The organism is Nitratireductor rhodophyticola, from assembly GCF_019891355.1.
Lineage (GTDB): Bacteria > Pseudomonadota > Alphaproteobacteria > Rhizobiales > Rhizobiaceae > Nitratireductor > Nitratireductor rhodophyticola.
In genome coordinates this window covers 1-113,045 of the sequence record NZ_JAHSSF010000003.1, presented here as the reverse complement: position 1 = coordinate 113,045, position 113,045 = coordinate 1, and the positions used below count along the sequence as shown (strand labels likewise).

The 113,045-nt window shown below is 61.4% G+C and carries 107 protein-coding genes, 2 tRNA genes, 1 pseudogene and 1 riboswitch (1 of these 111 running past the window's edge); of the genes and pseudogenes, 73 read left to right on the top strand and 37 right to left on the bottom strand.

Annotated elements, in window-relative coordinates:
* Together KUG85_RS11590 and KUG85_RS11585 are read right to left on the bottom strand one after the other, a co-directional pair.
* On the bottom strand, positions 1–683 hold the 5' portion of the coding sequence (locus tag KUG85_RS11590; protein ID WP_223005348.1) for a TRAP transporter permease. It extends 1,396 nt beyond the left edge of the window; the window shows 683 of its 2,079 coding nt (coding positions 1–683); the start codon lies at positions 681–683; its stop codon lies beyond the left edge, outside the window.
* Positions 684–790: 107 nt separating this feature from the next.
* Positions 791–1,801, bottom strand: a complete 1,011-nt coding sequence (locus tag KUG85_RS11585; RefSeq protein WP_065818272.1) for a TAXI family TRAP transporter solute-binding subunit — start codon at positions 1,799–1,801, stop codon at positions 791–793.
* 160 nt (positions 1,802–1,961) lie between these two features.
* On the opposite strand from KUG85_RS11585, the gene KUG85_RS11580 reads away from it, so the two are divergent.
* A complete protein-coding gene (locus KUG85_RS11580; protein ID WP_223005347.1) occupies positions 1,962–2,357 on the top strand; it encodes a VOC family protein in 396 nt (131 codons plus the stop codon).
* Positions 2,358–2,473: 116 nt separating this feature from the next.
* On the opposite strand, the gene KUG85_RS11575 is transcribed toward KUG85_RS11580, so the two are convergent.
* Positions 2,474–2,548 (bottom strand) — tRNA-Gly (locus KUG85_RS11575).
* Between the two features lie 215 nt (positions 2,549–2,763).
* Between KUG85_RS11575 and KUG85_RS11570 the strand changes: the two genes are divergently transcribed.
* The 4 genes from KUG85_RS11570 (at position 2,764) to KUG85_RS11555 (ending at position 5,369) form a co-directional block, all read left to right on the top strand.
* Complete coding sequence (locus KUG85_RS11570) at positions 2,764–3,261, top strand: prolyl-tRNA synthetase associated domain-containing protein (protein WP_223005346.1); 498 nt, start codon at positions 2,764–2,766, stop codon at positions 3,259–3,261.
* Positions 3,262–3,351: 90 nt separating this feature from the next.
* Complete coding sequence (gene trxA / locus KUG85_RS11565; protein ID WP_223005345.1) at positions 3,352–4,395, top strand: thioredoxin; 1,044 nt, start codon at positions 3,352–3,354, stop codon at positions 4,393–4,395.
* A 66-nt stretch (positions 4,396–4,461) separates the two neighbouring features.
* Positions 4,462–5,133, top strand: coding sequence for an LON peptidase substrate-binding domain-containing protein (locus KUG85_RS11560; RefSeq protein WP_065818180.1), 672 nt, complete (start codon positions 4,462–4,464; stop codon positions 5,131–5,133).
* A 35-nt stretch (positions 5,134–5,168) separates the two neighbouring features.
* Positions 5,169–5,369, top strand: a complete 201-nt coding sequence (locus KUG85_RS11555) for a Trm112 family protein (RefSeq protein ID WP_065818181.1) — start codon at positions 5,169–5,171, stop codon at positions 5,367–5,369.
* A gap of 81 nt (positions 5,370–5,450) precedes the next feature.
* On the opposite strand, the gene KUG85_RS11550 is transcribed toward KUG85_RS11555, so the two are convergent.
* From KUG85_RS11550 to KUG85_RS11540, 3 genes are all read right to left on the bottom strand, one after another.
* On the bottom strand, positions 5,451–6,380 hold the full coding sequence (locus tag KUG85_RS11550) for an ABC transporter permease (RefSeq protein ID WP_223005828.1): 930 nt from the start codon (positions 6,378–6,380) through the stop codon (positions 5,451–5,453).
* Between the two features lie 8 nt (positions 6,381–6,388).
* Positions 6,389–7,168 carry an ABC transporter ATP-binding protein gene (locus tag KUG85_RS11545; RefSeq protein ID WP_223005344.1) on the bottom strand — a complete coding sequence of 260 codons (780 nt, stop codon included), beginning with the start codon at positions 7,166–7,168 and terminating at the stop codon, positions 6,389–6,391.
* 61 nt (positions 7,169–7,229) lie between these two features.
* The gene (locus KUG85_RS11540; RefSeq protein ID WP_223005343.1) at positions 7,230–8,216 is read right to left on the bottom strand and encodes an ABC transporter substrate-binding protein; all 987 of its coding nucleotides are present in this window, start codon (positions 8,214–8,216) and stop codon (positions 7,230–7,232) included.
* Between the two features lie 266 nt (positions 8,217–8,482).
* Here KUG85_RS11540 and KUG85_RS11535 point away from each other — a divergent pair, with 266 nt between their 5' ends.
* The 7 genes from KUG85_RS11535 to KUG85_RS11505 all read left to right on the top strand — a co-directional run bounded on the left by KUG85_RS11535 (position 8,483) and on the right by KUG85_RS11505 (position 15,673).
* Positions 8,483–9,244: a GntR family transcriptional regulator gene (locus KUG85_RS11535; RefSeq protein ID WP_223005342.1), complete on the top strand. Its 762-nt coding sequence runs from the start codon at positions 8,483–8,485 to the stop codon at positions 9,242–9,244.
* On the top strand, positions 9,241–10,653 hold the full coding sequence (locus KUG85_RS11530) for a hypothetical protein (RefSeq protein WP_223005341.1): 1,413 nt from the start codon (positions 9,241–9,243) through the stop codon (positions 10,651–10,653). Before KUG85_RS11535 ends, KUG85_RS11530 begins: the two co-directional genes overlap by 4 nt.
* A 294-nt stretch (positions 10,654–10,947) precedes the next feature.
* On the top strand, positions 10,948–12,252 hold the full coding sequence (locus KUG85_RS11525; RefSeq protein ID WP_223005340.1) for an ABC transporter substrate-binding protein: 1,305 nt from the start codon (positions 10,948–10,950) through the stop codon (positions 12,250–12,252).
* Between the two features lie 140 nt (positions 12,253–12,392).
* Entirely contained in the window at positions 12,393–13,274 is an 882-nt protein-coding gene (locus KUG85_RS11520) for a branched-chain amino acid ABC transporter permease (RefSeq protein ID WP_065818187.1), read from the top strand.
* Positions 13,271–14,236 (top strand): branched-chain amino acid ABC transporter permease, encoded by a 966-nt coding sequence (locus KUG85_RS11515; RefSeq protein WP_223005339.1) that lies wholly within the window; start codon positions 13,271–13,273, stop codon positions 14,234–14,236. The genes KUG85_RS11520 and KUG85_RS11515 overlap by 4 nt, the downstream gene beginning before the upstream one ends.
* Positions 14,224–14,964 carry an ABC transporter ATP-binding protein gene (locus KUG85_RS11510; protein WP_223005338.1) on the top strand — a complete coding sequence of 247 codons (741 nt, stop codon included), beginning with the start codon at positions 14,224–14,226 and terminating at the stop codon, positions 14,962–14,964. Before KUG85_RS11515 ends, KUG85_RS11510 begins: the two co-directional genes overlap by 13 nt.
* Position 14,965: 1 nt before the next feature.
* Positions 14,966–15,673, top strand: a complete 708-nt coding sequence (locus KUG85_RS11505; RefSeq protein ID WP_065818189.1) for an ABC transporter ATP-binding protein — start codon at positions 14,966–14,968, stop codon at positions 15,671–15,673.
* Between the two features lie 167 nt (positions 15,674–15,840).
* Here KUG85_RS11505 and pncA read toward each other — a convergent pair whose 3' ends face one another.
* Positions 15,841–16,440 carry a bifunctional nicotinamidase/pyrazinamidase gene (gene pncA / locus KUG85_RS11500; RefSeq protein WP_223005337.1) on the bottom strand — a complete coding sequence of 200 codons (600 nt, stop codon included), beginning with the start codon at positions 16,438–16,440 and terminating at the stop codon, positions 15,841–15,843.
* A 167-nt stretch (positions 16,441–16,607) separates the two neighbouring features.
* Here pncA and KUG85_RS11495 point away from each other — a divergent pair, with 167 nt between their 5' ends.
* The 6 genes from KUG85_RS11495 to KUG85_RS11470 are packed head-to-tail and all read left to right on the top strand — an operon-like array spanning position 16,608 to position 23,666.
* Positions 16,608–17,462 carry an FAD binding domain-containing protein gene (locus tag KUG85_RS11495; protein ID WP_223005336.1) on the top strand — a complete coding sequence of 285 codons (855 nt, stop codon included), beginning with the start codon at positions 16,608–16,610 and terminating at the stop codon, positions 17,460–17,462.
* Complete coding sequence (locus KUG85_RS11490; RefSeq protein WP_223005335.1) at positions 17,459–20,203, top strand: molybdopterin-dependent oxidoreductase; 2,745 nt, start codon at positions 17,459–17,461, stop codon at positions 20,201–20,203. Before KUG85_RS11495 ends, KUG85_RS11490 begins: the two co-directional genes overlap by 4 nt.
* Positions 20,203–21,729, top strand: coding sequence for a 6-hydroxynicotinate reductase (locus tag KUG85_RS11485; RefSeq protein ID WP_223005334.1), 1,527 nt, complete (start codon positions 20,203–20,205; stop codon positions 21,727–21,729). The genes KUG85_RS11490 and KUG85_RS11485 overlap by 1 nt, the downstream gene beginning before the upstream one ends.
* Positions 21,726–22,628 (top strand): UPF0280 family protein, encoded by a 903-nt coding sequence (locus tag KUG85_RS11480; protein WP_223005333.1) that lies wholly within the window; start codon positions 21,726–21,728, stop codon positions 22,626–22,628. Before KUG85_RS11485 ends, KUG85_RS11480 begins: the two co-directional genes overlap by 4 nt.
* A complete protein-coding gene (locus tag KUG85_RS11475; RefSeq protein ID WP_223005332.1) occupies positions 22,621–23,205 on the top strand; it encodes an amino acid synthesis family protein in 585 nt (194 codons plus the stop codon). Before KUG85_RS11480 ends, KUG85_RS11475 begins: the two co-directional genes overlap by 8 nt.
* Positions 23,202–23,666: a MarR family winged helix-turn-helix transcriptional regulator gene (locus KUG85_RS11470; RefSeq protein ID WP_223005331.1), complete on the top strand. Its 465-nt coding sequence runs from the start codon at positions 23,202–23,204 to the stop codon at positions 23,664–23,666. Before KUG85_RS11475 ends, KUG85_RS11470 begins: the two co-directional genes overlap by 4 nt.
* A 3-nt stretch (positions 23,667–23,669) precedes the next feature.
* Here KUG85_RS11470 and KUG85_RS11465 read toward each other — a convergent pair whose 3' ends face one another.
* Positions 23,670–24,302, bottom strand: coding sequence for a queuosine precursor transporter (locus KUG85_RS11465; protein ID WP_223005330.1), 633 nt, complete (start codon positions 24,300–24,302; stop codon positions 23,670–23,672).
* 139 nt (positions 24,303–24,441) lie between these two features.
* Positions 24,442–24,738 (bottom strand): 50S ribosomal protein L28, encoded by a 297-nt coding sequence (gene rpmB / locus KUG85_RS11460; RefSeq protein WP_007010112.1) that lies wholly within the window; start codon positions 24,736–24,738, stop codon positions 24,442–24,444.
* A 302-nt stretch (positions 24,739–25,040) separates the two neighbouring features.
* On the opposite strand from rpmB, the gene KUG85_RS11455 reads away from it, so the two are divergent.
* Positions 25,041–25,757: a DUF3108 domain-containing protein gene (locus tag KUG85_RS11455; protein ID WP_223005329.1), complete on the top strand. Its 717-nt coding sequence runs from the start codon at positions 25,041–25,043 to the stop codon at positions 25,755–25,757.
* A 24-nt stretch (positions 25,758–25,781) separates the two neighbouring features.
* Positions 25,782–26,672 (top strand): aromatic amino acid exporter YddG, encoded by an 891-nt coding sequence (gene yddG, locus KUG85_RS11450; protein WP_223005328.1) that lies wholly within the window; start codon positions 25,782–25,784, stop codon positions 26,670–26,672.
* Between the two features lie 2 nt (positions 26,673–26,674).
* Here the strand turns inward: yddG and gloB are convergent, their stop codons facing one another.
* Positions 26,675–27,442, bottom strand: coding sequence for a hydroxyacylglutathione hydrolase (gene gloB, locus KUG85_RS11445; RefSeq protein ID WP_007010109.1), 768 nt, complete (start codon positions 27,440–27,442; stop codon positions 26,675–26,677).
* A 307-nt stretch (positions 27,443–27,749) separates the two neighbouring features.
* On the opposite strand from gloB, the gene KUG85_RS11440 reads away from it, so the two are divergent.
* The 3 genes from KUG85_RS11440 (at position 27,750) to KUG85_RS11430 (ending at position 29,994) form a co-directional block, all read left to right on the top strand.
* Positions 27,750–28,514, top strand: a complete 765-nt coding sequence (locus KUG85_RS11440; RefSeq protein WP_007010108.1) for a class I SAM-dependent methyltransferase — start codon at positions 27,750–27,752, stop codon at positions 28,512–28,514.
* A gap of 3 nt (positions 28,515–28,517) precedes the next feature.
* A complete protein-coding gene (locus KUG85_RS11435; protein WP_223005327.1) occupies positions 28,518–29,585 on the top strand; it encodes an NAD(P)H-dependent flavin oxidoreductase in 1,068 nt (355 codons plus the stop codon).
* A gap of 82 nt (positions 29,586–29,667) precedes the next feature.
* Complete coding sequence (locus KUG85_RS11430; RefSeq protein WP_223005326.1) at positions 29,668–29,994, top strand: DUF1330 domain-containing protein; 327 nt, start codon at positions 29,668–29,670, stop codon at positions 29,992–29,994.
* A gap of 31 nt (positions 29,995–30,025) precedes the next feature.
* On the opposite strand, the gene KUG85_RS11425 is transcribed toward KUG85_RS11430, so the two are convergent.
* Together KUG85_RS11425 and metA are read right to left on the bottom strand one after the other, a co-directional pair.
* Positions 30,026–30,991 carry an omptin family outer membrane protease gene (locus KUG85_RS11425; RefSeq protein ID WP_223005325.1) on the bottom strand — a complete coding sequence of 322 codons (966 nt, stop codon included), beginning with the start codon at positions 30,989–30,991 and terminating at the stop codon, positions 30,026–30,028.
* A 189-nt stretch (positions 30,992–31,180) separates the two neighbouring features.
* Positions 31,181–32,101: a homoserine O-acetyltransferase MetA gene (gene metA, locus KUG85_RS11420; protein ID WP_065818202.1), complete on the bottom strand. Its 921-nt coding sequence runs from the start codon at positions 32,099–32,101 to the stop codon at positions 31,181–31,183.
* A gap of 53 nt (positions 32,102–32,154) precedes the next feature.
* Positions 32,155–32,232, bottom strand: a riboswitch (SAM riboswitch).
* Positions 32,233–32,350: 118 nt separating this feature from the next.
* On the opposite strand from metA, the gene hisC reads away from it, so the two are divergent.
* Together hisC and KUG85_RS11410 are read left to right on the top strand one after the other, a co-directional pair.
* On the top strand, positions 32,351–33,451 hold the full coding sequence (gene hisC, locus KUG85_RS11415) for a histidinol-phosphate transaminase (RefSeq protein ID WP_223005324.1): 1,101 nt from the start codon (positions 32,351–32,353) through the stop codon (positions 33,449–33,451).
* 3 nt (positions 33,452–33,454) lie between these two features.
* The gene (locus KUG85_RS11410; RefSeq protein WP_065818204.1) at positions 33,455–34,390 is read left to right on the top strand and encodes a prephenate/arogenate dehydrogenase family protein; all 936 of its coding nucleotides are present in this window, start codon (positions 33,455–33,457) and stop codon (positions 34,388–34,390) included.
* A gap of 3 nt (positions 34,391–34,393) precedes the next feature.
* Here the strand turns inward: KUG85_RS11410 and KUG85_RS11405 are convergent, their stop codons facing one another.
* Positions 34,394–35,389, bottom strand: a complete 996-nt coding sequence (locus KUG85_RS11405) for a DUF2125 domain-containing protein (protein ID WP_223005323.1) — start codon at positions 35,387–35,389, stop codon at positions 34,394–34,396.
* A 75-nt stretch (positions 35,390–35,464) separates the two neighbouring features.
* Here KUG85_RS11405 and KUG85_RS11400 point away from each other — a divergent pair, with 75 nt between their 5' ends.
* Positions 35,465–35,998, top strand: a complete 534-nt coding sequence (locus KUG85_RS11400) for a gamma-glutamylcyclotransferase (protein WP_065818206.1) — start codon at positions 35,465–35,467, stop codon at positions 35,996–35,998.
* An 18-nt stretch (positions 35,999–36,016) separates the two neighbouring features.
* Here KUG85_RS11400 and KUG85_RS11395 read toward each other — a convergent pair whose 3' ends face one another.
* The 4 genes from KUG85_RS11395 to ftsE all read right to left on the bottom strand — a co-directional run bounded on the left by KUG85_RS11395 (position 36,017) and on the right by ftsE (position 39,315).
* The gene (locus KUG85_RS11395; RefSeq protein WP_223005322.1) at positions 36,017–36,805 is read right to left on the bottom strand and encodes a lysophospholipid acyltransferase family protein; all 789 of its coding nucleotides are present in this window, start codon (positions 36,803–36,805) and stop codon (positions 36,017–36,019) included.
* A gap of 70 nt (positions 36,806–36,875) precedes the next feature.
* Entirely contained in the window at positions 36,876–37,592 is a 717-nt protein-coding gene (locus tag KUG85_RS11390; RefSeq protein ID WP_407673662.1) for a YdcF family protein, read from the bottom strand.
* 81 nt (positions 37,593–37,673) lie between these two features.
* Positions 37,674–38,663, bottom strand: coding sequence for a cell division protein FtsX (locus KUG85_RS11385; RefSeq protein WP_007010098.1), 990 nt, complete (start codon positions 38,661–38,663; stop codon positions 37,674–37,676).
* Entirely contained in the window at positions 38,656–39,315 is a 660-nt protein-coding gene (gene ftsE / locus KUG85_RS11380; RefSeq protein ID WP_223005321.1) for a cell division ATP-binding protein FtsE, read from the bottom strand. Before ftsE ends, KUG85_RS11385 begins: the two co-directional genes overlap by 8 nt.
* A gap of 152 nt (positions 39,316–39,467) precedes the next feature.
* On the opposite strand from ftsE, the gene KUG85_RS11375 reads away from it, so the two are divergent.
* The 3 genes from KUG85_RS11375 (at position 39,468) to KUG85_RS11365 (ending at position 41,147) form a co-directional block, all read left to right on the top strand.
* Entirely contained in the window at positions 39,468–40,100 is a 633-nt protein-coding gene (locus KUG85_RS11375; RefSeq protein WP_223005320.1) for a hypothetical protein, read from the top strand.
* 67 nt (positions 40,101–40,167) lie between these two features.
* On the top strand, positions 40,168–40,710 hold the full coding sequence (hpt, locus tag KUG85_RS11370) for a hypoxanthine phosphoribosyltransferase (RefSeq protein ID WP_007010095.1): 543 nt from the start codon (positions 40,168–40,170) through the stop codon (positions 40,708–40,710).
* 71 nt (positions 40,711–40,781) lie between these two features.
* Positions 40,782–41,147 carry a response regulator gene (locus KUG85_RS11365; protein WP_223005319.1) on the top strand — a complete coding sequence of 122 codons (366 nt, stop codon included), beginning with the start codon at positions 40,782–40,784 and terminating at the stop codon, positions 41,145–41,147.
* A 46-nt stretch (positions 41,148–41,193) separates the two neighbouring features.
* On the opposite strand, the gene KUG85_RS11360 is transcribed toward KUG85_RS11365, so the two are convergent.
* From KUG85_RS11360 to argH, 4 genes are all read right to left on the bottom strand, one after another.
* A complete protein-coding gene (locus KUG85_RS11360; protein WP_223005318.1) occupies positions 41,194–43,755 on the bottom strand; it encodes a TIGR02302 family protein in 2,562 nt (853 codons plus the stop codon).
* Positions 43,756–43,877: 122 nt separating this feature from the next.
* Positions 43,878–45,149 (bottom strand): diaminopimelate decarboxylase, encoded by a 1,272-nt coding sequence (gene lysA / locus KUG85_RS11355; protein WP_223005317.1) that lies wholly within the window; start codon positions 45,147–45,149, stop codon positions 43,878–43,880.
* Between the two features lie 74 nt (positions 45,150–45,223).
* Positions 45,224–45,427: an LPS translocon maturation chaperone LptM gene (gene lptM / locus KUG85_RS11350; RefSeq protein ID WP_007010092.1), complete on the bottom strand. Its 204-nt coding sequence runs from the start codon at positions 45,425–45,427 to the stop codon at positions 45,224–45,226.
* 36 nt (positions 45,428–45,463) lie between these two features.
* Complete coding sequence (gene argH, locus KUG85_RS11345) at positions 45,464–46,885, bottom strand: argininosuccinate lyase (RefSeq protein WP_223005316.1); 1,422 nt, start codon at positions 46,883–46,885, stop codon at positions 45,464–45,466.
* A gap of 32 nt (positions 46,886–46,917) precedes the next feature.
* Here argH and tlpA point away from each other — a divergent pair, with 32 nt between their 5' ends.
* Positions 46,918–47,598: a thiol:disulfide interchange protein TlpA gene (tlpA, locus tag KUG85_RS11340; RefSeq protein WP_223005315.1), complete on the top strand. Its 681-nt coding sequence runs from the start codon at positions 46,918–46,920 to the stop codon at positions 47,596–47,598.
* A gap of 61 nt (positions 47,599–47,659) precedes the next feature.
* On the opposite strand, the gene KUG85_RS11335 is transcribed toward tlpA, so the two are convergent.
* On the bottom strand, positions 47,660–48,016 hold the full coding sequence (locus tag KUG85_RS11335) for a 6-pyruvoyl trahydropterin synthase family protein (RefSeq protein ID WP_065818214.1): 357 nt from the start codon (positions 48,014–48,016) through the stop codon (positions 47,660–47,662).
* A 273-nt stretch (positions 48,017–48,289) separates the two neighbouring features.
* Between KUG85_RS11335 and KUG85_RS11330 the strand changes: the two genes are divergently transcribed.
* Positions 48,290–48,817, top strand: a complete 528-nt coding sequence (locus KUG85_RS11330; RefSeq protein ID WP_223005314.1) for an oxidoreductase — start codon at positions 48,290–48,292, stop codon at positions 48,815–48,817.
* Between the two features lie 44 nt (positions 48,818–48,861).
* The gene (locus tag KUG85_RS11325) at positions 48,862–51,258 is read left to right on the top strand and encodes a putative bifunctional diguanylate cyclase/phosphodiesterase (RefSeq protein WP_255606383.1); all 2,397 of its coding nucleotides are present in this window, start codon (positions 48,862–48,864) and stop codon (positions 51,256–51,258) included.
* Between the two features lie 37 nt (positions 51,259–51,295).
* Here the strand turns inward: KUG85_RS11325 and KUG85_RS11320 are convergent, their stop codons facing one another.
* Together KUG85_RS11320 and KUG85_RS11315 are read right to left on the bottom strand one after the other, a co-directional pair.
* Positions 51,296–52,921: an AMP-binding protein gene (locus KUG85_RS11320; protein WP_223005312.1), complete on the bottom strand. Its 1,626-nt coding sequence runs from the start codon at positions 52,919–52,921 to the stop codon at positions 51,296–51,298.
* Positions 52,922–52,970: 49 nt separating this feature from the next.
* Positions 52,971–53,055: transfer RNA gene (locus KUG85_RS11315), tRNA-Leu, on the bottom strand.
* Positions 53,056–53,212: 157 nt separating this feature from the next.
* Here KUG85_RS11315 and KUG85_RS11310 point away from each other — a divergent pair.
* Both KUG85_RS11310 and KUG85_RS11305 read left to right on the top strand, forming a co-directional pair.
* Positions 53,213–53,794 (top strand): YqaA family protein, encoded by a 582-nt coding sequence (locus tag KUG85_RS11310; RefSeq protein WP_065818218.1) that lies wholly within the window; start codon positions 53,213–53,215, stop codon positions 53,792–53,794.
* Positions 53,795–53,803: 9 nt separating this feature from the next.
* Positions 53,804–54,310 carry a disulfide bond formation protein B gene (locus tag KUG85_RS11305; RefSeq protein WP_223005311.1) on the top strand — a complete coding sequence of 169 codons (507 nt, stop codon included), beginning with the start codon at positions 53,804–53,806 and terminating at the stop codon, positions 54,308–54,310.
* Positions 54,311–54,468: 158 nt separating this feature from the next.
* Here KUG85_RS11305 and KUG85_RS11300 read toward each other — a convergent pair whose 3' ends face one another.
* Positions 54,469–55,026: an HNH endonuclease gene (locus KUG85_RS11300; protein WP_065818220.1), complete on the bottom strand. Its 558-nt coding sequence runs from the start codon at positions 55,024–55,026 to the stop codon at positions 54,469–54,471.
* Between the two features lie 132 nt (positions 55,027–55,158).
* Positions 55,159–55,803 carry a DNA-3-methyladenine glycosylase family protein gene (locus tag KUG85_RS11295; protein ID WP_223005310.1) on the bottom strand — a complete coding sequence of 215 codons (645 nt, stop codon included), beginning with the start codon at positions 55,801–55,803 and terminating at the stop codon, positions 55,159–55,161.
* Between the two features lie 88 nt (positions 55,804–55,891).
* On the opposite strand from KUG85_RS11295, the gene gluQRS reads away from it, so the two are divergent.
* Positions 55,892–56,770: a tRNA glutamyl-Q(34) synthetase GluQRS gene (gene gluQRS, locus KUG85_RS11290; RefSeq protein ID WP_223005309.1), complete on the top strand. Its 879-nt coding sequence runs from the start codon at positions 55,892–55,894 to the stop codon at positions 56,768–56,770.
* Here gluQRS and KUG85_RS11285 read toward each other — a convergent pair.
* Complete coding sequence (locus KUG85_RS11285) at positions 56,767–57,057, bottom strand: hypothetical protein (protein WP_065818222.1); 291 nt, start codon at positions 57,055–57,057, stop codon at positions 56,767–56,769. The two genes, gluQRS and KUG85_RS11285, sit on opposite strands and share 4 nt — an antisense overlap.
* A 134-nt stretch (positions 57,058–57,191) precedes the next feature.
* Between KUG85_RS11285 and KUG85_RS11280 the strand changes: the two genes are divergently transcribed.
* Entirely contained in the window at positions 57,192–58,097 is a 906-nt protein-coding gene (locus tag KUG85_RS11280; protein ID WP_223005308.1) for a DMT family transporter, read from the top strand.
* Here the strand turns inward: KUG85_RS11280 and KUG85_RS11275 are convergent.
* The gene (locus KUG85_RS11275) at positions 58,061–58,915 is read right to left on the bottom strand and encodes a YihY/virulence factor BrkB family protein (protein WP_083213118.1); all 855 of its coding nucleotides are present in this window, start codon (positions 58,913–58,915) and stop codon (positions 58,061–58,063) included. The genes KUG85_RS11280 and KUG85_RS11275 overlap by 37 nt on opposite strands.
* A gap of 99 nt (positions 58,916–59,014) precedes the next feature.
* On the opposite strand from KUG85_RS11275, the gene KUG85_RS11270 reads away from it, so the two are divergent.
* The 7 genes from KUG85_RS11270 (at position 59,015) to KUG85_RS11240 (ending at position 64,437) form a co-directional block, all read left to right on the top strand.
* Positions 59,015–59,848, top strand: coding sequence for an SDR family oxidoreductase (locus tag KUG85_RS11270; protein ID WP_223005307.1), 834 nt, complete (start codon positions 59,015–59,017; stop codon positions 59,846–59,848).
* A 19-nt stretch (positions 59,849–59,867) separates the two neighbouring features.
* A complete protein-coding gene (locus tag KUG85_RS11265; protein ID WP_007008808.1) occupies positions 59,868–60,068 on the top strand; it encodes a twin transmembrane helix small protein in 201 nt (66 codons plus the stop codon).
* An 8-nt stretch (positions 60,069–60,076) separates the two neighbouring features.
* A complete protein-coding gene (locus KUG85_RS11260) occupies positions 60,077–60,658 on the top strand; it encodes a cob(I)yrinic acid a,c-diamide adenosyltransferase (protein WP_223005306.1) in 582 nt (193 codons plus the stop codon).
* Positions 60,659–60,698: 40 nt separating this feature from the next.
* Positions 60,699–61,466 (top strand): rhomboid family intramembrane serine protease, encoded by a 768-nt coding sequence (locus KUG85_RS11255; protein WP_223005305.1) that lies wholly within the window; start codon positions 60,699–60,701, stop codon positions 61,464–61,466.
* 187 nt (positions 61,467–61,653) lie between these two features.
* Positions 61,654–62,403, top strand: coding sequence for an electron transfer flavoprotein subunit beta/FixA family protein (locus tag KUG85_RS11250; protein ID WP_065818227.1), 750 nt, complete (start codon positions 61,654–61,656; stop codon positions 62,401–62,403).
* Positions 62,404–62,422: 19 nt separating this feature from the next.
* A complete protein-coding gene (locus tag KUG85_RS11245) occupies positions 62,423–63,352 on the top strand; it encodes an electron transfer flavoprotein subunit alpha/FixB family protein (protein WP_065818228.1) in 930 nt (309 codons plus the stop codon).
* A gap of 203 nt (positions 63,353–63,555) precedes the next feature.
* A complete protein-coding gene (locus KUG85_RS11240) occupies positions 63,556–64,437 on the top strand; it encodes a 3-hydroxybutyryl-CoA dehydrogenase (protein WP_007008813.1) in 882 nt (293 codons plus the stop codon).
* A 15-nt stretch (positions 64,438–64,452) separates the two neighbouring features.
* On the opposite strand, the gene KUG85_RS11235 is transcribed toward KUG85_RS11240, so the two are convergent.
* From KUG85_RS11235 to secA, 4 genes are all read right to left on the bottom strand, one after another.
* On the bottom strand, positions 64,453–66,738 hold the full coding sequence (locus tag KUG85_RS11235; RefSeq protein ID WP_223005304.1) for an acyl-CoA dehydrogenase: 2,286 nt from the start codon (positions 66,736–66,738) through the stop codon (positions 64,453–64,455).
* A gap of 86 nt (positions 66,739–66,824) precedes the next feature.
* Complete coding sequence (locus KUG85_RS11230) at positions 66,825–68,012, bottom strand: GNAT family N-acetyltransferase (RefSeq protein ID WP_407673676.1); 1,188 nt, start codon at positions 68,010–68,012, stop codon at positions 66,825–66,827.
* 74 nt (positions 68,013–68,086) lie between these two features.
* Complete coding sequence (locus KUG85_RS11225; protein WP_223005302.1) at positions 68,087–69,499, bottom strand: lipopolysaccharide biosynthesis protein; 1,413 nt, start codon at positions 69,497–69,499, stop codon at positions 68,087–68,089.
* A 253-nt stretch (positions 69,500–69,752) separates the two neighbouring features.
* The gene (gene secA / locus KUG85_RS11220; RefSeq protein WP_223005301.1) at positions 69,753–72,482 is read right to left on the bottom strand and encodes a preprotein translocase subunit SecA; all 2,730 of its coding nucleotides are present in this window, start codon (positions 72,480–72,482) and stop codon (positions 69,753–69,755) included.
* 244 nt (positions 72,483–72,726) lie between these two features.
* On the opposite strand from secA, the gene KUG85_RS11215 reads away from it, so the two are divergent.
* From KUG85_RS11215 to KUG85_RS11190, 6 genes are all read left to right on the top strand, one after another.
* Entirely contained in the window at positions 72,727–73,638 is a 912-nt protein-coding gene (locus tag KUG85_RS11215) for a peptidylprolyl isomerase (RefSeq protein WP_223005300.1), read from the top strand.
* 178 nt (positions 73,639–73,816) lie between these two features.
* Positions 73,817–75,058, top strand: coding sequence for a bifunctional glutamate N-acetyltransferase/amino-acid acetyltransferase ArgJ (argJ, locus tag KUG85_RS11210; RefSeq protein WP_223005299.1), 1,242 nt, complete (start codon positions 73,817–73,819; stop codon positions 75,056–75,058).
* Between the two features lie 15 nt (positions 75,059–75,073).
* Positions 75,074–75,865 carry a GNAT family N-acetyltransferase gene (locus KUG85_RS11205; RefSeq protein WP_255606382.1) on the top strand — a complete coding sequence of 264 codons (792 nt, stop codon included), beginning with the start codon at positions 75,074–75,076 and terminating at the stop codon, positions 75,863–75,865.
* Positions 75,862–76,275, top strand: a complete 414-nt coding sequence (locus KUG85_RS11200; RefSeq protein ID WP_065818234.1) for a (deoxy)nucleoside triphosphate pyrophosphohydrolase — start codon at positions 75,862–75,864, stop codon at positions 76,273–76,275. The genes KUG85_RS11205 and KUG85_RS11200 overlap by 4 nt, the downstream gene beginning before the upstream one ends.
* 102 nt (positions 76,276–76,377) lie before the next feature.
* A complete protein-coding gene (locus KUG85_RS11195; protein WP_065818235.1) occupies positions 76,378–76,698 on the top strand; it encodes a hypothetical protein in 321 nt (106 codons plus the stop codon).
* Between the two features lie 76 nt (positions 76,699–76,774).
* Positions 76,775–76,942: a Flp family type IVb pilin gene (locus KUG85_RS11190; RefSeq protein WP_223005297.1), complete on the top strand. Its 168-nt coding sequence runs from the start codon at positions 76,775–76,777 to the stop codon at positions 76,940–76,942.
* Positions 76,943–76,962: 20 nt separating this feature from the next.
* Here KUG85_RS11190 and KUG85_RS11185 read toward each other — a convergent pair whose 3' ends face one another.
* Positions 76,963–77,832, bottom strand: a complete 870-nt coding sequence (locus KUG85_RS11185; protein ID WP_223005296.1) for a methyltransferase domain-containing protein — start codon at positions 77,830–77,832, stop codon at positions 76,963–76,965.
* 125 nt (positions 77,833–77,957) lie between these two features.
* On the opposite strand from KUG85_RS11185, the gene KUG85_RS11180 reads away from it, so the two are divergent.
* From KUG85_RS11180 to KUG85_RS11165, 4 genes are read left to right on the top strand one after another with little or no spacing between them, the layout of a single operon-like run.
* A complete protein-coding gene (locus KUG85_RS11180; protein ID WP_255606381.1) occupies positions 77,958–78,701 on the top strand; it encodes a ComF family protein in 744 nt (247 codons plus the stop codon).
* 27 nt (positions 78,702–78,728) lie between these two features.
* Positions 78,729–78,995 (top strand): glutaredoxin 3, encoded by a 267-nt coding sequence (gene grxC, locus KUG85_RS11175; protein WP_065818238.1) that lies wholly within the window; start codon positions 78,729–78,731, stop codon positions 78,993–78,995.
* Positions 78,992–79,855 carry a carbon-nitrogen hydrolase family protein gene (locus tag KUG85_RS11170; RefSeq protein ID WP_065818239.1) on the top strand — a complete coding sequence of 288 codons (864 nt, stop codon included), beginning with the start codon at positions 78,992–78,994 and terminating at the stop codon, positions 79,853–79,855. Before grxC ends, KUG85_RS11170 begins: the two co-directional genes overlap by 4 nt.
* The gene (locus KUG85_RS11165; protein ID WP_223005294.1) at positions 79,852–80,277 is read left to right on the top strand and encodes a DUF1178 family protein; all 426 of its coding nucleotides are present in this window, start codon (positions 79,852–79,854) and stop codon (positions 80,275–80,277) included. Before KUG85_RS11170 ends, KUG85_RS11165 begins: the two co-directional genes overlap by 4 nt.
* A 115-nt stretch (positions 80,278–80,392) precedes the next feature.
* Here KUG85_RS11165 and KUG85_RS11160 read toward each other — a convergent pair whose 3' ends face one another.
* Positions 80,393–82,120 carry a M28 family peptidase gene (locus KUG85_RS11160; RefSeq protein WP_223005293.1) on the bottom strand — a complete coding sequence of 576 codons (1,728 nt, stop codon included), beginning with the start codon at positions 82,118–82,120 and terminating at the stop codon, positions 80,393–80,395.
* A gap of 189 nt (positions 82,121–82,309) precedes the next feature.
* Entirely contained in the window at positions 82,310–83,125 is an 816-nt protein-coding gene (locus tag KUG85_RS11155) for an IclR family transcriptional regulator (protein WP_223005292.1), read from the bottom strand.
* A 109-nt stretch (positions 83,126–83,234) separates the two neighbouring features.
* Between KUG85_RS11155 and KUG85_RS11150 the strand changes: the two genes are divergently transcribed.
* The 11 genes and pseudogenes from KUG85_RS11150 to KUG85_RS11100 all read left to right on the top strand — a co-directional run.
* Positions 83,235–84,005: an aspartate/glutamate racemase family protein gene (locus KUG85_RS11150; RefSeq protein ID WP_223005291.1), complete on the top strand. Its 771-nt coding sequence runs from the start codon at positions 83,235–83,237 to the stop codon at positions 84,003–84,005.
* A gap of 58 nt (positions 84,006–84,063) precedes the next feature.
* A complete protein-coding gene (locus KUG85_RS11145) occupies positions 84,064–85,707 on the top strand; it encodes an ABC transporter substrate-binding protein (protein ID WP_223005290.1) in 1,644 nt (547 codons plus the stop codon).
* Positions 85,708–85,820: 113 nt separating this feature from the next.
* Entirely contained in the window at positions 85,821–86,798 is a 978-nt protein-coding gene (locus tag KUG85_RS11140; protein WP_065818244.1) for an ABC transporter permease, read from the top strand.
* On the top strand, positions 86,791–87,687 hold the full coding sequence (locus KUG85_RS11135) for an ABC transporter permease (protein ID WP_083213120.1): 897 nt from the start codon (positions 86,791–86,793) through the stop codon (positions 87,685–87,687). Before KUG85_RS11140 ends, KUG85_RS11135 begins: the two co-directional genes overlap by 8 nt.
* The gene (locus KUG85_RS11130; protein WP_223005289.1) at positions 87,684–88,703 is read left to right on the top strand and encodes an ABC transporter ATP-binding protein; all 1,020 of its coding nucleotides are present in this window, start codon (positions 87,684–87,686) and stop codon (positions 88,701–88,703) included. Before KUG85_RS11135 ends, KUG85_RS11130 begins: the two co-directional genes overlap by 4 nt.
* An 8-nt stretch (positions 88,704–88,711) precedes the next feature.
* Positions 88,712–89,692 (top strand): ABC transporter ATP-binding protein, encoded by a 981-nt coding sequence (locus KUG85_RS11125; protein WP_255606380.1) that lies wholly within the window; start codon positions 88,712–88,714, stop codon positions 89,690–89,692.
* A 28-nt stretch (positions 89,693–89,720) separates the two neighbouring features.
* Positions 89,721–90,716 (top strand): NADPH:quinone reductase, encoded by a 996-nt coding sequence (locus KUG85_RS11120; protein WP_223005287.1) that lies wholly within the window; start codon positions 89,721–89,723, stop codon positions 90,714–90,716.
* A 38-nt stretch (positions 90,717–90,754) separates the two neighbouring features.
* Positions 90,755–92,581 (top strand): hydantoinase B/oxoprolinase family protein, encoded by a 1,827-nt coding sequence (locus KUG85_RS11115; protein WP_223005286.1) that lies wholly within the window; start codon positions 90,755–90,757, stop codon positions 92,579–92,581.
* Positions 92,568–94,610 (top strand): hydantoinase/oxoprolinase family protein, encoded by a 2,043-nt coding sequence (locus tag KUG85_RS11110; RefSeq protein ID WP_223005285.1) that lies wholly within the window; start codon positions 92,568–92,570, stop codon positions 94,608–94,610. The genes KUG85_RS11115 and KUG85_RS11110 overlap by 14 nt, the downstream gene beginning before the upstream one ends.
* The gene (locus KUG85_RS11105) at positions 94,607–95,998 is read left to right on the top strand and encodes a M20/M25/M40 family metallo-hydrolase (RefSeq protein ID WP_223005284.1); all 1,392 of its coding nucleotides are present in this window, start codon (positions 94,607–94,609) and stop codon (positions 95,996–95,998) included. Before KUG85_RS11110 ends, KUG85_RS11105 begins: the two co-directional genes overlap by 4 nt.
* 336 nt (positions 95,999–96,334) lie before the next feature.
* Positions 96,335–96,454: pseudogene (locus KUG85_RS11100) on the top strand (DUF1178 family protein); the annotation flags it as partial.
* 6 nt (positions 96,455–96,460) lie between these two features.
* On the opposite strand, the gene ubiG reads toward KUG85_RS11100, so the two are convergent.
* Positions 96,461–97,210 (bottom strand): bifunctional 2-polyprenyl-6-hydroxyphenol methylase/3-demethylubiquinol 3-O-methyltransferase UbiG, encoded by a 750-nt coding sequence (gene ubiG / locus KUG85_RS11095; protein WP_065818284.1) that lies wholly within the window; start codon positions 97,208–97,210, stop codon positions 96,461–96,463.
* A gap of 395 nt (positions 97,211–97,605) precedes the next feature.
* On the opposite strand from ubiG, the gene KUG85_RS11090 reads away from it, so the two are divergent.
* The 9 genes from KUG85_RS11090 (at position 97,606) to KUG85_RS11050 (ending at position 110,716) form a co-directional block, all read left to right on the top strand.
* Positions 97,606–98,880, top strand: coding sequence for an aspartate kinase (locus KUG85_RS11090; RefSeq protein WP_065818252.1), 1,275 nt, complete (start codon positions 97,606–97,608; stop codon positions 98,878–98,880).
* Positions 98,881–98,954: 74 nt separating this feature from the next.
* The gene (gene ptsP / locus KUG85_RS11085) at positions 98,955–101,225 is read left to right on the top strand and encodes a phosphoenolpyruvate--protein phosphotransferase (RefSeq protein ID WP_065818253.1); all 2,271 of its coding nucleotides are present in this window, start codon (positions 98,955–98,957) and stop codon (positions 101,223–101,225) included.
* A 21-nt stretch (positions 101,226–101,246) separates the two neighbouring features.
* A complete protein-coding gene (prfA, locus tag KUG85_RS11080; protein ID WP_223005283.1) occupies positions 101,247–102,326 on the top strand; it encodes a peptide chain release factor 1 in 1,080 nt (359 codons plus the stop codon).
* Positions 102,319–103,203, top strand: coding sequence for a peptide chain release factor N(5)-glutamine methyltransferase (gene prmC / locus KUG85_RS11075; RefSeq protein WP_223005282.1), 885 nt, complete (start codon positions 102,319–102,321; stop codon positions 103,201–103,203). Before prfA ends, prmC begins: the two co-directional genes overlap by 8 nt.
* Before the next feature lie 318 nt (positions 103,204–103,521).
* Positions 103,522–104,220, top strand: coding sequence for a DUF4167 domain-containing protein (locus KUG85_RS11070; RefSeq protein WP_255606379.1), 699 nt, complete (start codon positions 103,522–103,524; stop codon positions 104,218–104,220).
* Positions 104,221–104,434: 214 nt separating this feature from the next.
* Complete coding sequence (gene clpB / locus KUG85_RS11065; RefSeq protein ID WP_065818257.1) at positions 104,435–107,056, top strand: ATP-dependent chaperone ClpB; 2,622 nt, start codon at positions 104,435–104,437, stop codon at positions 107,054–107,056.
* A 23-nt stretch (positions 107,057–107,079) separates the two neighbouring features.
* Positions 107,080–107,445 carry an MmcQ/YjbR family DNA-binding protein gene (locus tag KUG85_RS11060; protein ID WP_065818258.1) on the top strand — a complete coding sequence of 122 codons (366 nt, stop codon included), beginning with the start codon at positions 107,080–107,082 and terminating at the stop codon, positions 107,443–107,445.
* 129 nt (positions 107,446–107,574) lie between these two features.
* The gene (locus KUG85_RS11055) at positions 107,575–109,077 is read left to right on the top strand and encodes a L,D-transpeptidase (RefSeq protein WP_223005281.1); all 1,503 of its coding nucleotides are present in this window, start codon (positions 107,575–107,577) and stop codon (positions 109,075–109,077) included.
* Between the two features lie 79 nt (positions 109,078–109,156).
* Positions 109,157–110,716: an MFS transporter gene (locus tag KUG85_RS11050; protein ID WP_223005280.1), complete on the top strand. Its 1,560-nt coding sequence runs from the start codon at positions 109,157–109,159 to the stop codon at positions 110,714–110,716.
* A gap of 8 nt (positions 110,717–110,724) precedes the next feature.
* On the opposite strand, the gene KUG85_RS11045 is transcribed toward KUG85_RS11050, so the two are convergent.
* The gene (locus tag KUG85_RS11045) at positions 110,725–112,662 is read right to left on the bottom strand and encodes a M23 family metallopeptidase (protein WP_223005279.1); all 1,938 of its coding nucleotides are present in this window, start codon (positions 112,660–112,662) and stop codon (positions 110,725–110,727) included.
* Positions 112,663–113,045: the final 383 nt, after the last annotated feature.

Sequence of the window (113,045 nt, the reverse complement as noted above, 5' to 3'; positions counted from 1 at the left end):
ATGCGTGTGGCGAGGACGCCGAACAGCACGAAATGGAACACGTAGGTCGAGATGACGCCGAGAGCGGTACCATAGATGCCCTGGCTGGTCAGATAGAGATGGTTGACGATGTTGTCCCAGCTTGCGCCCGGGTGGGCGAGAATGCCGGGCATCGACTGACCGAAATAGGCATAGGCGATGAACAGAAGGGCGATGACAGGCAGGGGCCAGCCCATGGCGCGGCGCGTTGCTTCCAGCAGAACGACGATCAGCACCGTGCCCATGACGACGTCGATGGGAAGCGGATCGCCGACGCGGAAGGCCAGTTCGTTGAATATCCAGGGGATGTAGAGTGCTGACACCGCACCCGCGATGGCAAACACCCAGTCGAGAAGGGGCATGCCAAGCGGGGCAAGCAGCCCGCGGCGCGGCTCGCGCGGCTGGTGCCACACGGCGAAGAAGACGAATATCAGGGCAAGGGTGAAGGCCAGATGCAGGCCGCGATGCGTTGTCGCCTGCGGAATGCCGTAACCCGCCGTGTAGTAGTGATAGCAGGAGAGGACGAACAGCGCGCCACCGGCGATCCAGCCAAGCAGCGGCGGCAGGGGCCGGAAGCGAATTTCTGAATCAAAACGCTCCTCGAGCGCCTTCATTTCCTCTTCGGTCAGCGCTTCCGCGCGCTCGGTTTCAGATGGGTGTGCCATCCTGCCTTGCCTCTCTGGAGATCACCTTGTTTCTTGCGCCGAAAGCGACGGACCCGGCCTGCGGGCACAGGTCGGGTCCGGATTTCAGCGTTCATGTGGGTCGGGCGTTACTCGCCCAGGACGCCCGCTTCACGATAGAACTTCTCGGCGCCCGGATGCAGCGGAATGCCAACGCCATCGAGTGCCGTATCGAGCGTGATCTGGCGGCCCTTGAGATGGCCGGCATCCAGAAGCTTGCGGGTGTTGTCGTTCCACAGCGCCTTGGTGATCTCGTAAATCAGTTCTTCGGGCTGGTCAGCGCTGGTGATCCACTGGGCACCGACCGAAAGCGTGGTGACGTCCTGGTCGACACCTTCGTAGGTGCCGGCGGGAACGGTGTTGGCGGCGAAGAAGCCATGCTCGCCAGTCACCTTGTCCGCTTCGTCGCCGGCAATGGAGACGAGCGTGATGTCGTGCTGGCTGGCCAGTTCGGCAATGGCGCCGGCAGGGAAGCCGCCAACGAAGAAGAAGGCGTCCATGGCGCCGTCGCGCATGCGCTCGGCGGCTTGATCGGGCTTCAGGTAATGCGCTTCCACATCTTCCTCGGAAAGGCCGTATGCATTGAGGATGATGCGGGCGTCGACGAGCGTTCCGGAGCCAGGCTCATCGAGCGAGACGCGCTTGCCGGCGAGATCGTCCACGCTGTCGATGCCGCTTTCGGCGCTGGCGACGAGGTGGATCGTCTCGGGATAGAGATTGGCGATTGCGCGCAGCTTCTCAACCGGGTCACGGTCTTCCCAGATGCCGGTGCCGCTATGCGCCCAGGTGGCAACGTCCGACTGTGAGAAACCGGATTCGAGCGAACCGCCGGCGATGGCGTTCACATTGGCGACCGATCCATTGGCCGACAGCGCCGTGGCGATAAGGCCGGGCACGCCGCAGGATCCGCCTTCGTCACAGGCACGCGAGCCGGGAGGATTGGAAATGGCATTGGCGATGAGGCCGCCAATCGGGTAATAAGTGCCGGCGGTGCCGCCGGTGCCTATGCGGAAAAACTGCGGCTGCTGGGCAAGCGCCACACCGCTGGCGGCCAGACCGCATAAAACCGCACCAATGATCGCAAAACGCCGTCTGTTCACGTGATCCTCCCGGAAAATAAAATATGTAACCTTGCGTGAGCTAGCATTCATAAAGCCGGCCATCAATCTTTGATAGCCCACAAATGGACGGGTGCATCACAATTATACCGCGACTCGGCTATCGGGACGCGTTCAGGAAACGATCTGTCAGGAGACAATTTTGGCCAAGTGCATTCACACCATGATCCGCGTCGTCAATGAGGAGAAATCGGTCGCTTTCTACAAGACGGCTTTCGGCCTCGATGTCGCAGATCGTTTCGACTTTGAGGGCTTCACGCTCGTTTACCTGCGCAATGCCGAGGCCGATTTCGAGGTCGAGCTGACTGTCAATAAAGGACGGACGGAACCTTACGATCCGGGCGACGGCTATGGTCATCTGGCGGTTGCGGTGGATGATCTCGATGCCGAGCATGCGCGGTTTAAGGCTGCCGGACTGGCGCCGCGCGATATTGTCGCCTTTGAGCGCGAGGGCACGTTGCTGGCTCGTTTTTTCTTCGTGCAGGACCCCGATGGATACAAGATTGAAGTGTTGCAGAAGCACGGGCGCTATCGCTGAGTAAGCAACCGATATATGGGCTGGAGGAGACATGCTGCCTGGCGTGGTTTCCAGCCCAAGACAGCAAAAAGGCCCGGGAGACCCGAGCCTGAAAGCTGATCTGTCGTAAGGAAAACTGGAGCGGGCGATGAGATTCGAACTCACGACCCCAACCTTGGCAAGGTTGTGCTCTACCCCTGAGCTACGCCCGCTCGGCTTGTCGCTTCCGACGGCGCGCTTATAGTCTGATCTCGCCGGCAAATGCAACAGGAAATCGACAGCCATAATGCGCTTTTTTCAAAACCGTATCCAACAATGGGCACGGCGTGCCTGCACTGCCGCTTTCCGCTCCTGCGGGGCTTGCGTCTACGGGGCCGGTACGGTTACGACCGTGGCGGAAAGAACTTCGACTTCATGAGGGTCGGTCGTGCCGAAATCACCCGAAGCGCTGCTGGAATTCCTGGGAAAACTTGGCATTGAGGCTGAGACCCATCGGCATCCGGCGCTTTTCACAGTTTCCGATTCGCAGTCCCTTCGGGGCGAGATTCCCGGCGGCCATACGAAGAACCTCTTTCTCAAGGACAAAAAAGACAATTTCTTTCTTGTCACTGTCGATGAGGACGCGCAGGTCGACCTCAAGACGATCCACCATAAGATCGGAGCGGCGAGCCGTGTTTCGTTTGGCAAGCCGGACAAGCTCATGGAATATCTTGGAGTGGAGCCGGGGTCTGTCACTGTGTTCGGCATCGTCAATGACGATCAACACAGGGTGACAGTGGTGCTCGACGCGGATTTGATGGACAATGACATCATCAACGCGCATCCGCTGACCAACGAGGCGACAACTTCGATCGGTCGCGATGATCTCATGCGTTTTCTTGAAGCGGTCGAGCATCAGCCGCTTGTCTTGAAAGTGACAGAGTGATCGCCAACATTTGTGGCGACGGAACGTATTCTATCGGCTGACCGGCACACCCTGCAGGCCGCGCCGGACGGAAGCAGAGAAGGGGCCTTTATGACCAACGGCGACAATCCATACGGCAAGCCTGACAATTATGGTGCAGGGGCTGCACAGTATACCACCAAGGTCGATTTTGGTGGGGAGACGCCTGTTTCGGCTCCTGTTTCGGCCCCTGGGGCTCCGGCTGGTCAGGGCTTTTCACTTTCCGACTCACCGCAGACGCCGGCCGCTGACCTGATCAAGGACACGACGACCGCCGGTTTTACGGCCGATGTCATTCAGGAATCGCGCAATCAGCCCGTGCTGGTCGATTTCTGGGCGCCCTGGTGCGGGCCATGCAAGCAGTTGACGCCGATTATCGAAAATGCGGTGCGCGCGGCTGGTGGCAAGGTGAAGCTCGTGAAGATGAACATTGACGAGCATCCCGCCATTGCCGGCCAGCTTGGTGTGCAGTCGATCCCTGCGGTCTTCGCCTTCAAGGACGGACAGCCGGTGGATGGCTTCATGGGCGCGTTGCCCGAAAGCCAGGTCAAGGCGTTTATCGACAAACTGGTGGCCGGAGCCGGCGGCGACGAGATCGCGGGAGCGCTCGAAGCGGCGAAAGAAGCCGTTGCCAGTGGCGACCAGCAGATGGCTGCGCAAATCTATTCGGCTGTTCTTCAGCGCGAGCCTGAAAATGTCGATGCCATCGGAGGCCTGGCCGATCTGCTCTTCGAGGCGGGGCAGAAGGAACAGGCCGCGCAGGTGCTGGCGAAGGTGCCGGAGAAGCACAGGGAGGCGGCTCCCATTGCAGCCGTGCAGGCCAAGATGGCGCTTGCCGAGCAGGTGGCCGATCTGGGCGACAGCGCGGCGCTGGAGCAACGCCTGGCCACAGATCCGAACGACCATCAGGCGCGTTTCGACCTGGCGCTTCTTCAGAATGCCAAGGGTGACCGTGCGGCGGCTGCCGAAAGTCTGCTGACCATTGTGCGCAAGGATCGCGAATGGAACGAAGACGGCGCGCGGGCGCAGCTTCTCAAATTCTTTGAGGCGTGGGGCGCTTCGGACCCGGCGACGCTGTCTGCACGGCGCAAACTGTCGTCGCTGCTGTTCTCATAAGTCTTTCGATTATTTGCCTATTGAGAAGACTGCTCCAGATATCGGTTAAAGATCGGGAGACGTCATGTGAAGGCAGGCAATACCTCGTATCGCAGCGGTCGCGATATCGACAGTGTGATTCCCGTGTTTCCGTTGTCGGCGGCTCTGCTTTTGCCAGGTGGGCGATTACCGCTGAACATCTTTGAACCGCGCTATCTCGCGATGACGGACCATGCGCTGTCTGGAACGCGCTTGATCGGCATGGTGCAGCCGCGTCTCGACGGGGCGAAGAGGGCTGACGGAGAGCCTGAGCTCTGCGACGTGGGATGTGTCGGGCGACTGGGCTCTGTTTCCGAAACGGGCGACGGGCGCTATCTCATAACCCTGATCGGCATCTGCCGCTTCAGGGTGCTGGAAGAACTCAAGGTCAGGACCCCGTTCCGCCAGTGCCGTATTCTGCCATTCGAGGCGGATCTGCATGACAGTGCCGATGAGCAGCAGGTGGATCGTGGCGCCCTGTTGAAGGCGTTGCGCGCCTATCTCGACGCCAACAATCTGGAAGCGGACTGGGACAGTGTGCACCAGGCCGAGGATGCAAGCCTCGTCAATGCGCTTTCCATGATGGTGCCGTATGGTCCGGCCGAAAAGCAGGCATTGCTTGAAGCGCCCGATCTCAAAACGCGCGCGGACACGCTGATCGCCATAACCGAGATCGTTTTGGCGCAGGGCGATGGCGAGACAGAGCACCGGCTCCAGTAGAGAGCGGGCCTGACGTGGAAACTGGAGCGTTTGTGATGCAGGATGAAGGTGAAGAAAGAAACGGGACTGCGCTGGACCCCAAGCTTCTGGAACTTCTTGTCTGTCCGTTGACCAAGGGCGCGTTGCGCTGGGACTCGGAGAACAGCGAGTTGATCTCGAAGAGCGCGAAACTTGCGTATCCCGTCCGCGACGGAATTCCCATCATGCTGCCCTCGGAGGCGCGGCCCCTCGAATAGAGCGGCTCACCGTTTCATGGAAACGATCAACCGCTCTATCTGATTTCCCCATCAATGCTTCGAGGCCGTGCCCGGAGTTTTCTACTCGCGGAAGCTCTCACGCGGTGTTGCCGCCTGCCGGCCGCGCGTGGCGCGCAGCGTGGGCAGGGCGAGCATTAGAAGCACGAATGCGCCGGTGGCGAGCTTCAGGTCCGGTGGGGGCATGCCTGCCGCCAGGCACAGCGAGACAAGCTGGTAGTAGACCATCGCGCCGGCGAAGGGTGCGAGGAGCTGCCGCCACACGGTCGCCTTGCCGACTATGGCTTCGCCGATCATCAGGGCCGCAAGGCCGTTGATGAGGATGCCGAGGCCCATGTTCACATCGGCGAAGCCCTGCGACTGCACCATCAGTGCGCCGCTGAAGGCGGAGAACGCGCCGGCAAGGCCGATGCCGCCAATGGTTGCTGCCCAGACATTGATGCCCTGTGCTTCGGCCATGACCGGGTTGGCGCCAACGGCACGAACCGCCGTGCCCTTCTCCGTCGTGAAGAAGAAGTTGAGCGCCAGAAATATGGCGAGCGTGATGACGCCCACCGCAATGATCTTGGCGAGCGGGAAGCCCGGTTGCACGAACGGCACCCAGTCGAAGATGGTTTCCGTGCCGAACACGGAGAGGTTGGAACGGCCCATGATGCGCAGGTTCACGCTGTAAAGCATGGTCATCACGAGAATGCCGGCCAGAAGCGTGTGGATGCGGAAGCGCAGATGGATAAAGGCGGTGCAGCAGCCGGCGACGAAGCCGGTGAGTAGTGCCAGTCCGATGGCCGAGAGCGGATCGAAGCCGGAGGCGAGCGCCACGCCGCAGACGCAGCCGCCGAGCGGGAACGCGCCTTCGCTGGTGAGATCGGGAAAGCTCAGCATGCGGAAGGGAATCATGATGCCGGCGACGACGAAGCCGAGGATCAGGCTTTGCGCGAGCGTGACCGGGATGAGTGCGACGAAGCTCGTCAGAGTGGTTTGCAGAAAATCGATCATCGGGGTCAGCTCGCGAGCAACATGCTGTCGGTCTTGGTGGCGAAATGGCCGATCAGGTCGGGCACGGTCACATCGGCCTTTTCTTCCCCGCCGATTTCCAGATGCACACGGCCGGCATTGAGCATGATGACGCGGTGGCCGAAATCGACGGCATGCTGCATGTTGTGGGTGACCATGAGTGTGGTCAGCTTGAGTGCCTCCACAGCGCGAACGGTCGCGTCCATCACGATGTCTGCGGTGCGCGGATCGAGCGCTGCCGTGTGCTCGTCAAGGAGCAGCAGATCAGGCGAGCCGCCCACGGCCATGATGAGCGAGAGGGACTGGCGCTGCCCACCGGACAGAAGATCGACACGGGTGTTGAGACGGTCCTCAAGGCCGAGGCCCAAAATGGCCAGGCGCTCGCGGTAGTCGGTCAATCGCTTTGCGTTGAGACCGTGGCGAAGGGTGCGCCTGGAGTTGCGTAATTCGGCAAGCAGCATGTTTTCGGCCACCGTCATGCTGGCGGCGGTGCCAAGCATGGGGTCCTGAAACACGCGTGCAATGCGCTTGGCGCGCTTGTGCACCGGCAAAGCGGTTATGTCGTCGCCATTGATGAGAATCTGGCCCGAATCGAGCGAGAGCGATCCGGAAATGGCGTTGAGCATGCTGCTCTTGCCCGCCCCGTTTGAGCCGATCACGACGCCGAATTCGCCAGTTTTGAGGGTGAGGTCGAGCCCGTTCAGGGCGATCTTTTCGTCGGGTTGTCCCCGGTAGAACACTTTGCGTGCGGCACGAATTTCCAGCACCGGCGCCTCCTTGAAGTTGACGCGGCGTCCATGGGACGCCGCGTCCTGATTTTTTGCCGTGTCAGTCGACGATGCAGTCGCAGTCGGCGAACTCTTCAGGAATATCGAGGCCGAAGGCAGCCATGGCCTTTTTCGAGATGCGCGGCGCGTGGTCCTCATAGGCCGGATTGACCGGCGGGATCGACTTGGGGTCCGTGCCGTCGAGAATCTGCAGTGCGATCTTGCCGGCATTGAGGCCGACCTGCTGGTAGTTCACGGCAAAGCTTGCCGGAACCACGCCGTCGGACACGGCGCCATCATCGGAGTTGATGATCGGGATGCCGGCCTGCCGCGCGGCAGCGGAAACGGCGGCAATGGCCGGCTGGAGCAGGTTGGAGGCGGGCGTATAGATTACATCGGCCTTGCCGGCGAGCGACGCGATGCGCTGCTGAATGTCGTTCACATTGTCGACGCCCACGGGCACGACCTCGAAGCCGGCAGTCGGAGCGGCTTCCTGAACTTTCTCAAGCAGCGCCACGTCGTTGGCCTCGCCCGGATTGTAGGGTTGGCCGATGCGCTTTGCATCCGGAACGAGCTTCTTGGCAAACTCCATGACGGCGGCAACGTCCTGCAGGTCGGTGGCGCCGGTCATGCCTTCATCGCCGGCTTCCCAGGAAGGAACAAGCTTGGCGGCCACCGGATCGGTGACGGCGGAAAAGACGATCGGAATGCCGGAACCGGCAAGCGCCTTCTTGGCGATCTGGGATACAGGCGTCGTCACGGTGTACATGAGGGCCGGACCCTCGGCCTGAAGCTTGGCGATCATCTGCGGGACGAGCGAGGCATCGAAATTGGTGTGGCTCTCGGAATAGACGACATCCTTGCCTTCTTCGTAACCGCCGGCGGCAAGGGCGTCCTTGAAGCCCTGGATCGCCGTGTTGAGCTGCGGGTGCTCACCGAAATTTGCAATGCCGATGCGAATCGGCTCGGCGCTGGCGGCGCCGAGGCCGAGAACCACCGCGCCAGCAGCCACAATGCCGCGCAGCGATAAGCGTGATTTTACCGTCATGTCATTCCTCCCAGGGGCCTCAAGGGCCTGCAAATCGGGAGCAGCCTGGCGGCTGCGTCCTCGCCCTACATAAAATCAGAGATTGCCCGGTTTCCCGCAGCACTCCTTGCCGGACGGCGCTCCGCATGTCACATGCGGGTCCTCCCCATCCGTTTGAAAGGCCATCATATCGCCGGGGCAATGTCTGTCAAACACTATATATAATCGTTGAATGGATCGGGAATTATATATACTTTTGTTCCCGAGGAGGAGCAGAATTGCAGCATATGGTGGTGGATGACGCGGAGCCGCTGACGAAGACCGAAGCGGCGTATCATCAGCTTCGGCGCGACATTCTGGCGACACGGCTGATGCCGGGCGCGCCATTGCGGATCGCTGCGCTGCGCAAGACCTATGGGTTTGGCTGGACGCCATTGCGTGAAGCGCTTTCGCGGCTTGAGGCCGAGCGGCTCGTTACTGCCGAAAGCAATCGCGGGTTTGCGGTTGCGCCCGTCTCGCGGGCAGAGCTGGAAGATCTCTCCAAGGCCCGCCTGGCCGTTGAAACCACGCTTCTGGAAGAATCCATACGCAAAGGCGGTACCGACTGGGAGGCTGCAGTCGTTACGGCACATTACCGCCTGTCGCGCTGTCAGATACCGGCAAAGGGGCTTTCCGATGACGCCCTGCACGACTGGGTGGAGAAGCACCAGGCTTTTCACGAGGCACTGCTTTCCGCAGCCGACGCGACCTGGCTGAAGCATTTTTACGCCCAGATATGGGGCCAGCTTTGCCGGCATCACATCTTCCTGACCGTGACGCCGACGCTTCGCGCCGCCGCAGGCGCGGAGGAAGGGTATGAAGCGGCCATTGAGGCGCTCGACGCGGCCATGTCCCTTGACCAGCACACGCAACTCATGGAGCTTGCTCTAGACCGCAATCTGGAGGGGGCGCTGGCACTGATGAAAGAGCATGTGGGGCTGACCGTTGACGTTTTCACACTTGCCGATCTGGATGGCATGACAGCCGGAGCTGCCGGAACGCAGGCATGAACGCAATCGGCAGGCGTGCCGTATCTGCGGGCGCGGCGCTTTGCTTTTCTGGCGGTGCGGCGTGGGCCCACGCATCCGAGCGCGGCTATGTGCTGCTTCTGCCGACCGACTATTATCTCTTCGGTGGCATGCTTGCGGTTGCCCTGAGCTTTCTCATTCTCGTCTTTCTGCCGGTTCAGGGCGTTGAACGGCTGCTGTCGCGCCGCATTTCGCTTCTTCCCATGCCTCTGGATGGCCGAGCCGTAACCAGCACCCTGTCCTTCCTCGCTCTGGCGGCCATTGTCTATGCGGGGTTTCAGGGTAGTCGTGATCCACTCTCCAACCCATTGCCGCTGGTGATCTGGACCCTGCTCTGGGTGGGAGTCACCATCACGCAGGGACTGCTCGGCAATCTCTGGGCGTGGATCAACCCATGGTATGGGCCGTGGCGGATGCTCGTGCGTGCCGGTTTGCCTGAAGGCGGGATCCGGCCTTTACCAGCAGTGCTGGGGCGCTGGCCGGCCTGCCTCACCCTGTTCGGCTTCGCATGGTTCGAACTGGTGTATCTGGCGCCCGCCGATCCCGAGCGACTGGCGGTGGCGGTCTCGCTCTACTGGGGCTTCACTTTCGCGGGCATGGTCCTGTTCGGCCATGAAAGCTGGTGCACACGTGCGGAGTTCCTGTCGCTCTTTTTCGGTATGCTCTCGCGCCTTTCCCTGTTCGCCCTGAGCGGGGAGGGCAGGCGAAAGAGGCTGGTGCTCGGCCTGCCGGGCCACAAGCTTGGAGGCGCGGCGGCGCTGTCGCTTTCCGGTGTCGCCTTTCTGCTTCTGGCCTTGAGTTCGGTTTCCTTCGACGGGCTCAAACACACTTTTTTCTGGTTCGATCTTATCGGGATCAACCCGCTGGAATTCCCCGGTCGCTCGGCGGTGACCGGCGAGAGCTCGCTTGGGCTTGTCGTGATGTTCGGGCTTCTTTTCTCCGGTTTCATGGGCGCGGTCTGGCTTGGCTGCCGGCTGGCCGGAAAGCGGGGCGTGCGGAAGCTGGCGGGGCTTCTCGCGTGGTCGATCATTCCCATCGCGCTTGCCTATCACTTCTCGCACTATCTGGTTGGGTTTACCATCAACAGCCAGTATGCGCTCGCGGCGCTCTCGGACCCGTTGATGCGTGGCTGGAACCTGTTCGGCACGGCAGGCATGCACGTTCAGGCGGGCGCAACGCTCGGAGCGCAATCGGCCTGGATCATCTGGAATGCGCAGGCCGTGGCAATCATCGGTGGACATGTGCTGGCGGTGATTCTGGCGCATCTGATCGCCTATCGGCATTTTGGGTCGGCACGGCTCGCAACTGTCAGTCAGATCCCGCTTGCGATCCTGATGGTCGGCTACACGGTTTTTGGCCTCTGGCTGCTTTCCGCCCCCACCGCTGGCTGAAAACGCCGGATTGCTGGAATAAATTTTCTTGATGCGCGCTTTGGCGCACCCGTGATTTCGGTTTGAAGGGGTTCGTGGTAACTCTTTGTTTCTTCGTGCCTTTATCCCCCATTTCCAATTTCGCTGCAGCGCAAAATGGCTTAAAACATCGCTGTGTTTCCCTTGGGGCATGTCCTGTTGCCAAGGGAATGGATTGGTGATTTAGTTTGTACACAAGTGATTTTTCCGACGCTGGAAAATGCTTCCAACCGTTGGAAATGCTCGGTCAAACGATCACAACAATGGGGAACCGGCATGAGTGAAAATCGCAAGTCTCTGATTAATTTAAACGGCGGTCTGACGCGCAGGTCCGCGCTCAAGGGATTGGGAGCCGCGGCGGGTCTGGTGGCCGCACCCGGCTTCGTGCGCTATGGCCAGGCGCAGTCTTCCGAGCCCATCAAGGTCGGTTTCCAGTGCCATCGCACCGGCATCGGTGCGGCCTATGGCCGTTGGTATGAGCGCGTGACGACCGCAGTTGCCAAGCGCATCAACGATGCCGGCGGCATCAATGGACGTCCGCTCGAGATCATTATCGAGGACGATGGCACCGACCCGAAGCGTGGTGCAGAAGTGGTGGAGAAATTCGCCAATCAGCACAAGGTCGATCTGGTCTACGGCACGCTGTTTTCCCACGTGGTGGTTGGCTCTGCCCCTGCAGCGGGCGAGCTGAAAATTCCCTATTACGTGGTGAGCGAAGGCTATCACGTGGCCTCGGGCAAGATGAACCGCTACTGCGTGCAGCCGGGCATCACCGATGTGAAGGCGCAGGCGCGCTCCGTGGCGCCGTGGATCGCCGGCAATCTCGGCAAGAAGGTCACGCTGGTCTATCCTGACTACGCGTTCGGCCACGATCACCGCGATTTCTTCACTCCGGCGATCGAGGCGCAGGGCGGGCAGGTGGTCGCCAAGGTGCCGATCCCGCCGACCGAAACGTCGTTCACACGCTATTTCCCGCAGATCCCGCGCGACACGGATGTGATCTACCATGTGATGGTGGGGCCGGCCGTGCTGACCTTTGTGAAGGAGATGGGCGAGTTCTTCGGCTCCGGTGGGCCGCAGCTCTTCGGCTTCATCGATTCGCTCGAAGCCGTCGATATCTCAAGCCCGGGTCTGGAATTCCTCGAGGGCAGCCATTTCTGGGAAGGCATGCCGCGCTATGCGCAGCCCGACCAGCCGGACTATGTGACCGCCTATCGTGAGGCCGTGGGCATCGACGAGAATGGCGCCAGCGCGAATGATGCCAAGGATGTTTCAACCGCAGCCCATATGTTCGGCTGCTGGGAGACGCTCAACATCATCAAGGCATCGATGGAAGCCTGCGACTACAAGGGGCCGGATGACCGCGCCGCGATGATCGAGGCAACCGAGGCGATGACCGAAATGGAGGCCGGGCCGGACCATCCGCAGGGCAAGAAGCTGTTCAACGGCAAGATCCACCAGGTCTTTGGCGAACAGAACATCAGCCAGGTGAAAGACGGCAAGCTCGAAGTGGTGCACCGCACCTCCATCGAGGATGGAGCCTACGAGCCCGAGGCCGACTACACGGCGATGTCGTTCTAAAACATCGAGGCGGGCGGTGTTTGCCCCTCACTCTTACCCTCTCCCCGCAGGCGGGGAGAGGGGGATGTCAGCGTTGCGGCTTTCCCATGGGATGGCTCGGCCGCTCTCCTTCCGCTCCTTTCATGAAAGTGCATTTGTGAATGGCCTTCGGTCCGTATTTTCTCCTCGCTACGCTTGAAGGGCTGGTGACGGCGGCTGTCCTGTCGCTGATTGCGCTCGGCCTTTCGCTGGTCTTCGGTGTCATGCGCGTGGTGAATGTCGCCCATGGCGAATTCTACATGCTGGGCGCGGTGCTCGCCTGGTGGGTTGCCTCGCTGTTCGGCGGGCACCCGGCAATCGGTTTCATGGTGGCGCTGGTGCTGAGCCCGCTCGTCGTCGCCGCCATCGCCTTTGTTGCCGAGCGGCTGGTTTTGAGCCGGCTGAAGTATGAGCCGGAGGCAACCATCGTCGCCACGATTGGCCTGCTCTACATCATCCAGCAATTGGCACTGACATTCTACGGGCCCGAAGCGCGACCGGTGGAGGCGCCGTTCCACTATCGCATGCAACTGCCATGGTTCGGCTATTCGGCCTACAAGCTGGCCGTGATCGGCTTTTCGATCGTCATGATGCTGGCGACATGGTTTGTGCTGACGCGCACGAAGATCGGCCTTGTCATGCGCGCCACACAGTTCGACCGGGAGACGGCGCAGGCTTTTGGCATTCCGGTCGGGCGCGTCTATGCCGGCGTGTTCGCGCTGGGGGCGGGGCTTGCCGCCGTTGCCGCCGTGCTGATCGTGCCGATCCAGCAGGCGCATTATTTGATGGGACACGATCCGCTGCTTCTATCCTTCATTGTCGTGATCATCGGCGGTCTGGGATCGCTGCGCGGCACGGTTTTGGCGGCGGTGCTGATCGGCCTGTCGGATGGCATCATCTCGATGTTCTTCTCGCCGACACTTGCCAAAATGCTGGCGACGCTGGCTGTCGCCATGATCCTCGTGTTCCGCCCGCAGGGCCTGTTCGGAGCGGCGGCACGATGACCAGACTGACCCCTTCGACAAAATCCATTGCGCTGCATGTGGGCGTGGTTCTCGCGCTGCTGGCACTCAACTTCCTCCTGCCGGAATATCATCGTGGCGTGTTTGCGCGGGTGCTGGTGCTGGCCGTCTTCGCCATGGGCTACAATCTCGCCTTTGGCTATACGGGCCTGCTCAGCCTTGGTCATGCGATGTTCTTTGCGGCCGGGCTCTATGGAGCCGGGCTGACCATCTATCATCTGGAATGGAGCGTGTGGCCGGCCTTTGGCGCCGGGCTTGCCGCCGGCGTGGTGGTGGCGCTTGTGGTCGGCTTTCTGGCGCTGCGCACGACCGGCGTGGCGTTCATGATCGTGACGCTGATGTTCGCGCAGGTCTTCTACCTGATGACCCTTTATTTCACGACCTATACGCGCGGCGAGGAGGGGCTCGTTCTGCCGCAGGAAACACGGGTTCTGGGCTTTCCCGGCGGGGTGCTCGATCTCTCGGACCCGTCGACGCGCTATCTCGTGGCGCTTTCGCTGTTCGCGATCGTTCTGGCTGCGATCCTGTTTGTGGTGCGCGCGCCCTATGGACGTTCGCTGATCGCCATCCGCGAAAACGAGGAGCGCATGCGCATGCTGGGCTATGACGTTTTCGCCAACAAGCTGATGGCGGTGGTGCTCTCGGGGCTTTTCTGCGCGGCATCGGGTGCGGCCTATGCGGTGCTCTTCGGCTATGTCGGGTCAGGCTTTGCGGCAATCCAGTATTCCATCCTGCCGCTGCTGTGGGTGCTGGTCGGCGGGGCGGCGACGACGCTCGGGCCTCTGATCGGCACGCTGTTCATGTTCTATGTCATCGATACGGCGTCGAGCTACACCACCGCGCATCTCATGGTGGTCGGACTGGTGCTGATCGGCGTGATCCTGTTTTTCCCCAAAGGCATCATCGGTACGGTGCGTGAAAGGTGGTTGCCATGGCTGCCGTGAAGCCGCTTCTTGAGACCCATGGGCTTGGCCGCTCCTTCGGCGGGCTGCGTGCGGTGGATGGCGTGGATTTTTCGCTGCCGGAAGGCGAGACGCACGCGATCATCGGGCCGAACGGGGCCGGCAAGACGACCTTTGTGAGCCTGATCTGCGGGCGTGTTGCGCCGACCGATGGGCGCGTCGTCTTCGACGGGAAGGACATTTCGCTCATGCCCGCTCACAAGCGGGTGCGGGCGGGCATCGCCTACACGTTTCAGATCACCAGCGTGTTTGCCAATCTGACGGCCTTCGACAATGTGGCGCTGGCGGTGCAGCGGCAATTGATCGATGATCATGAGAGGGGGCTTTCCTCTCGCGCCTTGACCGAGCATGGCATGGACGCGCTGCAGAAGGTCGGGCTTGGGGACTATGCCGACAAGGTGGCCGGCAATCTCTCCTATGGCCACCAGAGGCTTCTTGAGGTGGCGATGGGGCTGGCGCTTCGGCCGCGTCTTCTCATCCTCGATGAACCGACGCAGGGCCTTTCCGACAGCGAGATCGAGAATTTCATCGCGCTGGTGCGACAGATCGGCGAGGAGGCAACGGTGCTTCTTATCGAACACAATATGGACGTGGTCATGGCGCTTGCCGAGCGTATCACGGTGATGGAGCAGGGGCGCATTCTCGCGCAGGGCGCACCTGCCGAAATCCGCGCGAACCAGGCCGTCCAGCAGGCCTATCTCGGAGGTTGAGATGACGGCTGCCCTGACAATGGAACATGTCGACAGCGCCTATGGCCATGTGCAGGTGCTGCGCGGCTTCGATCTGGAATTGCGGCAGGGCGAGGTGCTTTGCCTGCTTGGCCGCAATGGCGCGGGCAAGACGACCGCGCTGAAGACGATCATGGGACTGGTGCCTGCCACCGCCGGGCGCATTCTGCTTGGCGATGTGGAGTTGAACAGTCTTGCGCCGCACGAGGTGCCGAAGGCGGGGGTCGCCTATGTGCCGCAGGGACGTCGGCTCTTTTCCGAGCTGACGGTGGGCGAAAACATCGAGATCGGTCTGATGACGCGCGGCAAGGGCGCTGCCACGCGCGACAGTGTGCTCGATCTCTTCCCTGTGTTGCGCGAGCGTCTGAAGCAGCGCTCCGGCACGCTTTCCGGCGGCGAGCAGCAAATGCTGGCCATGGCGCGGGCGCTGTGTCTGGAGCCGCAGGTGCTGCTTCTGGATGAGCCGACGGAAGGGCTGATGCCCTCCATGATCGCGCGCATCCGCGAGACGGTGGCAGGGCTGCGCGAGCGCGGGGTCTCCACCATTCTCGTGGAGCAGCGGGTGGATGCGGTGCTGCCGGTGGCGGACCGGGTCGCGTTCATCGAGAACGGGCGCAACCGCGAGACGGTGGATGTCGAGCGGCTGCGCGACGATCCCGAGATGGTGCACCGTTATGTGGGGGTGGGGTGACCGGGACGTTGGTGCCGGGCGCCCTCGCCCTTCGACAAGCTCAGGATGAGGGCTACTTTGGCGCTGCCGCATGTGAGATGATGACAGGGCGCTACGCCTCAACAGCCCTCATCCTGAGCTTGTCGAAGGGCGAGGGCGCTTGGCTCCTAACTCAGCAAGCCCACCACTCACGCCAGCGTCACACCGGCCTCATTCATTTTCGCGGTCATCGCAGCCAATGAGCCGCCGAGGTCGATGGCGCGGCAGCCTTCCATCATGACGGTGGCCTCAAAACCCTGACGGCGCGCATCGATGGCCGAATAGGCTACGCAGAAATCCGTGGCGAGGCCGGCAAGCGTCACCCTGGTGATGCCGCGTTCGCGCAGATAGCCTGAGAGGCCGGTCGGTGTCCTGTGATCGTTCTCGAAAAAGGCCGAATAGCTGTCGATCGCGCTGCGAAAGCCCTTGCGGATGACAAGCTCCGCCTTGTCCCATGCCAGCCCTTCGTGAAACGCGGCGCCCTTCGTGCCCTGCACGCAGTGATCGGGCCAAAGCGTCTGCGCGCCATAGGGCATTTCGATCGTCTCGAACGGGGCCTTGCCCTGATGCGAGGAGGCGAAGCTGGAATGGCCTTCCGGGTGCCAGTCCTGGGTCAGCACCACATGATCAAAGCGCCCGATCAGCCCGTTGATGACCGGAACCACCGCGTCGCCGTCTTCAACGGCAAGCGCTCCTCCAGGGCAGAAATCATTCTGCACATCGATGACGATCAGTGCCTCGTCGGCCATGCCCTGTCTCCCTCACGCACGAAATCGCCGCGAAGGTGGACCGAATGTTCCCCTTTGACAAGCGTGCTGAGGAGCGTATCATTCGTGTACAAACAAATTTGAGCCCCGCCGACAGAGCATGAAAAGGGGCCTGGGAACGACATCGCAATTGGGAAGGCAGGCTGCGCATGGACTATGCCAGACCGACCGAACTGGAGGAAGCGCTCGGGCTCTTATGCACGAAGCGCTGGACCATACTTGCCGGTGGCACGGACTTTTATCCCGCCCTCGGCGCGGGCCCGCTGAAAAGCGATGTGCTCGACATAAACGGATTATCTGCGTTGAGCGGTCTTGAAGAGACCGAGATGCATTTCGTGATCGGGGCGCGGACGAGCTGGAGTGCGGTGATCGCTGCGGGGCTGCCGCCTGCCTTCGATATGCTCAAACAGGCGGCCCGGGAGGTTGGCTCGGTGCAGATCCAGAACACGGGGACGGTTGCCGGAAACCTGTGCAACGCCTCGCCGGCGGCTGACGGCGTTCCGCCGCTTCTGGCTCTGGATGCGGAGGTGGAATTGCGCTCGGTAAGGGGGGCGCGACACCTGCCGCTCGCGAACTTCATTCTGGGCAATCGCAAGACCGCGCGGGCGGATGATGAACTTCTCACCGCTATCCGGGTGCCCAAGGCAGCAACGCGCGGTGCCTCCGGCTTCGTCAAGCTGGGCGCGCGGCGCTATCTGGTCATTTCCATCGCCATGGCCGCTGCCCGGGTTGTGTCTGACGGAGGGCGGGTCGCGAAAGCCGCCATCAGCGTCGGTTCATGCTCCGCCGTGGCGCAGCGCCTTTCGGGGCTGGAATCGCGGCTTGAGGGTATCGAGAGATCGGAGATGCGACGGACCGTGATGGACTACGCGTTCCCGGAGCTTTCCCCCATCGATGATGTGCGAGGCACCGCCGCCTATCGGCGCGAGGCGGCGCGGGAGATCGTGATCCGTGCGCTCGAGCAGGCTTGGCAGGGTGCAGGGCACAGCGAGGTGGCGGCATGAGCGGGAAAAGCCTGTCCGTATCACTGGAAGTCAATGGCAAGTCGATCGTGACCGAGGTCTCTCCGTTACAGCGGCTTTCGTCCGTATTGCGCGATGAGTTGGGGCTGACCGGCACCAAAGTCGGCTGTGACGCCGGCGATTGCGGGGCCTGTTCGGTGATGGTGGATGGCGCGGTGGTCTGCGCCTGCCTCGTGCCGGCCGCCGGCCTTTCGGGCAGAAAAGTGCGCACGGTGGAGGGGCTTTCAAATGGCAGCCTTTCAGCGCTTCAGGAATCTTTCCTGCGCCACGGGGCGGCCCAGTGCGGGATTTGCACGCCGGGCGTTCTGGTGAGCGCGGCGGCACTTCTGGAGCAAAACCCGACACCGTCTGAGACCGAGGTGCAGGATGCGCTGGGCGGGGTTCTTTGCCGCTGCACCGGTTACCGCAAGATCATCGAGGCGGTGATGAACGCAAACCGCTCCGTGGGTGTCGATGCCAGCATGGTGGAGCAGGGTCATGCGGTTGGCGCCTCGCCGATCAGGCTCGATGGCGAGCGCAAGGTCAATGGAACGGAGATTTTCGGCGCGGATGAGCGACCTGCCGATGCGCTGTCGGTCGCGGTTGTGCGGTCGCCGCATTGGCATGCCGATTTCGAAATCGGTGACACGGAGGCGTTCATTGCGGCGCATCCGGGCGTCGTCGCGGTGTTCACGGCAGCCGATATTCCAGGCGAAAACCGGTTCGGCGTCATCCCGCCTTTCGCCGATCAACCGGCGCTGGCCGAGGGCTGCGTGCGGTTTCGCGGCGAGGCGGTGGCGCTGATTGCGGGCGAGCGCGATGCAATCGAGGCACTCGACATGGATGCCTTCCCGATCCGCTGGCAGGAACTGCCCCATGCGCTGACGCCGGATGAGGCGCGGCAGAACGGCTTTGCAGATCTGCATGAGGGGCGGGCGGGCAATGAGCTGACGCGAGGGTTCGTGGAATGCGGCGACCCGGAAAGCGCGCTTTCCGAAGCCTTTGTCACAGTCTCTGGCAAGGTCGAGACGTCCTATGTGGAGCATGCCTATATCGAGCCGGAAGCGGGCTATGCGATGATGGATGGCGATATGCTGGTCATCAAGGCCTGCACGCAGGCGCCCTATATGGATCGCGACGACACAGCGAAGGTGCTTGGTCTGCCGCCGGAGAAGGTGCGCATCGTGCCGCTGGCGACGGGCGGCGGTTTTGGTTCCAAGCTTGATGTCTCCTTGCAGCCGCTGGTGGGGCTGGTGGCGCTCAAGACCGGGAGACCGGCGGCGATTGTCTATACGCGCGGTGATTCCATGCGCTCCACCACCAAGCGGCACCCGGCAACGATGCGCGCTTCCATTGCCGCCGACGAGGCGGGGCGCGTCACCGGCATGGTGTTTGAAGGGGATTTCAACACCGGGGCCTATGCAAGCTGGGGGCCGACGGTGGCGAACCGCGTTCCGGTTCACGCCTCGGGGCCCTATCGCACGCCGAATTATCGCGCCACAGGGCGGGCCATTCACACCAATGGTCCGATTTCGGGCGCGTTTCGCGGGTTCGGTGTGCCGCAGGCGACGATCATGCAGGAAACGCTCTATGACCGGCTGGCGGAAAAGCTGGGACGCGACCGGCTGGCGTTCCGCATCGAGAATGCGCTTGCCGATGGGGATCGCACCACCTGCGGGCAGGTGCTTTCCGGCGTCGGCATCCGTGAGTGTCTCGAGGCGCTGAAGCCGCACTGGGCGCGGGCGCAGGCCGAGGCAGATGAGGCCAATGCACGAGAGGGCAGGGTGCGGCGGGGCATCGGTGTCGCGTCGTGCTGGTATGGCTGCGGCAACACCGCGCTGCCGAACCCTTCGACGATCCGTGTGGGGATCACGGCTTCCGGTACGGTCATGCTGCATCAGGGCGCGGTGGATATCGGGCAGGGCTCCAACACGGTGGTGACGCAGATCTGCGCCGATGCAAGCGGCCTGCCGCTCTCGGCGTTTCAGCTTGTGGGCGGTGATACGGGTGTCACGCCGGATGCCGGGAAGACATCGGCCTCACGCCAGACCTATGTGACGGGCAAGGCTGCCGAAAAGGCGGGGCGTGCCCTGCGTGAGAAGATCCTGCGCTTTGCCAATGTTTCGGATGGGGCGAGAATTGCGCTGGAGGATGGCGCGCTGGTGATCAGCGAGGGGACGGAGCGCCGGCGCGTGGCGCTTTCCGATGTCACGGCCGACGCGCATGGCTATGTGTTTTCGGCGGAAGAGACCTACGATCCGCCTACGACGGCGCTGGACGAGAAGGGGCAGGGTGTTCCCTATGCGGTCTATGGTTATGGCGCGCAGCTAGTCGAGCTCGAGGTCGATACCGCGCTCGGCACAGTGCGGCTTCTGAAAATCACGGCGGCGCATGATGTGGGCCGTGCCATCAACCCGCTTCTCGTGGAAGGCCAGATCGAGGGTGGCATTGCCCAGGGCATTGGCCTTGCGCTGATGGAGGAATATGTGCCGGGGCGCACGGAAAACCTGCACGATTATCTGATCCCGACCATTGGCGATGTGCCGCCGATTGAAACCATTCTGGTGGAAGTGCCGGACCCGGAAGGACCTTTTGGCGCCAAGGGGCTGGGCGAGCATGTGCTGATCCCCACCGCGCCGGCGATCCTTAATGCGATCCGCCATGCGGTGGGAGTGGAAGTTACGAAAGTGCCGGCAACGCCGAGCCGCATTCTGGCGGCGATCCGGGCACGGGAGAACGGGTGATGAATGAGCTCACCGAGCGTTTTGAGGTCACGCCGCCGAAGAAGCCTTCGGACGAAAAGCTGCGCTGCGATGCCTGCCCGGTGATGTGCTATATCGCCGAGGGGCGCACGGGTGCCTGCGACCGCTATGGCAATTTCGGCGGGCGCATTACCCGATGTGATCCGGTGACGATCCTTGAACATGCCGCCGAGGAGGGGGATGCGGTTGTTCCCTTTGAAGGCGAAGCGCCGTGGGATGGCGAATTGGTCAACACGAAGCGCCGCTTCGTGAGCGCGGTGGGCGCGGGCACCACCTATCCGGATTACAAGCCTGCCCCCTTCATCGTTTCGCAGGAGGTGGAGGGTGTCGATCTCGTCACGGTGGTGACGGAGGGCATCTTCTCCTATTGCGGCGTGAAGGTGAAGATCGATACGGACCGGCATCTGGGGCCCGAAGCGGCGACGGTGCGGGCGAATGGAGAGGCGGTCGGCCATGTCACCACCGCCGAATATGGCAGCCAGATGCTCTCGCTCGGCGGGGTGCATCACCTGACCGGCGGATCGAAGGCGGAGGGTCGTGTGACCTGCCAGGCGATGCTCGACCTGTGCAACAAGAAGCCGGTGGAACTGACCATTGACGGGGGCGCGAGCGTTGTCGTGCAGGCCGGTCAGCCGCCGGTGATCGACGGAACGCGTGAAGAGCGCATGCGGGTGGGCTGCGGCTCGGCCACCATCGGCATGTTCGCCACCCAGTGGAAGGGCCTCGTGGACGAGGTCGTTGTGGTCGATGACCACATTACCGGTGTCGTCTCCGAGCATCAGGCGGGCAAGGTGATTGGCTGGGAGGATACCGGCATCAAGATCATCGGCCGCCGTTCCACGCCGGGGCGTTATTTCAAGGTGTCGGAACCGGGGCTCGGATGGGGCGGGACGACCATTGACGATCCACTCGATATTCTTGGTCCCTTCAATGAGAAGAAGGGCGCGCGACCGGGGCTCTCCCTGCTCATGGTTTCTACCACGGGCGAGCAGTTCGCCTATTACGAGCTTGATGAGGCGCTGCAGCCGGTCAAGAAGCCGTTTCCTGAGCGGCTGCGCAAATCGGTCGACCTGATCGAGCAGAATTGCGAGCCGGCGCTGTGCACCGTGCTTTTCATGGGTGGGGCGGGTGGCAGCCTGCGCGCCGGCGTGACGGAGAATCCGGTCAATCTGACGCGCTCGGTTCAGGGGCTCAAGACCTATGTCACGGTTGGTGGAGCGCCGGTCTATGTGTGGCCGGGTGGCGGCATCACCATCATGGTGGATGTGATGCGCACGCCCGAGAATGCCTTTGGCTATGTGCCGACACCGGCGCTGGTCGCGCCCATCGAATTCACGCTCAGGCGTGAAGATTACATTCGCCTTGGTGGCTATGCGGATGAAATCCGCAGCGTCGAGGACGTGCTGGAAAAGGGTGGCGAATATTTCAACCCGCGTGAGGCGCGGGGGGCTGTGGTTTCCAATCCCTGGCCACCGCTTCAGCAATTGCGCCGGGAACCGAAGCGATGAGTGGTGCAACCGCCAGCTGGCTTGCCGATGGCCGGCGCCTGCATCTGAACCATGGGCCCATCGATCTGATCGTCGAGGCTTTTGGCGAGGAGCGGGAGCGGCTTTTGGCCTATCGGCAGGCCGTGGCACGGTTTGAGACGATCCTTGAAGAGCTGGTGGCGGAACTGCCCGCACTGCGTAGCCCTGCCGGTGCGAGGGCCCGGCGCTTTTCCGGCTCCACTGCGCGGCGGATGGAAGAGGCGGTGCATGCGCATGTGCCCGCTTTCGTTACGCCCATGGCGGCAGTGGCCGGCAGTGTGGGCGATGAAGTTCTTGCGGCACTTGTGAAAGACCGCGCGATAACGCGTGCCTATGTGAACAATGGCGGCGACATTGCCGTCCATTTGGCGGATGGCGAGAGCCTGGACATTGCCATCGCCGGCACGGGCCATGGCCTGGCGGACAGGATTTCGTTGAGCACGGCCGATCCGGTTCGCGGCATTGCGACCAGTGGCTGGCGCGGTCGCAGTCATTCGCTCGGCATCGCTGATGCGGTGACGGTTCTTGCCTGCTCGGCGGCGGCGGCAGACGTGGCGGCGACGCTGATCGCCAATGACATAGATCTGCCGGGGCATCCGGCCGTGAAGCGTGTCCCTGCAAACGAGATTGATCCGGACAGCGATCTGCGCGGTCGTCTAGTGACGCAGGCGGTGGGGCTGCTTTCCCCTGCCGATGTTGCGCTTGCCCTCGACAGGGGACTTGCCACCGCGTCGGCCATGCGTGAGCGTGGCCTTATTGAGGCGGCTGCCCTGTTTTTAGAGAGAGAAACCCGCGAATGCGGCTCAATCGCGCTGGAAATTCCGGCGCATTCGACCGCTCCTGCTCATTCTGTTGCACAAAAAGGTTCCATCCATGCCTGAATTCACCTTGCGCAAGATTGCGCTTGTCACCGAAGAAATCTTCCATGAGGGCGGTCCTGCTCCGGCTGGGCCTCGCCGCCGGGCGGCGGCTCTCGCGCTGGTCAAAAACCCTTTTGCGGGCGGATATGTAGAAGAGCTTGAAAGCGCAATGGAGGATTTGAAACCTCTCGGTCTTGATATGACGGATCGGCTGATTGCGGCACTTGGGGGAGATATTTCCGTGATCGACGGTTTCGGCAAGGGCGCGATCGTCGGCACTGACGGAGAGCTGGAGCACGGTGCGCTTTGGCACGTGCCGGGCGGGTATGCGATGCGTGAGCGGCTTGGCGATTCAAAGGCGATAGTCCCCTCTTCGAAGAAAGTGGGGGCCTTCGGCGCGCGCATCGACATTCCGCTCGGGCACATCAACGCAGCCTATGTGCGCAGCCATTTCGATGCGATGGAAGTGGGGATGCCGGATGGCCCGCGCCCGGACGAGATTCTGTTTGTGCTTGCCATGGCCTGCGGACCGCGTATCCATGCGCGCATGGGCGGCTTGAAAGCCGAAGACGTGAAAGGCGAGGACGGTCTCAGATGAGTGCGGAACAGGGCAGACTCAGGGTTCTGGCCGGCGGCAAGTCCGCCGATGCCTATGATCTGAGCGAGCAGGTTGGCTTTATACTGCGCAAGGCCAACCAGCGCCATCTGGCGATTTTTGCTTCCCGTATCAGCGATCTTACGCCGCCGCAGTTTGCGGCTCTTGCCAAGCTGCATGAGGTGGGCGCCACCTCGCAGAACCAGCTTGGCCAGCTCGTGGCCATGGATGCGGCAACGATCAAAGGGGTGATCGACCGGTTGAAGGCGCGTGACCTGGTGGTGCTCGAGCCCCATGGGCGTGACCGGCGGCGGCTTGTCGTGAGCCTGAGTGACGAGGGCCGGAACCTGATTGAAACGCTGCTTCCGGAGGCGCTGGAGGTGAGTGAAGAAACGCTCGCTCCCCTCACACCACGTGAGACGGCAACCTTCCTGCGCCTCCTGACAAAGCTGGCCGAGGGCTAAGCGCTATCGCTGGTTAAGGGCGGGCCCTGGCCGCAGCAGGGCCAGAAGCGCGCCATAGGGCGCGAGCATCGCAAGGCCGATCAGTATCTTCACCACAAAATCGCCGAGCGCCAGCGAAAGCCAGAGCGGTGCATCGATGTCTGTGCCGAACAGCGATACGGGGAAGGCAAGCGAGCCATCCTCCAGGCCGAAGGCCGTGTCGAGAAAGGCGAAGCGGGCAGCAAAGGCCAGCGAGAAGAAGAGCGCTGTGTCGAGCACGGAGCCGATCAGCGTCGAGATCAGCGGTGCGCGCCACCAGGCGCTGCCGCGAAGCCGGTCGAACACGGCCACGTCAAGCAATTGCGCAAAGAGAAACGCGGCGCCGGAGGCGATGGCAATGCGCGGGCTTGCGAGCCAGATCGAAAGAACCACCGCAAGCAGAAAACCGGACAAAACCACGCGCCGGGCGGCAGCGGGGCCGAAGCGGCGGTTCGTCAGATCGTTGACGAGAAACGCTACGGGATAGGTAAACGCACCCCAGGTGAGCAGATCGCCGAGGCCGAAATGCTGAAACGGATACTGGACGAGAAAATTGGAGGCGGTGACGATCAACGCCATGGCGGCCATGAAGGGCCAGATCGCATAAAGACGATTCATTTTTTTATCCTGGGTGATGGAACCAGAAAGCCCGCCATCAGCGCATTGTCAGTCAGGCAGAAGCCCATTCCCGAACTGCGCGGCCATGGCGGGCCGATGAATTTTATTGCCGGGCCGCAGCCGTGCCGCGGCAGAGGCCTCAGGCCGCGGCCTGCTCAGCGATCTTCTTCTCGACCTGCTTCTTGAGCAGACGAGCGCGCTGGGAAAGCTCGTTGGCCTTCGCCTTGACGAGAAACGCGTCGAGACCGCCGCGGTGCTCCACCGTGCGCAGAGCATTGGCGGAAACGCGCAGGCGCACGTTCTGGCCGAGAGCCTCGGACTGAAGCGTCACGTGGCACAGGTTGGGCAGAAAGCGACGACGCGTCTTGTTGTTCGCGTGGCTCACATTGTTGCCGGTCATTACGGCTTTGCCGGTCAGTTCGCAGGCGCGGGACATTTTTCAAACCTTCATCGTCTTGGCCCGTCCATACCCAACTGCCGCACCTGAAACTGGCGGCGCGCGGTCGGTTGTTAGCGGCCTTATGGAAAAAGTTGCCGTTCCATAGAGATATTTGGCGTGTGGGTCAAGCACCCTGCGACGCGGTTCGGACAATCTCCATGGCCCTTTTCCAAAGATTTGCCTTATTATTCTTCTTTAGGCAAGGGGAGGGACGCGCCGGTTTATCGGCGTGCTGGAGGGCACGGCTCGTGATGCGGTGTGCAGTTGCTCGATTTTTCCTCGCAATCGCCCTGCTGGCTTTGGCGGGAAGTGCCCGCGCGGAGAGCGAGACTCATCGCTTTCGCTACAGTGCGTCGCTGTTTGGCATTCCCATTGGAAAGGCGGATTTCACGAGCCGGCTCGAAGAGAGCCGTTTCGAGGTGTCGGGTCGTTTTGCCAGCGCGGGTGTGGCCCGTCTCTTTGACAGGACAGATGGGACGGTGAGTTCCAAAGGCAGGCTTTCCGGGCGGTCCGTCGTGCCGTCTTCCTACGAGCTGGCCTATGTCAGCGGCAAGAAGCGGGAGACGACGTCAATCCGCTACAGCAGGGGGCAGGTTGCCGAAACGGTCATAACACCGAAGCCGAAGAAACGCGGCAAGGACTGGATCGTCGTGTCGAAAGAAGACCTTGCGGGTGCTCTCGACCCCCTGTCCGCGCTTCTTTCGCCGGCGCGAAACGCGGCGGATGTCTGCAATCGCCGGTTCAGGGTTTTCGACGGTGAGATGCGGGCTGACATCGTGTTTTCGCCGGCTGCGAAGGGCGAACACATTGGCAGGGACCTTGTGACCTGCAAGGCGCGTTTCATTCCGGTGTCGGGTTATCGAAAGGGGCGTTCCACAATCGCTTTCCTGCGGGACAGGGCTCGTATATTGGTTGCTTTCAAACCGCTTGGCACGCGCGGTCATCACACGCCCGTCCAGGCGCGGATCGGAACCAAGATTGGCACGGTCCATATTGAGGGCCGGCCGGTCGATTAAGGCGTTTCGCACGGGGAGGGGATATTGGCACGTGCCACGCTGATCGGGTTTACGGCTGTCATCATGTGGGCGCTTCTGGCGCTTTTCACCGCGGGTTCAGGGGCGGTCCCGCCATTTCTTCTTTCCGCCCTTTCCTTTTCGGTGGCAACCCTGATCGGTCTTGGCATGCGGATTGCAGCGCCGCCAGCCGGGCCAGCGGAGCCTGTGCCGCCCGTGGTCTGGCTCATCGGTATCGCCGGGCTCTTCGGGTACCACTTCTTCTACTTCACGGCGCTGCGCAACGCGCCGGCGGTGGAAGCAAGCCTGATTGCCTATCTCTGGCCTCTGCTGATCGTGCTGGGCTCCGCGCTAATGCCGGGAGAAAGGCTCGGCTGGCACCACATTGCGGGCGCGCTTCTGGGGCTCGCCGGAACGGCGCTGATCATCACCAAGGGTGGCGGGTTCAGTTTTGAAAGCCGCTATGCACTGGGCTACGCGGCGGCGGGAGCCTGTGCCCTGTTCTGGTCCGGCTATTCGCTTCTGTCGCGGCGGTTTCAGGCTGTGCCAACCAGCATTGTCACCTGGTTCTGCGCGGCAACGGCGATCCTTTCAGCGCTTTGCCATGTGGGACTGGAGGAGACCGTGTGGCCGGTCTCCACGGCTGAATGGCTCAACGTTCTCGGCCTCGGTCTCATGCCGGTTGGTGCGGCGTTTTATGCATGGGATTACGGGGTCAAGCGCGGTAACATTCAGGTTCTGGGTGCAGCAAGCTACGCCGCACCGCTCCTTTCGACGCTGATCCTGATTGCCGCCGGTGCTGCCGAGCCGACCACAAACATCATCGCTGCCTGTCTCCTGATTACCTTCGGTGCGGCACTTGCGGCTAAGAACATGATCCTGAAGCCGCGCAGGCATGAGGCAGATGCGGCATCGTAGAATCAGGAAATATCCTTGCGCTTCCTGATTTCGGCGAAGACGGCCTCGTCGCTCGCATCTTCCATACCGAGATTGCGGCGGATTACCGGGTCGTGCCAGCGCAGGAACGGATTGGTGGCCATCTCCCTGCCGACGGTGGTCGGCAGTGTGGGCCTGCCTTCGCTGCGAAGACGGGAAATTTCCTTTGCGCGCTCCCTGAGTGCCGAGTTGGTCGGGTCAACGGTCAGGGCGAAGCGGGCATTGGTTTCCGTATATTCATGGCCGCAATAGACGATCGTTTCCAGGGGGAGTGCGGCGAGCTTCTTCAGTGAAGCGAGCATGACGGGCGGTTTGCACTCGAAAAGGCGGCCACAGCCGAGCGCAAACAGCGTGTCGGCAGTAAACACGATGCCAGCTTCGGCGAAGTGATAACTCACATGTCCAGCCGTATGTCCCGGTGTCTCGATCACCGTCGCGCCCTGTTTCCCGACCGAAACCGTGTCGCCTTCGCTCACCGTGCGATCTATGCCGGGAATGCGATCGGCTTCCGCCGCCGGACCCGTGATGGTGAGGCCAAAGCGCTCCTTGAGGGCGAGGTTCGCCTCCACATGGTCCGGGTGATGATGGGTGGTGAGGATCATTGTCGGGCGCCAGCCAGTCCGCTCGACGGCGGACAGGATGGCGCGTTCTTCCGGCGCGTCGATGAGGGCTGTCTCGCCCGTCTCCGTGTCATGGACCAGAATGCCGAAATTGTCGCTCCGGCACATAAACTGCTCGATCTTCAAGGCCATGAATCTCTCCGTTGTCGGCTGGACGATAGGGCGAGGGCGGCGGCTTGTCACGCCGGGTGCGACAATTCTCCATGGCAATCGGGGGAACCCGATTGCCCTTCGTCTTTCTTTCCCTCAAGCGCCGGGCGGGCGCATCCGCGCCCTTGGCTTGCGGCGCATATGCGCCGGCGGTCGGTCGACCTTGCCATTTTGCTGCGCAAACATGGAAATCTGCGTTCGTTTCTGATCGTGCGATGAAGCTCTCCCTCCATCTGATTGCCACGGACAATTCTTGCCGGTGTCGTGGAAGGGGGGTACCGTCGCAGCCATGATTTCGGACATTGTTGCGCTTCGCGCTTTCTATTCTTCCCTGCTTGGTCGCCTGGCCGAGCGCTCCCTTGCGATGGCGCTGTCGTCCATCTGGTCGAAGAGCACCAGTGAACGTCTGGTAGGCCTTGGCTACACATTGCCCTGGCTCGACCGTTTCGGCGCAGATGCGGAGCGCGCATTTGCCTTCATGCCGGCCATGCAGGGGGCGGTGCCGTGGCCGGCGGGGCAAGCCTCAACCACAGCACTGGTGTTCGAGGAGGAACTGCCACTCCCCGATTCCTCCGTTGACCGGGTGCTCATGGTTCATGCGCTGGAGCACACGGAAAATCCGCAGCAGGCTCTGCTGGAGATATGGCGTGTTCTTGCGCCCGGTGGCCGCCTTGTGATCGCGGTGCCGAACCGGCGGGGCATGTGGGCGCGTTTCGAAAACACCCCCTTTGGCACCGGCCGGCCCTATTCCCGCACGCAGCTGGCCGAGGCGCTGCGGGAAGCGAACTTTACCGCGACGGCCTGGGGCGACGCCCTGCATTTTCCACCCTCCGAGCGGCGCTTTGTCCTGCGGCTTCATCAATTGCTGGAACAGGCCGGACGGCGCTTCTGGCCGATTTTCGCCGGCGTTCTGGTGGTGGAGGCTGAAAAGCGTCTCTACCAGGGGCTGCCGGTGACAGCCCGCGCATCGCGTCGTGTCTTCGTGCCGGTGCTTTCACCGCAGGGCGCAACACGCGTCGGCGCCCTCAGGCGCAATCAGGAAAGGGAGTGCTGACCAATGGCGATGGATACCCGGATTACCGAACTTTTTGGCATTGAGCTTCCGATCCTGCTTGCGCCGATGGCGGGGTCTGCCGGATCGGAACTGGCGATTGCAGTCTGTGAGGCGGGCGGGCTCGGCGCGCTGCCCTGCGCCCTGCTCACGCCGGAAAAGATCCGGACGGAAATGGGCATTATACGTCAGCGCACCGACAGGCCGGTCAATCTGAATTTCTTCTGCCATGTGCCACCCACGCCCGATGCGGAGCGGGAAGCGGCGTGGCGTGAGCGCCTGCGGCCCTATTATTCCGAGTTTGGAATCGATCCGGATGCCGCACCTCCCGGGGCTGGGCGCAATCCTTTCAACGAAGAAAGCTGTGCCATCGTGGAAGAATTTCGGCCGGAGGTGGTGAGCTTCCATTTTGGCCTGCCGGACGGTGCGCTGATGCAGCGCGTTCGTGCGACAGGCGCGAAGATCATAGCTTCCGCAACGACCGTCGCCGAGGCGCGCTTTCTCGAAGAGAATGGCTGCCACGCGATCATCGCCCAGGGGGCGGAAGCCGGCGGGCATCGAGGCGTATTTCTCGAGCCGGACATTGCCACACAGCCCGGCACACTGGCGCTGGTGCCGCAGGTGGTCGATGCGGTCTCCGTGCCGGTCGTTGCTGCGGGCGGAATCTCGGATGGCCGCGCGGTTGCCGCGTGTTTCATGCTTGGGGCATCCGCCGTTCAGGTCGGGACGGCCTATCTGCAATCGCCGGAAGCGCTCACCAGCCCCGGCCACCGCGATGCGCTGGCGCTTGCGCGCGACGACCGCACGGTTCTGACCAATGTCTTCACGGGCCGGCCTGCCCGCGGTCTCCTGAACCGCTTCGTCAGTGAGGTGGGGCCGATGAGCGACAGGGCTCCAGCGTTTCCGCTGGCCACGGCGGCGGTGGGGCCATTGCGTGCTGCCGCCGAGAAGGCGGGGGTGAGCGATTTTTCGCCGCTCTGGGCGGGGCAGGCAGCACCTCTCGCCGCTCCGATGCCGGCGGGCGAACTGACTGTCAAACTCGCCCGTGATGCCGAAACGCTTCTTCGAGGTTAGCGTTTACCTCAGGGGTAATTGGTTTCATTCAGAAGGCGCTGCAATGTGCTCTCAAACAATGTTCGAGAGAAGGACTTCGCGCATGCCAGCCTACGCCATCGGTCATCTTCGCAATGTCGTCATGGGCCCGGCCATCGTCGAATATCTGGAGCGCATCGATGAAACGCTCGAGCCGTTCGGCGGGCATTTTATCATCCACGGCGCACTGCCGGAGGTGAAGGAAGGAAACTGGGAGGGCGACCTGATCGTGATCGCCTTTCCAGATCGCGGGAAGGCCGATGCCTGGTATGCCTCGCCGGCTTATCAGGCCATCAAGACCCTGCGCAGCGACAACTCAGACGGCGAGATCCTGTTGATCGACGGTGTCGACGCCGACCATAGGGCAAGCGATATTCTGTCTGCAGCATGAGGATGACGGGGCCTGCCTTGCCCCGAACACCTCAGAACTTCATTTTGAAGCCGCCGGAGATTGTGACGGTGCGGAACTCGAGGCCGCCACCATCCTGAAATGCCTCAACCGGTGCGCCGGAAGCGATTTCGGAAATCCGCACATCGCCGATTTTATGGAAATGTTGCTCGAAATTTGCGGCGACAAACAGATTGGCGTTTTTGGTGAGGTTATATTCTGCCCGCCCGGAGAGAGAAACGAACGGCAGGGTGCCAAAATCACTGTTGAAACGCAGGTCGCGCGACCAGTGGTGGTCTTCATCCTCGACTTTGAAGTTGAGGCCCCCGCGCGCCTGGAGGGAGAAGGTCCAGCCTTTGTGCCTTGCGGTGGCTTCTGCCCCCAGGAAGACGCCCGGAAATTTCTGCTGATAGGAGATGCCACGCTCACTGTCGCGGAAGTTTCCTATATCGTCACGGAAGCCATTTTCGCTGTAGACAAATGAACCGCCGAAAGTAGTCCATTTGACGTCTGTATATTTGAAACCACCATGCAGATTGAGGGTCAGCGAATCCCTGATCTCAAAATCACGCCCGAGTGCGATATCGCCCGTGAAATAATGGTTTAGCTCCGTATCGGGGTGAATCGAGTGATCGCTCCAGTCGTTGAAGGCATAGCTGGGCGATGCATCGAGCCAGTCATAGTCCTCCATTCGGCTTTTCCCGGATATGCCCACTGTCGCGCTTGCCGCCAGCGTCCACGGGCCGGCAAAACGCGCATGCAAACTCCCAGTCAGAACGGGCGCTTCGCTCTCCCAGAAAAGCGCGCTGACGCGATTTCCAGCAGAGTCGTACACGATCTCTTCAGCCCGGAGAAATGTGTAGCCCACGCCTCCGATGAAGGTGACTTCACCGTCGCGCGATGCCAACTCTAATCTGTTTGGGACCGAGAGGTCGGCTGCAGGCGCCAATGTCGGTGAAATTGAAAACAATAATATAGCTGGAATGAAAAACTTGCGCATCGTTTGGAATCCACTGTCAAAATTAAGAGCTTCTAAAAAAACGTAAACAAAATCACTTCTATATAATTTTTAGTGTATTTTTATTTTATGCAATAATAAGCTGTGTTTCGAACTGACACTCTTTTTCGACCCGCTATTCTTCTCGGGCGTTTGGCAACATGCCTGGCGAAAGGAGCGGATGTGCGTCTACTAGCGCTGACCGATTTGTTCAAGCTCATAAGGCGTCGACTGATAGACCTGATTTATCCAGTTGCCGAAGAGCAGGTGCGCGTGTGAGCGCCAGCGGTTGAGAGGCGGGCGGCTGGGATCGTTGTCCGGGTAGTAGCCGTGCGGTACGGCAACCTCGGTCCCCGTGGCAACATCGCGGTCATATTCCTCCTTGAGCGAGGTGGAATCGTATTCGATGTGGTTGAACATATAGAGCCGGTTGCCTGTCTCTTCCGTCAAAAGGCAGGGGCCGGTAACGTCCGATTCCATGAGCACCTGGAGGCCTTTGTCGGCGGGAATGTCGGCAGAGCGGACCTCGGTCCAGCGCGAGACGGGGATGGCGAAATCGTCTGAGAAGCCGGCGAGGAAGGGAGAGGCGGGCGCATTGTTGCGGTGCCTGAAGACGCCAAAAGCCTTCTTCTCGAGCGTGTATTTGGGAATGCGGTGGAAATGCCAGGCAGCCGCCATGGCACCCCAGCAGATATAAAAGGATGAGTGGACGTTGGTCAGCGTCCAGTCCAGAATCTGCTCCAGTTCCCTCCAGTAGGTGACGTCCTCGAACGGGAGAAGCTCAATCGGCGCACCGGTGATGATGAAGCCGTCGAACTTGCGGTCACGCACTTCCTCCCAGGTCTGGTAGAAGGATATCAGGTGTTCTTCCGGCGTGTTCTTGGCACGGTGGTTGCCGATACGCACGAGGGTCAGTTCCACCTGAAGGGGCGAAGCGCCGATCAGCCGGGCAAACTGGGTTTCGGTGCGGATTTTGTTGGGCATGAGGTTGAGGAGCCCGATCTGTAGTGGGCGGACGTCCTGCCGCAGCGCTGTCTGCTCGTCCATCACGGACACACCTTCACGCACGAGAACATCGCGGGCGGGAAGCTGGTCGGGGATCTTGATCGGCATTGTTTTGCTCCAACAAAAAAGACCGGTGGCGAAATCGCGACCGGTCTCAGCAAATTCTGCTTCGCACGGCCTTTTAGCGAATTGTTTTACGTGGCTGCAAGCCGACCGGCCAAATCACCACGAGTGAAGGTCTTTATTTAGGATGGTGTTTTCTTTGCGTCAATCGCTGTCATGGGCTAAAGCAACGGACGGATTTTCTCCGCAGGGTCGAGGATCCGACTAACCGTTTCCCAAAAACAGGACCATTCAATGAGTACGTCCGTCCGTCCCGAACCGAAGCCCGGTGTCATGGATATCGCCGCCTATGTGCCCGGCCGCGAGAGCGCGCCAGGTGCGACGAAGGTGTGGAAGCTCTCCTCGAACGAATCTCCGCTCGGGCCCTCGCCCGCGGCTGTCGAGGCGATTTCCAAAGCGATGGGGCATCTGGAGCTTTATCCGGACGGATCGGCAACCAAACTGCGCAATGCCATTGCGGAGACGCATGGGCTGAACCCGGCCAATATTCTTTGCTCCAACGGGTCCGATGAGCTTCTTGGCCTGCTCGCGCAGACCTATATCAAGCCCGGCGACGAGGCGATTTTCACCGAGCACGGGTTTCTTGTCTACCGCATCCAGACGCTGGCGGCCGGTGGCACGCCGGTGGTGGTGAAGGAAGACAAGGAGCGTGCGGATGTCGACGCAATCCTTGCGGCGGTGACGGAAAAAACGCGCATCGTGTTCCTTGCCAACCCGAACAATCCGACTGGCACTTACATTCCGGTGGACGAAGTGCGCCGCCTGCAGGCAGGCCTGCCGAAGACGGCGCTTCTGGTGCTGGATGCTGCCTACGCCGAATATGTGCGCCGCAACGATTACGAATCCGGTATCGAACTCGTCTCTTCGAGCGAAAACGTCGTGATGACGCGGACCTTCTCCAAAATCCACGGCATGGCGGCGCTGCGCATCGGCTGGATGTATGCACCGGCGCATGTGGTGGATGCGGTGAACCGCGTGCGCGGTCCCTTCAATGTCAATGCGCTGGCCATCGAGGCGGGTGCGGCGGCGATCCGCGACAAGGCGCATGTGGAACGGGCCGTTGCGCACAACGAGACCTGGAGTGCCTGGTTGGTCGAGGAGCTTGGCAAGCTCGGCCTGAGGGTCACGCCCAGCGTCGGCAATTTCCTGCTGATCCATTTTCCCGAGAATGGCGGCAAGTCGGCAGCGGATGCGGACGCCTTCCTTGGGACGCGCGGTTATGTGCTGCGCCGGGTTGTGCCCTATGGCTTCCCCAACGCGCTGCGTCTGACTGTCGGCCCCGAAGAGGCCAATCGCGGCGTCGTTGCCGCGCTCAAGGAATTCATGGAAAGCTGAGTTGTGCCTGAACCACTTTTTGACAAGGTCGCGCTGGTCGGCATCGGCCTGATCGGTTCGTCGCTTGCGCGGGCCGTCAGGCATGGCGGTCTTGCGACCACCATTGCCATTTCAAGTCGCAGTGAGAAGACGCTGGCCAGAGCCCGCGAACTTGGGCTGGGCGATGTCTACGAGCAGGATGCGGCCGAAGCTGTGCGGGACGCCGATCTGGTTATCGTCTCGGTTCCCGTCGGTGCCTCGGGCGCGGTCGCAAAGGTCATAGCCGCGGGATTGAAACCGGGGGCGATTGTCACGGATGTCGGCTCGACCAAGGCGTCGGTGATTGCGCAGATGCAACCGCATCTGCCTGACAGCGTACATTTCATCCCGGGGCACCCGATCGCGGGTACCGAAGATTCCGGTCCGGATGCCGGTTTTGCGGATCTGTTCGAGGGGCGCTGGTGCATTCTGACGCCGCTGCCGGATACGGATGTGGACGCGCTGGCGCGTCTGTCAGCCTTCTGGGAAGGCTGTGGCGCGATGGTGGACCGGATGGATCCTGAACATCATGACATGGTGCTGGCCATCGTTTCGCATCTGCCGCATATCATCGCCTACAACATCGTGGGTACGGCGGACGATCTGGAGGCGGTCACGAAGTCGGAAGTCATCAAATACTCGGCCTCCGGTTTCCGCGATTTCACACGTCTGGCAGCCTCCGACCCGACGATGTGGCGCGATGTGTGCCTGCACAACAGCGATGCGATCCTGGAGATGCTGGCCCGTTTTTCCGAAGACCTCTCGGCTCTCCAGCGTGCAATCCGGTGGGGCGACGGGGAGAAGCTCTTCGAAATGTTCACCCGGACACGGGCGATCCGGCGGTCCATCATCGAGGCAGGTCAGGACATCGACGTGCCGGACTTTGGCCGACACGCGCTTGCGCACCCCGAAAAGCCGTAAGCCTCATCTTACGGGCGGAATGCTCCCGAGTGGCAGGAAGCCGACGAAGACGCGACCCTGGCGGATGTTCACCGGCAGGGTCGGTGCCGCACCGAGATTGGCGAGCCCGGCCGTGATTCCGGCGATCTCATCGCGCTTGTCAGGCACGATCTGGCCGACAAGCTGCGCGATTCTCTGAGGCTCGTTGACCGTCACGCGCAGTTCGGCATCGATCAGGCCGTTTTCGTCTATCCTGATCGGCCCCTTGACGGTGAGGCCCGCATTTCCGCCTGCGATCTTGAGGTTAAGGTTTTCAACGGTGCCCGAACGGCCGCGCAGTTCCGGCACGCTGGTGCTGGCCAGTGCCACACCATCATCCAGAGTGACGAGCAATTCACCGTCGATGGCCGGTATCGCGGTGCCGTTTGTGAGCCCCGGATCGATGGTTAGGGCCTGCGCAATCAGGGCGAGGTCCAGATCAGTCCCGTTTTGACGCGTGTGGGCCTGAATGTTGCCAGCGCGGGCTATGGGCTGACGGTTGTCATCATCAAGCGTCAGAACAACGTTCTTTGCTTCACTGGACAGACGTTCCGGCAGGCTGGCCGTGAGGCGTGCGCTGATGCGCATGTTCTCCCAGTCGGCTTCAATGGCGGGAAGATAGGGCGTTGCGATGCGGGCAGGCGCGTCCAGCTCGCCCACCGTGCGCATTGGCTGATAGACCTGTGCGGCAGAACGGAACGCGCCGGCGCTTACGGACACGCCGTTTTCTGCATCCTCATAAAAGACGCTGCGGCAGAACAGGCCTATGCGGAAAGGATAGCCGCGGGCTGTCGGCTCCTCGCAATTGGCGCGCTGGTGTCCGGCGTTCAGGTCTTCGATCGCAGTGATCGTGCGCTGTTCCAGCGTGTCGGCGGCGTAGAACCAGGCGCCCGTATAGGCAAGGATCACCAAAACGATGAAAAGCGCGAAGAGAAAGAAACGGCGGCTGAAACTGCGTCTGGCGCGTTTTCTTGACGGCATGATGTCCTCCGGTTAACCCGTTCGCCTCCAGTGATGGCGAGACGGCAACACCCTTTCAAGCATTGGGCAGGCGATATGGACGATTTTTGGGTCTTTGGCTATGGATCGCTGATGTGGCGGCCGGGTTTTGCGCATGTGGAGACCCGCAAAGCCAGACTATATGGCTATCGCCGCGCTCTGTGTATCCACTCGCATGTGCATCGTGGGACGCCGGATCGGCCGGGTCTGGTGCTGGGGCTTGATCGGGGCGGGTCGTGCCTTGGCCTCGCTTTTCGTGTGCCGGGCGAACTTGAAACGGAAGTGGTCGACTATCTGCGCGAACGGGAACTCGTCACGAATGTCTATCTGGAACGCCGCGTCGGAATCCGTCTGGAAGACGGTGCTTCGGTAACGGCGCTGACCTATGTGGTCGACCGTAGTCACGGCCAGTATGCGGGCAGCCTCGATGTCGATCATGCCGCGCGGCAGGTCAGCGCATCGGTCGGGCAATCGGGCCCGAATGTGGACTATGTGCGCAACACCGTGGAACACCTGAAAGCACTCGGCATCCGCGATCACTGGCTGGAAACCGTGGCCGCGCGCATTGGCCAGACGGACAATGCCCTTTAAGTGACCCGGGTTTCTGCCTTAGCCTTGCAGGACGCCCAGCTCTCTCAGGCGCCTGCGGGCGGTCTCGGGAAGGGGAGGCGGGTTGGATGAGGTTGCGGCTTCCACCAGCATCTCGTCGCAGGCGGCCTCGGTTTCGCTGACCAGTCGCTTCTGAAATTCTTCGCGGGAGAGGCCCGGTTCGATGGGCGGCAGGAAGCGGGCGCGAATGACGCCTGGATGACGCAGGAACTTGCGCCGGGGCCAGAAGAGTCCTGCGGCGTGTGCAACCGGAACCACAGGAACACCAAGCTGGGCATAGAGTTCGACGATGCCGTATTTGTAGGCCGGCTCGGCACCCGGCGGGCGGCGCGTGCCTTCCGGATAGATGATGAGCTGCCGGTTGTTCTTCATCAGTTCATGCGCCGATTTCACGGCCTGTTTCAGCGCTTTGGTGCGGCTGCCGCGATCGATCGGAATCATGCGCATCTTGGCCACATACCAGCCGAAAAACGGAATCCAGACCAGTTCGCGTTTCAGAATGTAGAGCGCGTCGGGAATGTTCGGCAGAAAGGCGATCGTATCCCAGAACGACTGATGCTTCGGGGCAATGATACAGGGTCCGTCTGGCAGATTTTCCAGGCCCGTTATCTCCGAGCGGGCACCCGTGATCACCCTTTGCAGCCACAGGCTGGACGCGGCCCAGAATTTTGGCACGAACCAGGCCTTCTTGCGCGGCAGAAGAAAGAAAACCGGTGTCCAGAACAGCATCTGAAGGATGAGGTTCAGATAGAAGACGGCATTGAAAACGGCGGAGCGAATATAGAGCATGAACCTGGCCCGTTGGGTGTCTTGCGAGGCTCTTACATGAACCGGACGCCGAGGCAAAGCTGCGGAGGGATCAGTCGCTGTGTGCGCTTGCTTTCGTAAGCTCCGCAGGACCGTTGATGCCAGTGTTGCGGGGAAGCGGGATAACCTCGCGAACGAGCGCGCCGACATATTTCGCATACTCGGTTGCGAGTACCCGGAGCGCGTCGGGTTTTGCAAGCCATGCGCCATTGTCGAGCGGTGTGTTGACCACGGGATAAGGGTAGACTTTTGAGTTCGGCAGAAGGCGCTGCATCTCGAGAAGGCTGCGCGGCATGTGATAGTTGTTGGTCACGAGGATGATGCTGTCATAGGCGTTTGCCTGCACCCATTTGGCGCTTTCCTCGGCATTTCCGATCGTGTCGAGTGCGGCATGATCGATATCGACGCAACAGTCGAAAAGGGCCGCCTCGCTGCCGGTCGCGATGCGGAGGTCGTCGGCCCGCGCGACGGGATTCACGCCGCTTATCAATAGCCGTTTTCCTTTACCAGCCTTGAGCAGGTTCACGGCGGCGTCGATGCGCGATTGACCTCCTGTCAGCACGATGATGCCGTCGGCATCGTCGACATCACGCGGGGCTGAAAGGTGGCCGATATGATCGGCAAATAACCCGAAGCCGGCAATGAAGATGAAGGCTCCGACAACACACACCAGCAATGAAAGCCTGGCCAGACGGCGCATGCCAAAGCGCCTGCCGCGTCGCGGAGGCTTTCCCGGGCCGTCGAGGCCATGCTGGCGCTCTTGCTTCATGGTGCGATGGTTAGCCGTAAATTACGGCAATGGATAGTCGGCGGGCCGTTGGTGAACAAGACAATAGCCGTTTCTGTATCGTTACATGCTGTCGGGGTGGGTGCTGTCGACGCTCTTCAGATAGGATAGAACGGTGACATGCGTGGTCGCTGCCGTCAGTACGGCAATGACGATGACGATGGCACCAACCCCGATATACCCCGAGGGACCTATGGCGAAGTTGCCGAACAGGGCGGTGGCCTGATCGGCTTCAGGCGTTGCCATATTGCGGGAAGACCACCAGTAGAAACCGATGAAAACGAGGATCGCTCCGATCCCGCCGGCGGCGGCGCCCTTCATGCCCGCCAGCAGGAAGTGGCGTCGGAACTGAGAGGCGATGAAGGGCGCTTCCGCTCCGACGAAATGCAGAACTTCGATAATGTGGCCGTTTCCGGCCATGGCGCCGCGGGTGGCAAAGATAACGGTCAGGGCGGTGGCGGAAAGCATGAGCACCAGCGCAGACATGCCGATGGTGACTGTTGTGCGCGCCATGGCGACCAGCCGGTCAACCCAGGTTCGATGATCGTCCAGCGTCGCATTGGCGACGGTCTCCTGCAGTTCGGCGCGCATGCCGGCAAAGTCGGGGCGGGACAGAGGATCTATGGTGACTATGACGAGCCGCGGCACGGGCAGGCTGTCGATGTCGAGGCCCGTGCCGAGCCATGGTTCCAGAAGGCGGGCGGTGGCCTGCGCATCGACGATGCTGGCATCGAGCACGCCGGAATAACTGGCCGCGATGTCGCGAGCCTGGGCGAGGGCGGCGGTCATATCGAGCCCTTCCTCGGGCTTGATCTGGATGGTCGCTTCGCGGGCGATCTGCGTCTGCCAGGTTGCAGCCGTGTCGCGCACGAGGGTTACTGCGCCCAGAGTCAGGCAGGACAGGAAGGTCATGATGGCGATGACCAGAACCATGGCGCGGCCAGCCACATTGTCCGGCGGGACGATGGGCATCTGTTTGCGTGAGACAGCATCGCGCGCGCCTGAGCTGAGACGTGCGCCGAGATTTTTCAGGAGGCGCCTGGTTTCAGTCATAGATTTCCAGCCTCCCGCCGGACAACACCATGCGGCGCGCATCCACCTGGTCCATCAGGCCGAGATCGTGGGTGGCGATGACAACGGCGGTGCCAAGCCGGTTCAGTTCGATGAGCAGGCGCAACAGGCGACGGGCAAGCTGCGGATCGACATTGCCTGTCGGCTCATCTGCGAGAAGAATGCGCGGCTGCTCTATGAGCGCGCGGGCGATGGCTGCGCGCTGCTTCTCGCCGCCCGAGAGAATGGGGGGCAGAACATGCATGCGCTCTCCGAGCCCGACCCATTTCAATAATTCGATCACGTCGCTGCGATAGGTGGCTTCGTCACGGCCGCGCACGCGCAGCGGGAGTGCGACATTCTCGTAGGTCGTGAGATGGTCGAGCAGGCGGAAATCCTGAAACACGACACCGATGTTCCGGCGCAGGAGCGGCAGCTCCGTACGTGTGATCGCAGAGCGGTCCTTGCCGAAAATCGTGATCAGGCCGCGTGTCGGCTTGAGTGACATGAAGAGCAGGCGCAGCAGTGTTGTCTTGCCCGCACCCGAGGGGCCGCTCAGAAACTGAAACGAACGCTCGGGCAAATGGAAAGAGACATCGCGGAGGATCTCCGGACCCATCCCATATCTGTGGCCGACATTTTCAAATCGAATCACGAGGAACCTGCGTTCTGTGAGTGGCGGACGCTGCCTGGACGCATGCTGCCAGACCATCAACCCGCATGGTTAATAGCAAGTTAACTCTTGCTTGATATGCGTGATGTCCATGTACCCCGGAACGGTGGATCACGAAAGGACAGTCTGCCTGCATGAGGCACTCTGACAGCGCACGCCCCGTTTCGGGCGAAATCATGATGCCTGACCGGGTGCGCACGGCGCAATCCCGGACCATCGAGGCGTGCAATGCAGTGGATGCAGACTTCGAGACGGTCGTGTCTGCTGGAGGAGTCGCCCCGGCTGCGGGATCGGCACCGGCGGTGGAAAAGGCGCTTACAGGCCTCGACATGCTGAAACCGGGACGTCGCATCCAGCCCGTGAAATCTCCTCGTGCAGGACCGCTGTTCTGGGCGTTCGGAGCGGTGATCACGGCAGGGGCTTTCTGGATATCCGGCGGCCACAGCCTTGTTCGGGGCATGGATGTTTCCGGGGCCGAAAACCCGAAACAGGTCCTCCGGCTTGTCGATGTCACATCGCGGGTGGAGCGGCAGGGGGGCAATGCCCTGCTCATCGTCGACGGTGCTGCGCTCAACGGTGGCGATGGGCTTGTTGCGCTGCCGCCGATCTCGATCAACGTTCTGACGGAAAACGGCTCGACAACACGCTATTTTTTGGGGACAAACGACCAGCATCTCGGTCCTGGCGCGCGCTTTCCCTTCTCCAGCCGGCTTGTCGCGCCTAGGGAAGGGGTCAAGTCCGTCTCTGTGACGTTTCACACGTCGTAGGTCATCTGGTTTACGCGTTCCGGACAGCAAGTGCTCCCGGAAGTGCCCTGACAGGAGTTCGCCACCCATGCCTGTTGTTCGCGGCAAGGAAATCGAGGTTTTGTTTTCTGCCTCGACCATCGCCAGGCGCAATCTGGAACTCGCCAAGGACATCGCTTCGCGCGAGTATGACGATCTTCTGGTCATTTCCGTACTCAAAGGGTCGTTTATCTTTGCGGCAGACCTGATCCGCGCCATGCACGATGTCGGCATTTCGCCGGAAGTGGAGTTCATCATGATCTCCAGTTATGGCGCCGGCACCGAAAGCGGCGAGATCAAGGTGCTGCGTGACATCGACAACGATGTCAGCGGCCGCGACGTGCTGCTCATCGACGATATTCTGGAATCGGGCAAAACCCTGAAGCACACCCGGGAACTGATGCTCTCGCGGGGCGCAAAGTCTGTTTCCATCGCGGTGCTGCTCGACAAGCATTCGCGGCGGCAGACGGAGGTCGATGCCGAATTCGTTGGCTTCGAATGTCCCGACTATTTCGTGGTCGGTTATGGAATGGACGTGGCCCATGCCTTCCGCGAGCTGCCTTTTGTCGGTGTCGTCAAGGGCGATGCCTGAGCGGCGATATTTTAGACAAGTGAAGGCTGGCTCGTTTACCGAAGCGTAATCGGATGGGGCGAAAACAGGCCATGGCTAAGCTTTTGATCGTCGAGGACGATGAGTCCGTCCGTAATTTTACCGCCCGCGCATTGAGTGCCGCCGGTCATACCGTGGAAACGGCGGGTGACGGCCTTGAGGGGCTTGAGAAGATCAATGCCACGGCAGGAAATTACGATCTTGTCTTGTCGGATATCCGTATGCCGGCGATGGACGGTATCGAGATGGCGCGTGCCGTGGCCGACGCGTTTCCCGGTCTCCGGCTGCTTCTGATGACCGGTTATGCGGATCAGCGTGAGCGCGCAGTGGAACTGGAAGGCACGGTCTCGGGTGTCGTGAACAAGCCATTCACGCTGAGTGAGTTGCGCCAGCGCGTTGGCGAGGCACTGGCTGCCTGACAGTTCAGAGTAAATAGGGCGTCTTACGATCTGCCCCAACGGCGGATCACTGCATATCGAGCAGCCGTTCCAGATATTCTTTTTCAAGTGCGGGGCTCAGGGCATCGCCGAGTCGTTTGCGGATTGCTTCGAGAATGCGGCGCGCGCGTTGGGTGTCGATTTCATCGGGGACTTCGACAGAATCGCCGAAATCCGGGCCGGTGGTCGCCTGCGGGCGGCCGAGCGGGTCGCGTCCGTTGTTGCCCTGCCGATACCCCTGATCGCCCCCGCCCTGCTCGCCGCGCATAGCCTGCTGCAACTGGTTCATCATGTCCTGCGCGCCGCGCCGTAGTGCTTCCAACGCGCGGCCCTGCTCACCGACGGCCTGTTCGCCTTCGCCTTCGCCAAGCGCGCCTTCGGCTTCTCCCATGGCTTCGCCGGCTTCGCCAAAGCCTTCTCCAGGTTGAATGCCGAGCCCCTCAAGTCCCTGCATGAGGCTTTCCAGGTCCTGCCGCAGCGTGCCCTGACCCTGTTGCAGGCCGCGCATGGCATCGGCGAATTCCTGCGGTGACATGCCCTGACCTTCGCCAGGTTGCTGACCCTGGCCTGGCTGGTCCTGTCCCTGTTCGCCCTGCTCACCCTGCTGTCCACGCTGTCCGCGCTGCATCTGGTCCATGCGGAAGGTCTCGTTCATCAGTTCCTGCTGGCGCCGCATCAGATTGCCGAGCTCGTCCATCTGCTGGCGCATCTCTGATTGCTGGTTGCCGGACTGACCCTGCTGCGAGCGCCCTGCCTGCAGATTGTTCATCATGTTCTCAAGCTGGGAGAGAAGCTCGCGGGCCTGATCGCGCGCGCCGGACTTCGCCAGTTCCTCGATCTGATCGAGCATACGGTCCAGATCGTTCTGGCTTAGCATCTGGCCGTTCTCCGGCAGTTGCTGGGCCATGTTGGGGTTCTGCTGCGCACGCTCGGCAAACTCACGCAGGAACTCCTGCATGGCGCTGCGCAATTCGTCCATCAGGCGGGCGATCTCTTCGTCGCTCGCACCTTCCTCAAGCGCCTTCTTCAATGCTTCCTGTGCCTGCCGGAGGCGTTTCTCGGCGGCGGTCAGATCGCCGTCCTCGATGATGAGTGCAATTTCCCATAGATAGTCGACGACATCGCGGAGCTGGTCGTCGGTCCGAGCTGTCTCAAGCCTTGAACGCGCGGCGGAGACCCCGAGAAACTGCGACAGGTCCTTCAGCGTTTCTTCGGGCCATGTCATGACGGCATCCATCATGGCCAGCACGCGCGGTTTCCTGGTCGCGTCGAGTGCCAGCGTGCGCCGCTGCTCGATGAGAGCCTTGGCGAGAGGATTGGTGAAGGTTCGCTCGGGCAGGGCGAACACCTTCGCTTCGCTCTTTGCTTCCTGCCCCGCGTCGTCAACGGCGCGCAGGGTCATCGTTACCGAACTGCCGGCCCAGGGGTGTTCGGTCAGGTCGCGCGAGGTTTTCGCGGCGATTGTGCGGCCATCGCGGCGCGGCAGTGTCAGGGGCAGGTCGGGCGCTTCGTAAAGGGGGCGGGCGTTCGGGGCTTCATAGGTTTGCTGGAAGATCGCCTGTGCCTCCGCGGGGCCGTAGTCGTCTTCGATTTCATAGGCGAGTTCCAAAGCGCCACTCACAGCGCGTTTCGGCTCCCCGGCAAAGCGGATTTCCGGCGGGCTGTCGGGCGTTACGGAGAAAAGCCAGCTTTCGATTTCCTGGCCGTCACGCTTCAGGACCAGTTTTCCGTCTTCGTTCAATGTGCCGGCGAAGCGCCGGGCGGCGGTGTCTGCCGAGAGGGCCTCGCTCTGTGATGCACCTTCCGGGGCGATCGGGGTCTCCGTATCGCCTGTATCAAGGAAGGACAGGGTTTCGGTTCCCGAGCCACCGGTCACCCGCAGAGCGAGCATGCTGCCCTGCGGGACGGTGAAGCTCTCCGTCTCCCGGTTTGCCTCCGCTGTCAGATAGACCGGCGCACGACGGGTATAGGTTGGTGGCGTCACCCAGGCATCAATGCGCGGTGGGACGATTTCTGCACCGCCATGCGCCCGGAACGCATCCAGGACGCTGCCACCATAGGGGCCGGTGGAGAACGTCGCGGCGATTACCAGGAGCAGGGCGGCGGCGGCGCGCAGGCCCCACGGATCTTTTTCCGGCACCCCGGTTTTGGGCAGGTCGCCATGAAGATTGTCGAGCCTGCCAGCCATGCGTTTCTGGTGCTCTTTCCAGAGCGCTTCGGCAAAACCGTCGCGATTTCCGGCGAGTCGGTCGGACTGGACTGCGACAGGTTCATGCGCCAGCTGATTGGCACGTTCGATACGTCTGTCGATCTCGGAAGGGCCGGGACGGCGGAAACGACGAAGGGGCCATAATGACGCAAGGCCCAGCAGCCCAAGAACAGCGATCACGCCGTAACGGGCCGCGTCGGGCATAAGCCGGAAGAGACCCAGCCATGAAATGCTGAGGAACAGGCTGATAAGGACGAGGAGTGGCAGAATGAGCGGCCAGAGGCGCTCCAGCACCATGACGAGGCGCGTGGCAAACCGGGTGCGGGCGAGCCGGGAAAAGCGACTGCCTGTGCGCTCATGCCTTGAAGTTGTTTCAGCCATAGACGCTCTCAGCATGGTGCCGTAGCGCACGTGAATCGCACGCCCTGTCGCTCACAAGGATAGCAGCAAACCGGGCGAAGGCGAGGCGGCACGCGAAATTGTGATCCGCGTGCCCTGCGATTTCAGTCCGTCAGCCAGTCGGGTATCGAATCAAGACCGATAAGCTCTTCGTGGCTGGGGCGGGCCCGGATCACATGGAACCGGTCGCCGTTGACGAGCACTTCAGGCACCAGTGGGCGCGAATTGTAGGTGCTGGCCTGAACGGCGCCATAGGCACCCGCGGAGCCTATGGCGATGAGATCGCCGGCCTTGAGTGCGGGGAGCCTGCGGTCCAGCGCGAGATAGTCACCCGTCTCGCAGACCGGGCCCACCACGTCGGCAACCATGGTTCCCGCGTCCTGCCGCGCTTCGGCAACCGGCCTGATCGAATGGAAGGCTTCATAGAGCGTGGGGCGGATGAGGTCGTTCATCGCCGCGTCCACGATGACGAAGTTCTTCGCTTCGCCTTCTTTCACATAAACCACTTCCGACACGAGGATGCCGGCATTGGCGGCGATCAGGCGGCCGGGCTCGAGCATGACCTTCAGGCCAAGCTTCTTCATGTGCTTGCGCACGACCTCGGCATAGGCGTCGGGCAGGGGCGGCTGGTCGCCATCCTCCGCGTAGGGAACGCCAAGGCCGCCGCCGAGATCCACATGCTCGATGGCGTGGCCGTCGGTGCGCAGGGTTTCGGTCAGCTCCGTCAACAGAGCGAAAGCATCGTCAAAGGGCTGCAACTCGGTGATCTGGCTGCCGATATGCATGTCGATGCCGGACACTTTCAGGCCCGGAAGCTCGGCGGCCCGCGCATAGGCGGCGCGGGCGTCCTTCCAGCCGATGCCGAACTTGTTCTCCGCCTTGCCGGTGGAGATTTTCCTGTGCGTTTTCGCGTCGACATCCGGGTTGATGCGCAGCGAGACATTGGCCGTCAGCCCCAGCGCGGTGGCGCGCGCCGAAAGCTGCTCGAGCTCGGGCATCGATTCGACGTTGAAGCAGAGGATGCCGGCTTGGAGCGCGAAGTCCATTTCGCGCGCGGTCTTGCCGACACCGGAAAACAGGATCTTGCTGGCAGGCACGCCTGCGGCCAGCGCACGGCGCAGCTCGCCTTCCGAGACCACGTCCATGCCGGCGCCGAGGCGGGCGAGCGTGGTGAGAACAGCCTGGTTGGAATTTGCCTTCATGGCGTAGCAGACGAGCGCATCCAGCCCCTCGAAGGCTTCCGAGAAGACACGGTAATGACGCGTCAGCGTTGCCGTGGAATAGCAGTAGAACGGGGTACCGACGGCTTCCGCGATGGCGGGCACCGACACGTCTTCGGCGTGCAGGACGCCGTCACGATACTCGAAATGATTCACGGCAGGATACTTTCGACTGGGCGATTGGACGCGGGGTTGCGCCGCCGCGCGGCGCAGGCCCTTTTGGCTCTGTTCTAGAGAAGACCATCGAGAATGAATGGACGATCCTCAACCGGTTTCTCCGGTGCCGGCGGCACGGGCTGGTCGTTGCGTTCGGCTTCCTTGCGTGCATCCAATGCCGCCTCGTAGGGCGAATCAAGCGGAGCCTTGCGCCCGCAGGCGGCAAGGCCAAGCGCGAGGCCGAGCATGACAAGGGTGAGCGTGCGGCGGGCCGTCATGAGCGTTCCATTCCTCGAAAGTGCGTGCGCTGCGTTTTAGCGCTTTTTGGCGGGCGTTGCATCCCGTTTCAGGCGTTTCTTCCAGTAACGGATCTGACGGCGCACTTCCGAAGGTGCCGTTCCGCCATAGGAGGTGCGGCTTTTCACGGAATTGCCGACCGACAGCACCGAGAAAACGCCATCGTGAATGGCAGGGTTGATCGCCTGGAGGTCTTCCAGCGCAAGCTTCTCAAGCCCGCACTTCTTTTCCTCGGCAAGCGCCACGGCGCGGCCCGTCACGTGATGCGCCTCGCGGAACGGCAGGCCCGCTTCACGCACCAGCCAGTCGGCAAGGTCGGTGGCGGTGGAGAAACCGGCTCCGGCGGCCTTCTTCATGGCGGTCGTGTTGACCTCCATGTCACCGACCATGCCAGTCATCGCGGCCAGCATCAGGTCGAGTGTTTCGGCAGCATCGAAGACGGCTTCCTTGTCTTCCTGCATGTCCTTGGAATAAGCGAGCGGCAGGCCCTTCATCACCGTCAGCAGCGCGATCAGGTCACCATTGATGCGGCCGGTCTTGGCGCGGATCAGCTCGGCGGCATCCGGGTTTTTCTTCTGCGGCATGATCGAGGAGCCGGTGGAGAAGGAATCGGACAGGCGCACGAAGCCGAACTGCGGCGTCGACCAGATGACGATTTCCTCGGCCAGCCGGGAAAGATGCGTGGCGCAGATGGCTGAGATCGACAGGAATTCAAGGGCGAAATCGCGATCCGAGACGGTATCGATCGAGTTGCGCGTCGGCTCGCGGAAGCCGAGCGCCTCCGCCGTCATGTGGCGGTCGACCGGGAAGCCGGTGCCGGCAAGGGCGGCCACGCCGATCGGGCTTTCATCCAGCCGCTCAATGGCATCGCGCACGCGCGAACGGTCGCGGCCAAACATCTCGACATAGGCCATCATGTGATGGCCGAACGTCACCGGCTGCGCCGACTGGAGATGCGTGAAGCCAGGCATCACGCTGGCGGCGTGCTCTTCGGCACGGGTGAGGAAAGCTTCGATCAGGCCGCCAAGTGCTGCATCGATGCGCAGCAACTCTTCCTTCACCCAGAGCCGGAAATCGAGCGCCACCTGGTCGTTGCGGGAGCGCGCGGTGTGCAGGCGCCCGGCGGCGGGGCCGATCAGCTCTGCTAGGCGCGCCTCGACATTCATGTGAATGTCTTCGAGCTGTGCCGAGAAGGTGAATTTGCCGGCCTCGATCTCTGACAGGATCGTGTTCAGCCCGTGAACGATCTTTTTTTCGTCTTCCGCCGAAATTATGCCAGTCTTCGCCAGCATTGCGGCATGGGCCAGACTGCCGCGGATGTCCTGGGCGTAGAGCTTCCTGTCGAAGCCGATGGATGCGTTGATCGCCTCCATGACGGCATCGGGTCCTGAGGCAAAACGTCCACCCCACATGCGGTTGCTGGCTTGGTCTTCGCTCATCATGATAACCGGGCGCTAGTGTGGAAAGTAGAATGTCGAAGCAGAAACAAAAATTCCCGGCACTCCGTCTGGTCGTCCTGGCTGTCGCTGCGGGCGCCATCGCGGGTGCGATTGCGGTATACGTGAAGGGCGGGCTGGATGGCAACACGGCGGCGACGCTGATTGTCGCTGAAGCCGACAACGCAGCCTGCTCTGCGAAGCAGGAAAAAGCCAAAGCGGTGGGCGATGCGGCAACAGGTCATGTTGCGGCGATGCTTGCAGCCGACCCGCCGCGTTCGCTCAAAAATCTGGGCTTCAACGGACCCGATGGAGAAGCGATGACGGTAGCCGACTTTTCGGGCCGGGTTGTGTTGATGAACCTGTGGGCCACTTGGTGCACGCCATGCCGGGAGGAAATGCCGGCGCTGGATGCACTGCAGTCGACAAAGGGGTCGGACGCATTCGAGGTCGTGGCGGTGAATGTCGATCGTGGCGATGATGAAAAGCCCACCACCTTTCTTCAGGAGACAGGCATTGAGGCCTTGGGCTACTACCGTGATGCCTCGATGAAGATTTTCAACGACCTTAAAAGCCAGGGGCTGGCGCTCGGTTTGCCGGTCACGCTGCTAATCGGTGAAGACGGATGCCTGCTCGCGCACATGAACGGGCCGGCGGAGTGGGGCAGTTCGGACGCTGAGCAGTTGATCGACGCCGCTCTTGCAGAACCGGAATAAACTCAATCGGGGAGCCATGGCTCCCCGAAGCGATTTTGACATGTGAGGACGTGAGGGTCCGTCAGGCAGCTTTGGCCGGCTGATAGACACAGCCTTCCGCCTGGCCTTCGGCGCCGCGCTTCAGTTCGACACGTTGGAGGGCAGGGGATTTTTCGGCCAGCCTGTCGTAAATCCACTTGGCAAGGTTCTCGAGCGAGGGCACGGAAAGGCCTTCGATATCGTTCAGGTAGGTATGATCGAGAATCTTGTGAATCTCCTCGATCTGCTTCTCCACTTCGTACAGGTTGGCAGCCCAGCCAAAGACCGGATCCGGCTCGCCGACGAGATGGACGGAGACCTTGAAGGAATGGCCGTGGAGACCGGAATATGGCTCCAGCTTATGCGCTGCCTCGAAGGTGAATTCCTTGTACGTTTCCACTTCCTAAACCCCTGATCTGGAAATACATTTCTTGGCTCTGGGTGTTTTTTCTCCCGCGTTGTAACCGCGTTGGGAGAGATTTGGACTCACGACCGTTATGCGAGCCGGCCTGTCTATTGTATAGTCCGTTTGGCATAGAGCTTTGGCACTGGCTGCGGAGCGTGTCAATCACCAGCAGCGCCTGTGTCGAGTGGCCGCGCCGTTAACCTGTTGTTGGTTAGCCGGCACTATTGTGGACTGCGTTGGAGTTTACGCCACTAAAGAGGCTGAAAAATGCACAATAAAAAGCTCGTGGGAGGCTGGTTTGCGGCGGTGTCGTTGCTGCTCTTCTCGTTTGTCGCTCCTGCTTTCGCACAGGACGCTACTCTGCCGAAGCCGCAGGGGGATGTCATCCTGACAATTGACGGCAACATCGGCGCAACCAATGGCGATGGTGTTGCCGATTTCGATCTCGCAATGCTCGAGGCCCTGAAGTCTGCAAAAATCCGGACAAGCACTCCCTGGTTCGATGATGCGGTCGAATTCGAGGGGGCGCTTCTTTCCGAAGTCATGGACCTGGTCAAGGCAGATGGCGACGAGCTCGTCGTGACGGCACTCAACGACTATCAGGCGCCGGTTCCGATTGCCGATTTTGCAGAATACGGCACCATTCTCGCTTACAAGCGAGACGGGAATTACATGCCGATCAGCGACAAGGGGCCTCTGTTCATCATATATCCGTATGATTCCGACCCGGAACTGAACACGCAGAAGTATTTCTCGCGTTCTGTATGGCAGGTTCGACGCTTTACCGTTCGGTAAGCGTCTGACAGGCCTTGCCCATGTCGGACCCGGAGACAAGAAAAATGAGGCGCCGCACGGCATCGCGCGTGGTGCAGATGGTGCTGTCCGTCGGCATGATCGCGCTTGCCGTTGCGGCGCTCTACATTTCTGTCCTGATTTTTCAGCGTCAGGAAGCGTTGACGCAGATATTCCGCTACAACATCGCCTACAGCGCGAGCCAGGGCATGAACGAGCTTCTGCGCTTTCGCCAGAGGCTTACCGCCGTGCTGGTCGAGCCGCCGCAGGCCAGCAGGCAGGATGTGGAATTGCGGTATCAGATCCTGAGGAGCAGACTTAGCCTGTTCGAGCAGGGCGAGTTCATGAATTTTGTCTCCGTGATGCCCGAAAACAGGGAAACGGTCGCTCAACTGGCTTCGGCATTGCAGCAGATCGGCACATTTATCGGTGAGATTGACAGGCCCGAGAACGCGCAGATCGCGCTTGATCTCACGGCACCGCTGGAAAGCGAGATGGTTGCTCTTGCTTCCAAGGCCAATGAATACGGTGCGACAGCCCAGGCAAAGGACCAGAGGGAACTTCTCAGGCTCCACTGGCTGTTCTCGGCGCTGGCGCTTTCGCTTGTCATAACCGGGTTTGTGTTCATAGCCATGCTGAGATGGCAGCACCGGCTGCAGATCAGCGTTCAGCAGCGGCTCAAGGCAACCAACGAAGACCTGCTGCGCACCAGTGCGGAACTCAGCGAAAGCGCGCAGGCTGCCCGTCGCGCCAATGACGAACTGATCACCCAGAATCTTCTGTTCAACACGGCCCTGAACAATATGTCTCACGGCCTTTGCATGTTCGATGCACAGGGACGGCTTATCGTCAGCAACCAGAAGATGGAAAGCATCTACGGTCTGACGCAGGAGCAGCTCCGGCTCGGCACCTCTCTGCACCAGCTTATCGGCGATATGGTGGAGGCCGGTGCCAGTGCGCAGGACGAGGCGGAACAAGTCGCGCAACTGCAATCGAGGCTGATCGAGCAGAATCGCTCCGATACGCTGACGCAGGAACTGCGCGATGGGCGGACGATCCTGATTTCGCATCAGCCCATGCGCGGCGGCGGCTGGGTTGCAACCTATGAGGACATCACCGAACGCCACAAGGCGCAGGCTCAGGTGGCCTACATGGCGCGGCACGATACGCTTACCGATCTACCGAACCGTCTGATGATGCGCGAGCAGCTGGAGGAAATCCTCGCCAGCAGCAATGAACGCGGTCTCTCAACGGCGGTAATGTGCGTCGACCTCGACAATTTCAAGAGCATCAACGACACGCTTGGGCATCCCGTCGGCGACGCTTTGCTTCGTGCGGTGGCCGGTCGCATTCGAAACACCGTGCGTGAGACGGATGCGGTGGCGCGTCTCGGCGGTGACGAATTCGTTGTCGTTCAGGGAAATGTCGAGAAGCCGGAACAGGCGAGCAGCCTTGCCAAGCGGCTGATCGATGCGCTCGACGATCCCTACATAATCGAGGGGCATCAGGTGCTTACCGGAGCGAGTGTCGGTATTGCCGTTGCCGACCCTGACCACGATGCCGCGGACGATCTTCTGATGCAGGCCGATGTGGCCCTTTATCAGGCGAAAGGGGACGGCCGGGGTGTGTTCCGCTTCTATGAAGAGGGCATGAACAAGCGCCTGCAGCGGCGCAGGGCACTTGAGGCCGAGCTTCGTTCCGCCAATCTGGACGAGCAGTTCCACCTTGTGTTCCAGCCGATCATCGGGCTGGGAACAAACAAGGTCACGACGTTCGAAGCCCTGTTGCGGTGGACGCATCCTGTTCACGGGCCTGTCTCTCCGGACGAATTCATCGGGATCGCGGAAGATACGGGTGCCATCGTTCAACTGGGCGAATGGGTGCTGCGACAGGTCTGCATGGAGATGAAGTCGCTACCTGACGACATCAGCATTGCCGCCAATCTGTCTCCCATGCAGTTCAAGCGGGATGACATTGTCGAGACCGTTGCGCGCGTTCTTGTGGAAACCGATACACCGGCGAATCGGCTGGAGCTGGAGATCACGGAAACACTTCTGCTCGAAGACAACCGGAAACTGCATGCGGATCTGCGACGTTTGCGGCAGCTTGGCACACGAATATCGCTTGACGATTTCGGCACTGGCTATTCATCGCTCAGCTACCTGCAAAAGTTTGCTTTCGACAAGGTCAAGATCGACCGTCTTTTCATCAAGGAAATCACCAAGAGCGCGGACCAGGCAGCCATCGTTCAGACGATCGTCAATCTGGCTTTTACGCTTGGCATGACCACCGTCGTGGAGGGTGTCGAGATGGAGGAGCAGTTGCGCATCATTCGCGCGATGGGATGTGACGAGGCGCAGGGCAATCTGTTCAGCAAGCCTATTCTTGCCAAGGACATCCCCGGTTTCCTCGACGAGCACAAGCGCAGACGCTACGCAGCCTGACTGCCGATGCCGGTATTGTGACGCCAGACGTGCCGGCCTATTCGTTTCTCGCGCGTTCCCGGAATATGCGGCGGATCACCTTGCCGGTCGTCGTCAACGGCATGGATTCGACGAAGGCGATCTCACGGGGGTATTCATGGGCCGAGAGGCGCTCGCGGACCCACAGGCGGATTTCTTCCGCCAGCGCTTCGCTGGGTTGCGTTCCTTCGCGAAGAACAATGTAGGCCTTCACGATCTCCGTGCGCACGGGATCAGGCTTGCCGACGGCTGCAGCGAGTGCAACCTTGGGGTGGCCGGTCAGGCAGTCCTCGATCTCGGTCGGTCCAATACGGTACCCGGCCGAGGTGATGACATCGTCATCGCGCCCGACGAAGTGGATATAGCCTTCCCCGTCACGGATGCCCTGGTCGCCTGTGGTCATCCAGTCGCCGATGAATTTCTCGCGGGTTGCCGCTTCGTTTTCCCAATACCCGAGGAACATCACGGGATCGGGCCGCAGGACGGCAATGTCGCCGGGCTCGCCGTCGCGCACGGGGTTGCCTTCACCATTGATGACCGCAACGCGATGGCCTGGAACGGGAAGGCCGATGGCGCCGGGCTTGCCGACTTTCAGTGCGTGACAGGAAGAGAGCACCAGATTGCATTCGGTCTGACCGTAGAACTCGTTGATGTGAAGGCCCAGCTCGCCCCGCGCCCACTCGAATGTTTCGCGGCCGAGGGCTTCTCCACCAGAGCCTATGGTGCGTAGTGAAAGATCGAACCGCTTCTGGATGCCCGATACCGCCTTCAGCATGCGTAACGCCGTCGGCGGGATAAATGCGTTGCGCACCTTCATCTTTTCCATGAGGCCGAGCGCCGTTTCGGGGTCGAATTTCTCAAACCGCCCGGCGACGACCGGTGTCCCGAGATAAAGCCCGGGTAAGAGAACGTTGAGAAGGCCACCCGCCCAGGCCCAGTCGGCCGGTGTCCATAAGAGGTCACGATCCTGCGGCAGAAACTCGTGGTGAAACTGCACGCCAGGCAGGTGTCCGAGCAGAACCCTGTGCCCGTGCAGAGCGCCTTTGGGTGGACCTGTCGTGCCGGACGTGAAGATCATCATGGCCGGATCGTCGGGGCCGGTGTCGGCTGGCGTAAAAGGGCCGTGATTGTCGGCGACGATCCTGTGGAAATCCTGGGCAGCGCCATCTGCGCCATCAACACAGATAGCGAGCTTCAGCGCCGGCAGGCGGTCGCGGATATGCGCGACCTTTGCAAGGCCGCTTCCCGTGGTGATTACGGCTGCCGCGCCGGCCGTAAAAAGCCTGTATTCGAGGGCCTCCGAGCCGAAGAGGAGGGCGAGCGGCACGGCCACCGCCCCAAGCTTGTAGATCGCGGCATGGGCGATTGCGGTCTCGAACGACTGCGGCAACAGCAACGCCACCCTGTCCCCCCGCCCCAATCCTGCCCTGGCAAGTCCGGAGGCGAGCGCGTCCGATCGCGCGGAAAAGTCGCCATAGGTCAGCGTTGCAGGGTTGCCGCCGGGGCGGTGCTCAAGGAGTGCAATGCGATCGGGCGCGCGCGCAGCCCATGCGTTGGAGATTGCGACGCCGATGTTGAAGGTTTTGGGAATGTTCCAGCGGAACCCGTCGTAAAGCTGCCGATAGCTCTCGCGCCGTTCAAGCATTGCCGTGCCAATCCTCCCCCTGTCCCGCACCGCGATGCTCCGGGGAAAGTGGTGCCCCTGGCCGGGATCGAACCAGCACTCCTTGCGGAACTCGATTTTGAGTCGAGCGCGTCTACCAATTCCGCCACAGGGGCCCGCCGCGAACGGCCGGACAGGTTGCGGACTATACGGGGAAGCGGGCTTCCGTCAACACTTCGCATGGTAAATCATCGGACATGCCACGTCTTTCACCATCGCCGTTGCGCCGGCGCGCCGCAGCGGCTAGACAAAACCCCTCATTGAGGGCCTTCCATGCTTCGCAAACTTTACGACTGGACCATGTCGCTCGCTGCCACACGGCATGCGGAAAAGGCCCTGGGTTCCGTGTCTTTCATCGAGAGTTCGGTATTTCCCATTCCGCCGGACGTTCTCTTGATCCCGATGGTTCTCTCCGAACGTGCCAAGTGGCTGCGCTATGCATTCATCTGCACCATAAGCTCCGTTCTTGGCGCGCTTCTCGGCTACGCCATCGGGGCCTTTCTGTACGAGACAGTCGGGCAGCCGATCCTGGCCTTCTATGGCAAGGAGAATGCATTTGAACAGGTGGCCGGCTGGTACAATGAATGGGGTGGCTGGGGTGTGCTTTTCGCTGCGGTCACACCGTTTCCCTACAAGGTTCTGACGATTTTCTCGGGCGCCACCGGGCTCAATCTCCTGGTCTTCGTCGTCGTTTCGGTGATCGGGCGGGGCCTGCGCTTTTTCCTCGTTTCCTGGCTGCTATACCGGTTCGGCCCGCCGATCCGGGTGTTCATCGAGAAGAACCTCGGCCTTCTTTTCACCCTTTTCATGGTTTTGCTGATCGGCGGCTTCGTTGCCATCCGATACGTTTTCTAGAGGCCCTTCATGTCCCTTACCGCTCCCACCGGTGCTACCCAGACCCTGAGCGCCGGACTGCTTACCGTCGGCCTGGCTGTAACCGTGGGCATAGCGCTCGGTTTCGAGCATATCGGAGGGTACATTCCGTGCATGCTGTGTCTTGAGCAGCGCACGCCCTATTATATCGGTGTGCCGCTGATGCTGCTTGCACTCCTGGCTTCATGGCTGAAAGCGCCGCCGCCTGTCACCCGGGGACTGCTGCTCGTCGGCGCCGCGCTGATGCTCTATGGCATGGCCCTTGGCATTTATCATTCGGGCGTCGAATGGAAGTGGTGGGAAGGTCCGGCCGACTGCGGCGCCGGTGCGGCCGGCCAGAACCTGGGCGGCAATCTGCTCGACCAGCTCAACGCGGTGATCCCGCCATCATGCAGTGAGGCCGCGGGGCGTTTTCTGGGGCTTTCATTTGCCGGCTGGAACGTTCTCGCGAGCGCCCTGTGGGCGTTCATCGCCCTGCGGGCTGCTTTCAAGGGCTAATGCATGTCGCTTTCAAATGAATTCATTTGAAAGACAACGAACATGCATCATTTGAAAGTGTTACAGCGTCCTTTGTGCGTCTTATAAGACGCGCGGCGCTGTAGAACATCGGACCGACAAGTGACGCCGCTGTTCCGCGGGAAACAGCGGCCGGCGCGTTACGGTTCCAGCTCGACATCCCAGTAGAGGTAATCCATCCAGCTTTCATGCAGATAGTTGGGTGGAAAAAGGCGCCCATTGTTGTGCAGGTCGTGCACGGTGGGGCGATAGGGTTTTTGCTGCGGCCACATCTTTGCGCGGGCGGGCATGACACCGCCCTTCTTCAAATTGCATGGCGAGCAGGCCGCGACCACATTTTCCCAGGAGGTAACGCCGCCAAGACGGCGGGGAATGACATGGTCGAAGGTCAGGTCTTCGCGGGTGCCGCAATACTGGCACTGGAAACGGTCGCGCAGGAACACGTTGAAACGCGTAAAAGCAGGGTAGCGCGACGGTTTTACATAGGTTTTCAGGCTGATAACGCTCGGCAGTCTCATCGCGAATGACGGGGATGAGACCTGCTGGTCGTATTCGGCAACAATGTTGACCCGGTCGAGGAAGACTGCCTTGATGGCATCCTGCCACGACCACAGTGACAAGGGATAGTAACTGAGCGGTCTGTAGTCCGCATTCAGCACCAGAGCAGGCATGCTGTCTGGCGAAGCCGCGATCGTCACGTCCTTGAAGCTCCTTCAACTGACCAAGTCGATCGATGCGGATACTGTAAGCCCGCCGTGACAGGAATGTGAAGCGCATATTTTGCTTTATGACACCTCAAACAACTGGATTTTCGCAGTTTTTTGCTCTCGTCAGGGCAACGGAGCCGCTTCTGCGCCCTTCATCTCACGATAATAGGCCCAAAACAGGCGTGCAGCGACGGCCCGAAGCGGTGCCCATGATTCGGCCAGACCTGCGAGGCTCTTTGCATTGGGGCGCTCAGGCAGCCCCAGGGCATCGGCCACGGCCGCCTGCAGGGCCACGTCGCCGGATGGAAACACATCGGGATGACCGGCGGAGACAAGAAGATAGACCTGCGCTGTCCAGGGGCCGATCCCGTGGATCGCCGTCAGGCTGGTGATGGCCTCACCGGCGTCGCGTGCGCACAGGGTCTCAAGGTTGAAACCATCTTCCACGATCGCCCGAGCGAGTGCCAGGACTGTGCGCTGCTTGGCGCGCGACAGGCCGGCGGCGATCAGCGGTTCCTCGCCCGCGGCAAGAATGGCACCGGGCGTGAGCGGATTGATAAGCCCGATCAGCCGGGCTTCGATGGCATCGGCGCTGGCACGCGAAACCTGCTGCGACAGGATGATGGAAACAAGGCTTGCAAAGCCGGGCGGGCTGCGCCTCAGAGGAATGTCGCCGGCGCAGTCGCGCACGGCCTGAAGACGGACATCGATTGCGACCAGAGCCTCGAGTGCCTGCAGAATGTCCGCGTCCGTGTCTATGCGTTTCATCGGGTTGGTGTGGCCTGTTCTTGCCGAGCGCAGAAGAAAGCCGTAGCAATCGTCACATGCTGACCGCAACCCGATTCACGCATCACTCATGACACGCCCGGTCTTCCGGTTCGCACCGAGCCCGAACGGTCAGCTTCATCTGGGTCACGCCTATTCGGCGCTTTTGAACCAGCGGATGGCGCGGGAGGCGGGAGGGCGCTTCCTGTTGCGCATGGAAGATATCGACGTGACCCGCTGCACGCCAGAACTGGAGCGTGGCGTGCTGCGCGACCTCGCATGGATTGGCCTTCGATGGGAGGAGCCGGTGCGTCGCCAGTCGGATCATTTTGACGATTACCGTGCGGCTCTTGAAAGGCTGATCGACGCGGACCTTGTCTATCCGGCCTTCATGAGCCGGGGGGAGGTGAGGGCGCGCATCGCCGAGCACGAGGCGGGTGGCGAGCGCTGGCCGCGCGACCCGGATGGTGCGCCGCTCTACCCAGGAGAAGACCGCCATATGAGTGCACGGGAGCGCCAGGCGCTGATCGATGAGGGCGCGCCCTTTGCATGGCGGCTCGACATGGCCTCGGCCATCGCCCATGTCGGTAACACGCTCGACTGGGATGAGACAGGACAGGGGCCGGAAGGGGAGGCGGGTCGTGTGCGGGCAAGGCCGGAGAGTTGGGGTGACGTCGTGATCGCGCGAAAGGAAATCCCGGCAAGCTATCATCTATCGGTGGTGGTCGACGATGCGCTGCAGGGCATCACGCATGTGGTGCGTGGGCGCGATCTTTTCCACGCGACTGCCGTGCACCGCGTGCTTCAGGAACTGCTGGGTCTGTCGGTGCCGCAATATCATCATCATGACCTTGTTCTGGACGATGATGGCCGCAAGCTCTCCAAGAGCCGGGGCGATACCAGCCTTGCCGCGTTGCGCGAGAGCGGTGCGACGCCGGGCGACATGGCCCGGATGGTTGGAGGCCCCTAGCTCAGCCGTCTGAGAACCGCCTTGACGACGACAAGGACAAGAAGCGCTGCAAAAGCGCCGCCGAGGCCGGCGGTTGCTCCTTCGGTAAGGCTCGAAAACCGAATTCCCCGCTGGTTCGCCAGATGGATGGTGCCGAAGAAGGCGGCGGTGATGATCACGGCATTGCCCACCGCGCCGAACCCGTCGTCCTTCATGGCGGCGTCGAGACCGAGCGAGAGGATGTAGGCAATCATCGTGACGGCGACGAGCGCGAAAATCAGCCAGCTCGTATCCAGTTTCATCAGCATCTGCGCATCCCCCCGGCGGCGCCTTGGATCACTTCCATTGATCCTACGATGGAAATGTTTCGCTTTCCTTGCCGGGGGTGAGGCTGATAAAGCCGCGGTTGATCACCGCGCCGTCATATTCAGGGACACATCCGATGAACGATCTTACAAGGGCGATCCCGGCCCTGTTCGTCCTGCTCTGGGCGACCGGTTTCATCGGTGCGCGCTACGCAATGCCGTGGGCCGAGCCCTTCACCTTTTTGTGGGTGCGTTTCGCACTGACCTTTGGCGTCCTGCTGCTGATCATTCCGATGGTGAATGCGAAGGCAATCGGCCCGCGCAACGCGTTTCATGCCGCGATAGCCGGTGTGCTAATGCACGGGGTCTATCTGGGCGGTGTCTTCTGGGCGGTGCGCAACGGGCTGCCGGCGGGGTTCGCCGGGCTGATCGTGGGACTCCAGCCCATGCTGACCGCAGTCATCGCGGGACTGTTCCTGGGTGAGAAAGTGACTGGAAAGCATTGGCTCGGCCTGGTGGTGGGGTTGGCCGGCGTCATCACAGTTCTTTCACCGAAATTCGGTTCCATCAGCGGCGGTGTTACGGTGGCGACCATTGGCGCGGCTGTTGTGGCGGTAATCGCCATGAGCGTCGGTACCGTCTGGCAGAAGCGCTTTGTTGCGACTGCCGATCTGGTGACCGTTACGCTTTATCAATATGTCGGTGGCTGGGCGGTGACGTTTCTCGTCTCGCTGATGATCGAGACACAGGAGTTCGTGCTCAACGGTGAACTGGTCTTCGCCATGGTGTGGCTGGTGTTCGTGCTCTCGCTGGGCGCGATCTTCCTGTTGATGATCCTCATCCGTGAAGGCGAAGTGGCGCGGGTCGCCTCGCTCTTCTATCTCGTACCGGCGGTGACGGCGCTTTTGGCATGGTTCCTCTTTGAGGAGACCCTGACGCCGGTGCAGCTTGTCGGCATGGCGATCACGACGTTCGGCGTGGCGCTTGCCACGCGCCGTACGCCGCGTCAGCCGGCTCCGGCCACGGCGCGCGCTTCCCGGTAGCGCTTGATCGAGGCATTCAGTTCTCCGCCGAGAATGAACACGGCCGAGATGATGTAGAGAAACACAACCGCGATCATGATCGATGCGAGGCCGGCATAGGTGCTGGCATAGCTACCGAAGCGCCCGAGATAGGTGGCGAAAAGGCTCGATCCGATGAACGATCCGAAAAGCGTGAAGACGACGCCCGGCAGCACATCCCAAAGACTGCGCCGGCCGGCGGGCAGCCAGAGGTGAACCGAAATCAGGGCAAGTATAAGCACGGTCAGTGCGATGACATAGCGCCAGAAGGTGATGGTGCCGACATAGGGGGCGATCCATTCGAGATTGCTGGCGGCGATGCGCAGCGCCACCGGTGCGATGACGAGCAGAAGACTGATCGCAAGAAAGCCGAGCGTAGCGACGAGCACGAAGAACAGGCTTTGCGCACGCAGGCGGAAGATCGAGCGCTTCTCACTGACCCGATAGGCGCGGTTGAGGGACAGACGCAGCGCCTCCACGCCGTTGGAGGCGAATACACCGGCCAGCACCACACCGAAGGTCAGAACGTCGCTGCGGCGCACGCCAAGCACATTGTGGACTTCCCGCGCAATTGGCTCTGCGACCTCTTTCGGCCACGTATCGAATATGAGGTCGACGGCCTGCTGTGAAAATGCGTCCGCGCCGAGAAAGCTTGCCAGCGCGGTGGCGAATATGAGGAATGGAAACAGGGCCATCAGCGCCGAAATGGCAACGTGACTGGCCATGGCCCAGCCATCGTCGGTGTTGAAGTGCCCGAGCGCATCGCCGACGATGCGTCTGGTGGCTTTCAGTCCGCGCACGGTTCTTCCCTTCGCTGTTCTCGACGCTGCTTCTTGTTGTTTCACATCGGCCAATATGTGAAACCGTGACACTTATAGACAAGTGCTGACAGGAAATTCATGGACGCGGACCGTACGATTCTGATCACCGGCGCTTCCTCCGGTATAGGTGCCTGGTGTGCCCGCGCGCTGCGCAGGGACGGCTGGCGTGTGTTCGCAACGGTACGGCGGCCGGAGGACCGGACGCTCCTTGAACAGGAAGGTATCGAGCCGTTCTATCTCGATTATGCGGAGTCCGAATCAATCGCCGCGCTTGTGGGGAACTTGCTGGAGCGCACTGGCGGCTCACTCGATGCACTTTTCAACAATGGCGCCTATGCACAGGCCGGCGCCGTCGAGGATCTTCCGGCGGAAGCGTTGCGTCACCAGTTCGAGGTCAATGTTTTTGGCTGGCACGACCTCACGCAGCGCCTCGTTCCGGTGATGCGGCGGCAGGGGCATGGCCGCATCGTTCATTGCTCCTCGATCCTGGGTCTCATCCCCATCAAATACCGTGGTGCCTACGCGGCCTCGAAACATGCGCTCGAAGGCCTGATGCTGTGCCAGCGTGCCGAGCTTGAGGGCTCGGGCATCCACGTTTCCCTGATTGAACCGGGACCCATCGAGTCCAAAATCGCCAGCAATGGGCTCCCATGGTTCGAGCGCTACATCGACCATGAAAACTCTGTGCATCGGGAGGCCTACAAGACGCAGCTCGCCCGTCTGCGGCAGGGTGGCGTGAAATCACGCTTCAAGCTCGGGCCGGAGGCGGTTTATGCGCGGCTTTCTCATGCGCTCCTTTCCCCGCGCCCAAGGCCGCACTATGTGGTAACCACACCGGCGCGTATCGGTGTCGCATTGAAACGGCTCCTTCCGGCGCGCATGTTGTACCGCTTCCTGTCGAACCAGGGCTGAAACCGAGAAGAAAGCCGCCATGTCCACAGTCTTCAACATTCTCTCCATCCTTGTGATGATGGCGGTCGTTATCGTCCTCATTCGAGGTCTCATGAACATGATGCGCGGAGGCTCGGCCAACACGTCGAACAAGCTCATGCAGGCCCGGGTCATCCTGCAGGCGGTCGCCATCGTCTTCGTCGTGCTTGCGCTTTACTATGCGCGTTCCAAGGGTGGCTGAGGGATTTCGTGGTCAAGCTGAACAAGATTTACACCCGCACGGGTGACGACGGGACGACGGGCCTCGGCTCGCGTGAGCGCCGCCTGAAGTCCGATCTCAGGGTCGCGTCCTATGGCACTGTCGATGAGGCGAACGCCTGTATCGGCATGGCGCGGGTTCATCTGGCGGAAACGGAGCCGCGCATCGACGCGATGCTTGCGCGCATCCAGAACGATCTCTTCGATCTGGGAGCCGATCTCGCCACGCCGGATACCGGCGAGGAGCTGGAATACGAGCCCCTGCGGATCGTGCAGAGCCAGGTTGACCGGCTGGAAGCCGACATCGATGCATTGAACGCCGGGCTGGCGCCGCTGCGGTCGTTCGTCCTGCCGGGCGGCAAACCGGCCGCGGCTGCGCTGCATCTCGCGCGTACCGTTTCACGGCGGGCCGAACGCCTGATGGTGGAACTTCGAACCATCGAAGGTGAAATCGTCAGCGACGCGGCGATGCGTTACATCAATCGCGTCTCCGATTTCCTGTTCGTTGCCTCACGCGCCGTGAATGACAATGGCGCGCTCGACGTGCTATGGGTGCCCGGGCAGAACCGCTGAGATATTAGGGCCGGGATCGGGGCCCGCAAAGAGGGCTCCGATGTTCATACCGCTGTACGATGCCAACAGCCTGCGGCACATCAAACGGCAATATGTCACGCTGGCCATCATTGCGGTCAACGTGATCGCCTATCTGGTGACGGCGGTGGGCGGCACGGATTTCGCGTTCGCCGCTGCTCTCGGACTTGGCTATATCCCGTCCGTTTCCAACGATCTGGCGGTGCTGCCGCCGGAACTCGATCTGGTTCCGGAACCGCTCACCTATATCACCTATTCATTCCTGCATGGCGACCTGATGCATCTGGGTGGCAACATGTTGTTTCTGTGGGTGTTCGGCGACAATGTGGAAGATGCGCTGGGGCATTTCCGATACCTGATCTTCTATCTCGCCTGCGCTGTTGCTGGCGCCTATGTGCATGGTTTCATCGCGCCGGATTCCAATGCTCCCCTCATTGGCGCGTCCGGTTCCATCGCCGGCATCGTCGCTGCCTATCTGATCCTGCATCCAAGGGTGAAAGTCTGGGTGCTGGCATTTGCGCGCATTCCCATTCGCATCCCCGCCTTCATTCTGCTCGCGCTCTGGATCGGGTTTCAGTTTCTGATGCTGGTGATCGATACGGAGAACCAGATTTCCTGGGCCGCTCATGCGGGCGGTATTCTTGCCGGGGCCGTTCTGGTGTTCATCCTGAAGCGCGGCGATGTCCCCCTTTTCGACCGGCGGCTGGAAAAACCCCGCGCGGTGGAGCTTGAAAAACCGGATACCGCGCGCCCGCTCGAAACCGAACAACCGCGCTGGGGGCGGCAATAGGACATTTCTGCATATTGACGTGAACGTCAGGCCTCTCTACGGTCCCGCCAACTCCGGCGGCACGCCGCATGAGGGGGAGGAAGAGTGTTCTGAATTTCCCTGCGCATGTCGGCATTCAGCCACCCGGCGGGTCCATCTGCTGGTATCCAGCATCAGAACCGAAGTCCACCATGGAAGGTGATTGCGCATGAAAGTCCTTGTTCCGGTCAAGCGGGTCATCGACGCCAATGTGAAGCCCCGCGTGAAGGCGGATGGCTCGGGTGTCGAGCTGACGAACGTCAAGATGGCGATGAACCCGTTCTGTGAAATAGCGGTCGAAGAAGCGATCCGCATGAAGGAAGCCGGCAAGGTCGAAGAAATCGTCGCCGTGTCGATCGGACCGGACAAGGCTCAGGAAACGCTGCGTACCGCGCTCGCCATGGGCGCTGACCGCGCCATTCTCGTCAAGACCGACGATGCGGTCGAGCCGCTCGATGTCGCCAAGATACTCAAGGGCGTGGCCGACGAAGAAAAGCCGGAGATCGTGATCCTCGGCAAGCAGGCCATTGATGACGATTCCAACCAGACCGGCCAGATGCTTGCAGCCCTGCTCGGCTGGAGCCAGGGTACGTTCGCTTCGGATGTGGAGCTTGCCGACGGCAAGGCCAGGGTCACTCGCGAGGTCGACGGTGGACTGCAGGTGATCGAACTGAAGCTGCCGGCCATCGTGACGACGGACCTGCGCCTGAACGAGCCGCGCTACGCTTCTCTGCCAAACATCATGAAGGCCAAGAAGAAGCCGCTCGACACTAAGGCGCCGGGCGATTACGGCGTCGAGGTCAAGGCGCGCCTGAAGGTGCTCAAGACCGAGGAACCGGCTGGCCGCAAGGCAGGCATCAAGGTGGGCTCGGTGGCCGAACTGGTCGACAAGCTCAAAAACGAAGCCGGCGTGCTTTAAGCGGAGAGGGAGAGACAAGATGGCCATTCTTCTGGTTGCCGAACACGACAACGAAACCCTTTCCGACCAGACCGCCAAGGCGCTCGCCGCCGCGAGCCAGATCGGCTCCGATGTGGACGTTCTGGTTGCCGGCAAGGGGGCGAAAGCCGCCGCCGATGCCGCTGCGAAGCTTGCCGGTGTGCGCAAGGTGCTGGTCGCGGAAAGCGATGCGCTTGCGGAACGCCTTGCCGAACCGCTTGCCGATCTCGTGGTTTCGCTGGCTGATGGGTACGACACCTTCGTCGCCCCTGCGACAACCACGGGCAAGAACGTCATGCCGCGCGTGGCAGCCCTTCTGGATGTCATGCAGGTGTCCGACGTGATCGAGGTTGTCGATGCAAAGACCTTCAAACGTCCCATCTACGCCGGCAACGCGATCCAGACCGTCGAGGCAACCGACGCCAAGCGCGTTGTCACCGTCCGCACGGCCTCCTTCCAGGCGGCGGGCGAGGGTGGTTCGGCTGCGGTGGAGAGCGTCGACGCGCCCGCCGATGCCGGCCTCTCGGCATTCGTGGAAAACCGCATCGCTGAAAGCGATCGGCCGGAGCTGACCTCGGCCAGGATTATCATTTCGGGCGGCCGTGCGCTGGGCTCGGAAGAGAAGTTCAACGAAGTCATCCTTCCCGTTGCCGACAAGCTTGGCGCTGCTGTTGGTGCTTCGCGTGCGGCGGTCGACGCGGGCTATGCCCCGAACGACTGGCAGGTGGGTCAGACGGGCAAGGTGGTCGCGCCCGATCTCTACATCGCCTGCGGCATTTCCGGAGCGATCCAGCATCTGGCCGGAATGAAGGACTCCAAGGTGATCGTTGCGATCAACAAGGATGAAGAAGCCCCGATCTTCCAGGTCGCCGATTACGGCCTGGTTGCAGACCTTTTCGACGTGCTGCCGGAGCTCGAAAAGGCGCTTTAAGCCAAACAAGAACACCGGAATCTCAGGCAACAGCCCCGCTTTCGAGCGGGGCTTTTTTTTGTTCTCGCTCAAAGGCGGCGGTGCCGGGTGAATGTCGGGGAAGGATTTTAAGCGCAGGGGTAGACGCCATTGCGCCGCCCATTTAGTTTGCAGCGCAACAACAGTGACGAAAGATGCGCATCGCATCTCACGGGGTTTTCGACATGACTGGAAAGATTGGGAAAGTGGGTGTGATCGGCGCGGGTCAGATGGGCAGTGGAATTGCCCATGTCGCCGCACTGGCAGGCTATAACGTAAAGCTCTACGATCTTTCCGCCGAGCGGATCGAGGCGGGCATAGCGACCATTTCCGGCAATATGGCGCGCCAGGTTTCGTCAGGGAAACTCGAGGACAAGGTTCGTCAGGACGCACTGGCGCGCATCGCGCCGGCCACCACCATGGAAGCGCTCGCCGACATGGATCTGGTGATCGAGGCGGCTACCGAGGATGAAACGGTCAAGCGCAAGATTTTTGCGCAGCTCTGTCCGGTGCTCAATCCGGAAGCCATCGTCGCCACCAACACCTCTTCGATCTCCATCACGCGCCTTGCTGCACAGACCGACCGGGCCGAGCGCTTTATCGGCATTCACTTCATGAACCCCGTTCCGGTGATGAAGCTGGTGGAACTCGTGCGCGGCATCGCCACCGAGGACGATACGTTCGAGAAGGCGCGCGGCTTTGTTGAAAGCCTCGAAAAGACGATCACGGTCGCCGAGGACTTTCCCGCCTTCATCGTCAACCGCATCCTTTTACCGATGATCAACGAGGCGATTTACACGCTCTACGAGGGCGTCGGCACCGTGGAAGCCATCGATACGGCGATGAAGCTTGGCGCCAACCACCCGATGGGCCCGCTGCAGCTTGCCGATTTCATCGGGCTCGACACCTGCCTGTCGATCATGCAGGTGCTCTATGAGGGGTTGGCGGACTCCAAGTACCGTCCTTGCCCGCTGCTGGTGAAATATGTCGAGGCCGGCTGGCTTGGTCGCAAAACAGGGCGCGGCTTCTACGATTATCGCGGCGAGACGCCTGTCCCGACGCGTTAACGCCGGCTCCACGCTCTATTCAGCGGCCTGCCGCTGCGGGGTTTTGCGCCGCGCGGCAGGCTTTTTTGTCTTGTGCTGCGCGGCCGTTGCCGAAATCTCCTCCATGGGGAAGGCGTCGACAGCGATAACCTTCTCTATGGCTTCCCGTGCTTCGCACAGCTGTGTGAATTCGGCATCGCTGATGAGGTCCATATCGTGGGCCTCCTGTGCGTCGTTAATGTTTTTGGCCCGCATCCTCTTTTCGATTTGGGCGGCGTCGACGACAAGCTGGAAAGCGCGCTCCAGGTCCTTGAGCGGGTGTGCGTCATGCCCCTGGCCGAGATAGAGGTCTGGCGTCAGCCGATCCCGTTGCCCTGATGGTTTCAGCAGAATTTCGGCGAGCTTTGTAATGAGCCTGTCCGAAGGCGCCGGATTGGGAACGCCCGCAGGAAAGGCGATCAGGCGCACCAGCCAGGCGGCCGGTCGCGCGGGGAGATTGTCGAGAACACCACGGAAGGCAATGCCGATGCGCGCCTCACCAGCCTGCATGAGGTAATCGACGATTGGTTTGTCTTCAGCGAAACGTCCCTCGCTTTCATAGCGTTTGAGAACGGCCCCCAGCAGATAGAGTTCAGCGAGGATGTCGCCCAGCCGTGCCGAGAGCATCTCTCTGCGCTTGAGCGACCCGCCAAGTGTCAGCAATGCGAAGTCGGACAGGAGCGCGAAGGCGGCCGAATGGCGCGAAAGCGTTTTCCAGTGGTGGGGCATTGCCGCACCTTTAGGCGCAGGGCTGAGGAAGCCGCCCGTCCAGCCGCGCAGGAAGGCGCGACCGGCAGTCTTGAAAGCATGGCCGACATGCTTCCAGAAGGTTTCGTCGAAGCGATCGAGCCCTTCCTCCCTGTTCTCGTGCGAGAGCGCCAGCAATTCTTCGAGCATATAGGGGTGGGAACGAATGGCACCCTGGCCGAAAATCATCAGATTTCGGGTGAGGATGTTGGCGCCCTCCACGGTGATGCCGACCGGCACCGCCCGATAGGCCGCTCCCATGTAGTTGTTCGGGCCGTCTATGATTGCCTTGCCGCCATGAATGTCCATGGCATGCTCGACGGAACGGCGCATGCGCTCTGTCGCGTGATACTTCATGATGGCCGAGATGACTGAGGGTTTGTGGCCCTCGTCCAGCGCCGCAAGTGTCGTGCGCCGTGCAGCGTCGATGAGATAGGCATTGCCGCACAGCTCGGCCAGCGGCTCCTGAATGCCCTCAAACATGCCGATTGGCACGTTGAACTGCGTGCGTACCCGCGCATAGGCGCCGGTGGCGCGCGCGCACATGGCGGCGGATGCGGCCGACTGCGAGGGAAGCGAGATGCTGCGCCCGGCGGCGAGCGCCGTCATCAGCATGGTCCAGCCCTGACCGATCTGTTCCTCGCCGCCGAGAATGTGGTCGAGCGGCACGAAGACATCCTCTCCGTAGAGCGGTCCGTTCTGGAAGAAGGTGAACTGCGGAATATGCCGGTCGCCGTGACGCACGCCCTTTGTGCTGGTCGGCAGCAGCGCGACGGTGATGCCCAGATCCTCGCCGCGACCCAGATGATTTTCCGGATCCTGCATCTTGAAGGCGAGACCCATCACGGTGGCCACGGGCCCGAGCGTGATGTAGCGCTTGTGGAAGTTGAGGCGCAGGCCGAGAACCTTCTTGCCCTTCCAGGTCCCATATTCAACCACACCCGTGTCCGTCATCGCTGCGGCGTCAGAGCCTGCGTGCGGGGAGGTAAGGCCGAAACATGGTATTTCGCGCCCGTCGGCCAGCCGCGGCAGCCAGTGCCTGCGCTGCGCGTCGGTGCCGAAATGCATGAGCAGTTCCCCCGGGCCAAGCGAGTTGGGCACCATAACCGTCACGCCGGCGACGATGCTGGCGGAGGAGAGCGTGCGCACCACCTCCGAATGGGCGGTGTTGGAGAAGCCGAGGCCGCCAAATTCTTTCGGTATGATCATGCCGAAGAATTTGTTCCTGCGCATGAAATCCCATACGGCGGGCGAGAGGTCGCGGTCCCGCCAGTTGAGCGTCCAGTCCTCGACCATGGCACAGAGCTCGCGCACCGGACCGTCCATGAAGGCCTGTTCCTCTTCGGAAAGGCGCGCCGGCGGCATGGCCAGAAACTGCTCCCAGTCGGGGTTTCCGGTGAAAAGTTCGCCGTCCCACCATACCGTTCCTGCATCGATCGCCTCCCGTTCCGTCTCCGAAATCGGCGGCATGATCTTGCGGGCCCAGTTGTAGATGGGCTTCGAAACGCGGTCTCGGCGAAAGGTCTTGAAACGCATGGCCGGCCTCCAGTGTTGTGGCAATATATCAGGCTTGCCCCTGTGAGGCGAACGGGCGGCGCAGCGGGATGGTTCCCGTTGCCGGTTCAGCCGCGCAGGCGGTTTCGCAGAATGCGCAGACGATTGCGCATACGGCGTGCCAGGCCGAGCTGGGCCGCTGCCTTGCGCACGTGGCGATCCGCATCCGGGGTGAGCCCGACCACCATCGTTCCCAACGGGCGGCGTTCGCTCCACAGACGGCTCATCACCGGATGATCGGGCACCGCGCAGGAATCCGTCATGATGATGTTCGGGTCATCGAGATGGGTTTTCGTGACCTCGATCATAAGGAGCGTGCCTGGAGAATATGTGGCGAAGGCTTCATCATAGGCCGTTTTCCACGTATAGGCCGTGCCGTTCTCAATGAAGACGATCAGGCAGGCGATGACTGTATCGTTGAGCGTCAGCATGTGGATGCGGCACATGTCGCGTTCACAGAGCCGGTGAACCGCTTCGCGGGCAAAGGCAGCCCGATAGCGGTCGATCGCCATGGCCGAGCGCTCTCGCCCCTTCCAGCCGGACGCTTCGAGCGTGAGAAAGGCCTCGATGCCATGCCGCACCTCATCCGGGTGGCGGGCGATTTTGTACTCGAGATTGCCCAGTTCTCCGAGGCGCCGCTTTAGGCGCCGGAACTCGCGATAGTGATGCGCGCGCAGCGAATCGCGCAGATATGTGTCGCCGTCCAGCGCACTTTCGAGGGTCGGGCGTTCGACCCGGTTGGTGATCTGGAAGGGCAGGTTGCGCGCGTCCACCACCGTGCGCAGGATCGCAGCAAAGGCTCCGTCGAGGCCGACATCCGGGAGGACGAAAACCCCGGGAAGGTCGAGATGCGGACGGGCCAGCATGGCGAAGAAGTCTTCGATCACGCCGGCCGGATCGTCATAGTCGACAAGCGGTGTACCGAGCGGGCCGAACGGGTTGGCCCAGGTGCGCAGAACGGGGACGCTGAAGGGCAGAACCGGGCGCTCGACTGTGAAGGGCACGAGAAGGCGCAAACGGCTGCGGTCCTCCGTTCCGTCACGAATCACGGCAAGCCGGACCTCGCGGTCTTCCAGCCGGGGCATGGCCGGTGCCAGGAACCGGGGATTGAAGAAGATGTTCGTCTCGATCGAGCGCGCTGCCAGATAATCCAGCTCGTCCACGAGTTCGAAGCCGGCTGACGCAGGATAGACGGCGAGCTTGCGCCTGTGGTCTTCCGTTGCCATGGAAGCGAGGTGCGTTGCTTCGGGTTCCAGCGTGGCGTTGCGGGGGTTGTCGCCTGCAGGGCCCGATGCGCCGCCGCTTGTCTCTTCCAGGAGAGGGGGGATGCTCAAGGGGTGGGCTCCTTTCGAATGCCTGGAAGAAAGACCAGCATGCGGATGCCGAGCTTCTGCCAGGCTGTGAATGAGAGCGTGGCTGCTTCGAAAAGAATGGCGATACCCGTGGCGATCGCTGCGCCCCACAGGCCGTAGAGCGGTATCAGGATCATGTTGAGCCCGATATTGATGCCAAGTGTGACGGCATAGATGGCGGCGCAGATCTTCTGGTAGCCGCTCATGGTGAGCAGGCTTTCAGCGGGCCCGACGGCGGCGCGGGCGACAACACAGGAAACAAGCAGGAAGAGGAGAGGATAGCCGGCGGTAAAACCGCTGCCGAAAAGCATCAGCATCGGTTTGCCGATAACGAGCACGACGACACCCATGGCGAGCGACGGCCAGAATGTCCAGCTGACGGTTTCCGCAGCGAAGGTTGCAAGTCCGGTCCGATCTCCGCCATGCATAAATGCCGAATAGCGCTGTGCGACGCTCGCCTTCACCGCGAAATAGACGAAATGCACCAGTGCCAGCGTCTTCACGGTGGCAAAATAGACGGCCACGTCGGTTGGAGCCATATAGCGGCCGACCATGAGCACGTCCGCATTGGTGAGCAGGAAATAGAAGCTTTCGACGAGGAAAATCGGCAGCGACACACTCACCCAGTGCTTCATCGCAAAACGGGGCTTGCCGGCGGGCAGGTTTCTGTCGACGCGGGTGGTGATGCTTACGAACTGTATGAGTGTCGTGACGTAGGTTGCAATGATGGCCGTGACGATGGCGGTTTTCGCGTCGGGCGCGTAGCCCGTCAGAACGGCAATCGCCATGAAGAGCAGAATGAGCACGGGGCGTATGAAATAGGCCGGCAGCAGCGCCCAGATAACCCATGCATTGGCGCGTGAAACACCCTGCAGCAGGTCGCTGAGCGCCAGCATCGGCAGGCAGATCAGGCCGAGATAGAAGGGCACGATGTAGTAGGACTCGATCACAGGCTCGAGGAAACGAAGTCCCACAAGACCGGCAAGCATGAAAAGCGTCGACGTGCCGAGCACGAAAAGCCTGCCGGCAATATTCACGCCGCGCAGTTCCCCAGCGGCCCCTTTTGTCCGGTATTCGGGTATGAAGCGTATGATCGCCGTGTGAAAGCCGAGGCAGGAAATGTTGCCGAGGATGATCATCGTCACCCAGACGAGCACATAGATGCCGTATTCGAAACCGCCCATCCAGCGCGCCAGAAACACCTGGCTGAAGAAGGCGATCACGGCGTTGATGATGCGGATGGCAAAGGCGATGAGCGCGTTGCGGCCGGCCTCTCCGCGTGCATCGCGGGCGCTGAACAGGCTGTCGACCTTTGAAAGCCAAGGGCGCGCGCGCTCGGCAAGCTGCGTCGGCAGCAAGCGATCACCGGTTGCCGTGGCTGAAAAACGCACCACCCCACTCCTCTCAAGACAGCTGCTGCCCGCTTTAACGCAAACTGTTTAAGAATAAAGAAAGGCCCACTCCTAATGCATGTCGCTTTCAAATGAATTCATTTGAAAGACAACGAACATGCATCATTTAAAAGTGTTACAGCGTCCTTTGCGCGTCTTATAAGACGCGCGGCGCTGTAGCCGGCTTTCGAGTGCACAGACGAAAAAAGCCGGGCGTAACCCGGCTTTTGACGGCATTTTTCGTGCAACTGCCTCAGGCGAAAGCGCCGTGGCAGTGCTTGTATTTCTTGCCGGAACCGCAGGGGCATGCCTCATTCCGGCCGACCTTGCCCCATGTCGCCGGATCGTTCGGATCGCGTTCCTCCGCAGGTACGACACTGCTTTCGCTGCGTGCAAGGGTCATCGTGTCGCCACCGGCAAATTCATCCTCGCCTGTGGAACCATCTATATGATGAGCCTGCATGTCGGGTGCTTCAGGCGGTGGGGCATCGGCTGCCTCGCGGACCAGCTCGACACGCATGAGCTGCGAAGTGACCACCTGACGCAGATTGCTCAACATGGCCTGAAACAGCTCGAAGGCTTCGGTCTTGTATTCGTTGAGAGGATCACGCTGGGCGTAGCCGCGGAAGCCGACAACCGAGCGCAGATGATCGAGATTGACCAGATGCTCGCGCCACAGATGGTCGAGGGTCTGCAGGAGGATGGACTTCTCGACATAAGTCATGATGTCGGGCCCGAAGCGCTCTGCGCGATCTTTCGCGGCAGCCTCTGTCGCCTCGGTGATACGCTCGCGGATGTCGTCCTCGGCAATGCCCTCTTCCTGCGCCCATTCCTCGATGGGCAGATCCAGGTTGAGCGAGGCCTGCACGGCCTCACGGAGCTCTTTGGTCTCCCATTGCTCGGCATAGGCCTTCTCGGGGATATGCCGGGCAACCAGATCGTCGACCGTATCCTGGCGCATTTCGGCGACGGTCTCGGAGAGATTCTCACCGTCCATGAGCTCGAGGCGCTGCTCGAAGACGACCTTGCGCTGGTCGTTCATCACGTCGTCGAACTTGAGCAGGTTCTTGCGGATGTCGAAGTTGCGCGCCTCGACCTTCTTCTGCGCCTTTTCAAGCGCCTTGTTGATCCAGGGATGGACGATGGCTTCGTCTTCCTTGAGACCGAGTTTCTGCAGCATCCCGTCCATCCGGTCGGAGCCGAAGATGCGCATCAGATCGTCCTGAAGCGACAGGAAGAACTTTGAACGGCCGGGATCGCCCTGACGGCCTGAACGTCCGCGCAACTGATTGTCTATGCGGCGGCTTTCATGGCGTTCCGTCGCCAGAACATAGAGGCCTCCTGCGGCGAGTGCCTGCTCTTTCAGTTTTTTTACATCCTCGCGGATGGCCTGCTCTTTCGCGTCACGCTCCGGGCCAGCTTCCATGTCGCCCAGTTCTTCGGCAATCCGCATGTCCGGGTTGCCGCCGAGCTGGATGTCGGTGCCGCGACCGGCCATGTTGGTGGCAATGGTGATCGCACCGGGCTTGCCTGCCTGCGCAACGATGAAGGCCTCGCGCTCGTGATGGCGGGCATTCAGCACCTCGAATTCCTTGACGCCTTCCTGGCGCAGGCGTTCGGCGAGAAACTCGGATTTCTCGATCGAGGTCGTGCCGACGAGGATCGGCTGCCCCTTGGCGCTGGCTTCCTTGATCTCCCGGACGATGGCCTTGTACTTCTCTTCGACGGTCCGGTAGACCTCGTCGTCTTCGTCGAGGCGCTGGATCGGCAGGTTTGTGGGGATCTCGATGACTTCGAGGCCGTAAATATTGCCGAACTCCTCCGCTTCCGTCGATGCCGTGCCGGTCATGCCGGCCAGCTTGTCGTACATGCGGAAATAGTTCTGGAAGGTGATCGAGGCGAGCGTCTGGTTTTCCGGCTGGATCGCCACGTTTTCCTTGGCTTCGAGCGACTGGTGGAGGCCTTCGGAGAAGCGGCGACCGGGCATCATGCGGCCGGTGAACTCGTCAATGATGACGATCTCGCCATTGCGGACGATGTAATCCTTGTCGCGCTGGAACAGCTTGTGGGCCTTGAGCGCATTGTTGAGGTGGTGGACGATGGCGACATTCTCGATGTCGTAAAGCGAATCACCTTTGAACAGGCCGGCTTCGCGCAGCATGTTCTCCATCTTTTCCGTGCCTTCTTCCGTGAAGGTCGCGGTGCGCTGCTTCTCGTCGACTTCGTAATCGTCTTCCACGAGATGCGGAATGAAGGTGTCGATCTTGTTGTAAAGTTCGGAGCGGTCGTCCAGCGGACCGGAAATGATGAGCGGCGTGCGCGCCTCGTCGATAAGGATCGAGTCCACCTCGTCGACGATGGCGAAGGAATGCCCGCGCTGTACCATCTGGTCGCGCTCATACTTCATGTTGTCGCGCAGATAATCGAAGCCAAGCTCGTTGTTGGTGCCGTAAGTGACGTCGCAGGCATAGGCCGCGCGGCGCTCCTCATCCGACATGCCATGCACGATGACGCCCGTCGTCAGGCCGAGAAAGCCATAGAGCCGTGCCATCCATTCGGAGTCGCGCCTGGCCAGGTAATCGTTCACCGTCACCACATGCACGCCCTTGCCAGACAATGCGTTGAGATAGACGGGAAGGGTGGCAACCAGCGTCTTGCCTTCACCGGTCTTCATCTCGGCGATGCAGCCATCATGGAGCACCATGCCGCCGATGAGCTGTACGTCGAAGGGGCGCATGCCCAAAGCACGCTGCGAAGCCTCTCGCGCCACCGCAAAGGCGGGAACAAGAATGTCGTCGAGCGATTTTCCTGCGGCAAGTTCCTTGCGAAACTCTTCCGTTTTTCCGCGCAATGCCTCGTCGGACAGCGCCTTCATTTCGTCTTCGAGCGCGTTGATCGCGGCGACGCGCGGGCGGAAGCCCTTGACGCGGCGATCGTTTGAGGAGCCGAAAACCTTGCGGGCGAGACCGCCGAGACTGACCATCCAGTGGTCCTTTCACTTCCTGACAGACGGCACGCATGGAGCGGGGTTCAAACCCCGCTCGTGCCGAGCGAGAGCAATTATATAACAATCAGCGCCCGGAAAACGGTTCTGGACGCAGGACATCAGGACAGATAAGAGGGGCCAAGAGTGATGTCAACGCCGCGTTAAACATGCGCTCTTGCGCAAAATTCCGCCATATTCATGGGCGGTTTGGGCAAATTCTGAATCACGAACGGAGAGTTTCATGCTGAAATCGTTTCGCCGTTTCCTGGCCGTTCAGGTTGGGGCCGGTCTGACGCTGGTCGCCGTGGGCTTCATGCCCGCCCACGCTGCCGATGCCGATGTCGTCGCCACCGTCAACGGTATGGAGATCACGGAGGGCGATTTGGCCGTCGCTGGCGAGGAGTATGGTGCGCAGTTCGGCAATCTGCCGGAACCGCAGCGCCGCGCCGCGCTGCTCTCGGCATTGATCGAGATTCGGCTTCTGGCTTCGCAGGCTGAAGAAAAGGGCCTCGCGGACGGTGAAGATTTTGCCAAACGTATGGCCTTCCTGCGTGAGCAGGCGCTCCACGCGGCGTTTATCGAAAAAGTGGTGGACGGTGCGGTGTCCGAGGATGAGGTGCGCGCCAGCTATGACAAGCAGATTGCTGATGCCCCTGCCGTAAACGAGGTGCGGGCACGCCACATTCTGGTGAAGACCAAGGAAGAAGCCGAAGCGATCATCAAGCAGCTCGAAGAGGGCGGCAATTTCGAGGAAATCGCCAAGGAGAAATCCACCGATGGTGCTGCAGCCAATGGCGGCGACCTTGGCTATTTCACCTCGGGCCAGATGGTGCCGGAGTTCGAGAAGGCCGCTTTCGCACTCAATCCGGGCGAGCATTCCAAAGAGCCGGTCGAGACGCAGTTTGGCTTCCATGTGATCAAGGTCGAAGACAAGCGGGCCAAGCAGCCGCCTGCATTCGACGCCGTGAAGGACCGGGTGCGGTCCATACTGGTGCGCGAGAAATATGTCGAGGAAGTCTCTGCCCTCCGCGACGCTGCCGAGGTCGATGTAAAGGATCCGGCGCTCAAGGAGTTCATCGATGGCATTGAGAAGCAGCGCGAAGGCGCGGCTTCGGAAAACGGCGAGGCCGAAGAGCCAGCCAAATCCGAATAAGATGTCCGACAGCCTGAATGGAAAGCGGCGGGTGCCTGGCGCCCGCCGCTTTCTGTTTTATCCGATGATTGCCGGCAGCCGGTTCCGCGGTCGTGAGACGCTGGTTTCGGCTTGCGTCGGAAAAAAAACTCGGGCAGACCGACAGGCACCAAAGTCGCAACCTCGGTAAGTCTGGCCAATGTCCGCTGCAATCTCTCCCCTTGCTCCGAAAAAATATCCCTCCATGCCGATTGTGGACGGTGTGCGCATCGCAACGGCCGAGGCAGGCGTGAAATACAGGGGGCGAACCGATCTTCTTGCGATGGTGTTCGATGAAGGTACGACGGTTGCCGGTGTTTTCACCCGCTCCAAATGTCCTTCCGCCCCCGTCGAGTTCTGCCGTGAAAACCTGGCCGGTGGGGCCGCGCGTATTCTCGTCGTGAATTCCGGGAACGCCAACGCCTTTACCGGGAAAAAGGGCCGCGCGACAACGGCTGCCGTCGGCGAGGCCGCAGCCGGGGCGGTTGGCGCGGGCAGGGATACGGTTTTCCTGGCATCCACCGGGGTGATCGGAGAACCTCTTCCCGCTGAACGTATCACAGGCTTTCTGGAGGGTATGGCGCGTGATGCGAAGCCCGAGGGCTGGCTGGAGGCGGCCCGGGCCATCATGACCACGGACACTTATCCGAAAGTGGCGACGGCAACCGCCAGCGTCGGCGACGTGGATGTTGTCATTAACGGTATTGCCAAGGGCGCCGGCATGATTGCGCCTGACATGGCGACGATGCTGTCTTTCGTGGCAACCGATGCGCCGATTGCGGCGCCCGTTCTGCAGGAACTCCTCTCCAAAGGGACAGGCAAGACCTTCAATGCCGTTACGGTCGACAGCGATACATCCACCAGTGACACGCTTATGATGTTTGCAACGGGCGCTGCGGCCAGGAGGGGCGCACCGGTGATCGACGATGCCAGAGACCCGAGACTTGCCGGGTTCCGTCGGGCATTGAACCGCATCCTGAAGAACCTCGCCCTGCAGGTGGTGCGTGACGGCGAAGGTGCACGCAAGCAGCTTGAGATCACCGTGACCGGGGCGAAGTCGTCCCGTTCGGCAAAGAAGATTGCACTCTCCATTGCGAATTCACCGCTCGTTAAAACGGCCGTGGCGGGCGAGGACGCCAATTGGGGGCGGGTCGTGATGGCCGTGGGGAAGGCGGGTGAGCCGGCAGAACGCGACCTTCTATCGATCTGGTTCGGCGACATTCGCGTTGCCCATGAGGGCGAGCGCGACCCTGGCTATTCCGAAGAGGCGACATCCGCCTATATGAAAAAGGATGAGATCGCGTTGCGCGTGGATCTTGGTATCGGGCGTGGCAAGGCCACTGTGTGGACCTGTGACCTGACCAAGGAATATGTCGCCATTAATGGCGACTACCGGAGCTAGGGTGTGCCAGGCCAGGTGAGGCAGGACGTAAAAAAAGACTTCGCGATCATCCGCCGCTTTGAAGCGGCGGGGTTGCGCGCGTGGCCGGCAGAGACCGTTGCCTATGACGGCACCTGGGTTCTGCGATTGACGGCGGGCCATCCGGCCAAGCGGCTGAATTCCATCAATCCGCTCGATCCCGGAGACTACCGCAATCTCGAGACGCGGATCGAACGGGCGGCAGAGCAGTTCAGCGCTTATGGGCGGCCGGTAACCTTTCGGCTTTCCCCGCTCGCAGCACCGGAAATCTCCAGTTATCTCGATCAGCGGGGCTGGGCGACGCTTGGGCATTCGCTGGTGATGGCGCTCGATCTGCGCGAGGCGGACCTTGCCGAGGCGATGGATCAGATTCCGCTCAAGGACCGGCGACGCTTCGTCAATGCCACGCTGAAGGTTCACGGTTACGAGGAGCTTCATCGTGCCGGGCTTTCCCGGGTCATTGGTGCGATCCGGCCCGAGACGGGGCTTTTCGTTCTGGAAGAGGGCGAAGAACCGGTTGCGACGGCCATCTGCGTGCATGACAGCGATCTGGCAGGCCTGTTCGAGATCGCGACAAGGCCTTCCTGGCGTGGGAAAGGCTACGGGCGCCGTGTCCTGCTTTCAGCACTCAAATGGGCGCGGTCGCATGGTGCCGAACGGGCCTGGCTGCAGGTAGAGGCCGATAATGCGGTGGCACTGCGCCTCTATCGAGCGCTCGGTTTCCGTGAGATCTATACATATCATTATCGCCAGCCGGGGCCGGCGGGCGAGGCGGAGCGCGCCGTATGAACGATCAATCCAAACGGATCCTCCTCGTGGCAGCCTGCGCGCTGGTCGACCCGGACGGACGGGTGCTCCTCGCCAAACGGCCGGAGGGCAAGGCCCTGGCCGGGCTGTGGGAATTTCCCGGCGGCAAGGTGGAGGCCGGTGAAACGCCTGAGAACACGCTTGTTCGTGAACTTCACGAAGAACTGGCGATCGAGACGAAAACGGCCTGTCTCGCACCGCTTACTTTTGCCAGCCACACCTACGAGGATTTTCACCTCCTGATGCCGCTCTATGTCTGCCGCCGCTTCTGGGGCACGCCACGGGCCCAGGAGGGGCAGGGACTGAAATGGGTGAGGCCGCGTGACATGCGCGACTATCCCATGCCGCCGGCGGATGCGCCGCTCATACCCTTCCTGATCGATCTGCTTTGATCCGCCTGCCAGGGTTAATCCTTCGTTTACGCAACAATGACAATTTGATTGTGGGGACGCGCCGCATTCGCGGCTGGGTTTAACCTTCTGGCGAGGGCTGTGATGACGTTCGGCGAGACAGGCGACATGGAGCGCGCGGGCTGGACCGTGCGCGCTGGTCATATGGGCATGGGGGCGCTTCGGGTTGCATTGCTGTTTGGCACGGCAGGTGTTGCGCTGGCACTCGTCCTGACACCGATTGCCGAAAAGCGCACACGTTCAAATGTTGCGCAGATAGGCGCGCCGTTTGGCATAGACCCCATTACGACCGCTTCCACCAAGCGCGACAGCCGAAACTATACGATCCGGCGCAGCGTGCTTCAGCCTTCGCGGAACTCTGTGTGTGTCATCCACCAGAGCGGCCGGCACAGCGGAGATTGCTGACAAACCTCCCGGCGGCTCTCAGGGTTTCTTAAGGCTTTCATCCTACGGTCGCACTTCAATCAGGGGAGTCCCGCGGATGGGAAGGCACTTTCTCAAGGACACGTCAGGCGCAACCGCGATCGAATACGCATTGATCGCCGGGCTGATTTCGCTGGCCATCATCGTCGGTGCCCGACAGACCGGAAATGAGCTCAGGGCGTCTTATAACAACGTCGCCGACCAGGTAGGTTCGACCAATCCCTGAGGCCTCCGCAAGCGCTGCGCTCACTTTCTGTTGCTTTTTTCCAGCGCCTCTTTCAGAGACATTTTGGCACTGCCGGGAGCCAGCGGCTTCTGTTGCGATTCGTGCGGTGCCCAGCCCGACATCCACACAATGTTGAAGGTTGCCCTGATCCGGCCGTCGGGGTCGGAAAACCGTTCCGCATAGATCTGCGCGGCCCGCATGAACAGCGCACGGGTTGCGGGTCTGCGCGAGCGGGCCGCAAGGGTGCTGGTCGCGCCCATGGAACGCAGATCGCGCATCAGGTCGAACATGGTTGCATAGCGGACGGTGACAGTTTCGAGATCGGCCACCGGCAGGGCAAAACCAGCACGCTGGAGAAGACCGCCCACGTCACGGACATCGGCAAAGGGACTGACACGCGGCGCGGCACCCTGGGAGAGCTCCGTCTCGGCCGCCAGAAGGGCTTCCCGCAACTCCTGGAGCGTGCCCGCGCCGGCCATGGCTCCCAGAAACAGTCCATCCGGCTTCAGTGCGCGTCGAATCTGCGAAAGCATTCCCGGAATGTCGTTCACTTCGTGCAGGCTGAGCAGTGAGACGACGAGGTCGAAACTGCCGGGTTCGGCCGGCAACGTCTCGACATCTGCGATTATGCCGTTCTTCTCGAGAAAAGCCGGATCTGCCTCAATGCGGGTGATGTCGTCTGTCTTGCCGCTCGTGCGGATGGCGCGCGCAGCGTCGTCTGTCAGGCAGAACGCAGCGGCGGCACGCTCGAACTGCCGTTCGACGGTCGCCAGCCGGTCTTCGAGGTCGTCCGCGGCCCGCTGCATCAGGAAGCGTGCGCCCGGATCGCCCTGCATCAGGGCCCGTTTCTTGCGCAGAAGGGCGAGTTCGCTGTCGAAGAGCTGTTCCATGCAGGGTCCTCTGTTTGAGGATGCGCCATCGCATAAAATCGCTATGCTGGCAAAGAGCAATGCCTTTTGGGGAAATGGCGGCTTGGGGGAAGCTGGTGACTGGAGTCTCGCGATTTTCAAGCGTGATGACGGGTTGGCTGCAGCGTGTGCTGTTCCCACCGGTGTGTCTCGGCTGTTCGAATCTCGTGACTGAACCTGGGACGCTTTGTCCATCCTGCTGGGGGCGATTGCGGTTTCTGGAGCGGCCATGGTGTCCCGTGATGGGCACGCCGTTCTCCATCGATCTCGGTGAAAACATGCTTTCTGCCGAAGCGATTGCGAATCCTCCGCCGTTTGCGCGGGCACGCTCGGCTGTCGTCTATCAGGGCGTCGCGCGCAAACTGGTGCAGGGGCTGAAATTCCGTGATCGCACGGACCTTGCCCCCTGGATGGCCCGATGGATGCTGCGCGCCGGAGGCGAACTCCTGCCCGAGGGCGATCTGGTCATCCCCGTGCCGCTGCATCGCGCCCGCTTTCTGGCGCGGCGCTTCAATCAGTCGGCGGAACTGGCGCGCGCCGTTGCGCATGAAGTCGGGCTCGATTATGCGCCCGAGGCGCTTGTCCGCGTCAGGCGCACACGCCAGCAGGTCGGACTGGGTGCCCGCGAGCGCGAAGCCAATGTGCGCGGGGCTTTTCGAGTGCCTGATGCGTCGCTGCCGCAGATCAAATCGCGCGGCATCATTCTGGTGGACGATGTCTACACCACAGGCGCTACGGTTGCCGCGGCAGCGCGTGTTCTGAAACGGGCCGGCGCGCGCCGTGTCGATGTCCTGACCTTTGCGCGCGTTCTGCCGGGGGACTTCCGGGCAGACGATCAAGGCCCTATATAAGCCTGCAAGAAGAGTATGGAGCCGACTATGGCCGATGTGACGATCTATACGCGAATGATGTGTGGTTTCTGCAGTGCCGCCAAGCGCCTGCTCGACAGCAAGGGCGTCTCCTATACGGAGCATGATGCAAGCTTTTCCAATGAGTTGCGCCAGGAGATGATCCAGCGCGCAAACGGCCGCTCTACATTCCCGCAGATTTTCATCGGCGATACCCATGTGGGCGGCTGCGATGAGCTGCATGCGCTTGAGCGTGCTGGAAAGCTCGACGCGATGCTGACGGAGGTCCGGGCATGAGCAAGCTGGTCGCCGCTGCCCTTCAGATGCGCTCCGGCACGGAGCCGGAGGCGAATGCCGACGCTTTCGAGGCTCTGGTGCGTGAAGCGGCGGGGCGGGGCGCGCAGTATGTGCAGAGCCCGGAAATGACCGGCGTTCTGGTGCGTGGCCGCGAAGATCTGGCCTCGCGGATCGCCGGAGAGCGTGGGGCACTTGTGGTCGACCGGGCGCAGGCGCTTGCGCGGGAATTGTCGATCTTTGTGCATCTCGGTTCAACCGCTGTTGCGCTGGATAATGGCCGTGTGGCGAACCGCGCCTTTCTTTTTGCGCCCGACGGCCAGCTCGTCACCACCTATGACAAGCTCCACATGTTCGATGTGGATCTCGACAATGGCGAGAGCTGGCGCGAATCAGCCACCTACGCGCCCGGTGAACGGGCGGTGGTGGCCGATCTTCCCTTTGGCCGGCTTGGCTTCGCCATCTGCTACGATCTGCGTTTTCCGCAGCTTTTCCGCGCGCTCGCAAGGGCCGAAGCCCAGGTGTTGACCGCGCCGGCGGCGTTTACGCGCCAGACCGGTGAAGCGCACTGGCATGTGCTGGTGCGGTCTCGCGCCATCGAGAATGGCGCATTCATGATCAGTGCTGCACAGGGCGGCCTGCATGAGGACGGGCGAGAGACGTATGGCCATTCGCTGATCGTCGATCCATGGGGCCGGGTGCTGGCCGAAGTGGATGGGGACGCACCGGGCATTGCCATTGCCGAACTCGATCTCGATCAGGTGGCGGCCGCGCGCGCGAAGATTCCAAATCTGAAAAATGCGCGCGATTTTTCGGTCGCGCGGGTTTCGGGTGGCGCCTCGGCTGAAAGGAAGGCCTCATGATCAGTTTCAATCTGATCTGTGAGCATGACCACGCGTTCGAGGCATGGTTTCGCAACAATGCGGATTTCGATGGTCAGAAGGAGCGCGGTCTCGTTTCATGCCCGCATTGCGGCTCCGGCAACGTGGAAAAGGCTCTGATGGCGCCGGCGGTTTCCACCGGAAAGCGGCGCGAACAGATAGCCCTTGCCATGGGCGAGCAGCAAAAGAAGGCGCTGGCCCAGCTCAAGGAACTTTCAAACAAGGTGCGGGAGAACGCGGACTATGTCGGCGACAGGTTTGCCGAGGAAGCGCGCAAAATCCATTTCGGCGAAACCGAGGCCCGTGGCATTTACGGCGAGGCGACGTCCGAAGAAGCCGTGTCGCTCGTGGAAGACGGCGTCGAGTTCATGCCGCTGCCACTTTTCCCGGAAGAACAGAACTGACGCGGTTCAGGCGACGGGCTTTGTTGCCACCGCTACATCACTCTCAATGAATGATGCAGCGGTCGGCCATGCTTTTTGTGCGCTGCCGGCCGGGTTCGTCCGGCAGCAACGGTGCTTAGCCCGCGAGTAGCTCTACATGACGCTGCGCCTGACGAAGGGCGGAGATGAGGCGGTTTTGTCCGCGAACGAGCTGGGTTTTCGCAAAACCAAGCGTGTTCTCGTCAAAATCGTCCAGATCGGCTGCAGCTGCGATGGAAGGCAGAGGCGGGATCGTCAGGGCCGGATCGTGGCTGAAGCGATTCACGCGAGTGAAGTTGATCGGCACGAGGATGCGGGCGAGATCCTGGATCACGGTGTTGGCCGTTGCCCTGTCGATTTTGCCGGACTTGATGCCCGCATAGAAACTGTCGAGCGTTGAAGCCAGCGCGTCGACCGCTTCCTTCGATGCCGACAGGTCAAAGCGGTCGCCGGCCTTGGCCTGATACTCGGCCACGGTCTGCGCGAATTCCTTCGCCGTGGCGCGCCAGTCAAACGGCAGAATCTCGGCATTCGCATTGCGAAGAACGGCCAGGAGATAGACCTTGATGTCGCGCAGGAGAATGTCCTTGTCTGCGATTTCCAGCGTGTCATTCTCGGTGTGCCAGGCAATGTTGCCGCCGCAGCCGCCCACCGTGTAATAGCCTTTCTCCTCGCGCAGGACGTCGGGCATGGTCGACGACAGCATCAGGTAGCTGGAAATGCCGATATTGTTGAAGGAGTAATCGCCGGCGCGGTGCGGGCGCTCGCCTTCCATCGTTTTGCCGGCCACTTCGCCGATCACTTCAGCGAGGAAGTCTTCGGTTTCGCTCATCCGGCAAAGATTGATGAATTCGGTTGCCCAGCGGCAGCCCGGGCTGTCGCAGTTGACCTGCGAAACGGCATTCTGCTCGAGGTCCAACGCGAAATTGTCGGAGAACCAGGTCGAACCGGCATAGCGTCCGGTGGAGTGGCCGGGCCACCAGCAGATGCGCACCGAGCGCTTCAGGGAACCGCGATTTTCCCAGAGAACGCGGGCGATTTCGAGCATGCTCGCATCACCGGTTGCGTTGTCGCCCACGCCCACATCCCAGCTGTCGAGATGGCCGTGCAGGAAGACGTATTTCTCCGGCTCTTCGGTGCCCTTGATGAAGACTTCCGGCAGTTTCGACGTGAACCAGCCCTCTTCCATCTCGGTGAACAGCGTGACGCTGCCGCCCTTTTCCGCGATGGCGACCAGCGCCGCGCCGTCATCCTTGTTGACCGCCGCTGCGGCGATCTTCGGCTTGCGCGGCAGGTCGTCCAGATCCGGCGTGCCCCAGATGCTGGTGCAGATGCCCCAGTGGATGTCGACACCGGGATTGATGCCGATAACGCCGATGGCGCCGATTTCCTCGAACTGGGAAACCAGGCCGGGGCTCGCAAAACCTTCGGAAATCACGATCTTGCCGCGCACGCGATCGGCGAGCTCCTGCGTGGTGTCCACCTTCTGCTCGAACATGTCGGTGATCATCGCGTTGTGATACGCGCCGACATAGACAAGTTCGCCCGTGACGCCATTGCTGGCGTCGACGCTGTATGCCGGCGGCTTGGCGCGGAACGTCTTGCCGTCAGCCTCGACGCGGGCCTGACCGGGCAGGCTGAGATAGAGGCTCGGCTCATGAACCGTGACCTCGACACCGTGCCTGCGCAGCCGTGAGACAATTTCGTCCATGCCGCGGTTCACATCGGTGGGGTGCTCGCGCTTGAAAGTCGCAAAGCTCTCGACCAGCCCCCAGGGTTCGTCAAGCGAGACGGAATCGAGAATTTGTTTTTCGAGATTGTTCATGCGCGAAGCTCCCATTTGTTTCATTCAGCGAAACATCGTTTCGTTATATTAAGAAGCTAGCAGAGCGTTTGCGTGGCCGCAAGCGCTGGCCGAAGCATTGGCAAGCCAGGCAAACGAAAACAGCCCGCCGAAGCGGGCTGCACATTTTGCGATTCTATCGTGCTCTTTGATCGCGCTCTGGGGCTGGGTTCAGCCGGCGGAGCGGGCTTTGCTCTCGGTTTCGTCCTTGTCGGAACGGTGCAGCGACAGGCGCTGCGAAATTTCACCGGCTGCTGCCAGCGCGGCCTGCATGTAAGCCTCGCGGCGCTCTTCATCGAAGCGCACGACCGCACCGGCAACGGAAATTGCTGCAATCACGTCGCCATCGGCCGCAATGATGGGGGCGGCAACGGAGAAGGCGCCTTCATCGAGATCGTTGATCGCGACATTGCATCCGTTCGCGCGAATGCGTTCCAGCGCTTGCCGGAGCTTTTCGCGGTCGGTGATCGTGTACGGAGTAAAGGCTTCCAGCGGGCTGGCGAGCACCTCGTCGATGATGCTTTTCTCGCTGAAGGCGAGAATGCAGAGCGAACCGCCGCCAGCGTGAAGCGGGCCGTTGCGTCCCGCCTGTGCGAAGAGGCGGATCGAATGCAGGCCCTCGCGCGTCGCGACAACGAGCGAGCGCAATCCATCGCGCACAACGAGATTCACGTTCTCGGAGGTCCGGTCGCGCAGCGCATCCATCACCGGCCGCGCAGCAGACAGGAGGCTGCCTTCGCGGCCCACACGTTCTCCCAGCACGCCAACCCGATAGCCGAGCGAATAGACGGCGCGCTCAGGATCCCGGAACACGAAGCCCCGCTCTTCGAGCGTATGCAGCAGGCGGAAGACAATGGACTTCGTCAGGCCGAGCGATTTTGCGAGCGCCGTCACCCCCTGATCCGGCTGGTCTGCGAGGGCTTCAAGGACAAGCAATGCGCGGTCGACAGCGGCGATCCTGTAGTCCTTTGGGGCTGTCTCGTTCATGGCTGCGCTCCTGTTTCTCGCATTATCGTCGTCTGTTGCACGGTTGCAATATTGCAGATTTGTGATTTACTACACAGAAATAAGAAACAACGTTTCATACAATAAAACAATGGGGGACGATGAAATGCGCATTGCTTATGTCGTGCCGGGACCAATGTCCAAGGGGCCGATGGGGCTGAAGGAGATGAAGCGGCGCGAAGCGCTGCTGAATGCGTGGGCATTCGCCGGCACCGAAGTGTCGGTCATCGATGTTATGGACGGACCAGCATCAATCGAATCCGCCTATGAAGAGGCGCTGTGCATTCCTGCCACGATCGACGTGATCATGCGTTGCGAACGTGACGGGTTTGACGCTGCGATCATCGGCTGTTTCGGCGATCCGGGCCTGGAGGCTGCGCGTGAACTGACGACCATGCCGGTTGTCGGGCCCTGCGAGAGTTCGCTGCTTCTGGCTGCCAGCCTCGGGCACAAGCTCTCCGTGTTGACCATCTTCGAAAGCATGGTGGCCGGGCAGGAGCTGCTTGCCTACCGGGCCGGTGTCCTTGAAAAGCTCGCTTCCGTGCGGGCCACGGGCATTCCCGTTCTGGATCTCATGAAAAATCCGGATCAGACGCGCGAAAAGCTGATCGAGACGGCAGCGCTCTGCGTGAAGCAGGACCGTGCCGACGCTCTGTTGTTCGGCTGCATGACGATGTCGTTTCTGGATCTTGCGGACGAGGTTTCCTCCGCGGTGGGCGCACCGGCCATCAATGCCGGCAAGGCCGCGCTGAAGCACGCGGAAACGCTGGTTTCCATGGGGCTCTCCCACTCCAAGACAGCCTATCCCATGCCCGCAAAGATGCGGGCCGGCCAGTCCTTCGAGGCGCTGCGGGTGGCCTGAACCTGCACGCCGACAAGACAACGATAAAAATCTTCAGAGGAGAAGCAGGATGTTACCAATGCGCAGAGCGGTTGTCTCGACCGCGTTTCTCGCCCTTCTTGCCGGGACGCCGGCATTTGCCGGCGATCAGATCAGAACCATCGACCTGTTCACCCGCCCGCAGGCGGCGCAGCCACAGGAATTCCAGTCGATCCAGCTCATTGCTCAGGAGTGGCGCAAGCTCGGTCTCGATGTGAATGTGCGGGTGATGCCTTGGGAGCAGATGTCTGACGTCGTCTGGTATCAGCGCGACAACTGGGACGCCACGGCCTGGCAGATGGTCGGTCGGCCCGAGCGCTCGGACCCCGATGAGATCGTCTTCAACCTGTTCCATTCGACCACGGCGGACAAGGGCTACAACTTCATCGGTTACCTGAACCCGGAATACGACACGGTCGTTGAAGCCGAGCGGGTGGAGATCGATGAAGCCAAACGCAAGGAGCTGATCGACAAGGCGCAGGAGATCCTCGCCGCCGACCAGCCCAACATGATGCTTGTTCATCCAAAACAGACATTCGCGTTCGACAAGACGGTCTGGGATCCGGCCTCGGTTGTCGAGCAGAGCGGCATCGGCATTCGCAACACGTGGACTTTCATGTCGCTGACGCCGATTGGCGAACAGAAGGACATCATCCTCAACTCCGGCGACAATGTGCAGGCGATCAACCCGCTCTACATCTCCGGCGGCGTGGACAGCTGGGTGTTCGAACTGGTCTATGATCGGTTGGTGCGTGTCGGCCCCGATGGTCTGCCCAAGGCCTGGGCTGCCGAAAGCTATGAGTGGAAAGACGACAAGACCATCGCGGTGACGCTGCGCGAGGGCATGAAGTGGCATGACGGCGAGCCTGTGACGCCGGAAGACGTCAAGTTCTCCTTCGAGACCGCCGTTAGCGGTGAAGCGCCGATGTATGCGCCATTCGCCACCAATATCGAGAACATCGCGATCGACGGTTCCACGATCACCTTCACGCTCAAGCAGCCGGCGGCTTCGTTCGTCACGTCGAGCCTGGCGAAGATCAATCTCATTCCCAAACATGTCTGGGAGCCGATCATTGCCGATCTGAAGACGAAGGAAGAGAACGCGGAAAGCTATCAGGAAGAAATGCCCATCGGTTCCGGTCCGTTCAGGTTCGAACGCTGGCTCACCAATGAGGAAATCGTTCTCTCCGCCAACACGGATCACTTCAACGCACCGAAGGCCGAGCGCTGGATTCTGCGCATTGTGCCGAATGTTGAAGCGGCGCTGGGCATGCTGCGCTCCGGCGAGATCAACTTCCTCGCCGAATTCTCCGGCGATCCGCAGGTGCTGCTGCAGGCAGCTGAGCAGGATGGCGATCTGGAAACCGTTTCGACCGTCGAGATGGGCTTCCGGTATGTCGCGTTCAACAACCGCCGTCCGCCCTTCGATGATCCGGCATTCCGCCGCGCGCTTTCATCTGCCGTGGACCGTCGCCTGATCGTCAAGGCTGCCTATCGCGGTTACGCCGAGCCTTCCAACTCCGTTGTCTCTCCTGCGCTGGGCTTCTGGCACAATGCGGCGGTGGTCGAAGGCTTCGAGGCTGGCCACGATGTGGCGGTGAAGATCCTTGAGGATGCCGGCTACACGCTCGAGGGTGGCCGCCTGCATTATCCGGGCGACCAGAAGGAAACGCTGGCCGAGTAATGCCCTGACAGGCGCGCTGTCACGGTGCGCCTGTCTCCTCCCGACGCGCCACGCTGCCGCGCCCTGCGGCGACGCGGCCAGAATTTTCGCGCCGAGACAAGGGAAGCCTTTTCATGTCCCATCTGAAGGCGATGGCCAGCAGAGCGCTGCAACTCGCTCTCGTCCTCTGGGCGGTCGTCACGATCCTGTTCCTCATGTTCCGCCTGATGCCGGGCAATCCGATGGCGGCCTATATCGACCCCACCTTCACTGTGGAACAGCAGGAAGCGCTGATGGCGCAGTTCGGCCTCGACAAGCCATTGTGGGAGCAATACCTCATCTATCTCGGCAATCTGCTGCAGGGTGAGCTGGGCCAGAGCTTTCGCTATCGCGAGCCCGTGGCAGAGCGGTTGATGACGCTCCTGCCCAACACGCTCATTCTCACCTTTTCTTCGCTCATCGTGGCCTACACGTTCGGCATTCTTGCTGGCGCTTATCTTGCCTGGCGGCGCGGAAGCGTCGTGGAGAACACGGCAATTCCGCTGGTTCTGACAACGCGCGCCATGCCTGAATTCTGGCTCGGGATGGTGCTGCTTGCCGTGTTTTCCTTCTGGCTCGGCTGGTTCCCTGCCGGCGGCACGCGGCCGGCTGGCGCCAGCTATGACAGTCTGTGGGCGCTTTACACATCGCGGGAGTTCCTGAGTTATCTGGCGCTGCCGGCCCTGACACTGGCGATCTACAGTCAGGGACTGCCGCTTCTTCTGATGCGCTCGAACATGCTGGATGTGATGAAGGAAGACTTCGTCACCATGGCGCGCATCAAGGGGCTGTCCAACTGGTCGGTCGTGGTGCGCCATGCGGCGCGCAACGCGCTTTTGCCGGTCATGACATCTTTCGCCATCGCCGTCGGCTACCAGCTTCAGGGAAATGTGGTTGTCGAATCCGTTTTCTCCTGGCCGGGGCTTGGACGCGAACTCGTCAACGCCGTTTCGGCGTCCGACTATCCGCTGGCGCAGGGCGCGTTCCTGATGATCGCCGTGGTGGTCATCCTGATGAACCTCATCGCCGACCTGCTTTATTCCCTGCTCGACCCGAGGATCAGCCATGCTTGATACCACGCTTCCCAGGCCGGGTTTCGTCGCGCGCTTCTTTCGCAGCCTGCGTCTGCCTCTGAACGACCCCTTCGCCGTTGCCGGCCTTGCCATCTACGCGATCTTCATTCTGACCGCGATCTTCGCCGACGCCATTGCGCCCTATGATCCGACGGAGATCCTCTACACGCCCGATTACGATCTGGCCGCGGATCTGCGTCCGGGTGAAGACGGCTTCATTCTGGGCACCACCAGCCTTGGCCGGGATATCTTTTCCCAGATCGTCTACGGCACGCGTTCTGCCCTTTTGATCGGACTGACGGCGGCTTTCATGGTGGCGCTGATCGGATCGATCGTCGGGCTGGTTTCCGGCTATTTCGGCGGCTGGGTGGATGCGCTTTTGATGCGGCTGGCAGATGTGGCGTTCGGCATACCCTTCCTGCCTTTCGTCATCGTGCTTGCCGCCTTCCTTGAACCGTCGATCTGGAACGTCGTCATCGCCATGGCGCTCGTTCTGTGGCGCGACACGGGGCGGGTGATCCGCAGCCAGGTCCTGACGCTGCGCTCCCGCAGCTATGTGGATGCGGCAAGGGTTTCCGGCTCGTCGGATTTCAAGATCATTCTGCGGCACATCGCGCCGAACATCCTTCCGCTTTCCTTCCTTTACGGGTCCATCGCCATCGGCTGGGCCATTCTGACGGAGGCGTCGATTTCGTTTCTCGGCTTTGGCGATCCCCAGTCGATCAGCTGGGGCTACATGCTGCAGGACGCCTTCGCCAGCCAGGCGCTCGCGAAGCAGGCCTACTACTGGTTCGTGCCTCCCGGCGTCTGCATCATCCTCGTCGTGTCCGCGGGCTTCTTCATTACCCGTGGCTATGAAAACCTCCTGTTTCCGAAGCTTGGCCGATGACTGAAACACTGCTTTCCGTTCGTGATCTCAAGGTCAGCTATCAGGTTGGCAAGGGTTCTATCGATGCCGTGGACGGCGCGAGTTTTGACGTGCCGCGTGGCTCCATTGTCGGTCTTGTCGGCGAGTCCGGCTGCGGCAAGACCACCGTCGCCAGAGCGCTGACAAGGGTGATCGCCGACAATGCGAGCATTACCGGCGGTCAGATCCTGTTCGATGGACAGGATATCGCGGCGCTGCCGGAACGCGAGATGAATGCGCTGCGCTGGCGTGACATCGCGTTCATTCCGCAAAGCGCGATGAACTCGCTCGACCCCGTCTACACGGTCGAATACCAACTCAATGAGGTGCTGCGGCGACGCGGTGGGCTGGGGCGCAGGCAAGCGCGGGCGCGCTGCGAAGAACTGTTCGAGATGGTTGGCATCGAGGCCGGCAGGCTTGGCGACTATCCGCATCAGTTTTCCGGCGGCATGCGCCAGCGCGTGGCCATCGCCCTGGCCCTTGCGCTCAATCCCAAGCTGGTGATTGCCGATGAACCGGTAACGGCGCTGGATGTGATCGTTCAGCGGCAGATCCTCGATCAGCTGCGCGACCTACAGTCGATGCTGGGTATTTCGGTGATCCTCGTCACGCATGACATCTCGGTCGTGGCCTATGTCTGTGACCGGACGGTGGTGATGTATGCCGGGCGCATTGCCGAAGCCGGCCCGATGGATGCCGTTCTGATGGAGCCGTCGCATCCCTACACGATGGGACTGCGCAATGCGTTTCCCGATCTGAAGGGGGCGGCAAGTGGCGTGCTGACGCCCATCGAGGGCGCGCCGCCCAATCTCGCCTTTCCGCCACCGGGATGCCGCTTTGCGCCCCGCTGCCCATTCGCAGTGGAGACTTGCACCACGCAGCAGCCGGCGCTGGGCATGGCCGCACCCGACCACCGCGTCAGCTGCCACCGGGCCGATGAAGCGGCGAAGCTGCGGCAGGAGGCTGCCCGCACCGAAACATGGCTCGCAGACGTATGAGGTTGGCTGTGTCGAAACCACCCAAGCCGCTGGTCTCCGTCAAGGATGCCCAGCTCCATTACCGGGTCGGCAGCGCCTTTTCGGCGATGCGTGGCCACTCCTCCGTCGTCAGGGCGGTGGACGGTGTGACATTCGAGATCCAGAAGGGCGAAAGCGTCGGTCTTCTGGGCGAATCCGGCTGCGGCAAGACCTCCATGGGGCGGCTGCTTCTCAAGCTTGAAGAGGCGACCGGCGGCGAGATTCATTTCGCCGGCGTTGCGCTTTCCGGTCTGAAGGGACCGGCGCTCAAGCGCTATCGCGCCAAGGCGCAGCTCATCTTCCAGAACCCGTTCGAAGCGGTGAACCCGCGCTTCACGATCCGCGCCACACTGGCCGAACCGCTGGAGAACGCCGGCATACCGGCGGCTGAACGCGAAGGGCGCATCATCGAGGCGCTGGAGCTCGTGCGCCTGCCACAGCCACAGCAATATCTGGACCGGTATCCGCACCAATTGTCGGGGGGCCAGTTGCAGCGCGTGGTGATGGCGCGGGCGCTCATCCTGCAACCCGACTTCGTGGTTGCGGATGAACCGGTGTCGATGCTCGACGTGTCGGTGCGTGCAGGCGTTCTGAACGTGTTTCGTGATGTGCGCGACCGGCTGAACCTGACTGCGATCTACATCAGTCACGATCTGGCCCTTGTGCGCTATGTCTGCGAGCGGACCATCGTGATGTATCTCGGTCGCATCATGGAAGATGGACCGACCGAGGACATCGTTCACGAGCCGCTCCACCCATACACCAAGGCACTGGTGGCGGCCGTTCCGGTGCCGCACCCCGACCAGAGCCACGATCCACTTCCCATTGGCCGCGGTGCGCCTGATCCACGCAATCCGCCTTCGGGCTGCGTTTTCCGTGACCGTTGCCCGCTCGCTTTCAACCGTTGCGCCACGGAAGCGCCGGCGCTGCGTTCGGCGGGCAGCCGCAGGGTCGCCTGTCATCTTTTCTGAACAGTTGCCGCCAGGACTGGATGAAACAATGCTTGCAGCTTTCTACACGCGCACAGGCCCGGCCCGGGAGGTTCTTGAACTCGGCGAACAGGCAGCGCCTGTTCCCGCCAAGGGCGAGGTTCTGGTGCGGGTGCGCGCATCGGGCATCAATCCCGCCGATGTGAAGCGCCGGGCCGGCTGGCGCGGCATGGCCATGGAGCACGCACTGGCGATCCCGCATACGGATGGCGCAGGCGAAATCGCCGATGTGGGAGCGGGGGTGGACCGCACGCGCGTCGGCGAGCGTGTCTGGCTCTGGAACGCGCAGGGCGGTTACGGAACCGCAGGCCGAGCGTTCGGAACGGCCGCGGAATATGTAGCGATACCCGCCGATCAGGCGGTGCCCCTTCCCCGGGGTTTGAGTTTTGAGGCGGGAGCATGCCTCGGTGTGCCGGCGATGACCGCTTATCGCGCGGTCTTCGCCGATGGGTCGGTGGACGGTCAGACGATATTGGTCAATGGCGCTGCAGGCGCGGTCGGTCATTTCGCGGTGCAGCTTGCCCGGGCTGGTGGCGCGCGCGTCATCGGCACGGTGAGTAACGACCTGGCGGCCAGCCATGCCTGGGCTGCCGGCGCATGGGAGATCATCGACCGCAAGCGCGACGATGTTGTTGCACACGTTCACGAGATTACGGAGGGCGAGGGGGTCGACCGTGTCGTCGAGGTGGACTTTGCCGCGAACCGGCTAAGCGACATCGCCATTCTGAAAGCCAACGGGACCATTGCTTCCTATTCCTGCAGCAGCGATCCCGAGCCCCTTCTCCCCTATTACGCCTTCGCCAACAAAGGCGCGAACCTGCGCTTCATTCAGGGCTTCAACATTCCGGCTGCCTCCCGGCGCGCCGGAGAGGCGATGCTCGCCCGACTTGCCGAGGAGGCGCGTCTGCACGTTGCCATCGGCGCTGCCTATCCCCTCCGCCAGATCGCGGATGCCCATGAGCATGTCGAGTGCGGAAGCCTCGGCAATATCGTTGTCAGCGTGTGACGAAGCGACGTCGCACCGGCCATTCACAAGGAAAGCAAATGCTTCAATCCTCGCCATCCACCCCGCCGCGAGAATGCGACACGCCGGTCTGCGATCCGGTTTCGCTGGAGATCATTCGCGGCGCAATCGCTGCAGCGCAGGCCGAGATGGAAGCGCTTCTGGAGCGCACCGCGATTTCCGCGTTCATTCGCGAGAAGAAAGACTTTTACACCGCGCTTTTCGATGCGGATGGCGTGATGGCTGTCGGTTCGATGGTGCCGATCTTCGGCGACATGACCGGTCCGGTTTTTGAAAAATTTCCCGCCGACACGATGCAGCCGGGCGACCTCTACTGGTACAATGACTGCTATGGTTCGCGCGGAGCGGTCTCGCACTCCAACGATCAGGTTCTGCTCGCACCGGTGTTCCGCAATGGCCGGCGCTGCGCCTTCGTGATGAGCTGGGCGCATTTTGCCGATATCGGCGGTATCCGCCCGGGCTCGATCAGCCCCGATGCGACCGAGATTTTTCAGGAAGGCATCATTGTTCCCGTCACGAAGCTGATCGATGCGGGGCAGACCAATGAGGCCGCGCTTTCGATCTTTCATCGCAATTCGCGTTTTCCCGAGCAGAGCAATGGCGACATGCGCGCCCTGATGGCGTCCGTCGATCTTGGCGTTCGGCGTGTGGGTGAAATCATCGACCGGTTTGGTGCCGATGTGGTTGCCGATGCATTCGACCAGCTGCTCGCCCGCACGCGGCGTCTGGTGCGCACGAAACTGGCCGAGACCTTCGATTACGGTACGCATAGTTTCACCGATGCCATCGATGGCGATGGGCACGGAAACGGGCCTTTCAAGATCCGTTTTTCGCTCTCCCGCGAGAAGGGCAGCGATGGGGAAGACCGGTTCACCTTCGATGCGACTGAAACGGACGATCAGGCTCCCGGCCCGGTCAATTATCTCATGAATGAGGGGGTGCCGGGCATGGCGCTCGGCCTCTATTATCTGGGCGGCGACCCTGCGCAGGTCTGCAATGCGGGTGGCCCCAACGCCATCGATGCGGTCAAACTGCGCGAAGGTTCGCTGCTTGCGCCGCGTTTCCCCGCACCTCTTGGCATGCGCGGGCTGACGGCGATGCGGGTCATCTCCGCCATGAGCGGACTGGTGAATGTCGCCAGAGGCGAAGCGCCGGCGGCCAATTCAGCCTATGTGATCAGCATCATGCGCGGCAATTTCCGCAATGAAGCCGGTGAGCTGGAGCGATTTCTTCTGGCAGACGGGATCGGCGTCGGATACGGCGCGCGCCCGGATGCCGATGGCATCGATGCCGTCTATTTCGTCGCGCAGGAAAACTATCCGGTCGAGTTCCTCGAACTGGGTTATCCGGTGCGGTTGCGCACCTATGGCATTGCGCAGGACTCTGGCGGCGCAGGACGCCACCGCGGTGGTTGCGGCATCGTGCGCGAATACGAGGTGATGGCCGAGGACGCGGTGCTGGCGGTTCGCATCGACAGCGTCAAGAACCCTCCCTGGGGCATTGATGGCGGTCAGGGTGGTGGTTCCGGCCGGGCCATCGTCAATCCGGGAACCGACAGGGAGCAGGTTCTGGCCCCGCTTTCCGACGGCAACAGGCTGGTGCGCGGCGACATTCTGCGCATCGAGACCGGCGGCGGCGGCGGCCACGGTCACCCCTTCGATCGTCCGGTCGGCAAGGTGATCGAGGATGTTCTGGGCGGGTTCGTCAGCCCTGAAGCGGCCCGTAGCCTTTATGGCGTGGTGATGGAAGGCAACCGGGTGGACGCCGACGCCACCGTTGCCGTCCGCGCCGAACGTCCCGCCCACCGTCGTTTCCATCGTCAGGAGTATGTCGATGTCCTCAGCTGAATCTTCCCTCGCCATCGCTGTCGATATCGGCGGCACCTTTACCGATATCTCGCTTCTCGACCGGTCGAGCGGAAAAGTGTGGCGTGCCAAGACGCCCAGCGTTCCGCACGATCCTTCCGAGGCTTTTCTGACCGGCATAAGACTGGCGCTCGCCGATGCGGGCGCGGAGGCGAGCGAACTTGCTCGCGTGCTGCATGGCACGACCGTTGCCACCAACATGATACTGGAGGGCAAGGGAGCGCGTACGGCGCTTGTCACCACACGGGGCTTTCGCCACGTGCTCGCCATCGGCCGGCAGGATATCCCGCGCAAGGCCAATCTCTACAACTGGGTGAAGCCCGAACGCCCCGTTCCCGCATCGCGGATCGTCGAGGTGGATGAACGGCTTGCGGCAGGCGGTGCGGTTCTGGAAACGCTTGATGAAGACAGCGTCAGGCAGGCGGCGAGCGCCATTCGTAGCATGAATGTGGAAGCCGTTGGTGTCTGCCTCATGCATGCGTTCGCCAATCCGGCGCATGAGAGGCGGGTCGCCGAAATTCTGCGGGAGGAACTGCCGGACATTGCGGTGACGATCTCGACCGATGTGCTGCCCGTGGTGCGTGAATATGAGCGTTCGCTCACCACTGCGCTGAATGCTGCGGTGATGCCGGGGGTCACAAGCTATGTGGGCCGGCTGGAACGCAGGCTCGAAGATGAAAAGGTCGCCGCCCCGCTGCTTCTGATGAAGTCGAATGGCGGAGTGGCCGGTGCGGCGGCAATCCGCGAAGCGCCAGCGCTTACGGCGTTGTCGGGGCCAGCGGCCGGGGTGGTCGGTGCACGCGCGATTGCCGCCGCATGTGGCATCCGCGATCTGATCACGGTCGATATAGGCGGAACCAGCGCCGACATTTGCCTGATCAAGGATGGCCGGATCGACCTCACGCAGCATGGCAAGGTCGGCGACTGGCCGCTGCCGCTTCCGATGGTGGACATGGTGACGATCGGTGCGGGCGGCGGATCGATTGCAGCCGTCGAGGACGCGACCCTGACCGTGGGGCCGCGCAGCGCCGGCGCAAGGCCGGGGCCTGCGGCCTATGGCCATGGCGGGCAGGATGCGACCGTCACCGACGCCCATGTGGTGCTCGGTCATCTGCCTGAGAAGCTGTTGGGCGGGCGCATGGGGCTCGATGTCGAGGCAGCGCGCGACGTGGTGCGAAAAGGGGTTGCCGAACCGCTGGGTCTGTCGCTGGAGGCCGCCGCGCGCGGCGTTCTCCAGATCGTCGACAACCACATGGTTGGCGCTGTTCGCGTGGTGTCCGTCGAGCGCGGGCACGATCCGCGTCACTTTACGCTGGTGCCCTTCGGCGGGGCTGGCCCGCTGCATGGTTGCGCCCTTGCGGAGCTGTTGGGCATTTCGCGCGTGATGATCCCGCCCGCGCCGGGCGTGCTGTGCGCCGACGGGTTGCTTGCAGCCGATCTCAAGGCCGAGTTCAGCCGGACCCTGCCAAAGGCTGGGGCGCTTGATGTCGTGACAGCGAAAGGCATTTTCGAGGAACTCGAACAGCAGGCCGATGCGTGGCTGACGGTGGAGGGCGTTCCCGAAGACAAGCGGCAGACGGATCGCGTGGCGCTGTTGCGCTATTACGGGCAGGGTGGCGAGATCGCGATCCCCTGGGCGGGAACGCGCGAAGCCGTGGAAGAGGCTTTCACCGCCGAACACAAGGCGCTTTACGGTTTTGCGCTCGATGCGTCCATCGAGCTGGTTACACTGCGGGTCGAGGCCACGGGCCTGACATCGGAACCGCCGCGCGACGGGCTTCAACCGGGTGGTCCCCTTGAAGCTTACGATCATGCGCCGGTGCAGTTTGCTGATGGAGCCCGCGACGTTCCGCTGATCGACCGCAACACAATCGGGGTCGGGACACGCTTCGATGGACCGGTTATCCTCACGCAGCTCGACACGACGATTCTCGTACCGCCGGGCTGGACGGGCGAGGCGCATGCGGTTGGAGCGATCATCCTCACACGACAGGAAGGAACGGCTGCATGAGCGCTTCTGATGACGAGCTGCAGAAAGTCTTCGATCATGTGGACGCCAACAGCGAGGCGTTTATCGCGCGGGTGATGGACTATGTGAGCCATCCGAGCATCAGCGCCCACGACATCGGCATTCGCGAGGTCGCCGATCTGCTCGTCGACATGCTGAAAGGGCTCGGCATGGAGGCGGAAACGGTTGCGACAAAGAACCATCCGATGGTTCTGGCGAGGCGCGATGTCTCACCCGACAAGCCGACCATCCTGCTCTACGGGCACTATGACGTTCAGCCGCCGGACCCGCTGGAGCTGTGGGACAGCCCGCCCTTCGAGCCGACGATCCGCAATGGAAGGATCTATGCGCGGGGCATTGGCGACAACAAGGGCCAGCACTTCGCCCAGATCCTCGCCATCGAGTCGCATCTTGCCGTTCATGGCGATCTTCCATGCAACATCATCTTTTTGCTGGAAGGCGAGGAAGAGATTGGCAGCCCGCACATTGCCGACTTCGTACGCGAACATGCAGATCGGCTGCAGGCCGATCTGGTGGTGACCTCGGATGGGCCGCTGCATGAGACGGGGCTGCCAGTGGTCACGTTTGGCGTGCGTGGTGTGGCAGGCTTTGAACTGCGCGCCAAAACGGCCGGGCGCGATGTTCATTCCGGCAATTTCGGCGGTGTCGTGCCGAACGCTGCCTGGAAACTGGTTCATCTCCTTTCAACGATGAAGAACGCCGCAGGCGAGATCACCATCGAAGGGCTGACGGAACCGGTGATCCCGGCGACGAATTCGGAACGGGAGGCGATCTCGAAAATTCCGCTCGACGTGGAGGAGGTCAAGGCGGAACTCGGACTGGCCGAGCTGGATGGGCCGCGCGAGCGGGGCTATTTCGACCGACTGATGTTCCATCCGACCCTGACGATCAATGGCTTTCACAGCGGCTATGACGGACCGGGCATGAAGACGGTTCTGCCCTGCGAGGCATTCGTTAAATGCGATATCAGGCTGGTTGAGCCGCTGACACCGGACTACGTCTTCGAGAAAGTGGCCGCGCATGTGGAGCGTCACGCGCCGGATGTCGAATTCATGCCGCTGAACGGCATGCTTCCTTCCAAGACACCTATGGATTCGCCCTATGCAGAGGCCATCAGTAAGGCTGTGAAGGCCGCGCGCGGTGTGGAGCCGCTGCTCTATCCGACAGTGGGCGGCAGTCTGCCGGATTATGTTTTCACGAAGATCCTGAAAAAGCCGGCTTTCGTGGTGCCCTATGCCAATGCCGACGAAGCCAACCATGCGCCCAACGAAAATCTCGAGATCGAGCGTTTCATCGACGGGATCAAGACGGGCGCGGCGCTGCTGACCGAGATCGGTCGGATGAGCCAGGGCGCATCCACTTTATGTTGAATCATATCCGCATGCCGCGAAGCAGTCTTGCGGACACCGCAATATTGATAGAGGGGTGCGTGTAGAACGCGACATGGCGACATGGTCGATATCCGCTACTATCCCCGCCACCGGTTCCCGCCTGACGTGATCGCTCATACTGCCTGGCTGAATATCCGGTTTCTGCTGAGCCTGCGTATGGTTGAACACCTTCTGGCCGAGCGCAGCCTCATCGCGTCACAGTAAACGATCTGTGCGGGAGTTCTCGAAACGCAGTCCGTCGCCGATCGGCTGGGAGGCGTGGCAACACATGGCAGCTGGACGAAGTCGTCATCGTGATCGGGGGCCGCAAGCACTTTCGGCGAAACCGAGGCCCGTGGCATTTACGGCGAAGCGATGTCCGAAGAAGCCGCGTCGCTCGTGGATGACGGCGTCGGGTTCATGCCGCTGCCACTTTTCCCGGAAGAACAGAACTGACGCTGCTCAGGTGGCAGGTTTTGTTGCCGCGACCATGTAGTTGACATCCATGTCGCGTGAGCGCTGCCAGCGGTCGCCGATAGGATTGTAAACCACGCCGCTGCGGTCGATGATGTCGATGCCGGCGCTGGCGAGGCCCTTTTCCAGTTCGCTCGGGCGCACGAGCTTCTCATACTGGTGTGTGCCGCGGGGCAGCCATCCAAGCACATATTCAGCGCCAATGATCGCCAGCCCCCAGGCTTTCAGCGTGCGGTTGATCGTGGCGACGAACATAAGGCCACCGGGCTTCAGCATGGCGCCGCACTTGGACAGGAACAGGTCCACGTCGGAAACATGTTCCACCACTTCCATGTTGAGGATGATGTCAAAACGTTCACCGGCGTCGGCCAGGGCTTCCGCTGTCGTGGCACGATAGTCGATGGAGAGCCCGCTCTGCCCGGCATGAATTTTCGCCACCTCGATGTTGGTTTCGGACGCGTCCGCGCCAACCACATCTGCACCGAGACGCGCCATGGGCTCGCACAAAAGTCCGCCGCCACAACCGATATCGAGCATGCGCAATCCTGCAAAGGGCTTGGCTGCATGCGGGTCGCGACCGAAATGGGCCGCCACATGGTCGCGTATATAGGCCAGACGCACGGGATTGAACTTGTGCAGCACACCCATTTTGCCAGCCGGATTCCACCATTCCGTCGCCAGCGCCGAGAAATGCTCGATTTCACGCGTGTCGATCGTCGTTTGCCGTGCCTCGGACATCGAAAACCCCTCGCTGGGTGTTGATCTAGAGCATCGGACCGAAAAGTGGAATCCGGTTTTCGGGCTATTCCGATGCTCCATTCATAGTTTAGATCGTCCTTTGCGCGTCCGGATGGACGCACGGCGATCTAAGCCAGGCCCATGAAGTCGGGGTGCGGAGCCTGATTGTCAAGGCGGGAATTGTCTCGACGGCCCCGGCTGATCCGATGGCATACCTGGAGCGAATGGTTTTCGGGCGTTTTCCTGGCGCTTTAGAAGGCTCTGTTACGTTGCTTGCAGATAACCGATCTTTTGGGTATGGAGTGCGCGGCGCAGGGCGGGGCTCCGCCGCTGCGTCGTGTTGTGTTCGCCCCTTTCGGGCGGTTGGAATTCCCGAGCAAAGGCACTCCGTTCCCATGGCGCGCATCGTGATGAAGTTCGGCGGAACCTCCGTCGCCGATATCGACCGCATCCATAATGTGGCACGTCACGTCAAACGCGAAACGGATGCAGGGCATGAAGTCGCCGTTGTCGTTTCGGCAATGTCCGGCAAGACCAACGAACTGGTCGGCTGGGCGCAGGCCATGCCAAGGGCCACCGGTGCAGAATCCCCTTTCTTTGATGCCCGCGAATATGACGCCATCGTTGCCTCGGGCGAGCAGGTTACCAGCGGTTTGCTGGCGATTGCCCTTCAGTCCATGGGGGTCGATGCGCGCTCCTGGCAGGGCTGGCAGATTCCGATTCGCACCGACAACGCGCATGGAGCGGCGCGCATCGAGGATATTGACGGCAGCGAGATCGTCCGTCGCATGGGCACCGGCCAGGTCGCGGTGGTTGCGGGTTTTCAGGGCATCGGTCCCGACAACCGTATCGCCACACTGGGGCGCGGTGGCTCCGACACCAGCGCCGTCGCGGTCGCCGCCGCGGTGAAGGCCGACCGCTGTGATATCTACACCGATGTCGATGGCGTCTACACGACCGATCCGCGCATCGAGCCCAAGGCACGCCGCCTGCCGAAAATTTCGTTTGAGGAAATGCTCGAAATGGCCTCGCTCGGCGCCAAGGTGCTGCAGGTGCGGTCGGTGGAACTGGCCATGGTGCACAAGGTCAGAACCTTCGTCAGATCGTCTTTCGAGGATCCGGATGCGCCGGGAATGGGTGATTTCGACAACCCGCCCGGTACGCTCATTTGCGATGAGGATGAAATCGTGGAACAGCAAGTCGTCACCGGCATCGCCTACGCCAAGGACGAGGCGCAGATATCGCTTCGTCGCGTCGCGGATCGTCCCGGCGTGTCTGCCGGCATTTTCGGTCCGCTCGCCGAGGCCAACATCAATGTCGACATGATCGTGCAGAACATCTCGGAAGATGGTTCGCGCACGGACATGACCTTCACCGTGCCTTCGGGCGACCTTGAAAAGGCCGTTTCGGTGCTTGAGAAAGTGCGCGAGACGATCGGTTTCGACGCGATTCAGTCGGAGGCGGGCCTGGTAAAGGTCTCCGTCATCGGCATCGGTATGCGCAGCCATGCCGGCGTTGCCGCGATCGCCTTCAAGGCCCTGGCGGAGAAGGGGATCAATATTCGTGCGATCACCACATCGGAGATCAAGATTTCGATCCTGATCGACGGTCCTTATGCAGAATTGGCGGTCCGCACTTTGCATTCTGTCTACGGTCTCGATAAGCAGTAGAAAACAACAACCCGAAAACCGGCTTCTGCCTGGCTCCTGTACGCGGCTGGCATTGGCCAAGGGAGAGGGGTTCGATGCGAGATTCTGCCGGCGGCCCGAGAGTGCTGTTAAGGCGATTGCGGGAATTGATGGCCGAGGCGCTCGATCCACAGGAGCGTCTCGACCATATTGTTCGTGAAATCGCCCAGAACATGGTCGCCGAGGTCTGCTCGCTTTATGTGCTGCGTGCCGATTCCATGCTGGAACTATATGCGACCGAGGGTCTGAACCCCGGTGCCGTTCATCTGGCCCAGCTTCGTCTTGGCCAGGGCCTGGTTGGCACCATTGCGGCCAGTGCACGCCCGCTCAACCTTTCAGATGCGCAGAAGCACCCCGCATTCACCTATCTGCCGGAGACCGGGGAAGAGGTCTATCATTCCTTCCTCGGCGTACCGGTCCTCCGGGCCGGACGCACGCTGGGCGTCCTCGTCGTGCAGAACCGCACCATGCGGCACTACCGCGAAGATGAGATCGAGGCGCTGGAAACGGTGGCGATGGTCATCGCGGAGATGATCGCCACCGGCGATCTGGCAAGGCTTACCCGACCGGGCATCGAGCTCGATCTCAGCCGCCCCGTCAGCATGACGGGGCTGCCCTTCAACGAGGGCGTAGGGCTTGGCCATGTGGTGCTGCATGAGCCGCGTATTGTCGTCACGGCGCTGTTCAACGAGGACAGCGACGTTGAGCTGGACCGGCTCGAGACAGCGCTCGATTCGCTCAGGCTCTCCATCGACGATATGCTTTCGCGGCGCGACGTTGCCTTTGAAGGCGAGCACCGTGCGGTTCTTGAAGCCTATCGGATGTTCGCCAACGATCGCGGTTGGGTGCGGCGGCTGCAGGAGGCCATCAACAATGGCCTGACCGCAGAGGCTGCAGTCGAGAAGGTGCAGAGCGACATGCGCGCGCGCATGATGCACATGACCGATCCCTATCTGCGCGAGCGGATGAGCGATTTCGACGACCTCGCCAACCGCCTGTTGCGCCAGCTCATGGGGCGGGGGCCCGATGCGCTGGCGGAAATTCTGCCGAAGGACGCAATCATCGTCGCCCGCTCCATGGGGGCGGCCGAACTGCTGGATTATCCCCGCCAGAAACTGCGCGGTCTGGTGCTGGAGGAGGGCGCTCCCACCAGCCATATCGTCATTGTTGCCCGCGCCATCGGCCTTCCGACGGTCGGTCAGGTCAAGGGTGCCGTCTCCATGTCGGAGAATGGCGACGCGATCATCGTCGATGGTGAAGACGGGCAGGTGCACCTGCGACCGCAGGGCGATGTCGAGGAAGCCTATGCCGAAAAGGTGCGTTTCCGCGCCCGGCGTCAGAAACTCTACCAGGAACTCCGTGACCGCCCGACGGAAACAAGAGACGGCGTTCCCGTCGACCTGATGATGAATGCCGGGCTCGCTGTCGATCTGCCGCAGCTGGCGCAATCGGGCGCGGCAGGCATCGGGCTTTTCCGCACCGAACTGCAGTTCATGGTGGCTGCGGCCTTTCCCAGGGTCGAGGCGCAGGAGCGCCTCTATCGGGAAGTGCTGGAAGCGGCCGACGGAAAGCCGGTCACCTTCCGCACCATCGATATCGGTGGCGACAAGGTATTGCCCTATTTCAAGGGTGCGCAGCATGAGGAAAACCCGGCGCTTGGATGGCGTGCCATCCGCCTGACGCTCGACCGTCCGGGGCTGCTTCGAACGCAGATCAGGGCGCTTTTGAAGGCGGCGGGCGGTCGTGAACTGCGCATGATGCTGCCGATGGTCACCGAAGTGAGCGAAGTGCGGCAGGCGCGCGACATCATCGACCGTGAAGTGCGGCATCTTTCGCGTTTCGGCTATCTCCTGCCGACGCGCCTCAAGCTCGGCGCCATGATCGAGGTGCCGGCTCTGCTCTGGCAACTTGAGGAATTGATGCAGGCGGTGGACTTCGTCTCCGTGGGTTCCAACGATCTTTTCCAGTTCGTGACCGCGACGGACCGCGGCAACACGCGCATCGCGGAACGTTTCGATCCCCTGAGCGTGCCTTTCCTGCGCATTCTTCGCCAGATCGTGCGTGCCGGCGACCAGTACGGCACGCCCGTGACATTGTGCGGTGAACTGGCAGGACGGCCGATCTCGGCGATGGCTCTGCTCGGCGTTGGCTTTCGGTCCATTTCCATGGCGCCGGCAGCCATCGGCCCGGTAAAGGCAATGCTTTGCGAACTGCCCCTGTCAGACCTTTCGGTCGTGATGGAAGAGGCCCTTGCCAACCACAGCGCATCCACCGATATTCGCGCGCTGCTTCGCGATTTCGCAAACAAGCACTCAATTGCTCTCTAGAACTGACAGGCTTTCCCGTCGATGACCGACTTGCCGCGCGACCGCATGGACCAGGTTCTCAAACGTTTCGAGCTTATCGAAACGCAGATGGCGGCCGGGCCGGAACCCGATGTTTATGTGAAGCTTGCTTCCGAATATTCCGAACTGCAGGAAGTTGCCGGCAAGATTCGCGAGCTGCGCCAGGCCGAAGCTGAACTCGATGATCTCAAATCGATGCTTGCCGATCCGGCCACCGACAAGGAAATGCGCGAGCTCGCAGAGACCGATCTTGAGGACGTCGAGGGACGCATCGAGACACTCGGCGAAGAGATGCAGATCCTTCTCCTGCCGAAGGATGAAGCCGACGACAAGAACGCCATTCTCGAAATCCGTGCGGGTACCGGCGGCGACGAGGCGGCCCTTTTCGCAGGCGATCTGTTCCGCATGTATGAACGCTACGCCGCGGAGAAGGGCTGGCGGGTCGAGGTGGTTTCGGCCAGCGAGGGCGAGGCCGGTGGCTACAAGGAAATCATCGCCACCGTTTCTGGTCGCGGCGTGTTTTCGCGTCTGAAATTCGAATCAGGCGTTCATCGCGTGCAGCGTGTTCCGGCGACGGAAGCGCAGGGGCGCATTCACACCTCTGCCGCCACCGTTGCAGTGCTTCCGGAGGCCGAAGATATCGACGTCGATATCAAGCCCGACGACATCCGCATTGATACGATGCGCGCTTCGGGAGCGGGCGGACAGCACGTCAACACCACCGATTCGGCGGTGCGCATCACCCATATCCCAACGGGCATTGTCGTGCTGCAGGCGGAGAAGTCTCAGCATCAGAACCGGGCCCGCGCCATGCAGATCCTGCGCGCACGCCTCTTTGACATGCAGCGCATGAAGGCGGCTGACGAGCGTTCCGAAGCGCGGCGTCTGCAGGTGGGAACGGGCGACCGTTCCGAACGCATTCGCACCTATAATTTCCCACAGGGGCGTCTTACGGACCATCGCATCAACCTCACTCTCTACAAGCTTGACCGGGTGATCGAAGGCGATCTCGACGAGGTGATCGATGCCCTGATCTCCGATCATCAGGCAAAACTGCTCGCGGAAACCGGGGCGGATGGCTGACGCGCAGACGCTTGGGGCGCTTCTGGCGTGGGCGCGGGAGCGGCTGGCAAACGCAGGTATCTGCGAAGCGGCACTCGACGCGCGTCTTCTGGTCGAACATGTCACGCAAACCACGCGGCTGGACGCCGTATCACGGCCTGAAAGGCCCGTTACCGACGCTGAGCGCGCTCTGGCAGAGCAGGTGGTCGAGCAGCGCATTGCCGGCAAACCCGTGCATCGCATCATCGGTCACAGGGAGTTCTACGGACTGGATCTGAAGCTCTCCAGGGAAACTCTGGAACCGCGCCCGGACACAGAAACGCTCGTCGACCTCGTTCTGGAAGAAGCGCGCCGGCTCGGCGGCGAGGATCGCCCCTGGCGCATTCTCGATCTGGGAACCGGAACCGGTGCAATCGCCCTTGCCCTGCTCAGCGTTTTGCCTGCGGCGCACGCCGTCGGCGCGGATATTTCCGCTGATGCGCTTGCAACGGCGCGCGCAAATGCCGATATGAATGGTTGCGGGGCGCGGTTTGAGACGCGTCTGTCCGACTGGTTTGAAAAAATTGACGGACGTTTCGATTTCATCGTCTCGAATCCGCCCTATATTCGGGAAGACGACTGGCACAACCTCGCCATAGAGGTCCGCGGGCATGACCCGCGCCGCGCACTGGTTGCCGGCGAAGACGGTCTGGATGCCTACAGGCGGCTTGCCGCTGAGTGCGCCAGCCATCTGGCGGTCGGTGGAACCGTGGCCGTAGAGATCGGACATGACCAAAGGGAGAGTGTGACCGGGCTTTTCGCCGAGCAGGGCTTCCGTTTCAAAAAGCTTGGCCGAGACCTCGCCGGGCACGATCGGGTGTTGATTTTTGCTCTGGAAACAGCTCGTGAACGAGGTTGAAAAAAAGCTTGGCATTGCAAAAGAATGCCGCTAGGTTCCGGCTACCGGATGGGACGAAGCAGACAGCACCGTTATCGATTCGGTTCCCGAGGACCAGCTGTCGTGAAAGGCGTTTACGCCTCTGCTTCATTGTGGGGATTGTCCGGCAACTGATATGAAGCGGAACAGCTATGGCATTGGCGCCCGCGTCAAGCGGAGCGGCGTACAGCCAAGGGGAGATGTGAGACTGCTGGCTTCCCGCCGTCGTCCGCTATCTGAAAGAGTATCGTTTCAAAAAATCTGTCTCGAACAAGCAGTCTCGAAAACCAAGAGAGTCGAATGAGGCCACAACAGCAGAACAGGCGCATGCGCGGTCGCGGCAACAACAACCGCAAGGGCCCAAATCCGTTAGCACGCAGCTACGAGAGCAATGGCCCGGACGTAAAAATCCGCGGAACCGCACAACAGGTGGCAGATAAATACGCTACGCTGGCGCGCGATGCGCAGAGTTCCGGTGATCGCGTGATGGCCGAGAATTACCTGCAGCATGCGGAACACTACAATCGCATTATCGCTGCAGCCCAGGCCCAGCTTCAGCAACAGCAGCAGACGCGCGAAAATCGCGAGGATTCTGATGTTGACGGTGACGACCAGGACGTCGCGGAGGCAAACGGCGGTAATCAGAAGCCCCAGCGCCAGAAACGCGTCGAAGATGGCTCCGGCCCGCAGCCCGAAATCAAGGGTGTGCCGGCAGAGCTGGCGCTGAATGGCGATGAAGGCAATGCGAATGCCGGCAACGGTCATGCCGCCGACGGTATGAACGGTAGCGCTGAAGACGAGAAGCCAAAGCCTGCTCGCCGCGGGCGCAAACCCGCCGCTGCAAAGGCGGAGGATGGCGAAGAAGGTCAGGAAGGCGAGAAGCCGGCCAAACGCCCGCGCCGCACCCGTGCCCGCAAGACCGAGGACGCCGAAGGCGGCGACAGCGGCGAAACTGCAGCCTCGGCAGCGGTTTCTGAAGAGATTGCCGCTCAGGGCTGAGCATTTTGACATAACGACACATCGACGGCGGGGCTTCCCCGCCGTTTTCGTTTGATCTCCATCTTGTGCCGATAGGGATATGTTCCCATATCCCAAACAGTTGGGCTTGCCACAGAAGACCGTGATAATCTGATCCGATCACGGTTTATGGGAGCCCGTCGCATTGGTCGTTGCCGGTGCTGCAAAGCAGGCCGGCAGGGAAATGGAGACACTTATGAACTTTGAGAAATATTCGGAGCGGGTGCGCGGTTTCATCCAGGCCGCACAGACTTTCGCACTCACCAGCAACCATCAGCAGTTTACGCCGGAGCATCTGCTCAAGGTGCTTGTTGACGATGAAGAGGGGCTTGCTGCCTCCCTGATCGAAAGGGCCGGCGGTCGCGCCGAAGACGTGCGCCTCGGCGTCGAGGCGGCGCTGAAAGCCATGCCCCAGGTGGAAGGCGGCAATGGCCAGCTCTACATGGCCCAGCCCCTTGCAAAGGTTTTTTCAACTGCCGAGGAACTGGCAAAGAAGGCCGGTGACAGTTTCGTCACCGTTGAGCGCCTTTTGACGGCGCTTGCGGTGGAAAAATCCGCCAAAACAGCAGACATCCTGTCCAGGGCGGGCGTCACGCCGACGGCGCTGAACCAGGCCATCAATGACATTCGCAAGGGCCGCACGGCCGATTCGGCCAGCGCCGAGCAGGGCTATGACGCTCTCAAGAAATATGCGCGCGATCTGACCGCGGATGCTCGCGCTGGCAGGCTCGACCCGGTGATTGGCCGCGACGACGAGATTCGCCGCACGATCCAGGTGCTGTCCCGCCGCACCAAGAACAATCCCGTTCTGATCGGCGAGCCGGGCGTTGGCAAGACGGCCATTGCCGAAGGTCTCGCGCTGCGCATTGTCAATGGTGACGTACCCGAATCGCTGAAGGACAAGCAGTTGATGGCGCTCGATATGGGCGCGCTGATCGCCGGTGCGAAATATCGCGGCGAGTTCGAGGAACGTTTGAAGGCTGTCCTGTCCGAGGTGACGGCCGCCAGCGGCAACATCATCTTGTTCATCGATGAGATGCATACGCTCGTCGGGGCCGGCAAGGCCGATGGCGCCATGGACGCTTCCAACCTTCTGAAGCCGGCCCTCGCGCGCGGCGAGCTTCACTGCGTCGGTGCAACGACGCTCGATGAATACCGCAAGCATGTGGAAAAGGATGCGGCACTGGCGCGCCGTTTCCAGCCGGTTTTCGTCAGCGAGCCAACCGTCGAGGATACGGTTTCGATCCTGCGTGGATTGAAGGAGAAGTACGAACAGCACCATAAGGTGCGGGTCTCGGACTCGGCCCTGGTCGCTGCCGCGACACTCTCCAACCGCTATATCACCGACCGGTTCCTGCCCGACAAGGCCATCGACCTGGTGGACGAGGCGGCATCCCGCCTGCGCATGCAGGTGGATTCCAAGCCGGAAGAACTCGATGAAATCGACCGGCGCATCATGCAGCTCAAGATCGAGCGGGAAGCGCTTAAGGCGGAAAAGGACGAAGCGTCCAGGGACCGTCTGGCGAAGCTCGAGAAGGAATTGACCGACCTCGAGGAGGAATCGGCGCGGCTCACCAGCCTGTGGGCGGCCGAGAAGGACAAGCTCGGCCTTGCCGCTGACCTCAAGAAGCAGCTCGACGAGGCCCGCAACGAGCTGGCTATCGCCCAGCGCAAGGGTGAGTTCCAGCGCGCCGGCGAGCTGGCCTATGGCCAGATTCCGGAACTGGAAAAGAGGCTCGCCGAGGCCGAGGCCCAGGGTGAAGAAGAAGGTGCTACGGGCATGGTCGAGGAGACCGTGAAGCCCGACCACGTCGCTCATATCGTCTCGCGCTGGACCGGCATTCCGGTCGACAAGATGCTTGAGGGCGAGCGTGAAAAGCTGCTGCGGATGGAGGACGAACTGGCCAGGCGCGTCGTCGGCCAGGGCGAGGCGGTTCAGGCTGTCTCCAAGGCTGTACGCCGTGCCCGCGCCGGCCTGCAGGACCCGAACCGGCCGATCGGCTCCTTCATGTTCCTCGGCCCGACGGGTGTTGGCAAGACGGAACTGACCAAGGCGCTCGCCAGTTTCCTGTTCGACGACGAGCAGGCCATGGTGCGCATCGACATGTCGGAGTTCATGGAGAAGCACTCGGTGGCCCGGTTGATCGGCGCGCCTCCCGGCTATGTCGGCTATGAGGAAGGGGGCGTTCTGACGGAGGCCGTTCGCCGCCGGCCCTATCAGGTCATTCTTTTCGACGAGATCGAAAAGGCGCATCCGGACGTGTTCAACGTGCTCTTGCAGGTGCTGGATGACGGGCGCCTGACGGATGGTCAGGGCCGCACGGTCGACTTCCGCAACACGCTGATTGTCATGACATCGAATCTCGGTTCCGAGTACCTCGTGAATCTCGGCGAAGGCGATGATGTCGACAAGGTGCGCAGCGAAGTGATGGATGTGGTCAAGGCTTCGTTCCGGCCTGAATTCCTCAACCGGATCGACGAAGTGATCCTCTTTCACCGGTTGCGCCGGCAGGATATGGGCCAGATCGTCGAAATCCAGTTGCAGCGTCTGGAAAGGCTGCTTGCAGACCGCAAGATCACCCTCGATCTCGACGGCGAGGCAATCGACTGGCTGGCGAACAAGGGCTACGACCCCGCCTATGGTGCGCGTCCTCTAAAACGCGTGATCCAGAAAGAGCTTCAGGATCCGCTGGCCGAGAAGATTCTCCAGGGTGAGATCTTCGATGGCTCCACCGTGAAGGTTACGGCGGGTTCCGATCGGCTGAATTTTCGGCCGCGCAAAGCATCTCTTGAAGAGCGGGCGGAACAGGCGGCGTAACGCGACAAAGCCGGGGAGGGCACATGCAGATCGATAGATACAACGCGGTTTGCGGTGCCCTTCCGCACACCACCCATGTTGTTCAATGGGGTGGCTCACATGTCTGGAAAGTGGGCGGCAAGGTATTCGCCATCGGCAGTCAGGCCAGTCAGGGAAACCTTGCCGTCTCCTTTAAGTGTTCAGATATGGCGTTTGACGTGCTCCGGGAGCAGCCGGGTCTGCGTCCCGCGCCTTATCTGGCTTCTCGCGGCATGAAGTGGATCCAGCGGCAGACAGGGGAAACGATGGATGATGATGCGCTTGCGGATTATCTGGCTGAAAGCCACCGAATCGTGGCTTCGGGCCTGACCCGAAAGCTCAGGCGGGAACTGGGGCTCGATACGGCCTGAGCCTGCCGCGAAAATGCCACAACTGCCGCCATCTTCACGTCCGGTTCATCTCCTATGGTAAATCATTCGTCAAATGGGCGAATCGCCGGCGGGCGAACAGCCTATCCGTGTGGGATGAGACGAGGGGCGATGAACGTGAAACTGAATTTGCTGACCGCTTTGTGCCTGGTCATGGGGCCTACGGCTGCCTGGGCCGCGATGCCGGAGGTTGAGACACGGCGCAACGGTCAGATATTCCAGTCGGCCAGTGACGTTGCAGGCAACCAGACGGTGCTCAATGCCGAGCCCGCAGAAGCGCCCATAGAACTCGCGCAGAATTACGATTTCGATGTCTACATCGATCAGTACGGCCGCGAAATCATCGTCGATGCCTTTACTGGCGAGGTGGTTGAAATCCGCCCGCCGGCACCAGGCAACAGGCAATATGAGCGCCGGCCATCGCGCCCGCGCGAATTCAACGGCCAGGTTTATGATTTTTCGGATCCGCGCGAGGTCGACCGTTATCGGCGCGATCGCGGCAGGGCGCGCAATGCGCCCGACAATCGCTATTCTGATCCCTATGCGAACCGGTCGTATGACGAGGCTCCTCGATACGACGACCGCAATGTTTATCCCGAGGCTCCGAATTATGGGCGCGCGCCGATCGAACGTGCGCCGCTCGACGCGCCAGATCCCCGTGACAGTATGGCGGCTATCCCCGACGAGGACACCGGCTTCAGCTCCGGATCGGGCAATGCGTCCGGCACCCCGACGCTGCCAAAGGACAGCGCTGTGGTCATGCCGCGCGGTGTCAGCGAGGATGTGACCCGGTTCCAGGTGCTGCTCGATCGTGTCGGTGCCTCACCCGGCGTGATCGATGGCCACACCGGCGACAATGTGAACAAGGCGATCCGGGCCTATCGCGAGATCACGGGGCAAACCCTCAGGACCTACGACAAGGAATGGATCGAGGCGGAGCTGGAGCGCACCGGCGGCCCGGCTTTCAAGGAGTACACCATCACTGCCGAGGACGCCGCAGGGCCTTATGTTGCATCGATTCCGGCGGATTATGCGCACAAGGCCCAGCTCGACGCGCTGTCCTATACCTCCGTTGTGGAGATGCTGGCAGAGCGTTTCCATATGGACGAAAAGTATCTGACCGCGCTTAACCCGGACGCGAATTTCAATCGACCGGGGACGATCATCAGGGTGGTCAATGTCGGGAAACCCATGAAGGCGGCCGTCACCCGCATCGTGGCCGACAAGAGCGCGAAACAACTGCGTGCCTATAATGAAGATGGCCAGCTTGTCGCTGCGTATCCCGCGACGATCGGTTCATCCGACACACCCTCGCCAACGGGAACACATACCGTGGCACGGATCGCCCTCAATCCGGAATACACCTACAATCCAAAAATCAACTTCAAACAGGGCAACAACGACAAGGTCCTGACCATACCGCCTGGTCCCAACGGTCCGGTCGGTTCTGTCTGGATTGCATTGTCCAAGCCGACCTACGGCATTCACGGCACGCCCGATCCTTCCAAGATCGGCAAGACGGCTTCGCATGGCTGCATCCGCCTGACCAACTGGGATGCCGAGGAACTGGCGAAGCGTGTCAAGCCGGGAGTCACCGTAACCTTTGCCGAGTAGGTGAGGCTGATGCAGATTGCGACGGTGCGCCGTCCCGATTGATTGATGAGACCGCGTTTGGCGGCTACGCTCCGTCCCCATGCAGGGACCATGCGAAATAGAGTCGGAGCTCGCCCTTGACGCTGCGGCAGAGCGAACGTTTTGCCCGGCCTCGCGGCGGCATTATGTGCTGCTCGCTGCCATACTGGCATCGGCGCTCGGCTTCATCGACGGGTCTGTCGTATCGGTCGCCATGCCAGCGATGCGCGCCGATCTTGGCGCGTCTCTTGCCGATGCGCAGTGGATTTCCAACGCCTACGCACTGGCGCTGGCGGCTCTGATCCTTGTCGGTGGCGGAGCAGGCGATAAATTTGGTCTGCGAAAGACCTTCATCGCGGGCATCGTTCTTTTCACCCTGGCTTCAATGGCGTGCGCCGCCGCGCCGTCGGCCAGCACCCTGATCCTGTCGCGCGGGGTCCAGGGGGTGGGTGCGGCATTCATGGTGCCGGGCAGTCTGGCGATCATCGCCAAGGCCTATCCCAAGGGGGAACGGGGCAGGGCGATTGGAATATGGGCGGCATCTTCCGCCCTGACCACGGCGATCGGCCCGGTTTTTGGCGGTCTGCTCCTGTCGGTCTTCGGTGATGCTGCCTGGCGTGTCATTTTTGCGATCAATCTGCCGCTCGGTGTGCTTGCTGTCGCGATGCTTCTGCGTGTGCCGGCGGATCAGCCGACGGGTGATCGAAAACTGGATGTCGCGGGAGCGGTGCTTGCAACGCTTGCCTTTGGCGCCATGTCCTATGGCCTGACCACGCTCTCCGCTGAAAACGCCGGGAGCGGCGGTGGGTCCGCTGCGACCCTGCCCCTGATCCTTGGAGCAATCCTACTGGTCGGCTTCGTTGCCTGGGAGCGGTCGCGCAAGGCGCCGATGATCGATCTGTCGCTGTTTGCCATCGTGCCCTTTTCAGGTGCCAACATTGCGACCTTTGTCCTCTATTTCGCCCTGTCGGGCATCCTCTTCTACCTGCCCATGCTGCTGATTGCGGGCTGGGGGCTGGGAGAAGCCACGACCGCCTTTATCTTTCTTCCCCTGTCAGTCGCCATTGCCGGCCTGTCGGGGCCCGTCGGCCGTTTGTCCGACGCTGTCGGACCCCGCCTGCCGATAACGGCGGGCAGCCTTGTCGTGGCACTGGCTTTTGGCGGGCTGGCGGCGATCTCGGGCGCGGGCATTCACCGGTTCTGGTCGGGCGCATTTCCGATGATGGTGTTGATGGGGCTGGGAATGGCGCTGGTTGTCTCACCCCTCTCCACGGCGGTCATGACCTCGGTGAACGATGAGGACACCGGTGCAGCTTCAGGCATCAACAACGCCATATCGCGCATCGCGGGCCTGATGGCCGTTGCGGCGATGGGGGCCTTTGCGGCGCATCGCTATGCCAGCGCAGTGGGGTCGGAAAGGGCGCTTGTGCCCGGGTATGGGGAGCCGACCAGTTCGCCGCTGCCCGAAGCGCTGGAGGCGGCCCGTGTCACGGCAAGCGATGCAGCGTTCTCGGGCATTGCCTGGATAATGTGTGCGTTCTGTGTGGCTTCCGCGCTTGTTGCCTGGCTCACCCAGCAATCGAAGTCGGACGAACCGTCAGGCGATGCCGCTGCGGACTGACCCGGCGATCAGCTTCCGCTCGATGCCACCGAAAGCGGAGCATCCTCGTTTTCCTTCAGCAGCTCGTCGATGCGGCTGCGCTCGCGTTCGAAGGCCAGCAGGTCTTCGCCCTTGAGCGCGCGATTGTCAGGCAGCCGCACGCGCATCGGATCAACCTTGGTGCCGTTGACGATCATCTCGTAGTGAAGATGGTTGCCGGTCACCAGGCCGGTGGCGCCGACATAGCCGATCACCTGACCCTGGCGAATGCGGGCGCCGGCTGTCACGCCTTTGGCAATCCCGCTCTGGTGGTTGTAGGAGGTCTTGAAACCGTTGTTGTGGCGGATGATGGTCTGCCGGCCATAGCCACCCGCCCAGCCGGCCTTCTCCACCACACCGTCGCCGGCAGCGATGATCGGTGTGCCGCGGGGCGCGCCCCAGTCGACGCCCGTATGCATCTTGCTATACCCCAGCACCGGGTGCCGGCGCATTCCGAACCCAGATGTGAAACGGCCGTTGGGAACAGGGTTTCTCAACATGAAACGCTTCGAACTGCGGCCCTCGCTGTCAAAATAATCGACGGTCCCGTCTTCAAACTGAAAGCGATAGAATGTGCGTGTCGTTCCGCCAAAGCTGGCTTTGACGTAAAGCAGTTCGGACTGGTCGGTGGCATTTTTCTCCGCGTCAGGTGCAGAGAAGAACACTTCGAGCCTGTCTGTGGGAGAAAGGCGCGACTGGAAATCGACATCCGCGGACAGAAGCTTCACCAGGCGCTTGGTCATCTCCGGTGTCAGGCCATAGGCGTAGGCGGCGCGGTAGATGCCATCATAGACCCGGGGCAGATCGGCGCGCGGCATGCGGCGCGGCGCGGTCGGGTGGTCGAGCGCAGCAAGAAGAACGGGGTTCATCTCCGGCTCCTCTGCCGGCACGTACTGATCGCGATCGTCCAGGGCGATGGTCACGATATGCTTCCTGCCCTCATAGACACTCGTGCGCACGACGCGGCTTTGCTCGCCGCGCATCTCGACGCCCACGCGCAGCAGCGTGCCGGCCTTAAGGTCGGGCGCATTGAGCAGCTTGGTGATCGCTTCGACCATCCCGTCCACATCGTTGCCCCTGTAGCCCGACTGGGCAAAGACTTCGGCAATCGCACGCTCGGTGCGGAAGGGGATCAGGTCCTCGGCGAACTCGGGTGCGGTTTCCCGGGCCGTTCGCGGGGCTATGGAGACGTTCTCGGGTATGACGCGCGCGCTGAAGGCTGCGAGTGCCTGTGTGGAGAATGTGTCACCAAAGCGCTGCGGGTCCACATAGTGCAACGCCGCGACCTGCACGTCACCGTCGGTCAGGATTGCGCCCGTGTTGCGTACGGCAACCTCCACCTCCTCCGTGCTCAGGCTGCGGGCCGAACTGAAATCGGAGGAGCGAAGCGGAAAATCATGACTTTTGAGGCTGACCTCGCTCTCGACCTTGGCACCGTAGATAAGGCCGGTTCGTGCGGTGCTCGTGGCTCCGTTTTCGGCGAACACGGCAAGCGGGTCGAAGGGCGGATAGTCCTTCTCCGTTGGATGATTGGCTGTCAGCGCCATCTTGGCGTGGACGAAGGGCAGCGTTCGGATGACATCGGTGTCGCCGCTTCGCATGACCGTCGAGACTTCCATCATGCGTCTGTCTTCGCCGCGGCTGATCGTATGCGGCGTGACGAGGCGCGCGGTTTTTGCGGCTTCGCCGGCAGGGTCTGCGATCTCGCCGAGAAGGGCGATCTCCGGCGGTGTGGCAAGCTGCTGCCTTCCGTCCAGGGCTGCGGAGAGTGCGACGCCCATGAGCACTGTCGATGTCACGCCGGTCAGAAAAGTGCCGATGAGCCAGCGCGCGGAGATTTCGCGGCGGTCGGGCGGGCCGCTGCGCCCGTCCGCGATCAGGGGGGCGTCTTCGCCAATGGCCTGTTCCAGATGCGTGTTGTTGCTCATTGCCGATGGCGCCCTGGTGTCATGGTCTTGTCCCCCAAACTGCTGAGCCGCGCGCGAAGATGCGCCTGGCTCCGGCGAACAGGCAAATAACGCGATTCAACGCTGCATCGGAGAACAACGATGACAGAGGTTTCTCCCCAACCCTCACGCGCATGAATACCTGATCAATATATAGAGAGCGCCCAAATGCGTTATCGGCACGCTGCCGCTCAATGAAATCACATCCCGCGTCTATTCATTAAATTCGACTCTAATGTGACGATGTAATGAATGGCAACACCTGTGCGAAAGCGCGTTCGGGGAGCGCATATCCACGGCTCGAAAATCGTGTCGCAAAAAATTCAAAAAAGTTGGATTTCGCCGTTGACACTATGCGGATGTGG

Bases quoted from the DNA above. Each gene is read 5' to 3' on its own strand.
- trxA (WP_223005345.1), top strand. From the start codon at position 3,352: ATGACCAACGGCGACAATCCATACGGCAAGCCTGACAATTATGGTGCA.
- KUG85_RS11555 (WP_065818181.1), top strand. From the start codon at position 5,169: ATGCAGGATGAAGGTGAAGAAAGAAACGGGACTGCGCTGGACCCCAAG.
- KUG85_RS11540 (WP_223005343.1), bottom strand. From the start codon at position 8,216: ATGACGGTAAAATCACGCTTATCGCTGCGCGGCATTGTGGCTGCTGGC.
- KUG85_RS11535 (WP_223005342.1), top strand. From the start codon at position 8,483: ATGGTGGTGGATGACGCGGAGCCGCTGACGAAGACCGAAGCGGCGTAT.
- KUG85_RS11530 (WP_223005341.1), top strand. From the start codon at position 9,241: ATGAACGCAATCGGCAGGCGTGCCGTATCTGCGGGCGCGGCGCTTTGC.
- KUG85_RS11525 (WP_223005340.1), top strand. From the start codon at position 10,948: ATGAGTGAAAATCGCAAGTCTCTGATTAATTTAAACGGCGGTCTGACG.
- KUG85_RS11520 (WP_065818187.1), top strand. From the start codon at position 12,393: ATGGCCTTCGGTCCGTATTTTCTCCTCGCTACGCTTGAAGGGCTGGTG.
- KUG85_RS11515 (WP_223005339.1), top strand. From the start codon at position 13,271: ATGACCAGACTGACCCCTTCGACAAAATCCATTGCGCTGCATGTGGGC.
- KUG85_RS11510 (WP_223005338.1), top strand. From the start codon at position 14,224: ATGGCTGCCGTGAAGCCGCTTCTTGAGACCCATGGGCTTGGCCGCTCC.
- KUG85_RS11505 (WP_065818189.1), top strand. From the start codon at position 14,966: ATGACGGCTGCCCTGACAATGGAACATGTCGACAGCGCCTATGGCCAT.
- pncA (WP_223005337.1), bottom strand. From the start codon at position 16,440: ATGGCCGACGAGGCACTGATCGTCATCGATGTGCAGAATGATTTCTGC.
- KUG85_RS11495 (WP_223005336.1), top strand. From the start codon at position 16,608: ATGGACTATGCCAGACCGACCGAACTGGAGGAAGCGCTCGGGCTCTTA.
- KUG85_RS11490 (WP_223005335.1), top strand. From the start codon at position 17,459: ATGAGCGGGAAAAGCCTGTCCGTATCACTGGAAGTCAATGGCAAGTCG.
- KUG85_RS11485 (WP_223005334.1), top strand. From the start codon at position 20,203: ATGAATGAGCTCACCGAGCGTTTTGAGGTCACGCCGCCGAAGAAGCCT.
- KUG85_RS11480 (WP_223005333.1), top strand. From the start codon at position 21,726: ATGAGTGGTGCAACCGCCAGCTGGCTTGCCGATGGCCGGCGCCTGCAT.
- KUG85_RS11475 (WP_223005332.1), top strand. From the start codon at position 22,621: ATGCCTGAATTCACCTTGCGCAAGATTGCGCTTGTCACCGAAGAAATC.
- KUG85_RS11470 (WP_223005331.1), top strand. From the start codon at position 23,202: ATGAGTGCGGAACAGGGCAGACTCAGGGTTCTGGCCGGCGGCAAGTCC.
- KUG85_RS11465 (WP_223005330.1), bottom strand. From the start codon at position 24,302: ATGAATCGTCTTTATGCGATCTGGCCCTTCATGGCCGCCATGGCGTTG.
- rpmB (WP_007010112.1), bottom strand. From the start codon at position 24,738: ATGTCCCGCGCCTGCGAACTGACCGGCAAAGCCGTAATGACCGGCAAC.
- gloB (WP_007010109.1), bottom strand. From the start codon at position 27,442: ATGGCCTTGAAGATCGAGCAGTTTATGTGCCGGAGCGACAATTTCGGC.
- KUG85_RS11440 (WP_007010108.1), top strand. From the start codon at position 27,750: ATGATTTCGGACATTGTTGCGCTTCGCGCTTTCTATTCTTCCCTGCTT.
- KUG85_RS11435 (WP_223005327.1), top strand. From the start codon at position 28,518: ATGGCGATGGATACCCGGATTACCGAACTTTTTGGCATTGAGCTTCCG.
- KUG85_RS11430 (WP_223005326.1), top strand. From the start codon at position 29,668: ATGCCAGCCTACGCCATCGGTCATCTTCGCAATGTCGTCATGGGCCCG.
- KUG85_RS11425 (WP_223005325.1), bottom strand. From the start codon at position 30,991: ATGCGCAAGTTTTTCATTCCAGCTATATTATTGTTTTCAATTTCACCG.
- metA (WP_065818202.1), bottom strand. From the start codon at position 32,101: ATGCCGATCAAGATCCCCGACCAGCTTCCCGCCCGCGATGTTCTCGTG.
- hisC (WP_223005324.1), top strand. From the start codon at position 32,351: ATGAGTACGTCCGTCCGTCCCGAACCGAAGCCCGGTGTCATGGATATC.
- KUG85_RS11405 (WP_223005323.1), bottom strand. From the start codon at position 35,389: ATGCCGTCAAGAAAACGCGCCAGACGCAGTTTCAGCCGCCGTTTCTTT.
- KUG85_RS11400 (WP_065818206.1), top strand. From the start codon at position 35,465: ATGGACGATTTTTGGGTCTTTGGCTATGGATCGCTGATGTGGCGGCCG.
- KUG85_RS11395 (WP_223005322.1), bottom strand. From the start codon at position 36,805: ATGCTCTATATTCGCTCCGCCGTTTTCAATGCCGTCTTCTATCTGAAC.
- KUG85_RS11390 (WP_407673662.1), bottom strand. From the start codon at position 37,592: ATGAAGCAAGAGCGCCAGCATGGCCTCGACGGCCCGGGAAAGCCTCCG.
- KUG85_RS11385 (WP_007010098.1), bottom strand. From the start codon at position 38,663: ATGACTGAAACCAGGCGCCTCCTGAAAAATCTCGGCGCACGTCTCAGC.
- KUG85_RS11375 (WP_223005320.1), top strand. From the start codon at position 39,468: ATGAGGCACTCTGACAGCGCACGCCCCGTTTCGGGCGAAATCATGATG.
- hpt (WP_007010095.1), top strand. From the start codon at position 40,168: ATGCCTGTTGTTCGCGGCAAGGAAATCGAGGTTTTGTTTTCTGCCTCG.
- KUG85_RS11365 (WP_223005319.1), top strand. From the start codon at position 40,782: ATGGCTAAGCTTTTGATCGTCGAGGACGATGAGTCCGTCCGTAATTTT.
- KUG85_RS11360 (WP_223005318.1), bottom strand. From the start codon at position 43,755: ATGGCTGAAACAACTTCAAGGCATGAGCGCACAGGCAGTCGCTTTTCC.
- lptM (WP_007010092.1), bottom strand. From the start codon at position 45,427: ATGACGGCCCGCCGCACGCTCACCCTTGTCATGCTCGGCCTCGCGCTT.
- argH (WP_223005316.1), bottom strand. From the start codon at position 46,885: ATGAGCGAAGACCAAGCCAGCAACCGCATGTGGGGTGGACGTTTTGCC.
- tlpA (WP_223005315.1), top strand. From the start codon at position 46,918: ATGTCGAAGCAGAAACAAAAATTCCCGGCACTCCGTCTGGTCGTCCTG.
- KUG85_RS11330 (WP_223005314.1), top strand. From the start codon at position 48,290: ATGCACAATAAAAAGCTCGTGGGAGGCTGGTTTGCGGCGGTGTCGTTG.
- KUG85_RS11325 (WP_255606383.1), top strand. From the start codon at position 48,862: ATGAGGCGCCGCACGGCATCGCGCGTGGTGCAGATGGTGCTGTCCGTC.
- KUG85_RS11320 (WP_223005312.1), bottom strand. From the start codon at position 52,921: ATGCTTGAACGGCGCGAGAGCTATCGGCAGCTTTACGACGGGTTCCGC.
- KUG85_RS11310 (WP_065818218.1), top strand. From the start codon at position 53,213: ATGCTTCGCAAACTTTACGACTGGACCATGTCGCTCGCTGCCACACGG.
- KUG85_RS11305 (WP_223005311.1), top strand. From the start codon at position 53,804: ATGTCCCTTACCGCTCCCACCGGTGCTACCCAGACCCTGAGCGCCGGA.
- KUG85_RS11295 (WP_223005310.1), bottom strand. From the start codon at position 55,803: ATGAAACGCATAGACACGGACGCGGACATTCTGCAGGCACTCGAGGCT.
- gluQRS (WP_223005309.1), top strand. From the start codon at position 55,892: ATGACACGCCCGGTCTTCCGGTTCGCACCGAGCCCGAACGGTCAGCTT.
- KUG85_RS11285 (WP_065818222.1), bottom strand. From the start codon at position 57,057: ATGCTGATGAAACTGGATACGAGCTGGCTGATTTTCGCGCTCGTCGCC.
- KUG85_RS11280 (WP_223005308.1), top strand. From the start codon at position 57,192: ATGAACGATCTTACAAGGGCGATCCCGGCCCTGTTCGTCCTGCTCTGG.
- KUG85_RS11270 (WP_223005307.1), top strand. From the start codon at position 59,015: ATGGACGCGGACCGTACGATTCTGATCACCGGCGCTTCCTCCGGTATA.
- KUG85_RS11265 (WP_007008808.1), top strand. From the start codon at position 59,868: ATGTCCACAGTCTTCAACATTCTCTCCATCCTTGTGATGATGGCGGTC.
- KUG85_RS11255 (WP_223005305.1), top strand. From the start codon at position 60,699: ATGTTCATACCGCTGTACGATGCCAACAGCCTGCGGCACATCAAACGG.
- KUG85_RS11250 (WP_065818227.1), top strand. From the start codon at position 61,654: ATGAAAGTCCTTGTTCCGGTCAAGCGGGTCATCGACGCCAATGTGAAG.
- KUG85_RS11245 (WP_065818228.1), top strand. From the start codon at position 62,423: ATGGCCATTCTTCTGGTTGCCGAACACGACAACGAAACCCTTTCCGAC.
- KUG85_RS11240 (WP_007008813.1), top strand. From the start codon at position 63,556: ATGACTGGAAAGATTGGGAAAGTGGGTGTGATCGGCGCGGGTCAGATG.
- KUG85_RS11235 (WP_223005304.1), bottom strand. From the start codon at position 66,738: ATGCGTTTCAAGACCTTTCGCCGAGACCGCGTTTCGAAGCCCATCTAC.
- secA (WP_223005301.1), bottom strand. From the start codon at position 72,482: ATGGTCAGTCTCGGCGGTCTCGCCCGCAAGGTTTTCGGCTCCTCAAAC.
- KUG85_RS11215 (WP_223005300.1), top strand. From the start codon at position 72,727: ATGCTGAAATCGTTTCGCCGTTTCCTGGCCGTTCAGGTTGGGGCCGGT.
- argJ (WP_223005299.1), top strand. From the start codon at position 73,817: ATGTCCGCTGCAATCTCTCCCCTTGCTCCGAAAAAATATCCCTCCATG.
- KUG85_RS11200 (WP_065818234.1), top strand. From the start codon at position 75,862: ATGAACGATCAATCCAAACGGATCCTCCTCGTGGCAGCCTGCGCGCTG.
- KUG85_RS11195 (WP_065818235.1), top strand. From the start codon at position 76,378: ATGACGTTCGGCGAGACAGGCGACATGGAGCGCGCGGGCTGGACCGTG.
- KUG85_RS11190 (WP_223005297.1), top strand. From the start codon at position 76,775: ATGGGAAGGCACTTTCTCAAGGACACGTCAGGCGCAACCGCGATCGAA.
- KUG85_RS11185 (WP_223005296.1), bottom strand. From the start codon at position 77,832: ATGGAACAGCTCTTCGACAGCGAACTCGCCCTTCTGCGCAAGAAACGG.
- KUG85_RS11180 (WP_255606381.1), top strand. From the start codon at position 77,958: ATGACGGGTTGGCTGCAGCGTGTGCTGTTCCCACCGGTGTGTCTCGGC.
- grxC (WP_065818238.1), top strand. From the start codon at position 78,729: ATGGCCGATGTGACGATCTATACGCGAATGATGTGTGGTTTCTGCAGT.
- KUG85_RS11170 (WP_065818239.1), top strand. From the start codon at position 78,992: ATGAGCAAGCTGGTCGCCGCTGCCCTTCAGATGCGCTCCGGCACGGAG.
- KUG85_RS11165 (WP_223005294.1), top strand. From the start codon at position 79,852: ATGATCAGTTTCAATCTGATCTGTGAGCATGACCACGCGTTCGAGGCA.
- KUG85_RS11160 (WP_223005293.1), bottom strand. From the start codon at position 82,120: ATGAACAATCTCGAAAAACAAATTCTCGATTCCGTCTCGCTTGACGAA.
- KUG85_RS11155 (WP_223005292.1), bottom strand. From the start codon at position 83,125: ATGAACGAGACAGCCCCAAAGGACTACAGGATCGCCGCTGTCGACCGC.
- KUG85_RS11150 (WP_223005291.1), top strand. From the start codon at position 83,235: ATGGGGGACGATGAAATGCGCATTGCTTATGTCGTGCCGGGACCAATG.
- KUG85_RS11145 (WP_223005290.1), top strand. From the start codon at position 84,064: ATGCGCAGAGCGGTTGTCTCGACCGCGTTTCTCGCCCTTCTTGCCGGG.
- KUG85_RS11140 (WP_065818244.1), top strand. From the start codon at position 85,821: ATGTCCCATCTGAAGGCGATGGCCAGCAGAGCGCTGCAACTCGCTCTC.
- KUG85_RS11135 (WP_083213120.1), top strand. From the start codon at position 86,791: ATGCTTGATACCACGCTTCCCAGGCCGGGTTTCGTCGCGCGCTTCTTT.
- KUG85_RS11130 (WP_223005289.1), top strand. From the start codon at position 87,684: ATGACTGAAACACTGCTTTCCGTTCGTGATCTCAAGGTCAGCTATCAG.
- KUG85_RS11120 (WP_223005287.1), top strand. From the start codon at position 89,721: ATGCTTGCAGCTTTCTACACGCGCACAGGCCCGGCCCGGGAGGTTCTT.
- KUG85_RS11115 (WP_223005286.1), top strand. From the start codon at position 90,755: ATGCTTCAATCCTCGCCATCCACCCCGCCGCGAGAATGCGACACGCCG.
- KUG85_RS11110 (WP_223005285.1), top strand. From the start codon at position 92,568: ATGTCCTCAGCTGAATCTTCCCTCGCCATCGCTGTCGATATCGGCGGC.
- KUG85_RS11105 (WP_223005284.1), top strand. From the start codon at position 94,607: ATGAGCGCTTCTGATGACGAGCTGCAGAAAGTCTTCGATCATGTGGAC.
- ubiG (WP_065818284.1), bottom strand. From the start codon at position 97,210: ATGTCCGAGGCACGGCAAACGACGATCGACACGCGTGAAATCGAGCAT.
- KUG85_RS11090 (WP_065818252.1), top strand. From the start codon at position 97,606: ATGGCGCGCATCGTGATGAAGTTCGGCGGAACCTCCGTCGCCGATATC.
- ptsP (WP_065818253.1), top strand. From the start codon at position 98,955: ATGCGAGATTCTGCCGGCGGCCCGAGAGTGCTGTTAAGGCGATTGCGG.
- prfA (WP_223005283.1), top strand. From the start codon at position 101,247: ATGACCGACTTGCCGCGCGACCGCATGGACCAGGTTCTCAAACGTTTC.
- prmC (WP_223005282.1), top strand. From the start codon at position 102,319: ATGGCTGACGCGCAGACGCTTGGGGCGCTTCTGGCGTGGGCGCGGGAG.
- KUG85_RS11070 (WP_255606379.1), top strand. From the start codon at position 103,522: ATGAGGCCACAACAGCAGAACAGGCGCATGCGCGGTCGCGGCAACAAC.
- clpB (WP_065818257.1), top strand. From the start codon at position 104,435: ATGAACTTTGAGAAATATTCGGAGCGGGTGCGCGGTTTCATCCAGGCC.
- KUG85_RS11060 (WP_065818258.1), top strand. From the start codon at position 107,080: ATGCAGATCGATAGATACAACGCGGTTTGCGGTGCCCTTCCGCACACC.
- KUG85_RS11055 (WP_223005281.1), top strand. From the start codon at position 107,575: ATGAACGTGAAACTGAATTTGCTGACCGCTTTGTGCCTGGTCATGGGG.
- KUG85_RS11050 (WP_223005280.1), top strand. From the start codon at position 109,157: ATGCAGGGACCATGCGAAATAGAGTCGGAGCTCGCCCTTGACGCTGCG.
- KUG85_RS11045 (WP_223005279.1), bottom strand. From the start codon at position 112,662: ATGAGCAACAACACGCATCTGGAACAGGCCATTGGCGAAGACGCCCCC.